The sequence below is a fragment of the Pseudomonas sp. TH34 genome (assembly GCF_016650865.1).
GTDB classification, from domain to species: Bacteria; Pseudomonadota; Gammaproteobacteria; order Pseudomonadales; family Pseudomonadaceae; genus Aquipseudomonas; species Aquipseudomonas yamanorum.
On record NZ_JAEKFB010000001.1, the window covers coordinates 1 to 115343 of the forward strand.

Consider the following 115343-nt stretch of genomic DNA (forward strand, 5'->3'; position numbering starts at 1 on the left):
AAACAAAACCCCTGATTGCGTTAGCAATCAGGGGTTTCGGAATTTAATCTTGACGATGACCTACTCTCACATGGGGAAACCCCACACTACCATCGGCGATGCATCGTTTCACTGCTGAGTTCGGGATGGGATCAGGTGGTTCCAATGCTCTATGGTCGTCAAGAAATTCGGGTACTGAGTCGTGACCAGTTGGCCTCGCTTCAGCAAATTGGGTATGTGATAGCTTCGGTGTTTTGTGAGTTTCTCGAACTTTCGGTTCGTTTCGTCTTCACACACCGCAATCTGGTCTCTTCGACTCAAATTGCTTGGGTGTTATATGGTCAAGCCTCACGGGCAATTAGTATTGGTTAGCTCAACGCCTCACAGCGCTTACACACCCAACCTATCAACGTCGTAGTCTTCGACGGCCCTTCAGGGAACTCAAGGTTCCAGTGAGATCTCATCTTGAGGCTAGTTTCCCGCTTAGATGCTTTCAGCGGTTATCTATTCCGAACATAGCTACCCGGCAATGCCACTGGCGTGACAACCGGAACACCAGAGGTTCGTCCACTCCGGTCCTCTCGTACTAGGAGCAGCCCCTCTCAAATCTCAAACGTCCACGGCAGATAGGGACCGAACTGTCTCACGACGTTCTAAACCCAGCTCGCGTACCACTTTAAATGGCGAACAGCCATACCCTTGGGACCGGCTTCAGCCCCAGGATGTGATGAGCCGACATCGAGGTGCCAAACACCGCCGTCGATATGAACTCTTGGGCGGTATCAGCCTGTTATCCCCGGAGTACCTTTTATCCGTTGAGCGATGGCCCTTCCATACAGAACCACCGGATCACTAAGACCTACTTTCGTACCTGCTCGACGTGTCTGTCTCGCAGTCAAGCGCGCTTTTGCCTTTATACTCTACGACCGATTTCCGACCGGTCTGAGCGCACCTTCGTACTCCTCCGTTACTCTTTAGGAGGAGACCGCCCCAGTCAAACTACCCACCATACACTGTCCTCGATCCGGATAACGGACCTGAGTTAGAACCTCAAAGTTGCCAGGGTGGTATTTCAAGGTTGGCTCCACGCGAACTGGCGTCCACGCTTCAAAGCCTCCCACCTATCCTACACAAGCAAATTCAAAGTCCAGTGCAAAGCTATAGTAAAGGTTCACGGGGTCTTTCCGTCTAGCCGCGGATACACTGCATCTTCACAGCGATTTCAATTTCACTGAGTCTCGGGTGGAGACAGCGCCGCCATCGTTACGCCATTCGTGCAGGTCGGAACTTACCCGACAAGGAATTTCGCTACCTTAGGACCGTTATAGTTACGGCCGCCGTTTACCGGGGCTTCGATCAAGAGCTTCGCGTTAGCTAACCCCATCAATTAACCTTCCGGCACCGGGCAGGCGTCACACCCTATACGTCCACTTTCGTGTTTGCAGAGTGCTGTGTTTTTAATAAACAGTCGCAGCGGCCTGGTATCTTCGACCGGCATGAGCTTACGGAGCAAGTCCTTCACCCTCACCGGCGCACCTTCTCCCGAAGTTACGGTGCCATTTTGCCTAGTTCCTTCACCCGAGTTCTCTCAAGCGCCTTGGTATTCTCTACCCAACCACCTGTGTCGGTTTGGGGTACGGTTCCTGGTTACCTGAAGCTTAGAAGCTTTTCTTGGAAGCATGGCATCAACCACTTCGTCATCTAAAAGATAACTCGTCATCAGCTCTCGGCCTTAGAATCCCGGATTTACCTAAGATTCCAGCCTACCACCTTAAACTTGGACAACCAACGCCAAGCTGGCCTAGCCTTCTCCGTCCCTCCATCGCAATAACCAGAAGTACAGGAATATTAACCTGTTTTCCATCGACTACGCTTTTCAGCCTCGCCTTAGGGACCGACTAACCCTGCGTCGATTAACGTTGCGCAGGAAACCTTGGTCTTTCGGCGTGGGTGTTTTTCACACCCATTATCGTTACTCATGTCAGCATTCGCACTTCTGATACCTCCAGCAAGCTTCTCAACTCACCTTCACAGGCTTACAGAACGCTCCTCTACCGCATCATCCGAAGATGATACCCGTAGCTTCGGTGTATGGTTTGAGCCCCGTTACATCTTCCGCGCAGGCCGACTCGACTAGTGAGCTATTACGCTTTCTTTAAAGGGTGGCTGCTTCTAAGCCAACCTCCTAGCTGTCTAAGCCTTCCCACATCGTTTCCCACTTAACCATAACTTTGGGACCTTAGCTGACGGTCTGGGTTGTTTCCCTTTTCACGACGGACGTTAGCACCCGCCGTGTGTCTCCCATGCTCGGCACTTGTAGGTATTCGGAGTTTGCATCGGTTTGGTAAGTCGGGATGACCCCCTAGCCGAAACAGTGCTCTACCCCCTACAGTGATACATGAGGCGCTACCTAAATAGCTTTCGAGGAGAACCAGCTATCTCCGAGCTTGATTAGCCTTTCACTCCGATCCACAGGTCATCCGCTAACTTTTCAACGGTAGTCGGTTCGGTCCTCCAGTTAGTGTTACCCAACCTTCAACCTGCCCATGGATAGATCGCCCGGTTTCGGGTCTATTCCCAGCGACTAGACGCCCTATTAAGACTCGCTTTCGCTACGCCTCCCCTATTCGGTTAAGCTCGCCACTGAAAATAAGTCGCTGACCCATTATACAAAAGGTACGCAGTCACAGAACAAAGTCTGCTCCCACTGCTTGTACGCATACGGTTTCAGGATCTATTTCACTCCCCTCTCCGGGGTTCTTTTCGCCTTTCCCTCACGGTACTAGTTCACTATCGGTCAGTCAGTAGTATTTAGCCTTGGAGGATGGTCCCCCCATATTCAGACAAAGTTTCTCGTGCTCCGTCCTACTCGATTTCATGACTAAGAGATTTTCGCGTACAGGGCTATCACCCACTATGGCCGCACTTTCCAGAGCGTTCCGCTAATCTCAAAGCCACTTAAGGGCTAGTCCCCGTTCGCTCGCCACTACTAAGGGAATCTCGGTTGATTTCTTTTCCTCAGGGTACTTAGATGTTTCAGTTCCCCTGGTTCGCTCCATACACCTATGTATTCAGTGTAAGGTAACCATCTTATGATGGCTGGGTTCCCCCATTCAGACATCTCCGGATCAAAGTCTGTTTGCCGACTCCCCGAAGCTTTTCGCAGGCTACCACGTCTTTCATCGCCTCTGACTGCCAAGGCATCCACCGTATGCGCTTCTTCACTTGACCATATAACCCCAAGCAATCTGGTTATACTGTGAAGACGACATTCGCCGAAAATTCGCAATTACTCACAAATTTTACCTTAGCCTGATCCGTTACCAGTGAAAGTAACGTTCAGTCTATCTTTCTATCACATACCCAAATTTTTAAAGAACGATCTAATCAAAGACTAGAAATCAACATTCACCATCACAACGATGGAATGCTCATTTCTAAGCTTTCATAACGTAGAAGCAGTAGTGGTGGAGCCAAACGGGATCGAACCGTTGACCTCCTGCGTGCAAGGCAGGCGCTCTCCCAGCTGAGCTATGGCCCCGTATTTCTACAGGCGTTTCCCACACAAAATTGGTGGGTCTGGGCAGATTCGAACTGCCGACCTCACCCTTATCAGGGGTGCGCTCTAACCAACTGAGCTACAGACCCAATTTCGGGCTGCTTCTTATCGTCTTCTTCAATGAATCAAGCAATTCGTGTGGGAACTTATGGAGCAGCTGATGTCGTCGATTAAGGAGGTGATCCAGCCGCAGGTTCCCCTACGGCTACCTTGTTACGACTTCACCCCAGTCATGAATCACACCGTGGTAACCGTCCTCCCGAAGGTTAGACTAGCTACTTCTGGTGCAACCCACTCCCATGGTGTGACGGGCGGTGTGTACAAGGCCCGGGAACGTATTCACCGCGACATTCTGATTCGCGATTACTAGCGATTCCGACTTCACGCAGTCGAGTTGCAGACTGCGATCCGGACTACGATCGGTTTTCTGGGATTAGCTCCACCTCGCGGCTTGGCAACCCTCTGTACCGACCATTGTAGCACGTGTGTAGCCCAGGCCGTAAGGGCCATGATGACTTGACGTCATCCCCACCTTCCTCCGGTTTGTCACCGGCAGTCTCCTTAGAGTGCCCACCATGACGTGCTGGTAACTAAGGACAAGGGTTGCGCTCGTTACGGGACTTAACCCAACATCTCACGACACGAGCTGACGACAGCCATGCAGCACCTGTCTCAATGTTCCCGAAGGCACCAATCTATCTCTAGAAAGTTCATTGGATGTCAAGGCCTGGTAAGGTTCTTCGCGTTGCTTCGAATTAAACCACATGCTCCACCGCTTGTGCGGGCCCCCGTCAATTCATTTGAGTTTTAACCTTGCGGCCGTACTCCCCAGGCGGTCAACTTAATGCGTTAGCTGCGCCACTAAGAGCTCAAGGCTCCCAACGGCTAGTTGACATCGTTTACGGCGTGGACTACCAGGGTATCTAATCCTGTTTGCTCCCCACGCTTTCGCACCTCAGTGTCAGTATCAGTCCAGGTGGTCGCCTTCGCCACTGGTGTTCCTTCCTATATCTACGCATTTCACCGCTACACAGGAAATTCCACCACCCTCTACCATACTCTAGCTCGTCAGTTTTGAATGCAGTTCCCAGGTTGAGCCCGGGGATTTCACATCCAACTTAACGAACCACCTACGCGCGCTTTACGCCCAGTAATTCCGATTAACGCTTGCACCCTCTGTATTACCGCGGCTGCTGGCACAGAGTTAGCCGGTGCTTATTCTGTCGGTAACGTCAAAACAGCAAAGTATTAATTTACTGCCCTTCCTCCCAACTTAAAGTGCTTTACAATCCGAAGACCTTCTTCACACACGCGGCATGGCTGGATCAGGCTTTCGCCCATTGTCCAATATTCCCCACTGCTGCCTCCCGTAGGAGTCTGGACCGTGTCTCAGTTCCAGTGTGACTGATCATCCTCTCAGACCAGTTACGGATCGTCGCCTTGGTGAGCCATTACCCCACCAACTAGCTAATCCGACCTAGGCTCATCTGATAGCGCAAGGCCCGAAGGTCCCCTGCTTTCTCCCGTAGGACGTATGCGGTATTAGCGTCCGTTTCCGAACGTTATCCCCCACTACCAGGCAGATTCCTAGGCATTACTCACCCGTCCGCCGCTCTCAAGAGAAGCAAGCTTCTCTCTACCGCTCGACTTGCATGTGTTAGGCCTGCCGCCAGCGTTCAATCTGAGCCATGATCAAACTCTTCAGTTCAAACATCTTTGGGTTTTTAAGAAACCCTAAACTTGGCTCAGCAATCGTTGGTTACATCTTTGATTTCTCGCGGAGTAACTTGTGATGCTGATAATCTTTTTGACTATCAGTCTGACTCCACAAGCACCCACACGAATTGCTTGATTCAGTTGTTAAAGAGCGGTTGGTTAAGATCTTTCGTCTCAACCGAGGCGCGCATTCTACAGCAGCCTCTGTTGCTGTCAAGCGGTTTTTTTAAGAAGTTTTCAAAGTTTCCTTTGTAACTTCAACCACTTGCGCTTCAGATCTCTCGTTAGCGGGAGGCGAATTCTACAGCGTTACACGCTGCTGTCAACACCTCTTTTTCTCCGCTTTCGACCGAGAAGATCGAACCGTTAATAGGGCTAAACAACACGTCCCTATCAACTCCTTCTGGGCTTCGATGATCTGAAGCGGCTCGCTGTCGAAACCTACATAACTCTTTGTTTACCAAGGAGTTTTCCGTTTCGACTGCGCCGGAAGTGGGGCGAATTATAGACTTCCAGAATCTGCCGTCAACCCTTAATTTAGCTTTTCTATCAATCCATCCCGACAATCACAAAATCTACCTATATATAGAGAAATACGGCACACGCTGAGCAATATATTGCTCATCACCACACAGTTAAGCATCATAGCCACTTCTGCTTCTTTAAATACGACCTCGGACGAACACCCTCAATGACCACTTCACCCCGTAGCCTGGCTTCGACATTGTTTCCGGTCGGCCTGCTGCTCATTGCCATGGCCTCCATTCAATCAGGCGCATCACTCGCCAAAAGCATGTTCCCCATTGTGGGCGCGCAAGGCACCACCACCCTTCGCCTGATTTTCGCCAGCGTGATCATGCTGCTTCTATTACGCCCATGGCGCGCCAAGCTCACAGCCAAGTCGCTACAGACCGTGATCGTTTACGGAATGGCCCTGGGCGGAATGAACTTCCTCTTCTATATGTCGCTGCGGACCGTTCCGCTAGGCATCGCAGTAGCCTTGGAATTCACCGGCCCACTGGCCGTCGCCATATATGCTTCACGGCGCGCTGTAGACTTTCTCTGGATAGCCTTGGCCATCATTGGCCTTCTGCTGCTGATCCCCATGGGAGCGGCCAGCAACGGCATCGACCTGACAGGCGCCGCTTACGCACTGGGCGCAGGTGTGTGCTGGGCACTCTATATTTTGTTCGGCCAAAAGGCCGGCGCTGACAACGGCGTACAGACCGCCGCCCTGGGTGTAATGATCGCCGCACTGTTTGTCGCGCCGATCGGAATCGTCCACGCGGGCGCGGCATTACTCACTCCCTCCCTGATCCCGATCGCCATTGGTGTCGCCGTTTTATCCACCGCCCTGCCCTACACTCTGGAGATGGTCGCCCTGACTCGCCTGCCCGCCCGCACATTCGGAACCTTGATGAGTATCGAGCCCGCATTCGGCGCCCTGTCCGGCCTGTTTTTCCTTCAAGAACACTTATCCTTGGCGCAGTGGCTGGCGATCACCTGCATTATTCTGGCCTCGGTTGGCGCAACCCTGACCATGCGTAACGAATCAAAGCCACTCGTTCCCGCAGATTGATTCAGGATTTGACGTAGCTCTGGCATTTGCCGCTCAATTAGGCCATGTTTAAACCGTAACCCAGTGTCACTCATGGAGAATTTAGATAAGGACATCATGAACGCTACACTCGAGAGCGAGTAAAGCCAGCTTCGTGCAGCTAAGCGGGGCGGCTATTAAGGATAGGAATGAAGCGAATTTTGATGCTGTTCATGATTGTGGCAATCGCAGGTTGTGCCGCGACTACCAAGACCGAAGTGAAACGGGGAAAGAAGGGACTGCATATCAACTGCTCGGGCCTGTCCTCCTCCTGGGACAAGTGCTACGCCAGTGCAGCCAATTCATGCGGCGCCAAAGGCTATAAAGTCATCGCCAAGTCAGGCGACAACGCCGAAGACCCGGGCGACTACCCGTTCGGCCTCAACCCCGCCGGCTACACCAGCCGAAGCATGATCGTCATCTGCAAATAACTGTCGACGCTCTCACAGCCTCGACAGCTGTTGACTGAGCACATCGTAGTTCGATGACATGACCTGCGCCTGCACCTGCGGGCTGACCATCATCCGCGCCACCACCAGGGCGCCGATGCATTGCGACAGAATCGACCAAGCCAAATCCTCGCTGCCCAACGTTGCAGCCCAGCCCGCCTGCAATCGGCAAATCCAGTCCTGCGCCTGTTGGCGTACTGCCACATCAGACCGTGCAATCTCCGCCCCCAGGCTCGGCAACGCACAGCCCGCCTCCGACTGCTCCACATGGGCCATGCTCAAATAGAACTTCAAACAGCGATCCAGCCGCTCCCGACTCTGCACACCATTGCCATTCAAGCGTTCAAGGCTATGGCTCAATTCACGCTCGACAATCGAGCTGAACAATTCGTCCTTCGAGGCGAAGTGGCTATAAAAGGCACCGCCACTCAAGCCAATGGCTTTCATCAAGCCATCCACCCCGACGCTGGCAAACCCTTCTTTCTTCGCCAAGGCCGCACTGCTATCCAGCAGCTTCTCTTTGGTTTCCTGCTTATGACTGGCCGAATATCGCATCACTTCCCTCTCTGTTGTTCGCTTGACGCCTGTCGGATCGTAGCATAACGTTCGTTTGGCAAACGATCGTTTACTAAAGGATCTCCCATGACGAACAACAAGAAAATCGTACTGGTAGTGGGTGCCGGCGATGCTACCGGTGGCGCCATAGCCAAGCGCTTTGCCCGTGAGGGTTATGTCGCCTGCGTTACCCGGCGCAGCGCCGATAAACTGCAACCCTTGGTGGAAAGCATCCAGGCGACAGGTGGAGAAGCGCATGGCTTTGCCTGCGATGCCCGCAAGGAAGAGGACGTTATCGCCCTGATCGAACAGATTGAAACCGAGTTGGGGCCCATAGAAGCCTTTGTCTTCAACATTGGCGCCAATGTGCCGTGCAGTATCCTGGAAGAAACCGCCCGCAAGTACTTCAAGATTTGGGAGATGGCCTGTTTCTCAGGCTTCCTCAACGCCCGGGAAGTGGCCAAGCGCATGGTCACCCGTAATCGCGGGACCATCCTGTTTACCGGTGCCACCGCCGGCTTGCGTGGCGCCGCCGGCTTTGCCGCATTCGCCGGAGCCAAACACGGGATCCGCGCACTGGCGCAAAGCATGGCTCGCGAACTGGGCCCGCGGAATATCCACGTCTCCCACGTGGTCGTGGATGGCGCCATCGACACTGACTTCATCCGCGACAACTTCCCGCAAAAATACGCCCTCAAGGATCAGGACGGTATTCTCAACCCCGAGCACATCGCCGATAACTATTGGTACCTGCACAGCCAGCCACGGGACGCCTGGACCTTCGAGCTGGACCTGCGCCCCTGGAATGAACCCTGGTAAGCACGCCCCATAACAATAAACAGCGAGTACCCAGCATGAGTAAAACAGTGGAGTTTTTCTTCGATCTCGGCAGCCCGGCCACCTATTTGGCCTATACCCAGCTTCCAGGCCTATGCGCGGCAACCGGCGCCCAGTTGATTTATAAGCCAATGCTACTGGGCGGCGTATTCAAAGCCACCGGCAACGCGTCGCCGGCCACCGTTCCCGCCAAGGGCCGCTACATGTTCCAGGACCTGGCGCGCTATGCCCAGCGCTACAACGTCCCGCTCAAGTTCAATCCGCACTTTCCCATCAACACCTTGCTGCTGATGCGTGCGGTCACCGGCATTCAAATGCGCCAGCCCGAGCGTTTTCTCGACTTCATCGACTGCCTGTTCCGCGCACTTTGGGTAGAGGGCCGTCACTTGGGAGACCTGTCCGTGGTAGCCACAGTGCTGGCCGAACACGGCTTTGATCCCGAAGAAATCCTGGCGCTAACCAATGATGACGAGGTCAAGGCTGCCCTCAAGGACAACACCGAACACGCCATCCAACGTGGCGTATTCGGTGCCCCCAGCCTGTTTGTCGGCAACCAGCTGTTCTTTGGCCAGGATCGCCTGGACTTTGTGCGTGAAGCGCTGAGCTAGATCGCGGCCGTACGCACCTGCAACCACTCCAGCGCAGCGCCACTGAGCAGCGGACTCAGGCGCTCGCGCACTTGCGCATGGTACTCGTTGAACCATTGGCGCTCTTCCACCGTCAGCAGCGACGGCTCAAGGCAACGGGTGTCGATCGGGCATAGGGTGAGTGTCTCGAACTTGAGGAACTCGCCAAACTCGGTCTTGCCCGCTTCACGGTTCAACACCAGGTTCTCGATGCGCACGCCCCAACGGCCCGGACGATAAGTGCCCGGTTCGATGGACGTAATCATGCCCGCCTGCATCGCCGTTTGCGGCGCAGCGACAGCTTGGTACGCGATCACCTGCGGACCTTCATGCACGTTCAGGAAATAGCCTACGCCATGGCCGGTGCCGTGGCCGTAGTCCACGCCTTCCGCCCAGATCGGCGCGCGGGCGATGGCGTCCAGCAACGGCGAAAGAATGCCCTTGGGGAAATGCGCGCGGGACAAGGCAATCACACCCTTGAGTACACGCGTGCAGTCGCGCTTCTGCTCTTCGCTTGGCGTGCCGATAGGCACCATCCGCGTGATGTCGGTCGTGCCGCCCAGGTACTGGCCACCCGAGTCGATCAGCAGCAACCCATCGCCTTCGATCAGCGCGTGCTCTTCTTCAGTCGCGTGATAGTGCGGCATCGCGCCATTGGCATTGAACGCGGCAATCGTATTGAAGCTCAACGACACATAACCCGGGCGACGGGTACGGGCCGCTGTCAGGTGTTCATCAATGGTCAGTTCGGTGATGCGCTCACGGCCCAACGCGCTGTCGAGCCAGGCAAAGAATTCACACAGGGCTGCGCCATCCTGCTCCATGGCCTGACGAATATGCTCGGCGTCCGCCAGGCTTTTGCGCGACTTGGCCAAAGTAGTAGGGTTCAGGCCTTCGATCAGCGTCACGCCACTGCCCAGGTTCTCCAGCAATCCAGCAGTCACCCGTGCCGGGTCGACCTGCACACTGGCGCCTGAAGGAATGTCCTTCAACGCCGCCGCAACTTCGCTGTAATCCCGCAGGGTCACGCCATCCTGTTCCAGCACGGCGCGCAGCTCGGCGTCGATCTTGCTCAAGGCCACAAACAGCGTCGCCTGCTGCTGGCCAATCAAGGCAAAGGACACAAACACCGGATTGAACGAAACGTCGCCGCCGCGCAGGTTAAACAGCCAGGCAATGTCGTCCAGGGTCGCGATGAAATGCCAGTCGGCGCCCTTCTCCTTCAAGCTGGCACGCAGGGCTGCGAGCTTCTCGCCACGGCTGACGGTGGCCTGAGGCGGCAAATGCTGATAGATCGGCTGGTTCGGCAAGGTTGGGCGGTCTTGCCAGACTTCATTCAACAGGTCGATGTCCGTACGCAAGCGTGCACCACGTGCCTCCAGCTTGCTGCTCAAAGTGCGAGCTGATGCAACGGCCATGACCGCGCCATCCACGGCCACCACACCGCCTTCCGGCGTCTGTTCCGCCAGCCACTCCAGCGGCCCGGGCTGGCCCGGTTGCAGTTTGACCAACTCGATACCGCTGCCCTTGAGTTCCTTGGTCGCCTGTTCCCAATAGCGGCTGTCTGCCCATACACCGGCGAAATCCGCGGTGACAATCAGCGTACCCACCGAACCATGAAAACCCGACAACCACTGACGACCCTGCCAGTAACCCGGCAGGTATTCGGACAAGTGTGGGTCGGCCGACGGCACCAACAGGGCATGAATACCCTCGCGGCTCATCAGTTCGCGGGTGTGCGCCAGGCGCTGGGGAACCGTTCCATGGGTCAAAGGCTGTGTGCTCATCGTGTCTCCTGCTAACCACTAATAATTGTTATGGGGTCAAACGGCCCAGAAAGCCGGTGCGCTGGCCAGTGCGGCCTTGATCAGTTGTACCGCCTGATCGATGTCCTGCTCGGTGGTAAACCGCCCGAGGCTCAAGCGAATGGTGCGACCTGCGCTGCGGGCATCATGGCCCAGCGCCAGAAGCACATGAGACGGTGCATTGCTCGCCGAATTGCAGGCCGACGTGGCCGAGAAGGCAATGCCCGCGCTCAACGCGGCGGAATTGAACTCGCCCTCGCTGAACGTCAGGCTCAAGGTGTGGGGAATACGCTGGGTAAGGCTGCCATTGAGGCGCACCCCGGCAATCGTATTCAGCTGTTCCAGCAGGCGCTCGCGCAGGGCAACAATGGTCGCCTTCTCTTCGGCAAAGGACGCTGCCGCCAGTGCGAACGCAGTGCCCATACCGGCAATCTGGTGAGTCGCCAGGGTGCCGGAACGCAAGCCGCCTTCATGACCACCGCCGTGAATCTGCGCCAGCACTTTCTGCTGCGCACGTGGGCCGACGTACAGCGCGCCGATACCCTTGGGACCATAGAGTTTGTGTGCGGAAAATGACATCAGGTCCACCGGCCACTCAGCCAGGTCAATCGCGACCTTGCCCGCGCCCTGCGCCGCATCCACGTGAAACAACGCACCGTGTTCACGCACTCGCGCGCCAATCGCCTGGATATCGTTGAGGGTGCCCAGCTCGTTGTTCACCAGCATCAGCGACACGAGGAAGGTGTCCTCACGCAACGCTTCGCTCACCGCCTCGACGCTGATCAAACCTTCGGCGTCCGGCACCAGGTACGTCACCGCAATCCCGGCTTCCTGCAACTGGCGGGCGGTATCCAACGTGGCCTTGTGTTCAATCTGGCTGGTGATGATATGCCCACCGGCTACGCCCCGCGCCTGGGCGACGCCCTTGATGGCGAGGTTGTTGGACTCGGTGGCACCGGAGGTCCAGACGATCTGTGCCGGCTCCGCGCCGACCAGTTCAGCCACCTGGCCCCGCGCCTGTTCAACCGTTTGCCGGGCCTGTTGGCCGAACGCATGGGAACTGGACGCAGGGTTACCGAAGTTGGCGTTGAAGCCCAGGCACTCGACCATCACCTGGATGACCCGCTCATCCACCGGCGTGGTGGCGGCGTAGTCGAAATACAGCGGACGTTTATTCATGACGTTAAAGACTCGCAGAGCATGTTCCCGAGAACGACGTCTCAGGGGCAGCGATCAGGAAGGAAGATGGTTTACCTGATCCCGTGCCGTTAAAGAAAGACCACTTTATTTAAAAGTGCGTAGGAACGCTCCTGAAATTCAGCTTAACAGGCTCCGGGAAACGGATGGCAAACAAAAAACCCGAGGTTCCTGTGGGAAACCTCGGGCTTTTCAGACCTGGTCACTGACTCAACTGGGGCGACCGTGCAGCGTCATGCCGCGCTCGGCATTCATTTCACCCTGACGATCGAAACCAAAGGTTTTCTGTGGCTGGCCGGTCAGTTCGGCTTTCTTCTGTTGGTATTCATCAAACGACAGGCCTCGACGGCTCAGGGCTTCCAGCGCCAGCTCCTTGCTCTCTTCCGCCGAGTAGGCACGCAGTTCAGGCGACGAATGTGTCGCGCAACCGGCAAGAACTGAGGTGACGAGCAATACGGAAATGGCGAGAAAACGATTCATGGCGAAGGTCCTGCGAAACGGGTTGAAGTCAATGAGCACAGGCTACTCCCGCCCCTGCACGGTGAAAAATCATCAGCCGTGATAGTCGCTATCAACCCTTGCGACACCTGTGATAGCCACGTCTTATATTCCATGCAGATCTATAAATATGGAAATACGTTCATTTACGGAATAAACACAACCCTCTATAAATGGCTTCAACGCTCACGCCACTGTTCGCCTGGCAACTGTTGCCCAGGCAACAGTCATTCAACAAAACACCAGGCAGACAACACCGTCATTTTCCAACACCTGGCCCACGACCCGCGCCAGTCAAGGCCTGCGCAGCTTGGTACAGCTCTTGCTCAAGTCCTGCTACTGCTCTTGCCCTGAGCGACTGTTGAAAAAGGAACTGTTGATGACCCGTCCACTGAATGTCGTTGCCCTCTCCGGCGGAACCTGGCGCCCGTCCCGCACCCTGGTGTTGACCCAGGCGGTGCTGGCCGAACTGGCCACTCAATTGCCGATCCAGACCACCCTGATTGAACTGGGCGACATTGCCCGGCCACTGGGCGGCGCACTGTCCCGCCAGGAACTGCCCGCCGACGTCGAGGCGCAACTGCACGCCATCGAACAGGCCGACCTGCTGATCGTCGCCGCCCCGGTGTATCGCGGTTCATACCCAGGCCTGCTCAAGCACCTGTTCGACCTGGTCGACCTCAACGCCCTGATCAACACCCCGGTGTTGCTGGCGGCCACCGGCGGCAGTGAACGCCACGCCCTGGTACTCGATCACCAACTGCGCCCGCTGTTCAGTTTCTTCCAGGCCCTGACTTTGCCCATTGGCGTGTACGCCACCGAGGCCGACTTCACCGACTACCAAATAACCAGTGAGCCCTTGAAGGCCCGCATTCGCCTTGCTGCAGAACGCGCCGCGCCGTTGTTTGCCGCGCATCCCACCTCTCTGCTGAAAATCGCTTAAGGATTTGTCATGGATGTTTTCTGGTTTCTGCCTACACACGGTGACGGTCATTACCTGGGCACCACCCAGGGCGCTCGCCCGGTCACCCTCAACTATTTGAAACAAGTCGCCCAAGCCGCAGATAACCTCGGCTACCACGGCGTGCTGATCCCCACCGGCCGCTCCTGCGAAGACTCCTGGGTCATCGCCTCGGCGCTGGTGCCACTGACCGAACGCCTGCGCTACCTGGTGGCGATTCGCCCGGGGATCATTTCGCCGACCGTCTCCGCACGCATGGCCGCCACCCTCGACCGCCTGTCCAATGGCCGCCTGTTGATCAACGTGGTGACTGGCGGCGACCCCGACGAAAACCGCGGCGACGGCAGCTTCCTCGATCACAGCGAACGCTACGAAGTGACCGACGAATTCCTCAAGATCTGGCGCCGCGTGTTGCAGGGCGAATCGGTGGACTTCGAAGGCAAACACCTGCGGGTGCAGAACGCCAAGGCACTTTACCCGCCGGTGCAAAAGCCGTATCCGCCGCTGTACTTCGGCGGTTCCTCGGACGCTGCCCACGACCTCGCCGCCGAACAAGTCGACGTGTACCTGACCTGGGGCGAACCACCGGCCGCCGTCGCGGAAAAACTCGCCGACGTGCGTGAGCGCGCCGCCCGCCATGGTCGCACCGTCAAGTTCGGGATTCGCCTGCATGTGATCGTGCGGGAAACCGAAGAAGACGCCTGGAAAGCCGCCGCCAAACTGATCGAACACATCAGCGACGAAACCATCGCCGCCGCGCAAAAATCCTTCTCACGCTTTGACTCCGAAGGCCAGCGGCGCATGGCCGCCCTGCACGACGGGCGCCGCGACAACCTGGAAATCGCCCCCAACCTGTGGGCCGGCGTCGGCCTGGTGCGTGGCGGCGCGGGCACGGCCTTAGTGGGCAACCCCCAGCAAGTTGCCGAGCGGATCAAGGAATACGCGGACCTGGGCATCGAAAGCTTCATCTTCTCCGGCTACCCGCACCTGGAAGAGGCGTATCGCTTTGCCGAACTGGTGTTCCCGCTGCTGCCGGAACCCTACGCGAGCCTGGCCGGGCGCGGCGTCACCAACCTCACCGGACCGTTCGGCGAAATGATTGCCAACGACGTCCTGCCGGCAAAAGCCAAGGCCTGACTTGCCGTCTGCCGGGGTACGCCCCGGCACACCATGAGGAATCCCGCGTGACAGCCAAACCCAACAGCGTCCTGCCCTCACCGTTGCAGACAGCCAAAGTGCTGGCCGCCGAATTCGCCCTCACCGCCGTCGAACGCGACGAGCGCGGCGGCACACCCAAGACCGAACGTGACGCCCTGCGCCAAAGCGGCTTGCTGGCCCTTAGCATCCCCACCCAATACGGCGGCCTCGGCGCCCGCTGGAGCGAGACCCTGGAGATCGTTCGCGAGTTCGCCAAAGTCGACAGCTCCATCGCCCACGTCTTCGGCTTTCATCACCTGATGCTTGCCACCGTTCGCCTGTTCTCCCGCCCGGAGCAATGGCAACCCTGGTTCGAACAAACCGCGCGCAAAAACTGGTTCTGGGGCAACGCCCTCAACCCCTTGGACACGCGCACGGTGGTCAAGGCCTACAAAGGCTGGCGAGAATTCTCCGGCAAGAAGAGCTTTTGCTCCGGCGCCAGCGACTCGGAAATGCTGATCGCCTCAGCCGTGGATGAAAACGCCGGCGGCAAGCTGCTGATCGCCGCCATCCCCAGCGGGCGCAGCGGCATCACCCTGCACAATGACTGGAACAACATTGGCCAGCGCCAGACCGACAGCGGCAGCGCCAGCTTCGAACGGGTACGCGTGGAGGAGTCGGAGTTGCTCCTCGATCCCGGCCCGTTGAGCACACCCTTCGCCTGCCTGCGCCCGCTGATCGCTCAGTTGACCTTCACCCATATGTTCCTTGGCATCGCCGAAGGCGCCTTTGCCGAAGCCCGGAATTACACCCTGACCGAAACCCGGCCCTGGCATAAATCCACGGTGCAGGACATCCGCCAGGACCCGTATGTGCTCAACCACTACGGCGAATTCTGGGTCGCCCTTGAAGGCGTTCGACTGCTGGTGGAGCGTGCCGCCGAGCTGCTGGACCAGGCCTGGGCCAAAGGCCCGAGCCTCAGCGAAAGCGAGCGCGGCGAACTGGCCATCGCCATCGCCACCGCCAAGGTCGCCGCCACCCGCAACGGCCTGGAACTGTGCAGCCGCCTGTTCGAAGTCACCGGCGCGCGTTCCACCCACGCCTCCCTGCGCCTGGACCGGCACTGGCGCAACCTGCGCACGCAAACCCTGCACGACCCGGTGGACTACAAACTCCACGAACTGGGGGACTGGGCGTTGAACCAGTCCCTGCCGATTCCCACGTTCTACTCCTAGAAGAGGTGCCCATGCAGCTTTTAACCCTACCGCCCTCGCCCGCTCTTGCGACCTCGATCCGCGCCACGGCCCAGGTCTTCGAAGACCCGAAATCCCAGGCGCTGCTGGCGCACATCCAGCAAGTCGCGCCCAGCGAAGCCAGCGTGCTGATCATCGGCGAAACCGGCACCGGTAAAGAGCTGGTGGCACGCCATATCCACAACCTCAGCGCCCGGCGCAACCGTCCGTTCGTGGCGGTAAACTGCGGCGCGTTTTCCGAATCGTTGGTGGAGGCCGAGCTGTTCGGCCATGAAAAAGGCGCCTTCACCGGCGCCCTCAGCGCCAAGGCCGGCTGGTTCGAAGAGGCCGACGGTGGCACCCTGTTCCTCGATGAAATCGGTGATTTGCCGATGGCGATTCAGGTCAAGCTGCTGCGGGTACTCCAGGAGCGCGAAGTGGTGCGCCTGGGATCACGCAAAAGCATTCCCATCGACGTGCGGGTCCTGGCGGCCACCAACGTTCAATTGGAAAAAGCCATCAACGCCGGACATTTCCGCGAAGACCTGTACTACCGCCTCGATGTGGTGAGCCTGGAGCTGAGCCCGTTGCGGGACCGGCCCGGCGACATCCTGCCCCTGACCCGGCACTTTATCGAAGCCTACAGCCAGCGCCTGGGTTACGGACCGATCACCATCAGCCGCGAGGCCGAGCAGAAACTCAAAAGCTACAGTTGGCCAGGCAACATTCGCGAGCTGGAAAACGTGATTCACCACACCCTGCTGATCTGCCGCAACGGCGTGATCGAACGCGACGACCTGCGCCTGTCGAACATGCGCATCGAGCGTCAGGACGACAGCCAGCACGGCATCGACAACAGTGCTGAAGCCCTGCTGGAACGCGCCTTTCAAAAACTCTTCGAGGAACAGGCCGGCGCCCTGCATGAAAAGGTCGAGGATGCATTGCTGCGCGCTGCCTACCGCTTCAGCCATTACAACCAGGTGCACACCGCCAACCTGCTGGGCCTGAGCCGCAACGTGACGCGTACCCGCTTGATCAAGATCGGTGAGCTGGCCGTGAACAAGCGCCGCCCCGGCGAAAACGTACAGGGCGAGCGCATGCTGCACCTGTCAATTTAGGCGGCAGTGCAAGGCGTTGTCATGGCTGCGCTCGATACTGCGCAACACCTGGAACGAACCGAAGGTCACTGCCGTGGCCTGGTGGGCGCGTATCAGCGTCCAGAAATCTTCCTCACCGTGCTCAAAACACTTGAAGGCCGCCTCACCGTCCTCGCGGGAGCGCCATTGCAAGTAGCTGAGCACCCGGCGCCCATCATCGCTGACCTGCACGCTGGCGTTCATAAAGCCGCCGTGGTCCTGGGCCAGGCGCTCGCTTTGGGATGACAGGGCCGCTACCAACGCGGATTGCTGCTGAGGTTCGATCTGGAACTCGACCATCTGGGTGAAACTCAGACTCTTCTCTAATACCTGCATGAACATTCCCCTCTTACCGTAGGCACAATCTTGCGATTGGATGCCACGCAGGGTAAAACCTCTAGTTAAGTCAAGGTCAAGGGCTTTTTCATGGTCACCAAAGAACTCACCGTCGGCCAATTGGCAGCCCGTAGCGGCGTTGCCGTTACCGCCCTGCACTTCTACGAAACCAAGGGTTTGATCAAGAGCAGCCGTAACGCCGGCAACCAACGGCGCTACTCGCGGGACGTGTTGCGCCGAGTGGCGGTGATCAAGATTGCCCAACGGCTGGGCATCCCCCTGGCGACCATCTTTGACGCATTGCAAACCTTGCCCGAAGGTCGCACGCCCACCGCAGCTGACTGGGAGCGCCTGTCTGCCGCGTGGCGTGAGGACCTGGACCAGCGCATCGACAAACTGACGCTGCTGCGGGACAAACTCAATGGCTGTATTGGCTGTGGGTGTCTGTCGATAGAGGCGTGCCCGCTGCGCAATCAGGATGACGTACTGGGTGAACGCGGGCCTGGGGCACAATTGCTGGAGCCCAGCGTAAATCCCTGATAAGGAAACCCGATCAATGTGGGAGCGGGCTTGCTCGCGAAGGCGGCGTGTCAGTCACTCAATAAGTTGGCTGATACACCGCCTTCGCGAGCAAGCCCGCTCCCACATTTTGATCTCCATCAGACTTAGAAACCCGGAGCTATCTGGCCTTTATAGCGTGTCAGGATGAACTGGCGCACTTCATCGGAGTTCAACGCCTTGGCCAGTTTCTGGATGCCCGGGTCGTTGATGTTGTCCGGGCGCGCTACCAGGTACTCGACGTACAGGCTCTTGCCCTTCTCGACGATCAACGCGCTGTTGGTGTCGATCCCCGCTTCCAGGGCGTAGTTGGCGAACACGAACGCCAGGTCCACCTGGCTCACCGAGCGAGCCAGCAACGCCCCTTCCAACTCACGAATTTTCAGGTGCTTGGGGTTTTCGACGATGTCCCGTGGGGTGGCCAGGGTGTTGCTCGGGTCCTTGAGTTTGATCAGGCCGGCTTCATCCAGCAGCACCAGCGCACGGCCGGTGTTGACCGGGTCGTTGGGGATCGACACTGTGGCGCCGTCTTTCAACTCAGCGATGTTTTTGATCTTGGTCGAATAGGCACCAAACGGCTCGATGTGCACGCCAACCACCGGCACCAGATTGGTATGCCGGGTTTTGTTGTAGTCATCCAGGAAAGGCCGGTACTGATAGTAGTTGGCGTCAATGTTCTTCAGCGCCAGTTGTTGGTTGGGCTGGATGAAGTCGGTGAAGACCTTGATTTGCAGGTCCACGCCCTCCTTGGCCAGCACGGGTTTGACGAACTCCAGGATCTCGGCGTGAGGCACGGGCGTGGCGCCGACGACCAACGTCTCGTTGGCAAAGGCGTTGAAGGACAAGACAGCGGCCAAGATGGCCAGGGATTTTTTCATGGTTGCTCCGAAGGCATTAGTTATAGGAATCAACGGCGGCTGTAACGCGCCACCAAACGGTCACCGGTCATTTGCAGGGCCTGCACCAGCACCAACAGCAGCAACACCGTGACCACCATCACGTCGGTCTGGAAACGCTGATATCCATAGCGAATTGCCAGGTCGCCCAAGCCACCGCCACCGATCACCCCGGCCATCGCGGTGTAGTCCACCAGCACAATCGCGGTAACGGTGACCGCTGCCAGCAGCCCGCCCCGGGCTTCCGGCAACAGCGTGTGGCGGATCACCTGCCAGGTGCTGGCGCCCATGGATTGGGTGGCTTCCACCACACCACGGTCGACTTCACGCAAGGCGGTTTCCACCAGCCGCGCAAAGAAAGGCGTACAGCCCACCACCAACGGCGGAATCGTGCCGGGCACGCCCAGGGAGGTGCCCACCAGCAAGGTGGTCAACGGGATCAGCACAATCAGCAGGATGATGAACGGCAGCGAACGCAGCACGTTCACCACCACCGACAGCACCCGATACACCACCAGGGTTTCGTGCAACTGGCGCTTGCCGGTAAGGAACAGCACCACCCCCAGCGGCAACCCCAACAGCACGGTAAAACCCAGGGCCGCAGTGAGCATGCTCAAGGTTTCCAGGCAGGCTTGGCCGATGTCGGCCCAGTAGATGTTTTTAAACAGCTCGGCCATGGTTCAGGACCAGTCGTGACGCGGTGGCTTGGCACCGTTGAGCAACCAGTTGCCCACCACGTGATACTTCCAGCGCACCGGGTCATGCAGGGTGTGCACACGGGCGTTGCGCCAGTGACGGTCGAAGTTGTGTTTCTTCAAAGTGGAACGGGTGCCGCCGAGTTCGAAGAGCTTGTTGCTAGCTTCGATGGCGATTTCAGTGGTCAGTACCTTGGCTCGGGCGACCGCCAGGGAAGCGTGGGCGACGTTGTCTTCATCGGGTGCCGGGCGCGCGGCGTCCAGGGCTTTTCCGGCGCGTTCCAGCAAGGCTTCCGCCGCTTCCAGACGAATATCCAATGCGCCCACCTGGATGATGGTCAGCGGATCTTCACTGGCTTTTTCCACCCCGGCATCAATCCACGGGCGGGCGAACTGCTGGACGAACTGCACCGTGTCACGTAACGCAGCACGGGCGATGCCGGCGTCGATGGCGGCGGTGGTCAATTGTGCAAAAGGACCAGCGAGCGTCGGCGAATCGTAGGAGCGATGGGTAGGAAACAGATTGAAAGCCGGCACCTTCAAGTCATCGGCCAGCACCGTGCCGCTGGACGTGGTGCGCTGCCCCATGCTGTCCCAGTCGTCGACCACCACCAAGCCTTCAGTGCCACGGGGCACGAATGCCAACTGCGCATTTTGCTGTTCATCCAGCGCCAGCACCGCCAGCCAGTGGGCGTACAGCGAACCGGTGCAATACCCCTTGCGACCGTTGATCACATAGCCATCGCCTTGCGGGCGGATGGTCGCCTGGATGTCCTGGACGTTCTTACCGCCGGTTTCCGACAGTGCATTGGCAAACCGATGCCCTTCCAGCGCCAGGCCAAAAAAGTACGCCTGCTGCTCGGGGGTGCCCTGCAGACGGATGTCTTCCAGCAGGCAGTAATGGTTCTGCGGGATCTGACCCAGCGAGGGGTCGGCCGCCGAGATGATCGCAATCACCTGGGCCAACACCGCGTAGGACACTTGGGCGCCGCCAAACTCGCGAGGCACGCTGATGCCCCACAGGCCGCTGTTGGAATACAGGTCGACCACTTCGACCGGCACCTGGCGGGTGCGGTCACGTTCGGCGTCTTGCTCCAGCAACACGGCGGCGACCCGATGGGCTACGGCCAGGGCCTGGGCCTCATCGCGGATCAGCTCGGCGTGGGGCGTGTGAATCGGGTAATCGGCAGATACAGGCAGTACAGACATACAACGCTCTCGGGCGAATGATTGACCTGAGCTATTGCAGCTTCTGTGCCTGAGGGCCCGGGCCGTCAAACTCAAGGGTTTGCGCCCACCCTGACCGCAATAATCCGCCCATGGCGCAGCAAACTGCCGGTTTGCTGTTGCCTGGCCAACACCTCGTCGGCTGCCCGCAGGCCACGGCACACGTGGCCTATAGTGAAAAGGCCGTCCCTCCATAACCACAATCAAGGAGAACGATATGAGCGTTAAACCCATTCCCGAGGGCTATCACAGCATCACGCCGTACTTGGGTATCGAAAAAGCCGCTGAGGCCATCGAGTTCTACAAGAAAGCCTTCGGCGCCACCGAAGTCATGCGCCTGGACATGCCAGACGGCAAGATCGGCCATGCCGAACTGCGCATTGGCGATTCGGCGATCATGATGGCCTCACCCTGTGGCGAAATGTCTTTCGGCAGCCCGGGAAAAGAACACCCCAGTGTGTGCCTGCATCTCTATGTGCAGGACGTCGACCAACAGTTCGCCCAGGCCATCAAGGCCGGCGGCACCGCGATTTCAGAACCCAAGGATCAATTCTACGGTGACCGCTCCGGGACACTGAAAGACCCGTTCGGGCATGTGTGGTTTTTGGCCACACGCAAGGAGGACTTGACCGAGGCGCAGGTTCGCCAGCGTGCCGAGGCGTTGTTCAAGCAAGGATGAAGTCGCCTGGGCGACACAACCCAACTGTGGGAGCTGGCTTGCCTGCGATGGCATCACCTCGGTGCGACTGATACACCTAGTTGCCTGCATCGCAGGCAAGCCAGCTCCCACAGTTGACCTGCACTGCCTGAAAGATCGGGCTTCAACACACTTCATGAACAACCCCTCCACGCTTTCCCCCTTGCCCCAGGCGTCGTGTGATTTCAGGATGCAGGCAATCATCACGAGGAGTCATTCCATGTTCGCCGGATTCCAAAAAGACCAGCGCCACGTCAACGGCGTGGACATCTGCTACCGCAAAGGCGGCACAGGTCCCGGCCTGCTCCTGCTCCACGGGCACCCGCAGACCCACGTCATCTGGCACAAGGTCGCCGAGCAACTGGCCGAACACTTCACCGTGGTCGCCGCCGACCTGCGCGGTTACGGCGACAGCAGCAAGCCCGCCGCCAATGACCACCACACCCACTATTCCAAACGCGAAATGGCCCGCGACGGCGTCGAATTGATGAAGGCCCTGGGCTTCGAGGAATTCTCGGTACTGGCCCACGACCGTGGCGCCCGAGTCGCCCATCGCCTGGCCCTGGACCACCCCAAGGCTGTACAGCGCATGGTCCTGCTGGACATCGCACCGACCCTGGCCATGTACGCCCAGACCGACGAAGCCTTCGCCCGCGCCTACTGGCACTGGTTCTTCCTGATCCGCCCGGCGCCGCTGCCCGAGAGCCTGATCGAAGGCAATCCGGAACTGTACCTGCGCAGCGTCATGGGCAGCCGCAGTGCCGGGCTCAAGCCGTTCACCGATGAGGCCTTCGCTGAATACCTGCGCTGCCTGAAACTGCCCGGCACCGCCACCGGCATCTGCGAAGACTACCGCGCCGCTGCCGGCATCGACCTTGAGCACGACCGCGCCGATATCGACAAAGGCAATCACCTGGAACTGCCATTGCTGGTGATGTGGGGCGCCGAAGGCACCGTCGGCCGCTGCTTCGACCCCCTCAAGGAATGGCAAAAAGTCGCGACCGACGTACGTGGCAAGGCCCTGCCGGCCGGCCACTACATCGCTGAAGAAGCCCCTGAACTGTTGCTCGGCGAAGTCCTGGCCTTCCTTAGCTGAGCCTTTATGCACCGCTGATCTGACCGATCCCGTCCCGCAGGCTTGAAACAGCCTGCGACGGGATCTGCTTGCCCAAAAAACGTCTCGAGATAATAAAAATGACAATCAGAAAACTGCTGGGAACCCTGTATGTGCAAGTGATCATCGCCATTGTGCTGGGCGTGTTGATCGGCAACCACTGGCCGCAGGTGGGTATCGACCTCAAGCCGTTGGGCGACGGGTTTATCAAGCTGATCAAGATGATCATCGGCCCGATCATCTTCTGCACGGTGGTGTCCGGCATCACCAGCATGCACGACGTAAAGCAGGTGGGCCGCGTGGGTGGCAAGGCGCTGCTCTACTTTGAGATCGTCTCCAGCATAGCCCTGGTGATCGGCATCCTTGCCGCGCACCTGCTGCACCCGGGCGTGGGTTTCAACATTGATGTGAAAACCCTCGACACTTCGGCCATCGCCGGTTTTGTCGGCCAGGCCGAACACGGCGAAGGCGTCACCGGATTCCTGATGCATGTGATCCCCACGACCTTCTTCGATGCCTTCTCCAAAGGCGAAATCCTCCCGGTGCTGTTTGTGTCGGTGCTGTTTGGCCTCGGGCTGGTGATGATCGGCGAGAAGGGCCGGCCCTTGGTGGGCGTGATCAACCAGGCCAGCGAAGTGTTCTTCCGCATCGTCGGGATGATCAGCCGCGTAGCGCCGATCGGGGCCTTCGGGGCCATCGCCTTCACCATCGGCAAGTACGGCCTGGGTTCGCTGCTGCCGCTGTTGAAACTGGTGGGCACGTTCTACGTCACCGCGTTTTTCTTCGTCGCCGTGGTGCTGGGCAGCATTGCCCGTTATGTAGGGTTCAGCATCTTCAAGCTGCTGACCTACATCAAAGCCGAGCTGTTGATCGTGCTGGGCACCAGCTCATCCGAATCGGCCCTGCCGCAGCTGATCCAGAAACTCGAAAGCCTTGGCGCGTCCAAAGGCGTGGTGGGGATCGTGGTGCCCACCGGCTACACCTTCAACCTGGATGGCACCAACATCTATATGACCCTGGCGGTGCTGTTCCTGGCCCAGGCGACCAATATCGACCTGACGCTGGAGCAACAACTGACCCTGCTGGCGGTGGCGATGCTCACCTCCAAAGGTGCCGGTGCGGTGGTGGGTGCAGGCTTTGTCGCGCTGGCCGCCAGCCTCGCGGTCGTACCCACGGTGCCGGTGGCGGCGATGGTGTTGATCCTGGGTGTGGACCGGTTCATGGCTGAATGCCGCTCGCTGACCAATATCATCGGCAATGCCGTGGCCGCGCTGGTGGTGGCTGCTTGGGAAGGTGAACTGGACCGCGAGAAAATGGCGCCCATCGCCCTCAAGCATGGCCGTCATGCACGGGCCGCCGCCCAGGCGAAGATCGCCGCCGAGTAACCCTTAAACACCGATACCCTGTGGCGAGGGAGCTTGCTCCCGCTGGGCTGCGCAGCGGCCCCAAAATCCTGGGAGCGCTTCGCACTCCAGCGGGAGCAAGCTCCCTCACCACAGAAGCTCCCTCGCCACACCGGTGCTATTCTGGCGGTTCATGCCGCCACGCCTGTTTCTGATGACTAACAAGAAAGATACCGTGCCTCTACCTGAAGACCTGCGGGTATTCCTGACCGTGATCCGCAAGGCCGGCTTTGCTGCGGCTGCCGACGAGCTGGGTTTGTCCCCGGCCTATGTCAGCAAGCGTATCCAGATTCTCGAAACCACCCTCGCCACCCGCCTGCTGCACCGCACCAGCCGCCGTATCGCCCTGACCGAAGACGGTGAGCGCGTGCAGCGATGGGCCGTGCGGATTCTCGAAGACTTCCAGCAACTGTCCGACGAGCTTTCCGACGCCCACGACAGCCCGCGCGGTCACCTGCACTTGTGCAGCAGCTTCGGTTTCGGCCGTAACCATGTGGCGCCAGCCTTGTCGCTATTGGCCGAACAATACCCGGACCTGGAGATTCGCCTGGACCTGTTTGATCGGGTGGTGGATATCGTCAGCGAGGGTTTCGACCTGGAGATTCGCGTGGGCGACGACATCCCGGGGCAACACATCGGTCGCCGGCTGGTGAGTAACCGGCGGGTGCTGTGTGCGGCGCCCGCCTACCTCGAACGCCGTGGTGTGCCGCAGCACTTGAGCGACCTGGAACAGCACGACTGCCTGGTGCTCAAGGAGCGCGACAACGCGTTTGGCATCTGGCACCTGGAGCGCGATGGCGTGCAGGACAGCGTGCGCGTGCGCGGCCCGTTATCGTCGAATAACGGCGAGATCGTTTTGCAATGGGCCCTGGACGGACGCGGCGTGTTGCTGCGTTCGATGTGGGACGTGAAGCCGCTGCTGGAGCAAGGGAAACTGGTGCAGGTGCTGCACGACTACACCCAGAGCGCCAACGTGTGGGCGGTGTACCCGACGCGGTTGGCCTACTCCGGGAAGTTGCGGGCGTGTGTGGAGTTTTTGCAGGAGCACTTCAAAGGGTTGTCGATCTGACGCCCCGGTGAGCCCTGAATCCCATCCATAACCCCATGACCACCAAGGCGCTCAACGGCAGCCCATGGAACAACACAATCACCTGAGCCGGCGTCCACGTCAGGTAGAACGGCCCGACCACCAGCATGCCCATGCCGAAGCCGGCCATTTGGATCAGGGTCAATAAACTGAACAGCGGAAGGCGCAGGCCATCAGGCTCATTCTGGGCCCGGGAGATCAAGGCCACCTCGGACACACCGTCCCCCAGCCCTGCCCACACCACCAGCATCAATGCCAGCCAAAGCTCGGTTTGCTGGAAGGTCAGGATAAAGCCGCTGGACATCAGCGCTACGCCGGCCATGAACAGGCGCTCCATGCCTCGGTTGCCGCGGTTTTTTAAAACCGCACTGGCCAGGCGCGCGCCGACGAACTTGCCACACGCCCACACTGCCAGCAGATAACCCATGACGGTTTTTGCCGTGTCGGGAGAAATGTACTGGGACAGTACCGGCCAGCCGACGTTATGGGCAGCGCTGCCAAGCGTATCGAGCATGCTGATCAGCAACATGGCGGCCAGCACCGGCGCGCCCCGCAGCCCTTTCTTCAGCTCATGCCATTCCGCCGAGAGGGCCCGGTGCACGCCAACGGTGGCGAAGTACAGCCCGCGCAGCGGCAGGATCAGGCAAGCAGCGACGACATAGGTGCCAATGTTGACGGCAAACACCGCTTCAAATCCACCGGTGGCGATCAACAGTCCGGACAGCAAACTGCCGAAGACCGCACCGGTAGCGGCCGCTGAAGTGATCCACGCATTGGTGGAGACGCGCTGCTCGAGCGCCACCCAGGTTGGCAATTGACTGTTGAGGCCAATGGCAAACAGCGAATTGCACAAGCCGATCCCGAAGGCGATAAAGGGCAGCACGCTGAGCTGATGGGCCGGGATCAACAGCAGCAGCGGCGTCAGCAACAGCGCCCGGGCAAGGTCCAGCCCGGCCAATGTGCCACGCCCGGCAAAGCGCCGGAAAAACGGGATGCCGAACAGGCTGGCGACAATACCGCCGGTGACGCGGCATGCCAGAAAGAGACTGACAAACACCACGCTTTGGCTAAGCCAATAGACGTAGGTAGACAAGGCCACCATATTGAGGAACGCGCCAAAATCCGAAACGCCCCGGGCAAAGATGATCAGGCGGGCGTTTCGGGTCGAAAGCGCGAGCTCGGGATTGCGGTTACACACACTGAAATTCCTTTTTCCGCGACGGGCCAACCTCCTTGTCGCGCCCCACTTAAGCCCACAGGTCTTGAAGTGTCAACTTGTGGGAGCTGTCGAGCTTTAGCGAGGCTGCGATGGGATCACCGCGGTGCACCTGCAGGAGCGCAGCGCCTGCATCGCAGCCTCGCTAAACCTCGACAGCTCCCACCATTGATCTTGCTTACCTTGAGTCAGTTAGTCACCCGAGCCAAGGATTGGCCGCCAGGTGCTCGCGCTCAAACGCCTTGATCTGCTCACTGCGCTGCAACGTCGTGCCGATAGCATCCAACCCCAACAACAACGCAGTCTTGCGCAACGTATCAATCTGAAACCCAATCACCTGCCCGTCAGCCAAAAGAATCTCCTGCGCCTCAAGATCCACACTGATCTGCGCCTGTTCAGGCTGACTCACCATCTGCCCCAAACGCTGCAACACCGCCTCCTCCAGCGTGATCAACAACACCCCATTACGCTGGCAGTTGTCATAGAAAATCCCCGCAAAGCTGCTGCCGATCAACGCGCGAATGCCCATCTGTTTCAAGCCCCACACCGCATGCTCCCGGCTGGAACCACAACCGAAGTTCGGCCCCACCACCATAAAGCTCGCGCCCTGCCACGCCGGCTGGTTCAGCACGAACTCCGGGTTAGGCTCGCCCGATGCCAAGAAGCGCAAATCAAAGAACAACCCGCGATCCAGCCCGTTACGGTCGATGCCCTTGAGAAACTGCTTGGGCATGATCACGTCAGTGTCGATATTGGCCGCCAGCATCGGCGCGGCCTTGCCGGTGATCCGGGTGAAGGGCTGCAGGCTCATGTGCGGTCTCCAAAGTGGCGAATATCCGTCAGGCGGCCGGTGATGGCAGCGGCGGCAACCATGGCCGGGCTCATCAGGTGCGTGCGGGCACCTGCGCCCTGGCGGCCTTCGAAGTTGCGGTTGGTGCTGGAGGCGCAGCGGTCGCCGGGCTCCAGCACGTCATCGTTCATCGCCAGGCACATCGAGCACCCGGACTGGCGCCATTCAAACCCGGCGTCGATAAAAATCGCGGCGAGGCCTTCGGCTTCGGCCTGGTCGCGCACTTCGGTGGAGCCCGGCACGATCATCGCCCGCACGTGGTCGGCCACGTGCTTGCCGCGCACGACGCTGGCGGCATCCCGCAGGTCTTCGATGCGGGCGTTGGTGCAGGAGCCGATAAACGCATGGCTGATGACGATCTCGCTCAGGGGCATGCCGGCTTCAAGGCCCATGTAGTTCAGGGCGCGGCGCATGTCCTGGCGCAGGATCAGGTCGCTGACGTCTTGCGGGTCCGGTACGCGGGCGCCGATGGGCGCGGCCTGGTCGGGGCTGGTGCCCCAGGTGACCATGGGCTCCAGGGCGGTGGCGTCCAGTTGCACTTCGAGGTCGAACACGGCGTCGGCATCCGAGTGCAGCTGGCGCCAACCCACGAGGGCACGCTCCCACAACTCGCCCTTCGGCGCGCGGGGTTTGCCCTTGAGGTAGGCGAAGACTTTTTCGTCCGGCGCCATGAACGCACCACGGGCGCCCGCCTCCACCGCCATGTTGCAGATGGTCATCCGCGCCTCGACGCTCAGGGCATCAATGGTCGAACCGCAAAACTCAATGGCGTAGCCGGTGGCACCCGAAGCGCCGATCTTGCCGATCAGCGCCATGATCACGTCCTTGGAGGTCAGGCCGTGGGCCAGTTCGCCATCCACGGTCACGCGCAGGCTTTTCAGGCGTTTGTAGACCAGGGTTTGCGAGGCCAGCAAATGCTCGATTTCCGAGGTGCCGATGCCAAAGCCGAATGCGCCCAAGGCACCGTAGGTGGTGGTGTGGCTGTCGCCGGCGGCGATCACCATGCCCGGCAGGATAAAGCCCTGCTCCGGGGCGATCACGTGTTCAATGCCTTGGCGCTTGTCGAGGATATCCAACAGCTCAATTCCGAAATCCCGGCAGTTTTCCGCCAGGTACGACACTTGGCGCGCGCCGCCCGCATCCGGCATGGTCGCGATGCGCTTGGGTGTGGTGGGGTTTACATGGTCGACCACCGCCAGCGCCGTGCCGGGACGCCATACGCCACGGCCTGCCTCGCGCAAGCCGCTGAAAGCTTGCGGGCTGGTGTATTCATTAATGACCTGACGGTCGATATACAGCAGCACATGGCCCTGGTCATCCAGGCGGCACACCGTATGGGAGTCGATGTGTTTGTCGTAGAGGGTTCTGGCAGAAGTCATTATTGGGCTCGCTCAACGGTATGACTCCATCATAGGCAGCGCCCCTGCCCCATCAATCCCGCCTTGGTGATGACTCGAAACATGTTTCGTGTTGCATGAATGGCTATCCGAAACATTTTCTTTCATATCCACCTTAGGGTTTTGCATTTCTCATCCGTCTTAACTTAGATACAGCCGCTCGCGTCAGCAAAAGCTACGGGCGGCGTTTTCCGGGCCTTTACCGCCTCTCTCCGATCAAGACCCTCATTCACATGTCGAAGAAGTCACGCTCAAAACTCTGGTTTCTCGTGCACAGCTGGCTGGCCTTGCCCATCTGGTTCTTTGTGCTGATCGTCTGTGTCACCGGCACCCTGGCGGTGGTCAGCCAGGAAATCGTCTGGCTGGCCAACCCGGACATCCGCGCCAGCAAGCCGTCGGACGATGCCGAACCGCTCACATACGACCAAGTGATCGGCGCCATCAAGCGCGCCGAACCCCAGGTGATCGTCGAGTCCCTGAGCCGTCCGGATGAGTCGCACTTTGCCCTCAGCGCCAACCTCAGCTATCCCGATGGGCGCTCGCTGGAGGTCTACGTGAACCCTTATACCGGGGTGATCCAGGGCATCAGCCCGGCGTTCAACTTCCAGGCATTTACCCGTGCACTCCACGGCTGGTGGCTGGTGCCCTTCACCAACGGTTACAGCTGGGGCTGGTACCTGGTGTCGCTGCTGGGCCTGCCGCTGTTGGCGTCGCTGGTCACCGGCCTTGTGGTCTACAAACGTTTCTGGAAAGGCTTTTTCAAGCCGACCCTGCGCTTCAACCATGGCGCGCGGATCTTCTGGGGCGACTTCCATCGATTGAGCGGCATCTGGTCGATCTGGTTTATCGCGGTGATCTCCATCACCGGCACCTGGTTCCTGATCGAGGCGACCCTCAGCGATAACCAGATCACCATTTCCAGCGAACCGATCGTCCCGGCGATTGCCCGCGACAAAGTGCCAATGTCCGCAGCGGGCGTACCGGCACCCATGATTCCACTGGACGAGGCGATCAATATCGCCACCCAACGTATCCCGGGGCTCGAGGCCAGCTTTGTGAGCCTGCCCAGCAACGCTTACAGCCACCTGCGCATCGGCGGGCGTGGCTGGTACCCGCTGATGTTCCAGACCGCGGAAATCAACCCGTACAACGGCGAAATCGCCGTCTCGCACCTGCTGTCCGACCGTTCAGCCCTGGAGTTCGTCACCGAATCCATGCGCCCCCTGCACACCGGGGATTTTGGCGGCCTCTGGATCAAGCTGATCTGGGCCTTCTTTGGCCTGGTGTTGAGCATGATGGTCTTGAGCGGCCTGCTGATCTGGACCAAACGCACGGCCCTGGCGACCCTCAACGCCCTGAAACGTGAAGCCAAGGCATCCCGGCAACCAGCAAAAACCCAGGTCTTGCAGGCTGAAACAACGGAGGGCAATCAATGAACAAGTCCATGACGGTTCAACCGCCCTCGCCACTGCGGGCCTTCTGGCTCAAGTGGCGCTTCCACATCAATATCCTGCTGTTGCTGGTACCCCTGGGCTTTATGCCCAAGTACTTTGCCGACGCGGCGCTGTTTCGCGGCGACAGCGGCCTGGGCGAACGGGAAGTCGGCGAAGTACAGGTCGGTCCCTGGAGCCTGAAGCTCGCCGAGTTGCGCAACGAGCCGCCGCGCCCCGACCCGGCGGGACCGATGAAATCCTTCAATGCCGCCCTGTGCGCCACCTGCATCGACCAGGTCAAGGCGACCTACCTGCGCATCGGCAAGCCCCGCAGCCTGCGGGCCGCCGGGGTGATTTTCTTCGGTACCCCGTACCGCATGGGCGCCATGCTGCCGATCCCCGAACGCACACCACTGGACGCCGAAGTGTGGATCACCATGGAAGGCTGGGACGGCGCCATGCACCAGGCCTCCATCCCCTTGAGCCAGGCATCGCCGGCCACCATCGACTGGCTGAAAAAACGAGGAGTTAAACCATGACTTTGCCGCAACTGGCCCGCACCGTTGGCGCGCTGATCCTCGGTGCCGGCTTCAGCACCGTTGCCCTGGCCCACAACCCGATGTGCGAATGCAAGGAGATCCCCGGCGAGCAGATCCAGTGCACCGGCGGTTTCTCCGATGGCAGCGGCGCGCCGGGGGTGACCCTGGATGTGATCGGCTACGACGAAACCATCCTGGTGCCCGGCAAGCTGGGGCAAGACTCGACGCTGACCTTCAAGAAACCGTCCGCCGAGTTCTACGTGTTGTTTGATGCCGGCCCCGGCCACGTGGTGGAAATCGATCAAGCGGATATCCAACCCCAATGAGCCGTACAACCCAAGTGGTGCGCCCGGCCGGTGCCGGGCACGAAACCCTGTATGTCCTGCTGTTGTGCCTGATCATCCTCGCCGTTGCCGGCACCGTGGTGGCCTTGCGCGGTGAAAGCCAGGAGATCGCCGCCGTGCCCAGCCACCAACTGGACGCCCGCCGCGACCTCAGCGCCGCCGAGCAAGGCATCTACGCCGACCTGCGGGTGACCCTGGATGAAATCCACCTGCTGCAGGAGGAACACAGCGCCCTGCCGACGCCTGAGCAACTGGCGGAAGAAGGCTTTGCGCCCTTCGCCCAGGACGCCAGCTCGGTGAGCCGCGGCGACCACCGCTGGCAGTTGCTGGACGCGGCCTACCTGGGCTTGAGCCAGACACCGGACCTCAGCGGTTCGCTGTTGATGCGCATCCGGGGTGCCGAGCCGGATATCTGGCTCAACCGCAGCGCCAACCTCACCGCCCCCTCCGATCTCACTGACCAAGCGCTGATCAGCGCGGGATGGCAGCAAGTGGTCGCGCAATTCGATGCCGGTGTCACCCGCCAGCATCGCCATTGAATTCACGCTGTAGCGAGAGAAGACCATGTCTATTTCATCTCCATTATTACGTCTGGTGCTGGTCGGCCTGATTACCGTGCTGCTGGCCCCATTCGCGAGTGCCGACCCTGCCAAACGCCTGCGCATCGGCATCACCCTGCATCCTTATTACAGCTACGTGGCCAATATCGTCGGGGACAAAGCCGAAGTCGTGCCGTTGATTCCGGCCGGCTTCAATCCCCATGCCTACGAACCTCGTGCCGAAGACATCAAGCGCATCGGCACCCTGGATGTGATCGTGCTCAATGGTGTCGGCCATGACGATTTCGCCGACCGCATGATCGCCACCAGTGAGCGCCCGGACATCCCGGTGATCGAAGCCAACGCCAACGTGCCGCTGCTGGCCGCCACCGGCAACGCCGCCCGCGGTGCCGGCAAGGTGGTCAACCCGCACACCTTCCTGTCCATCAGCGCCTCGATTGCCCAGGTGAATAACATCGCCCGGGAACTGGGCAAACTCGACCCGGACAACGCCAAGACCTACACCCAGAACGCCCGGGCCTACGGCAAGCGCCTGCGCCAGATGCGCGCCGACGCCCTGGCCAAGCTCACCAGCGCACCCAACCCTGACCTGCGGGTGGCCACGGTGCACGCGGCGTATGACTACCTGCTGCGGGAGTTCGGCCTGGAAGTCACCGCCGTGGTGGAACCGGCCCACGGCATCGAGCCGAGCCCCAGCCAGTTAAAGAAAACCATCGACCAACTGCGGGAACTGGATGTGAAAGTGATCTTCTCGGAGATGGACTTCCCGTCCAGCTACGTCGACACCATCCAGCGTGAATCAGGCGTGAAGCTGTACCCGCTGTCGCACATCTCCTATGGCGACTACAGCGCGGAAAAGTACGAAGTGGAAATGACCGGCAACCTCAATACCGTGGTGCGGGCCATTCAGGAGTCCGGGGCATGACGGCGGCTGAACACTTGAGCGTGGCCAGCGTTGGCCCGACCCTCGACTTCAATAACGTGGCGCTGACCCTGGGCCGCACGGTGATCCTCGACGCGGTGAGCTTCCAGGTCCAGCCCGGCAGTATTCATGCGCTGGTGGGCCCCAACGGCGGCGGAAAGAGTTCGCTGATCAAGACCCTGCTGGGGCAAACGCCGCACCAGGGCCAGTTGAGCCTGCACTGGCCGGACGCACCCGGCACCATCGGCTATGTGCCCCAGGCGCTGGAGTTCGACCGGGGCTTGCCGATGACCGTCGACGACTTCATGGCTGCGATGTGCCAGCGGCGTCCGGCGTTTCTCGGGTTGTCCAAACACTACGCTGCCGCGATTGGCGACGCACTGGAGCGGGTTGGCATGCAGGACAAGCGCAAACGGCGCATGGGCGCGTTGTCTGGCGGGGAACGCCAGCGGGTGCTGCTGGCCCAGGGCTTGATCCCGGCGCCGCAATTGCTGGTGCTGGACGAACCGATGTCGGCGCTGGATGAAGCTGGCATCCAGGTGTTCGAGCGCCTGTTGAACGACTGGCGCCAGGCCGGGATCACCGTGCTGTGGATCGAGCATGACCTGGAAGCCGTCGGCCGCCTGGCTGACCGCGTTACCGGCCTGAACCGCCGCGTGCTGTTCGATGCGACGCCCAAGGAGGCGCTGACCCCGGACCGCCTGCTGACCCTGTTTTCCACCCACCCACGGAGCCCGGCCTTATGAGCTACGAAGCCTTTCGCTTGATGGTCCAGGGCTGGGCGTCTTCCGGGTATTTGCCGGAAGCGCTCGCCTATGGGTTTGTGGTCAACGCGCTGCTCGCCGGGCTGCTGATCGGCCCGGTATTGGGCGGTCTGGGCACGCTGGTGGTGGTCAAGCGCTTTGCGTTCTTTTCCGAAGCGGTGGGCCATGCCGCCTTGACCGGGGTGGCCGTGGGTATTCTGCTGGGGGAACCCTACACCGGGCCTTACGGCAGCCTGTTCGGCTACTGCCTGTTGTTCGGGATCCTGCTCAACTACTTGCGCAACCGCACCGGTCTGGCGCCGGATACCTTGATCGGCGTGTTCCTCTCGGTGTCCCTGGCCCTGGGGGCGAGCCTGCTGCTGATTCTGGCGGGCAAGATCAATGTGCACATCCTGGAAAACGTGCTGTTCGGCTCAGTGCTGACGGTGAATGGCAATGACTTGCTGGTGCTGGCAATTGTCGGCTCACTGGTGATGGCCCTGGCCCTGCCGCTGTACAACCGCATCATGCTCGCCAGCTTCAACCCGCAACTGGCAGCGGTACGCGGGGTGGCGGTGAAGACCCTGGACTATCTGTTCGTGATCCTGGTGACGCTGATCACCGTTGCAGCAGTCAAGGTCATCGGCGCGATCCTGGTGGGTGCGTTGCTGGTGATCCCGGCGGCTGCCGCACGCCTGTTGAGCCAGTCACTCAAGGGCTTCTTCTGGATCTCGGTGGTAATCGCCACCGTCAGCACCCTGTGCGGGATCCTGCTGCCAATCATCTTTGACCTGCCGATTCCGTCCGGTGCCGCGATCATCCTGGTCGCCGGTATCGCCTTCGCCCTCGCCGCCATTGCTCGCGGCACGGTCCCCAGCCTGAAAGGGAATCTTGGATAATGCGCCCGATGTTTCGACCACTGCTGCTGGCCCTGGCCATTACCACACCGGCATTCGCCGCCGACGGCGTCAAGCCGCTACAGATCACCGCCAACCAAGGCATCGGCCATGCTGCCTTGAACAAGGCCCAGGCGACAAAGCCGGTGAAAGTCCTCGCCGCCTTGCCGATCACCTATGGCTTGGCGCAGGTGTTGCTCAAAGGCACCGACGTGCAGCTTGAACGCGCGGCACCGGCCAACCTGCCCGGCTCACGGCAAATCGCCTATTTCACCGGGCGCGGTGCGCAGGCATTGAACACCCTGGCACTGGACGCCGACGCGGCCATCGGCCTGCGCTCGTTGTGGCCGGATGACCCGCTGTACCCGGTGGCCCGGCGCAGTAACATCCGCATCGTCGAAGTCGACGCCGCCCGCCCGGTGGACGTTGGTTTGCCGGGAATTGCCGTGCAGCCGGGCTCCATCGACGGCCTGAACAGCCAGCCATGGCAGGCCAGCAACAACATGGGGCGCATGGCCGATGTGATGGCCGCCGACCTGAGTCGCCTGGCCCCCGAGGCCAAGCCGCAGATCGAAGTCAACCTGGCCGCGCTCAAGCAACGCTTGCTCAAGCTCACTGCCGACAGCGAGGCGCGACTGGCCAAGGCCGACAACCTGACGGTGGTCAGCCTGAGCGATCATTTTGGTTATCTCGTCAGTGGCTTGAACCTGGAACTGGTCAGCACCGATGCACGGGCTGATACCGAGTGGACACCCGAGGCGTTGCAGCAACTGAGCGAAGGCTTGAAGGAGAATGAGGTGGCCGTGGTGCTGCATCACCGCAAGCCAAGCGATGCGGTGCAGGCGGCTGTCACGGCGGGTGGGGCGAAGTTGCTGGTGCTGGGCACCGATGGCGCCGACCCGGTGGCAGAGCTGGAGGGCAATGTGGATCAGGTAATCAAGGCGCTATAACGCGCCTCTCACAGGCAAAACACAGTAAATGTGGGAGCGGGCTTGCTCGCGAAAGCGGAGTGACAGTCAATACAGACAGTGACTGACACGACGCCTTCGCGAGCAAGCCCGCTCCCACATTTGGATCTGTGTTTTGCCCGAGGTCTGGGTCAGCCCGCGAACCCGCAAGCCAAGCGATGCGGTGCAGGCGGCGGTCACGGCGTTGCTGGTGCTGGGCACCGATGGCGCCGACCCGGTGGCAGAGCTGGAGGGCAATGTGGATCAAGTGATCAAGACGCTGTAACGCGCCTCTCACAGGCAAAACACAGTAAATGTGGGAGCGGGCTTGCTCGCGAAAGCGGTGTGACAGTCGACGCAGACAGTGACTGACACGGCGCCTTCGCGAGCAAGCCCGCTCCCACATTGGGTTTTATGTGATGCCCGAGACCTGGATCAGCCCGCCAACGCCTGGCTGTCCATCTTCTGGCGCAGGCTCAACGGGCGCATGTCGGTCCACACTTCTTCGATGTAGGCCAGGCACTCTTTCTTCATCCCGCTCTTGCCCACGGTGCGCCAGCCTTCCGGCACGGCCTTGTAGTCGGGCCAGATGGAATATTGTTCTTCATGGTTGACCACTACCTGAAACAGGATGTCTTCGCGGTCGAATACTGAGGTCATTGCTGTTCTCCGTCGGTGTAAGGCTGGCTGCGCACCACGCACAGCTGATGTAAGAAAGAACGTGCCAGCCCGGTAAAAAATTAGAGGCTGGCGACCGCTGCCGCCAGGGCGCGACCAAAGATCTCGGCCACACGGTCGATTTCTGCGGCGGTAATCACCAGCGGCGGCAGGAAACGCACAACGCTGCCATGGCGACCGCCCAGCTCAAGGATCAGCCCGCGCTTGAGGCATTCACGCTGCACCAATGGCGCCAATTGACGATGCACCGGCGGATGGCCCTGAGTGTCGGGGGCGCCTGCGGGATCCACCAGCTCCACGCCGAGCATTAGCCCACGACCACGAATGTCCCCCAACTGCGGGAAGTCCCGTTGCAGGATGCGCAGGTGCTCACCAAGGCGCTCGCCCATGGCGGCCGCGTGGGCGGGAATGTCGTGATCCTTGAGGTAGCGCATCACTGCCGATCCGGCGGCCATGGCCATCTGATTGCCTCGGAAGGTCCCGGCATGGGCGCCCGGCAACCAGGTGTCGAGCCAGTCGCGATACACCACCACCGCCAGCGGCAGGCTGCCGCCGATCGCCTTGGACAGCACCACCACGTCCGGGACGATGCCCGCGTGTTCGAAGGCGAACATCTTGCCGGTACGGCCAAAGCCGCTCTGGATTTCGTCAACGATCAGCGCCACACCGGCTTGTTCGGTAATGCGGCGCAGGCCGCGCAGCCAGTCGAGATCAGCCGGGATCACGCCGCCCTCACCCTGCACCACTTCCACGATCACCGCCGCCGGCAGCAATACACCGGCCTCGGGGTCGTTAAGCAGGTTCTCCAGGTAATGCAGGTTGACCTTCACCCCTTCTGCCCCACCCAGCCCGAACGGACAACGATAGTCATAAGGAAACGGCAAAAATTGCACGCCATTGCCGAGCAAGGCACCCATTGGTTTTTTCGGCCCCAGGCTGCCCATCAGGCTCAGGGCGCCCTGGCTCATGCCGTGATAACCGCCCTGGAACGACAACACCGTGCTGCGACCGGTGGCGGTGCGCACCAGTTTCAGCGCGGCTTCTACTGCATCGGTACCGGTTGGGCCGCAGAACTGTATCTTGGCTTCCCGCGCCAGCGCCGACGGCAACAGGCCGAACAGGTCCTGCACGAACTGATCCTTGACCGGTGTGGTCAGGTCCAGGGTGTGCAACGGCAATTCATCGCTCAACACCTGGCGAATCGCCTCGATCACCACCGGATGGTTATGCCCCAGCGCCAGGGTGCCGGCACCGGCCAGGCAGTCGATAAAGCTGCGGCCTTCGACGTCCTCGACGTAAATCCCGCGGGCGCGCTTGAGTGCCAGGGGAATGCGCCGAGGGTAGCTGCGGGCATTGGATTCCTGCTGGCGCTGGCGGGCCAGCAGCGGGGTTTCGTCGAACTGGTAGAGCGTTTCCGCAGGGACCGCTTGGGTCTCTTCAATACGGCTGGTAGCGACTGACATTTCCAGATCCCTCAATACGCTGATGATGGTGACCAAACTGCCAACCCGTTGGCGTCTGGCCCAAGGGCAACGCACGGATTTCCTGTTCTGGAAACGCATCAGCGAGCAGAGGATTTACACCTGTGGTCGTTAAAAACCGCTTTAGCGGATTTACCCGGCAACCCCGGTGTATTTTTCATTCAACGCATACAGGATTGCGCAGGTCTCTGCATCCAGCCGCCCGCTGTAGTCAGCGGGACGAAAATGCATCTGAAACGCGCGGACGCGCTGCTGAAAACCCAGGCGATTTTTCGCTGGGGCATAACCGTAACGCTGAAACGCCCGTTCGGCTTCAACCTCCAGCGGCAGGCCGATGTCGAACCGGCGTTGATAGGCCATCTTGGCCGACTCATCGAACCAGGCACCCACCCCCACCTCGAACAGGCAGCGCCAAGGCAGCCGAGGGCCGGGATCGCTCTTGCGCCAATAGGCAATGTCCGAGTGGCCGAGGATGTCAGTAGGACCGATCGCCGGGTAACGCCCCTGAATGTCGCGAATCAGGGCAATCAACACGTCGATCTGTTCAGGCCCATACGCGGGAAAGGTAAACACACCAGCGTCATCCCGGGCCTGATTAACGATTTCAATCCCGATCGAGCAGCTATTGAGGTTGTCGCAACCGGCCCAGGAACTGGCCCCGGCATGCCAGGCGCACTGCGCTTCATCCACCAGGCGGAACACCCGCAGTTCGTCATAGCCGGCGGCGCGATAGCTGGCGTCATGGGGGTCAACCAACAGGTAGTGAGCACTGACACCGTCGCGGGTCAGCGTACGCAATGACGAGGCAAAGGGCGCTGCGGTGTAATGCACAATCACCTGGCGCACAGCTTCGCCATTGCGTTGGTTAAAGCTTTTTGCGGGAAACGTGGAATCGATGACCAACATAGGCGCTGTCCTTTTCAACACAGGCTGAGTCATTCAGCCCGTTCAAACACAACAAAATGACCGCCATCCTGAAGCGTTGCGCTTGAGGGTGGCGGTAGCTATTTGTGCCGTGAAAAGAAAGTTCAGCGACGCAACGGCATGCCCAGGTCGACACGCATGCCATCTGCCTGGCTGTCGAATTTCAAGGAGCACGAGCAACGCTGCACAATCGCCTGCACAATCGCCAGCCCCAGGCCGCAACCGGGGCTGTTGCCATTGCGCCAGAAGCGTTGGGTCAGGTGCTGCAAGTCTTCGCTGGAAATCGGCGCGCCGTGGTCACGTACCCGGAACACCACATTATCGCCAGCGCTGGACACACTCAGTTCCACCCGGGTATCAGGCGGGGTGTGGCGCAAGGCGTTGTCCAGCAGGTTGCGCAAGGCGGCGACGGCCAGACCCACCGGCATTTCCACCGGTTTTTCGGACAGACCGTCCGCCAGGATCAGGTCAATACGCTGATTGTCGCCACCATTGGCGTCCTGGATCGCCAATTGTGCGACCTGTTCGGCACTCGATTGCAGGCCGTCATCAAACGACAGGCTGCCTTCAACCCGCGCCAGCAGCAGTAACTGCTCGAGGGTGCGATGCAAGCGGTCGGCGCCCTCCTCGGCATGGGCCAGGGACTGGTCACGGGCGGCGCCTTCGGTCATGCGTGCCACTTGCAGGTGGGTCTTGATCGCGGTCAAGGGGCTGCGCAGTTCGTGGGCCGCGTCGCCGGTCAAGCGGCGTTCGCGCTCGATGGTCTTGGCGATGCGTTGCAGCAGTTGGTTCTGGGTGTCGAGCAGCGGTTTAAGCTCGCTGGGCAGCGGGCTGATCTGCAAGGGTTCGAGGGAGTCCGCACTGCGACGCATCAAGGCGTCACGCATGCGGTTGAGTGGCAACAGGCTCTGGCCGATCCCCAGCCACAACAGGCACAGGCAGCCCAGCAGCGCCACCCCCACCGGCACCGAAGCGGCCAGCAGGATCGACAGGTTCAAGGCTTCACGCTCCACCTGCCGGTCGGCGGTGGTGATAAACAAATCGCCACGGGACAGGGTAAAGCTGCGCCAGCCCACGCCGTCAATCATCTGGTCGCGAAAGCCGCTTTTGCGCGACTCCAGGCCCTGATCCGGGGTGGTGTGGCTGCGGGCGAGCACCACCCCGCGCAAGGAGCTGACCTGGCACGCCATGCCACCCGGTACATTCAATTGTTCGGCGCTGAAGTGCGCGCCCTCACCCGTGCTCGACAGCCCCGGCATCTGCTCCATCAGCCCCGCGACCATACGCGCCGACGCCACCAGGCGCTGGTCGAGGGAAAACATCATCTGGTTGCGCAGATCGTTGAGCATCCACGCGGCAGCCAGGGCCCAGATCAGCACAAAGGCCGCGCCGAGCTTGAAGGTCAGCCGCAGGCGCAGGCTCATCACGAAGCGTCCTCTCCACCGTCAGCCGGGCCCAGGCGATAGCCCAGGCCACGCACGGTCTCGACGATGCCGTTACCGAGTTTGCGCCGCAGGTGGTGGATGTGCACGTTGAGGGCGTTACTTTCCAGTTCGTCGTTAAGCCCGTAAACGCTGTCCTTGAGCTGCTCGCTGGAGAGTACCCGGCCGCGGTTTTGCAGCAGGGCCTGCAACAACGCCTGCTCGCGGCGGGAGAGGTCTACCGACTCCCCGCCCAACAGGGTTTCGCGGCTGCTGGGGTTGTAGGTCAGGCGCCCGTGTTCGATCAGGTTGACGCTGCGCCCGGCCACCCGGCGCAACAGGGTGTGCAGGCGCGCGGCGAGTTCGCGCAGGTCGAAGGGTTTCAGCAGGTAATCGTCAGCACCGGCTTGCAGGCCGTCGACGCGGTTGGTCACCGAATCCCGCGCGGTGAGGATCAGCACCGGGATCTCCAGGCCCTGGCTGCGCAATTGCTGCAGCAGCTTCAAGCCGTCTTCATCCGGCAGGCCGAGGTCGAGTACCATCACGTCGAACTCCGCCACCTTGAGCATCGCCCGGGCAGCGGCAGCCGTGCCGACGCGCTCGACGGTCAGCCCCTGGGCGCTGAGCCCGGCAACAATGCCGCTGGCGATCAGTTCGTCGTCTTCACAGACCAGTACGTGCATGGTGAACCCTTTGCAAAATGTGAAGGTGATTAAAAAGGGAGTGGATTAAGCGCACATTATGCCGCCAGCCCGCGTAAACCCGGATAATCCCTGCTGTCTAGGATAGCCCGGTTAATCATCGGTTAATCAACACCACACATTGTGTGTCCCACTTGCTTCGAACTAAGGCTTGATCATGCGGCATCTGTTTATCTTTCTGCTGGTAGTGTTTGCTGGATTCGCCCAGGCCGCTCCGGGCAACAATCCATTCGAGACCAAACCCGACTTCCTTCCGGTGGGCAAAGCCTTCACCTTTACCTCCGAGCGTCTGGCCTCCGGCGAAACCCAGCTGTATTGGCAGATTGCCGACGGTTATTACCTGTACCAGCAGCGCATGAAATTCGATGGCCTGGCCGAAAAGCCGACACTGCCCCAAGGCGAAGCCCACAGCGACGAGTTCTTCGGCGAGCAGCAGGTGTATCGCCAGGGCCTGGAAGTGAAGATTCCCCCTGGCGCCACCGGCCAGGTCAAACTCGGCTGGCAAGGCTGCGCCGATGCCGGCCTGTGTTACCCGCCGCAATCAATCACCGTTGACCTGGGTGGCAACCCCGCCGTAGCCGCCACCGGCCAGGCTCAGGACCAAAGCCTGGCCAGCGGCCTGCAACAGCGCAGCCTGGGCTGGAGCCTGCTGGTGTTCTTCGGCCTGGGCCTGCTGCTGGCCTTTGCCCCGTGTTCCTTGCCGATGTTGCCGATTCTCGCCGGCCTTGTGGTAGGCAGCGGCGCCAGCCCACGGCGCGGCTTTGCCCTGGCCACCAGCTACGTGGTGTGCATGGCGTTGATCTATGCCGCCCTCGGTGTATTGGCCGCGCTACTCGGCGGCAACCTCGCCGCCCTGCTGCAAACTCCCTGGATCCTCGGCAGCTTCGCCGCGTTGTTTGTGATCCTGGCCCTGCCGATGTTCGGCTTCTTTGAACTGCAACTGCCGGCCTTCCTGCGGGACCGCCTCGACAACGTCAGCCGCAACCAAAGCGGCGGCAGCCTGGTGGGTGCCGGCGTGCTCGGTGCCTTGTCCGGTTTGCTGGTGGGCCCGTGCATGACCGCGCCCCTGGCCGGCGCCCTGTTGTATATCGCCCAAAGCGGTAACGCCCTGCATGGCGGCTTGATTCTGTTTGCCATGGGCATCGGCATCGGCGTGCCGCTGTTGCTGCTGGTGACCGTGGGCAACCGCTTCCTGCCCAAGCCTGGCACCTGGATGAACATCCTCAAGGGCATCTTCGGCTTCCTGTTCCTCGCCACCGCGGTGCTGATGATTCGCCCGGTGGTCGGTGAAACCCTGTGGCTCGGCTTGTGGGGTGTGCTCGCACTGGTCATGGCTTATTGCGGCTGGCGCCTGGCCCAGGACTTCGGGCGCACCGCCATGCTGTTCGGTGCCGGTTCGCTGGTGCTCGGCCTCTGGGGCAGCGTATTGGTGATCGGCGCGGCCGGCGGCAGCGACGACCTGTGGCAACCGCTGAAAGTCTACAGCGGCTCGCAGGTGGCCGGTGCCCCCAGCGCCCATGAGGCCTTCATGACCATCAACGACCCCGCCGTGCTGCAAAGCCAGCTCGACAGCGCCAAGGCCCAAGGCCAATGGGTGCTGGTGGACTACTACGCTGACTGGTGCGTGTCGTGCAAGATCATGGAAAAACAGGTGTTCGGCAAACCCGAAGTCATGGACGCCCTCAAGGATGTGCGCCTGCTGCGCCTCGACGTCACCGCCGACAACGCCGCCAGCCGCGAGCTGCTGGGCCGCTACAAAGTCCCCGGCCCGCCGAGCTTCGTCTGGATCGGCCCTGATGGTGAAGAGCGCCGCGCCCAGCGCATCACCGGCGAAGTCGACGCCGCCGCCTTCCTGCAACGCTGGACCCAAGCCCGGGAAGCCCTCTGATGCTGACACTGACCATCGGCACCTTCGCCATCGCCCTGAATCACTTGCTGCTGATCACGGCGTTGATCCTCGCCACCCTGGTGGGCTGGCGGGTGGCCAAGCGCGGCGGCGAGAACCCGGAGTCGGTGCTGTTCACCCTGTTTCTGGTGGGCATGCTCGCCGCACGCGTCAGCTTCGTACTGATGTACTGGTCGTATTACCAGAATGACCCGTTGCAAATCGTCGACCTGCGGGACGGCGGTTTTCTCGCCTGGCCCGGCGTTATCGCGCTGATCCTCGGCGCCCTGATCTACGGCTGGCGCCGCCCGCTGCTGCGCAAGCCCCTGAGCGCAGGCGTGATCACCGGCCTCGCGTTCTGGGCCCTGACCAGCCTGTCCCTGACCCTCTACGAAAAAGGCACGCACCTGCCGGACATCACCCTGCGCAACGCCAATGGCGAAACCGTGCAACTGGCCGACTACAAGGGCGGCCCGTTGGTGATCAATCTGTGGGCCACCTGGTGCCCGCCGTGCCGGCGCGAAATGCCGGTACTGGAAAGTGCCCAGCGCCAACGCCCGGACGTGACCTTCCTGTTCGTCAACCAGGCCGAAAGCATGCAAAGCGTCGCCACCTACCTGGCGACCCAGGGCCTGAACCTGGACAACGTGCTGTTCGACGCCAGCGGCCGCCTGGGTCAGGCCGTCGGCTCCATGGCCTTGCCCACCACCCTCTTCTATCAACCTGACGGTCGCCTGATCAACAGCCACCTGGGCGAATTGTCCCAGGCCAGCCTGGCCCGCGCCATGGAGCGCTTCGAGCCGACCACCGCTAAACCGGCCCAGCCGGCTACCACAAGGAATTCGCCATGCTCCGCCTCCGCCTCCGCCACCTGCTGACCCTTTTGCCCCTGACACTGGCTGCCACCCTCGTCCAGGCTGAAGATTGGCCGGCGCCGATCAAGAACATTGAAGCCAAGGGTGCCAAGATTATCGGCAAGTTCGATGCCCCCAGCGGCCTCACGGGTTATGCGGCGCAATACCAGAACCGTGGCATGGCGTTGTACCTGACTGCCGACGGTAAAAGTGTGATCGCCGGCAACCTGTACGACGCCGACGGCAATGACCTGAGCACTGCGCCCCTGGAAAAGCTGGTGTATGCGCCGATGGCCAAGGAGGTCTGGGCCAAGATGGAACACAGTAGCTGGATCCAGGATGGCAACAAGGATGCGCCGCGCATCGTCTATTTGTTCAGTGACCCGAACTGCCCGTACTGCAATATGTTCTGGGAGCAGGCGCGGCCATGGGTGAAGTCGGGCAAGGTGCAGCTGCGGCATATCATGGTGGGGATTATTCGTGAGGACAGCCCCGGCAAGTCGGCGGCGCTGTTTGCAGCCAAGGATCCGCAGCAGGCCCTTGAAACCCATGAGGCTGCCGGTAAGGGCAGCAAGCTGCAGCCGCTGGAGAAGATCCCGGCGGATATCCAGGCCAAGCTTGATTCGAACATGAAGCTGATGGATGAGCTGGAGTTGTCGGCCACGCCGGCGATTTTCTATCTGGATGACAAGGGTGGGTTGCAGCAACAGCAAGGGGCGCCTTCGCCGGATAAGCTGGTGAAGATTCTCGGGCCGAAATAGTCTCTGGCTGGGTGGGGGGCATATCCGTTATTTGGGTGATGGCCGCTTATGGTTCCGCTCTTACAGCGGCTCACTTTTGAAAAGCGCAAAAGTAAGCAAAACGCTCTTGCCCCACCACTCGGCTCCTCGCCTAGGCTCGGAGTGCCCTCACTCCGGCTTTGGACCGTGGGCCGCCGCGATGGGCCATCCTTGGCCCAGCGCGGCTAACCCGGCGTCCTGCCGGGTTACCCACGCTCCAAAGCCTGCGTTCGGCCAGCGTGGTTTAACGGGGCGCCTAAGATCAAAATCAAGATCAAAAGCCAGAGCACAGCGGCCTACAGGCCGGCTTGAGTGTGGTGAAGCAAAAGCACAAGCCAAATCAAAAGCGGGCACGGTCAATGTGGGAGCTGGCTTGCCTGCGATGGCATCAACTGGGTGTACCCGGTGCACCGAGGTGTCTGCATCGCAGGCAAGCCAGCTCCCACAGAAAAGCAGAGCTACATCCGCTTCAGATTTGGCTTTCGCTCTGGATCTTGCCTTTGCTTTCAACACTCAAGCCGGCCGGGAGGCCGCTGTGCTCTTGATCTGCTTTTGATCTTGATCTGGCTGCCCCATTCAGCCCGAGGCCGAACGCAGGCAGTGCGGAGCGGGTAAACCGGCAGGACGCCGGTTTAGCCGCGCCGGGCCATGGATGGCCCGTCGCGGCGGCCCGCGGAGCAATGCCGGAGTGAGGGAACACCGAGCCTAAGCGAGGTGCCGACAGGCGGGGCAGAGCCCTTTGCTTACTTTGGGGCTTTTCCAAAGTGAGTCGCTGTAAGAGCGAAACCATAAGCCGCCGTTACCTAAACAACGGATATGTACGCAAACCAATGCGCCCTACAACCCCTCCAACTCCGCCATCAAATCACTCAACCGATCCACCTTCTCCGCACTGATCTCATTCGCCGCAAGCCCGTCGATATACCCCGCCAACTCCTCCACCGTGCTGCATTCGAACATCGCCCGCAACGGCACATCCCGCTGCAGTGTCTTCTGCACGCGCGAAGCAATCTGCGTGGCTAGCAACGAATGCCCGCCCAGCTCAAAGAAATTATCCTGCACACCCACGCGCTCAACTTTCAGCACCTCGGCCCAAATCCCGGCCAATGTCTGCTCCAGCTCATTACGCGGCGCCAGATAATCCTGGCTGTGCAACTGGCCAATCTCCAGCGCCGGCAAGGCCTTGCGATCCAGCTTGCCATTGGCATTCAGCGGCAAACGGTCGAGCCACAGCCAATGCAGCGGCACCATGTACTCCGGCAACTCGGCCCGCAGGCGTTGCTTGATCCGATCAAGGCGCTCGCCGGGATTCAACTGCGCATCCGCCGCCACCAGGTAACCCACCAGATGCTTGCCGTTGACGCCCTCCTGCACCCCAACCGCCGCATCCCGCACCTCCGGTTGTTCATGCAGGCGCGCTTCGATTTCACCCAACTCAATCCGGTAACCGCGAATCTTCACCTGATGGTCGATACGCCCGACGTACTCCAACACACCATCGCTGCGCCGACGCGCCAGGTCGCCGGTGCGATACAGGCGCTCCCCCGCCGCGCTAAACGGATTCGGCACAAACACCTGGGCGGTGCGCACCGGATCGCTGACATAACCACGGCCCACGCCGGTCCCCGCCACGCACAACTCGCCGACCGCACCTTGGGGCACCAACTCCAGCGCACCATCCAGCAAGTACAAACGGTTGTTGTCGGTCGGCGTACCAATCGGCAGATAAGTGCCGCGGGTCGACGCCAGGTCGACGCGGAAGAACGCCACGTCGTCCGAACATTCCGCCGGGCCATACGCGTTGACCAGGCCAATCTCCGGATAGCGCAACAACCACTGGTGCGCCAGCTCCGGCGGCATCGCTTCGCCGGTCGGCAGCATCCACCGCAAGCCATCCAGGCTCATGCGATCCTGGGCAAGCATGCCCTGGATCAGCGACGGCACGCTTTCCAACACGGTAATGCCCTGGGCCTGGACGTGAGCGAGCAAGCCTTGCGGATCATGGGCAATCGCATTCGGCACAATATCCACCCGTGCACCGAACAGCGGCGCGGCGAGGAACTGCCACACCGAGATATCGAAACTTTGCGAGGCGGTTTGGGCGATCACATCATTCTCGGTCAGGTGCAGATAAGGCACCTTGCTCAACTGGTTATTGAGCATGCCACGCTGCTCCACCATCACGCCCTTGGGCAAGCCGGTAGAGCCGGAGGTGTAGATCACGTAGGCAAGGTTGTCCGGCGCGCTGTAGATCCCGGGGTTTTCCTCAGACTCGGCCAAAGCGTCCCAAACCAGTAACTTCGGCCGACCGGAGCAGGCGAACTCTTCCAGCAGCAACTGGGCCTGTTCGCGACACGCTTCGGTGCACACCAGCAGCGGCGTGCGGCTCAGGTCGATAATCCGGCTCAAGCGCTGCGTCGGCAGCCCCGGGTCCAACGGCAAATAACCGGCTCCGGCCTTGAAGCTGCCGATGATCATGCCCAGCAAATCCAGATTACGTTCGGCCAGCAACGCCACCGGTTGATCCGGCCCGACACCGGCTGCGATCAATGCATGGCCCAGGCGGTTGCTGCGCCGGTTCAGTTCGGCATAGCTCCATTGTTGATCCAGGCAACTGGCGGCAATCCGCTGTGGATGCTGCTGGACCTGGGCTTCGAACAGCTCAACGTAGCTGCGCTCCAGCGGGTACGCCTGTTCGCTCTGGTTGCAGCCTTCCACCAGGAACTCACGCTCCTGCTCGCCAATCAGCGGCAAGTCGGCCATGTCGCCATGGAAGCCCTGTACCAGCGCCAGCAGCAGGCGCTTGAATTCGCCGAGCATGCCTTGCACGGTGGTTTCATCGAAATAGCGCTGGTCGTAGGACAGGTGCAGGCCCAGGTCATCGCCCGGATAGCACACGGCAGTCAGCGGGAAGTTGGTGTGGGTCCGCCCGGAATCCGAGGTGGCATTCAGGCTTTGCGCGCGGTCCAGCACCGAGACTTCCACCGGGGCGTTTTCGAACACAAACAGGCTGTCGAACAGCGGCTGGCCCTTGGGCAGTTCGCTGTTTTCCTGGATGGTCACCAGCGGCAGGTACTCGTACTCGCGCAACTGCATATTGCTGTCGAGCAGGCCGCTCAACCATTGGCGCACGCTGCACTGCTGATCGTCCTCCGGCAGCTTGACCCGCAAGGCGATGCTGTTGATAAACAGCCCGACGGTGCGCTGCATCTCGGGCATTTCCACCGGGCGCCCGGCCACGGTGACGCCGAACAGCACGTCGCGATCGCCACTCAAGCGTCGTAGCACCAGGGCCCACGCTGCCTGGGCGAAGGTGTTCACCGTCAGTTGATGGGCCTGGGCCAGCTCGCGCAATTGCGCGCCGTCGCGCACATCCAAGCGGGTGTAGCAGTTGCCCACCACCATGCCGCCGCTATGGCCGGCGTGTTCCCGCAGGAACGGCCGGTCACTCGGAATCGGCGTGGTGCGCTCAAACCCTTGCAGGTTCTGCTGCCACCACTGGCGCGCCTCGGCGAGGTTCTGGCGTTGCAGCCAGGCGATGTAGTCACGATAACGCGGTGGCGTCGCCAACTGCGCGTCGCGGCCTTCGCCGAGGGCCGTGTAGATGTCGAAGAAATCGTTCATCAACAGCGAGCGGCACCAGGCATCGATCAGGATGTGGTGGTTGCTCATCATGAACCAGTAGCGGGCTTCGCCCACGCGGATCAGTCGCAGGTGGAACGGCGCCTGGTTGAGCAGATCGAAGCCGGCCTCACGCTCGCTTTTCAGCAACGCTTGCAGACGCGGTTCCTGTTCGCTTTCCGGCTCCTGGCTCCAGTCGAGGTACTCGATCGGCGTGCTGCCGGGCTTGTGGATAACCTGCAGCATGTCTTCGCCGACGTTCCAGCAGAACGAGGCGCGCAAGGCTTCGTGACGGGCAATCACTGCCTTCCAGGCCTGGGCGAAACGCTCGGGGTCCAGGGCGCTGTTGATGCGGTAGCGGTCCTGCATGTAATACAGGCCGGTGCCCGGTTCCAGCAGGGTGTGCAGCAGCAAGCCTTCCTGCATCGGGGTCAGCGGGTACACGTCTTCGATGGCATTGGCCGGCACCGGCAGCGCGTCGAGTTGCCCTTGGGTGAGGTGCGCCAGCGGGAAGTCCGACGGTGTGAGACCGCCCGCGTCTTCCTTGAGGCAATGCTCGATCAGGCTTTGCAGTTCCGCCAGGTAAGTGTCCGCCAGTTCAGCGATGGTCTGGCTGTCGTGACGTTCGCGGCTGAAGGTCCAGCGCAGCACCAATTCACCGCCGTACACCTGGCTGTCGACGCTCAGCTCGTTGGGCAGCGGCGCGTCCGGGTCATGGGCGATCCCGGCGGACTCGTCCAGCGGGTGAAAGAGTGCGTCAGCGCCAAAGCTCTGGTCGAACTGGCCGAGGTAGTTGAAGGTGATACTGGCGCTCGGCAACGCGGCCATGGTCTGGCGGCACAGGTCGTCAGCCAGGTAGCGCAGCACGCCGTAACCCAACCCTTTGTGGGGCACGCCGCGCAGTTGTTCCTTGATCGCCTTGATCGAGGCGCCCTGCCCGGCGGCTTCTTCGATATGCAACGGGGTCAGGCGCAACGGGTAGGCGCTGGTGAACCAGCCGACGCTGCGGGTCAGGTCGATCTCGTCGAACAGGGTTTCGCGGCCGTGGCCTTCGAGCTGGATCAGTGCCGATTCATGGCCACTCCAGCGGCACAACACACGGGCCAGGGCGGTCAGCAGCAAGTCATTGACCTGGGTGCGGTAAGCACTCGGCGCCTGTTGCAACAGCTGGCGGGTACGCTCGGCATCCAGGCGCACGCTGACGGTATCGGCATCGCGATTGCGCAGCGAACCTTGCGGGCGATCCACCGGTAGTTCAACGCCAGGACCGGCCAACTGTTGCTGCCACACGTCCAGTTCTTCACGCAGGGATTCGCTGCCGGCATAGGCCTGCAAGCGTGCTGCCCAGTCGCGTAACGCGCTGGTCTTGGCCGGCAGGCTGACGGGTTGGCCGTCGCTCAACTGGCGATACACGGTCTGCAAATCTTCCAGCAATACGCGCCAGGAAACGCCGTCCACCACCAGGTGATGGATCGCGATCAGCAGCCGGCGCTGGCCTTGCGGGCCGTCCACCAGCAGCGCGCGCAACAGCGGGCCGTGGGCGAGGTTGAGGCTGCGTTGAGTGTCGGTGAACAGCGCGATGCACTGCTCCATATCCGCCACCTGGGCTTGCAACAGCAGGCCACCTTGCGGCACTGCCAGGTGTTCGGCGTGCCATTGGGCGTCGCGCTGGGTGAAGCTCAGGCGCAGGGCGTCGTGGTGTTCCAGCACTGCCAGCAACGCTTGTTCCAGGCGATGGGGTTCGAGGGCCTGAACCGGCTCCAACAGCAGCGCCTGGTTCCAGTGTTGGCGCTCGGGGATGTCGGTGTCGAAGAACCAGTGCTGGATCGGGGTCAGCCCGGATGCGCCGGTCAGCACGCCTTGTTCGGCGATAACCTGCTCGGTGCGGGTCGCCACGGCGGCCAGGGTCTGCACGGTCTGGTGCTGGAACAAGTCACGTGGGCTGAAATGAATCCCCGCCTGACGCGCGCGGCTGACCACCTGGATCGACAGAATCGAGTCGCCGCCCATCTCAAAGAAGTTATCGTCGAGGCCCACCTGCTGCACGTTCAGTACCGCACACCAGATCGCCGCCAGGGTTTGCTCCAGTTCGTTGCGCGGCGCCACGTATTGCTGACGATTCGCCTCGGGATCCGGCTGCGGCAAGGCGCGGCGGTCGAGTTTGCCGTTGGCGGTCAGCGGCATGCTGTCGAGGACGATCAGGTGCGCGGGCACCATGTAGTCCGGCAGCTGCGCTTTCAAATGCGCCTTGAGGGATTCACGCAGTGCACCGTGTTCTTCGTCGCTGACCAGGTAGGCCACCAACTGTTTGCCGCTCGGGGAATCCAGCGCCAACACCACTGCCTCACGCACCGCCTCGTGTTCCAGCAGGCGGGTTTCAATTTCCCCCAGCTCGATGCGGAACCCGCGAATCTTCACTTGATGGTCAATACGGCCAAGGTACTCCACCAGGCCATCGGCACGCTGGCGCACCAGGTCGCCGGTGCGATACAGACGACCGCCGTTCGTGACAAACGGATCCGCGACAAACCGCTCCGCCGTCATCCCCGGACGCTGGTGATAACCCTGGGCCAGGCCGGCACCGCCGACGTACAACTCACCCGTCGCGCCTTGCGGCACCAGCGCCAGATCCGCATCCAGAATGTAGGCCACACGTGCGCCGATGATGCTGCCGATCGGCACGCTGCCAGCGCCCTCCTCCAGTGTTTCCGGGGCAAGACTGGCGAGTGGCATCACCACGGTTTCAGTCGGGCCATAGGCGTTGAAAAACAGCGCCGGCTTGAATGCCGCGCGAATACGCTGCAAGTGCTCGCCGGTCAGGGCTTCACCGCCGGTGATGCACATGCGCACCGGCAAGGTCTGGTGTTGCGTGGCCAGCCATTGCGCCAACTGGCTGCCGTAGCTCGGGGTGAAACCGAGGATGTTGATGCGGTGCTGACGAATCAGCCCACAGATTTCTTCCGCATCCCATTGGCCCTGGGCCCGCAACACCACCTGGGCACCACTGAGCAACGGCACCAGCAAGCGTTCGGTGGCGGCGTCGAAGTTGATGGAATAGAAGTGCAGCTCGCAGTCATCCGGGCGCATGCCGAAGCGTTCGATCACCGCCTGGCAATGCATGGCGATTTCACCGTGGGACACCACCACGCCCTTGGGCTTGCCGGTGGAGCCGGAGGTGTAGATCAGATAGGCCTGGTGTTGCGGCAGGCTGATGAAAGGCAATTCGCTGGCCGGGTAGCTGGCCAGGGTTGGCAGGTCATCTTCCAGGCACCAGCGACCGACGCTGGCGGGCAGCTCGCCCAGCGCGTCGAACATCGCAGCGTCGCTGAGCAACAGGCCGATGCCACTGTCTTCGATCATGTAGTGCAGGCGGTCCAGCGGGTATTCCGGGTCCAGCGGCACATAGGCGCCGCCGGCCTTGAGGATCGCCAGCAGGCCGATCACCATTTCCAGCGAACGCGGCAGCGCCAGGCCAACCCGCACCTGCGGGCCCACGCCGCGCTCGCGGAGCATCCAGGCCAGGCGATTGGCACGGCTGTCGAGTTCGCTGTAGCTCAGGGTCTGCCCGGCGAAGGTCAACGCCGGGGCATCCGGGCGGGCCAGGGCCTGCTCGCTGAACAGGTGATGGATGCACTGGTCGAGGCGATGCTCGCCGGCTTCAATGCCGAGGCTGTCTTGCAGGGCGCGCTGTTCGCCAGCCTCCAGCAACGGCAGCTCACTCAGGCGCTGTTGCGGATCGGCAAGCAAGGCTTCCAGCAGGTTTTGCCAATGGGCGGCCATGCGCGCAATGCGCGGCTCATCGAACAGGTCGGTGCTGTAGGTCAGGCAGCAACCCAGGCGATGGTCGAGGTCGGTGACTTCCAGGTTGAGGTCGAACTTGGTGGCGCGGGCATCGTTGGCCAGGTACTCAACGGTCATCCCGGCCAGAGTGCGGCTTTGCTGGAACTCCCAGCGCTGCACGTTGCACATCACCTGGAACAGCGGGTTGTACGCGGCGCTGCGGGGCGGTTGCAGGGCTTCTACCAAGTGGTCGAACGGCAGGTCCTGATGGGACTGGCCTTCGATCACGGTGTGGCGCACCTGGTCGAACAATTCGCCGACGCTCATCTGCCCGTTGAGCTGGCAGCGCAGCACCTGGGTGTTGAGGAACGCGCCGATCAGCCCTTCGCTTTCCGGACGAATCCGGTTGGCCACTGGCGCACCGATACGCAGGTCGGTCTGGCCGCTGTAGCGGTAGAGCAATACCGCGAGGGTGGCGGTCATGGTCATGAACAGGGTCAGACCACGCTCGGCGTTGAAGGCCCGCACGCGGGCGGCAAGATCATCGCTCAAATCGAAACGGTACAGCTCGCCCTGGTGACTTTGCACCGGCGGCCGCGGACGGTCGCCCGGCAGTTCCAGCAGCGGGTGTTCCGTGCCCAATTGCGCGGTCCAGTAATCCAGTTGGCGCTGGCGCTCGCCGGACTCCAGCCACTGGCGCTGCCACACGCTGTAGTCGAGGTACTGCACCGGCAGCGGCGCCAGCGGCGATTCGCGGTCGTCGATAAAGGCTTCGTACAACGCACTGAGTTCACGGGCAAAAATGTCCATGGCCCAGCCTTCGGTGACGATATGGTGCAGGGTCAGCACCAGGTAATGTTCCTGCTCGCCGGCCTTGACCAGGCAGGCGCGCAGCAGTGGACCGGTCTCCAGATTGAACGGCGTGTGGGCTTCATGATCGGCCAGTTGCTGCACACGCTGTTGCCGCTCGGCCTCACTGAACGCCGAGAAATCCTGCCAATCCATGCGCACGCCGGTTTGCGCTGCAACCTTCTGCTGCGCCACGCCATTGATGCTCGGGAACGTGGTGCGCAGGGTTTCGTGACGCATGATCAAGGCCTGCAACGCCGCCTCGAAACGCCCCACGTCCAGCACCCCACGAAAGCGCGCCATGCCGCCGACGTTATACGCTGGGCTGTCGGGCTCCATCTGCCAGAGGAACCACATGCGCTGTTGGGAATAGGACAGCGGCACCGGTTGGCTACGGTCGACCTTGCCGATCGCCAGCTGTTGGTTACGCTGGCCGGAGGCCTGGATCAGACGGACCTGCTCGGCGAAAGCCCCCAACTCGCTGGCTTCGAACAATGTGCGCAACGGCAGCTCGACATCGCAAGCCTGACGGGTGCGGGAGATGATTTGCGTGGCCAGCAGCGAATGGCCGCCGAGGGCGAAGAAGTCGTCCCGCAGGCCGATACGTGGCAGGGCCAGGACCTCGCGCCAGATCGCGGCGATTTGCTGCTCCAGCGCTGTTTCAGGTTCGACGTGTTCACGCACTTGCCACACCGGTTCCGGCAAGGCACGGCGATCCAGTTTGCCGCTGGGGCTCAGGGGCATCGCGTCCAGGCGCATCAATTGCGCCGGGACCATGTACTCCGGCAGCTCAGCGGCCAGGGCGGTTTTGACGTCCTGCTCATCCAGCGGTTCGTTGGCGGTGTAGTAACCGATCAACTGCGCACCGGCGGCCGTTTCCCGCACCAGCACCACCGCTTGGGCGATGCCATCAAGGGCCAACAGACGCGCTTCGATTTCTTCAGGCTCGACACGGAAGCCCCGCAGTTTGACCTGCTGATCAAGGCGCCCGAGGTATTCCAGCACACCGTCGGCGCTCCAGCGCACGCGGTCACCGGTGCGATACAGGCGCGCGCCCGCCTCGCCCAATGGGTCGGCGACAAACCGTTCAGCGGTCAGCCCCGCCCGCCCGAGGTAACCCCGGGCCAGGCCGATACCGCCGATGCACAGCTCACCCGGCACACCCGCCGGCAGTGGGTTGAACTGATCATCCAGCACCCGGCAAATCACATTGCCCAGCGGCCGGCCAATCGGCGAACGTTCTCCATCCTCCGCCTGGCACTGCCAGTGCGTCACGTTGATCGCGGTTTCAGTCGGGCCGTAGCGGTTGTGCAACTGCACTGCCGGCAACTGCGCCAACACCCGGTTGCGCAACTCGGCAGGCAGCGCTTCACCGCCGGAGAACAGGCGACGCAGGCTGGTGCATTCGGCGGCCAACGGTTCGTCGACAAACAGCTGCAACAGCGGCGGCACAAAGTGCAGCGTGGTCACGCCGTGTTCCTGCACCAGCTGGGCAATGCGATGGGGGTCGCGGTGCTCGCCGGGGCCCGCCAGTACCAGGCGGCAACCGGTGATCAGCGGCCAGAAACACTCCCACACCGACACGTCGAAACTGATGGGCGCCTTTTGCATCAACACATCGGTTTCATCAAGCGTGTAGGTGGCTTGCATCCACTGCAAACGCTCGGCCAGCGCTGCATGGGTGTTGCCCACACCTTTGGGCTGGCCGGTAGAGCCGGAGGTGTAGATCACGTAGGCGAGGTTGTCGCCGTTCAGGTGCAGGCCCGGCGCATGGGTCGGCCAACTGTCGAGCTTGAGGCTGTCCATGGCGATGACGCAGACGCCTTCAGCCGTGGGCAGTTGCTCCAGCAGCGAAGTCTGGGTCAGCAGCAGTTGCACGCCGCTGTCCTTGAGCATGTAGGCCAGGCGTTCTGCCGGGTAATCCGGATCCAGCGGTACATAGGCACCGCCGGCCTTGATGATTGCCAGCAGGCCGATCAGCAGTTGCGGCGAACGCTCGGCGGCGATGGCCACGCACACGTCCGGGCCGACGCCCTTGTCCCGCAGGTAATGAGCCAGGCGGTTGGCCTGGGTGTGCAGTTGGGCGAAGGTCAGGCTGCCGTCCTGCCACACCAGCGCGGTGCGTTCCGAAACCTGTTGGTTGAGTTGTTCCGGCAGCCAGCTCTGCGCCGGTGTGCAAGGCGCGGCACTCCACTGGCGTTGTTGGGTGTGTTCGTCGGCGTGCAGCAGCTTCAGGTCACCGATGGCCTGTTGCGGTTGCTCGCAAATGGCTTGCAGCAGGTTGATGAAGTGTTCGGTCAACCGCTCGATGGTGGCGGCGTCGAACAGTTCGTCGGCGTAGTCGAAGGACAGGCTCAGGCGGCCGTTGCGGTCTTCTTCAGTGTGCAGTTGCAGGTCGAACTTGGCTTCGCGGCTATGCCACGCCAACTCGTCGGCGAGCAGGCCCGGCAAGCGGCGCAAGGCACTGAGGTCGCGTTGCTGGTGGTTGAACATCACCTGGAACAGGCCCTGCTCCCGGGCTCGCGGGAAGGCTTCCAGCAGTTGCTCGAAGGGCAGGTCCTGATGGGCCTGGGCGCCAAAGGCAGCAGTTCGCGTTGCAGCGAGCAGATCGGCAAATGGCAGGCGTGCATCCAGTTCAGCGCGCAGTACGAGGGTGTTGATAAAGAACCCGATCAGGCCTTGGGTTTCCTGACGTGGACGATTCGCGTTGGGCACGCCGATGCGGATATCGCGCTGGCCGCTGTAGCGATAGAGCAGGCTTTGGAATGCCGCGAGCAGCAGCATGAACGGGGTGGATTCGTGGGTTTGGGCGGTCTTGCGAATGGCTTCGCTGAGGCTCGCGGTCACACGCACGCTGTGGCGTGAAGCACTGCGAATATGCTGCGCCGAGCGCGGGTGATCGGTGGCCAGGCTCAGGGTTGGGTGGTCGTCACCCAGTTGTTGTTTCCAGTAAGCCAGTTGCCGCTGGCCCTCGCCCTCGGCCAGCCACTGGCGCTGCCAGCTGCCGTAGTCAGCGTATTGCAGGGCCAGCGCCGGCAACTCCAGGGTCTGGCCTTGGGACGCTGCGGCGTACAGGCGGGAGAATTCGTCGATCAACACGTTGAGCGACCAGCCGTCCGCGATGATGTGGTGCATCGTCACCAGCAGTTGGTGGTCTTCGTCCTCCAGGCGCACCAGCGTCACCCACAGCAGTGGGCCTTTCTCCAGGTCGAACTGGGTGCGGGCTTCATCTTCGCGGATCTGGTTGGCCCGGGCTTCGCGCTCGGCGGTGGGCAGGTCGCTGAGGTCGATGACTTGCAGCTCGAAATCAGCCTGGACGTCGACCCGCTGGAAGCCTTGGCCATCGCGTTCAAAGAAGCGCGTGCGCAGTGACTCGTGGCGCTGGATCAGTTGCTGGAAGCTTGCGCGCACCGCGTCTTCATCCAGCTCGCCGCGCAAACGCAGGGCGCCGGGGATCGTGTAGGCGCTGCTTTGCGGGTCCAACTGCCAGGTGATCCACAGGCGGTTCTGCGCGAGGGATTGCGGCAGGTCTTCCTGGCGCGACAGCGCATGGATCGCGCCTTGGGCCACGCCGCCGTCCTGCTGCAATTGCGCGACGCTGGTGGCGAAGGCAGCCAGGGTGGGCGCTTCGAACAACAGGCGCAGGTTCAATTCCAGGCCGAGGGTTTCCCGCAGGCGAGCGACGACCTGGGTGGCGCTGATGGAGTTGCCCCCCAGCAGAAAGAAGTGATCGTCGGCGGCGACCTGTGCCACCTGCAATTGCTCGCACCAGATCGCGGCAATCTGACTTTGCAGTTCGGATTGCAGGGCAGCATCGCCGACCTGCGCTGGCACACCGGGGAACTGCGCATAACTGTCGAGGCTGCCATCTGCCAACCGCGTGCGACAGGCCGAACGCTGCACCTTGCCGCTGGAAGTTTTCGGCAAGCCACCGGGGTTGAGCAATACCACCACGCTAGGCGCTTCCTGGCAGGCCTCGGCCACTGCTTGGCGAATCGCCTTGATCAGCGCTTCAGGCGGCAGGATTTTCTGCACGCTGCGGCTGATTTCGGCGGCGATGCCGATACCTTCCAGGCCCTGGTCATTCACCGCGAACGCCGCGACCCGCCCCTTGCGCACCACTTCCACTTCGCGCTCGATGGCTTGCTCGATGTCCTGGGGATACAGGTTATGACCCCTCACGATCAGCAGGTCTTTCAGACGGCCAGTGATGAACACTTCACCTTCGCGGATAAACCCGAGGTCGCCGGTCCGCAGCCAGGTACGGCCTTCGTGCTGGACGAAGGTCTTGGCGGTGGCTTCAGGATTGCGCCAGTAGCCGTGGGCGATGCTCGGGCCAGTGGCCCAGATTTCACCGACGGCATTGTCGGGGAGCGTCGCCAGGGTGGCGGGGTCGGCAATCAGCACTGCGTGTTCGGGCTGGCTGGTGCCGCAACTCATGATCGCCGCACCCTGCCCGGGCTCGGCGCGGTTGGCGGCCAAAGCCTGTTCGTCCAGGCGCAGGGCCGGGATGCCCTGGCCACGGGTGCCGCCGGCAACGAACAAGGTGGCTTCCGCCAAGCCATAGGATGCGAAGAAGTTATTCGAGGTAAAACCGCAAGCGGCGAACTTCTCGGCAAAGCGTTCCAGGGTGTCGAGGCGGATCGGTTCTGAGCCGGAATACGCCACGCGCCACTTGCTCAGGTCCAGGCGATCCAATGCCGACTCGCTGACCCGCTCGCTGCACAAGCGGTAGGCGAAGTCCGGGCCGCCGCTGATGGTGCCGCCGTACTCGCTGATCGCTTCAAGCCAGCGCAGGGGCCGACCGAGGAAGTAAGCAGGCGACATCAACACGCACGGCACGCCACTGAAGATCGGTTGCAGCAGCCCGCCGATCAGCCCCATGTCGTGGTACAGCGGCAGCCAACTGACGATCACGTCGTCGGGGTTCAGGTCGATGCCGAAGCCCCGGCGGATCAGCAGCTCGTTGGCCACCAGGTTGCCGTGGGTGACTTGCACGCCCTTGGGCAACGCGGTGGAACCGGAGGTGTATTGCAGGAAGGCGATGTCATCGTCTTGCAAGTTGGGCGCGACCCAATGGCTCGCGATTTCGGCACTGAGGCTGTCGACGCACAGTAACTGCGGTGCACCTTCGAGTTGCAGCAACGAATCCCCGAGGCTGGAGGTAGTCAGCAGCAACCGCGGCTCGGCGTCCGCGATGATCGACAGCAGGCGCTCCTGATGATGACGGCGGGTAGACTCCGGCGGGTAAGCCGGTACTGCGATGACACCGGCATACAGGCAACCAAAGAACGCCGCGACATAATCCGGCCCACTGGGGAACAGCAGCACCGCGCGGGCGCCCAGGTTTGCGCTGGCCTGCAAGGCCGCGGCGATGGTACGGGCGCGCAGGTCGAGGTCGCGGTAACTGAGGACGACACTCTGCTCGGCCGTCTCGGCGAGGAAACGCAACGCCAGTTGATCCGGGGTTTGCGCGGCGCGGCGTTGAAGGGACTGGACCAGGGTGCGGGGAAGTTCGAAGGCGTCCATCATGGGGTTCCTGCCTGAAATCGGCTAACTGGGAAATCGGGGAATGTGTGGCCGGGGCAGCTTGTTCAGCCGGCGGCCCGGGCCATCTGCCGCGCGACGTCGTTGCGCCAGCGGGCCAAGTGTTCGTCGGCGTAACGCCGCACACAGCGCAGTACGGAGCTCTCGTGCTGCACCAGGAAGAAGTGGTGTCCGTCGAACATGTCGAGGGAAAAACCGCTGGCGGTGTCCTGCTGCCAGTCCAGCAATTGATCAGCGCGCACCGTGTCCTGCTTGCCGCCGAATACGTGGATGGGCAGGCTCAGCGGCTCGCGCTCGCCGTACTCGAAACTGCCACACAGCAGGAAGTCGGCCCGCAGGATCGGCAGCATCAACTGCATCAGTTCGGCATTGGCCAGCACCTCTTCGCCGGTGCCCTTGAGTTGACGCAAGCGGGCGATCAGTTGCTCGTCGTTTTTCTCGATAGCGTATTCGCTGACATCGCGACGGGCCGGGCCGGCGGTACCCGACGCAAACAGCGCCAACGGCTGCGGTACACCGCGCTCACGCAGGGCATGGGCCAGCTCGAACGCCAGCAGACCGCCGAGGCTGTGGCCAAACAAGGCGTAGGGGCCGTCCAGCTCGGCGCGGATCTCATCAGCCAGTTGCCCGGCCAGTTTTTTGATATCGCGCTGCAACGGTTCGTCCATACGCATGCCGCGCCCCGGCAACTCCAGCGGACGCACCTGCAACCACTCAGGCAACGCCCGCCGCCAACGGCTGTAGACCATGGCGCTGGCGCCGGAATACGGCAGGCAAAACAGGCGTAATCGAGCCGGCGTGTTCATTTCAGACCACTCCCGCTCACACGATAAAAACCCATTTTGTCCTCCTCCAGGCGCTGATCCTTGGCCGGTTTGTTAACTGGCCTGTCACCCATGAGAACGGATGGCCCCTGGAAATAATTAGTCAGCGAGACGCCGTTCACACCTCTCGATAAAGCATAAGATTAGTTCGTCTTCTCATTTGACAATCATTATCATTAAGCATAATTTGTTGCCCGATGTGTAGGAGGCCTCAGCAAGGACGCCCTCCCCCAACCTCTTTTGCAGCAAGGTGATTTCCATGACGGAACAAGTATCCACAGGCAGGTGCGACTCACCCCTACTCCAGGCCTTCGTCGACAATCGACTGATCCTGGTCAAGATCGCAGCACGCATTACCGGCTGCCGCTCACGCGCTGAAGACGTGGTGCAAGACGCCTACTTCCGGTTGCAATCGGCCCCCACCATCACGTCATCGTTCAAGGCGCAGCTCAGTTACCTGTTTCAGATCGTGCGTAACCTGGCCATCGATCACTACCGCAAGCAGGCGCTGGAGCTGAAATACTCCGGCCCGGAAGAGGAAGGCTTGAATGTGGTTATTCACGGGGCTTCACCTGAGACGTCGCACATCAACTTTTCGACGCTGGAGAACATTGCTGATGCGTTGACCGATTTGCCTCAGCGCACGCGTTATGCGTTTGAGATGTATCGGCTGCATGGGGTGCCGCAGAAGGATATTGCCAAGGAGCTTGGGGTTTCGCCGACGCTGGTGAACTTTATGATTCGGGATGCGTTGGTGCATTGCCGGAAGGTTTCCGGGACTCATAGCGACACGTTTGCGCGGCGGGTTTGATTGGGTCTGCTGCTGGGTACATATCCGTTATTTGTGTGATGGCGGGTATTGGTTCCGCTCTTACAGCGGCTCACTTTTGAAAAGCGCAAAAGTAAGCAAAACGCTCTTGCCCCACCACTCGGCTCCTCGCCTAGGCTCGGAGTGCCCTCACTCCGGCTTTGGACCGTGGGCCGCCGTCATGGGCCATCCTTGGCCCAGGACGGCTAACCCGGCGTCCTGCCGGGTTACCCACGCTCCAAAGCCTGCGTTCGGCCAGCGTGGTTTAACGGGGCGCCTAAGATCAAGATCAAGATCAAAAGCAAGAGCACAGCGGCCTACCGGCCGGCTTGAGTGTTGAAGAGCAAAAACAAAAGCCAAATCAAAAGCGGGCACGGTCAAATGTGGGAGCTGGCTTGCCTGCGATGGCATCACCTCGGTGTGTCTGAAAAACCGAGTTGTCTGCGTCGCAGGCAAGCCAGCTCCCACAGAAAAGCAGAGTTGCATCAGCTTCAGATTTGGCTTTCGCTCTGGATCTTGCCTTTGCTTTTAACACTCAAGCCGGCCGGTAGGCCGCTGTGCTCTTGCTTTTGATTTTGATCTGACTGCCCCAATAAGCCCGAGGCCGAACGCAGGTATTGCGGAGCGGGTAAACCGGCAGGACGCCGGTTTAGCCGCGCTGGGCCATGGATGGCCCATCGCGGCGGCCCGCGGAGCAATGCCGGAGTGAGGGAACACCGAGCCTAGGCGAGGTGCCGACAGGCGGGGCAGAGCCCTTTGCTTACTTTGGGGCTTTTCCAAAGTGAGCCGCTGTAAGAGCGGAACCATAAGTGGCCGTTACCTAAATAACGGATATGTACCCGGTCAAACCAACCCACACCGCTCAAAAAACCGCTCCCGCCCCAGGATCATCAACGCCGCCCGCTTATGCGGAAAATCAAACTCCTTCTCACAGTGGAAACACTGATTCTGCATATGCCCAATCATCCGCCCGTTATCCGCCCGAGGCTCCGCCACCACACGCTGCGTACGCGGATCATCAAGAAACAGGTAATGCACCAACGCCGACAACCAACTCGCCACCTTATGCGGCCCCCGGTGATGCTCCTCACCCACCAACATATGAATCCCGCGATCGTAATCCGCCACGTCATAGAACGGCGCAATCCGATCCTCCTTGGCCCAATACGCCTCGAAATACGCAAACGGCTCATCATCAAAACAGCCAATCAACGTCAACGCATGGGGATCCGCTTCCAGCTTGTCCAGATACTCCCGATGCTGCTCCAGGCTGCCACTTTCCTGCCAGAAATTCGCCACCCGCGTACTGTTCTGCCAACGATTGAATCGCGCCAGATCAACATCAATCTCAACCGTGCGCAGTGAAATCCAGGCACCCAACCGCGCATCAAAGCGCCGATAAACCTCACCCCGAGGCTTCGGCGCACGCGCGGGATGACGCTTACCGCCACTGATGATCATCTGCTGCGGATAAGTCCCGGTCACCGACTGCCCCAACCACGGCTGCGGCAATTGCCAGAACAACGTGCGCTCACAATAAAACTGCCCGGCAACTTCGGTCGCCACCAGCAACCCACTGCGCAACGCATCCTCAGGCGCATGCTCAAGTCGCCAAACCAGCCGCTGACGCCCAGGCTCTTTGACAAACAACCAGTAACAGGCCGCCCACAACGCCCGGGCAGCCGGCACAAGGCCGGGCTCCTGCAAATGCACCAACAGCTCATCACCCCGTTCAAGGCGCAAGCGAATCAGCGGCTGCCCCTCAAGGGTCAGGCTCAGACGGCTGTCAGTTTCATCAGCATTCAGGGCAGGCCCCGCCGGCAACGGCAGGACAGACAGGTCATTCAGATGGGGCATGGGATGGGCTCACGAATCGTCGACAGTTCAACAAGTGACGTGAGCCAAGGGCAAAAATTTAGACGATCACGGCACCGGCATCACATCGATGCGGTAAGGCTCGAAGATCTTCAGCAACTGGCCATTGTCCCGCAACTGCTTGAGCAGCCCGGCGAACGTCGCTCCCGTGATCGGCGCCTTGGGCCGCAGCAAAGCATAGTGGTGGTACACCTGGTCAATTCGCTCGGACACCAGGAACTGCCCCGCCGTGTCGGCATTGCGCGCCAAAAAATCACTGAGATAGGAGCGCGTCACCAGGGCGATGTCGGCCCGGCCACGGGCGACCATCAGCAGGTTGCTGTCGTGGGAATAGGTCAAGGTGGCGTTGAAGTGCTCCACCAGGTACTTGGGGTCGGGGTTGAAGTTGGCGAATGCGTAGTGATAGCCGCTGAACACCGCCAGCCGCTTGCCGGTCAGGTCGGTGAAATACCCTTGGTCGCGGCCAGGCTCACGCTGGGCGACGAAGATTTCGGCGTCTTCCAGGCCCATGTCCACTGCCGTATGGGGAATATCCTGCCAACCCCAGTTCGGATTTTCGAAGATCGCCATATCCACCCGGCCTTGCTGGAAGTCGCGAAACCGCCGGGGGATCGAGGTGGGCACCAGCACGAACTGGTAATCGGTTTGCAGGGCATTCAAGGCTTCCACCAGTTGCGGCAGCAACCCGGTGTCGGCGCCCTGCTCCGGGCGCACCGTATACGGCGGAAAATGCGCAGCACCGACCCTCACCAATTGGGCGGCCGAAGCCGGCATCAGCCACAGTGCGCCAAGTGCCAATATTGAGAGTCCTGCAGCCAATCGCCAGGGCGAAAACATCAAGGCACACACCGTCGAAAACTTTGATCCCGCTAAGCTAGGCGTTTTTGTCTAGCGAGACAACTTTCTGCCACACAATTAATAGCTTGCGCGAACGAACTAGTCAGCTTTCAAAACCATCAGCAAAGCTTCATCGGCCAGTTGCTCCAGGGTCATGCTGCCCTGGGCGCGAAACCAGGTGGTGGTCCAGGATAATGCGCCGGTCAGGAAGCGCCGGGTGATAAATACATCGCCCTTGATATAACCGGCCTCCTTGGCCTCACCCAGCACCTGCAACCAGATATCTTCGTAAATATCCCGCAAGGCCAGCACTTGGGCCTGGCCCTCGGCCGACAGTGAACGCCACTCATACACCAGCACCGCCATGGCCTCGCCGCTGCCACCCATGATCGACTGCAATTCACAGCGAATCAGCGCCAACACCCGCTCCCGCACGTTGGTCGCCTCGGCCAGGGAAGCGCGCATCAGGGCGGTGTTGTAGTGGATGGTTTCCTCCATCACCGCCCGCAGGATTTCGTCCTTGCTCTTGAAGTGATGAAAGATGCTGCCGGACTGAATCCCGACCGCGCCGGCCAGGTCACGCACGGTGGTGCGCTCAAAGCCCTTGTTGCGAAACAGGTGGGCCGCGGTTTGCAGCAGTTTGCCACGGGCACTGTCGGGGTCGGTCAATTGGCCGGCGTCGACCATGGTGCGCATCACCCGCAGGGCTTTTTGCTCATCCATGCTGCTCTCCTTAACTTCTGGTTACGTCTTGGGCGGCAATTTAGGCCGTGGCAGCCAACCAAGCAAGCGCTTGGGGCAAAGTTGTGACCAGAGTTTACAAACCAAGCGCTTGCTTGGTAGTGTGGGTGCCAGCAAACCAGAGGAAGGAGGCCCCATGAACAAGACGGTACGCATCGGCTGCGCCAGCGCCTTCTGGGGCGACACCTGCACCGCCGCTGCGCAGTTGGTAGAAGGCGGCGCGCTGGATTACCTGGTGTTCGACTATCTGGCGGAAGTCACCCTGTCGATCCTCGCCGGGGCGCGAATGAAAGATCCCAAGGCCGGCTATGCCACGGATTTCGTCGAGGTGCTGACGCCACTGCTGGCGGATATCCAGCGCCAGGGCATCCGTGTGATCAGCAATGCCGGCGGGATCAACCCCCAGGCCTGCGCCGCCGCGTTGCAGGCGGCCTGCGACCAGGCGCAAATCCCGTTGAAGATCGCCGTGCTGCTGGGGGATGACCTGCAACCGCAGTTCAAGCAACTGCACGGCATCACCGACATGTTCAGCGGCGCACCTTTGCCGGCGATGTGCGTGTCCACCAACGCTTACCTCGGCGCGCCGGGCATCGTGCGGGCGTTGAAGCTGGGCGCCGACATCGTCATCACTGGCCGTGTGGTGGACAGCGCGGTGGTCAGCGCGGCGCTGGTGCATGAATTCAACTGGTCCTGGCAGGATTACGACCGCCTGGCCCAGGCGGCATTGGCCGGGCATATCATCGAATGTGGGGCCCAGTGCACCGGCGGCAACTTCACCGATTGGCGCGAGGTGCCGGACTACGAACACATCGGATTCCCGATTGTGGAGGTCAGCGCCGATGGCCAGTTCACCGTCAGCAAGGTCGACGGCACTGGCGGGCTGATCAGCGAACTGAGCGTCGCCGAGCAATTGCTGTATGAAATCGGCGACCCGCGCGCCTACCTGCTGCCCGACGTGATCTGCGACTTCAGCCACGTAAAGCTCCAGCAACAAGGCAAAAACCGCGTGCACCTGCACGGCGCCAAAGGCCTGCCACCCACCGACCAGTACAAGGTCAGCGCCACTTACCCGGACGGTTTTCGCTGCACCGCCAGTTGCCTGATTGCCGGGATCGACGCGGTGGCCAAGGCCGAGCGGGTCAGCCAGGCGATCATCAACAAGACCTCAGAGCTGTTCAGCCAGCGCGGCTGGGCGCCCTACACCGACGTCAACATCGAACTGCTGGGCAGCGAAGCCACCTACGGCCCTCACGCCCAACGTCAGGACTGCCGCGAAGTGGTGGTGAAACTGGCAGTGCGTCACCCAAGCAAACAGGCGCTGGTGCTGTTCGCCCGGGAAATTGCCCAGGCGGCCACCGGCATGGCGCCGGGGCTCACCGGGATCGTCGGCGGGCGGCCCACGGTGTACCCGCTGATTCGGCTGTTTTCGTTCCTGATCGATAAAAACGCCTGTCAGTTGCAGGTCGATTTTCTTGGCGAGCGGCATGCCTGCGAACTGCCCGTCGCCGAACCGCTGAACACGTCCATCGCCTTGATCGACCCGCCCAAACCCCAAGGCCGTGCCGACGCCAACGTGCCGCTGGTCAAGCTGGCCGTGGCCCGCTCCGGCGACAAGGGCAACCACAGCAACATCGGGGTGATCGCCCGCGAGCCCGAATACCTGCCGTGGATCGCCGAAGCGTTGACCCCCGAAGTGATCGTCGACTGGATGAGCCACGTGCTCGACCCGATCCACGGCCGTGTCGAACGCTGGTACTTGCCCGGCAGCCACAGCCTGAACTTCCTGCTGGAAAACGCCCTGGGCGGCGGCGGGATTGCCAGCCTGCGCATCGACCCCCAAGGCAAAGCCTTCGCCCAACAACTGCTGGAAATCCCGATTGCCGTGCCACAACACATTGCCGATCAATTCACTTAAAGGACCCACGCCGTGGCCTTCGACTCGATCTTCAAAGCCGACTTGTTCCAGGGGCAAACCATCATCGTCACCGGCGGCGGCAGTGGCATTGGCCGCTGTACCGCACACGAGCTGGCAGCCCTCGGCGCCCATGTGATTCTGGTGGGGCGCAAGCTAGAAAAACTGCAAACGGTCGCGGCGGAGATCAGTGAAGACGGCGGCCGCGCCAGTTGGCAGGCCTGCGATATTCGTGATGAAGAAGCGGTGAAGGCGCTGGTCAGCCAGATCCTCCAGGAGCACGGCCCGATTCATGGTCTGGTGAACAATGCCGGCGGCCAGTACCCCTCGCCGCTCGCGTCGATCAACCAGAAGGGTTTCGAAACCGTGCTGCGCACCAACCTGGTGGGCGGATTCCTGATGGCTCGGGAAGTGTTCAACCAGTGCATGAGCAAACACGGCGGGTCCATCGTCAACATGCTCGCCGACATGTGGGGCGGCATGCCGGGCATGGGCCACTCCGGCGCGGCGCGTTCGGGCATGGACAACTTCACCAAGACCGCCGCATTCGAATGGGGTTACGCCGGGGTGCGGGTCAACGCCGTGGCGCCCGGCTGGATTGCATCGAGTGGCATGGATACTTACGAAGGCGCGTTCAAGGCGGTGATCCCGACCTTGCGCGAGCATGTACCGCTAAAACGCATCGGCACCGAATCGGAAGTCAGCGCGGCGATTGTGTTTTTGCTCAGCCCCGCCGCCGCGTTCGTCAGCGGCAGCACCTTGCGCATCGACGGCGCCGCCAGCCTCGGCAGCCGCGCCTGGCCGCTGCACAAGGCGCAACCGCCGAGCGTGTCCTTTAATGGTTTCCACCGGGCTTATTTGCCGGATGTGCTCAAGGAGGAGAAATAAGCCATGCCGGTGATCGACTCGCAACTCGACGCCCACAGCCCGCAATTCGCGCAGAACCGCGAAGCACTGCTCACAGGCGTCAATCAACTGCGCCAGCTGGAGCAAAACCTGCTGAGCAAGGCCGCCGAAGCCAAGGCCAAGTTCGACAAGCGCGGGCAGCTGCTGCCACGGGAACGCCTGAATTTGCTGCTGGACCCTGGCGCGCCGTTCCTCGAACTGGCGAGCCTGGCCGGCTACAAACTCCACGACGACAAGGACGGCAGCGCCGCCGGTGGCGGGTTGATCGCCGGCATCGGCTACGTCAGCGGCGTGCGCATGCTGGTGGTGGCCAACAACAGCGCAATCAAAGGTGGAACCATTTCCCCCTCGGGCCTGAAAAAATCCCTGCGCCTGCAACAGATCGCCATGGAAAACAAATTGCCAGTGGTGACGCTGGCGGAAAGCGGCGGCGCCAACCTCAACTACGCCGCCGAGATTTTCGTCGAAGGCGCACGCAGCTTCGCCAACCAGGCGCGGATGTCGGCCATGGGGTTGCCGCAGATCACCGTGGTGCATGGCTCGGCCACGGCGGGCGGCGCCTATCAGCCGGGGCTGTCGGATTACGTGGTGGTGGTGCGTGGCAAGGCCAAGCTGTTTTTGGCCGGCCCGCCGCTGCTCAAGGCGGCTACCGGCGAAGTCGCCACCGATGAAGAACTGGGCGGCGCCGAGATGCACGCGCAAACCGCCGGCACCGCCGAATACCTGGCGGAAAACGACGCTGACGGTGTGCGCATCGTGCGTGAGATCGTCAGCCTGTTACCGTGGGATGACCACTTGCCGCCTGTGCCAAAGCGCGCTTATAGCGAGCCGCTGTACCCGATTGAAGAGCTGTTGGGGCTGATCCCCGACGATCCGAAAAAGCCCTACGACGTGCGCGAAATCCTCGCGCGGCTGGCGGATGGTTCCAACTTCCTGGAGTTCAAGGGGGAGTTCGACCCGCACACCGTCTGCGGCCACTTGCACATCCAGGGTCGCGCCTGCGGTTTTATCGGCAACAACGGGCCGATCACCCCGAAGGGCGCGAGCAAGGCCGCGCAATTTATCCAACTGTGCGACCAGAGCCAGACGCCGCTGCTGTTCTTCCACAACACCACCGGTTTCATGGTGGGCACCGAGTCGGAACAGCAAGGCGTGATCAAGCATGGTGCGAAGATGATCCAGGCGGTGGCCAATGCCCGCGTGCCGAAATTGACCATCATCGTCGGCGGCTCCTATGGCGCCGGCAACTACGCAATGTGCGGCCGTGGCCTCGACCCGCGTTTCATCTTCGCCTGGCCCAACAGCCGCACCGCCGTGATGGGTGGCGCCCAGGCGGGCAAAGTGCTGCGGATCGTCACCGAAGCCAAGCAACTGAAAGACGGCCTGGTGCCCGACCCCAAGGTGCTCGACATGCTCGAACAGGTCACCGCACAGAAACTCGACAGCCAGTCCACCGCCCTCTACGGCAGCGCGAACCTGTGGGACGACGGGCTGATTGATCCACGTGATACACGAACCCTGCTCGGGTTTCTGCTGGACATCTGCCACGAGGCCGAAGTGCGGCAACTACAGCCCAACAGCTTTGGTGCAGCGCGGTTTTGATGATCGTTCCCACACCCCGCGTGGGAATGCAGCCCGGGACGCTCCGCGTCCCCATAGGGAGAACAATAAAAATGATCTTCACCCAGGAACACGAAGAACTGCGCCGCACCGTCCGTGGCTTTGTCGAGCGCGAGATCAACCCGCATGTAGATGAATGGGAAAAGGCCGGACGCTTCCCGATCCACGAGATCTTCCGCAAGGCCGGCGACCTCGGTTTGCTGGGCATCTCCAAACCGGAAAAATTCGGCGGCATGGGCCTCGACTACAGCTACTCCATCGTCGCCGCCGAAGAATTCGGCAGCATCCGCTGCGGCGGCATCCCGATGTCCATCGGCGTGCAAACCGACATGTGCACCCCGGCCCTGGCCCGCTTCGGCTCCGATGAGTTACGTGAAGAATTCCTGCGCCCGGCCATCAGCGGCGAACAAGTGGGCTGCATTGGCGTTTCGGAAACCGGCGCCGGCTCCGACGTAGCCGGGCTGAAAACCCATGCTCGCAAGGACGGCACCGACTATGTGATCAACGGCAGCAAGATGTGGATCACCAATTCACCGAGCGCCGACTTTATCTGCCTGCTGGCCAACACCTCCGACGACAAGCCGCACATCAACAAGTCGCTGATCATGGTGCCGATGAACACCCCTGGCATCAGCGTCAGCCCGCCCCTGGAAAAGCTCGGCATGCACAGTTCGGAAACCGCCCAGGTGTTTTTCGACGACGTGCGCATCCCCCAGCGCAACCGCATCGGCCATGAAGGCGCGGGGTTCATGATGCAGATGCTGCAGTTCCAGGAAGAACGTCTGTTCGGCGCGGCCAATATGGTCAAGGGCCTGGAGTACTGCATCGACAGCACCATCGACTACTGCAAGGAGCGCAAGACCTTCGGCAAAGCGTTGATCGACAACCAGGTGATCCACTTCCGCCTGGCCGAGCTGTCCACCGAAATCGAATGCCTGCGGGCGCTGGTGTACCAGGCCACCGAGCAGTACATCAAGGGCCAGGACGTGACGCGCCTGGCCTCCATGGCCAAGCTCAAGGCCGGGCGCCTGGGGCGGGAAGTGAGTGACAGTTGCCTGCAATATTGGGGCGGCATGGGGTTCATGTGGGACAACCCGGTGGCCCGGGCTTACCGGGATGTGCGGCTGGTGTCGATTGGCGGTGGGGCGGACGAGATCATGCTGGGGATTATCTGCAAATTGATGGGCACCTTGCCGGGGAAAAAGTCGTGAATACGTTGTTGCTGGAGCCGCATAACGGGGTATTGCATGTGACGCTCAATCGGCCTGACAGCCGCAATGCCATGAGCCTTGAGATGGTGACCGAGTTGCGTTCGGTACTCGCCGATGTGGCCGGGGATAAAGCCTTGCGGGCGGTGGTTATCAGTGGCGCCGGTGGGCATTTTTCGGCCGGCGGGGATGTGAAGGACATGGCGCGCGCTGGGACCACGGGTGGGTTGCAGGCGTTGAACCGGGCGTTTGGCACACTGTTGCAGGAGGTTGAGGCGCTGCCGCAGGTGGTGATTGTGGTGCTCCAGGGTGCCGTGTTGGGGGGTGGGTTTGGGTTGGTGTGTGTCAGTGATGTGGCGATTGCGGATCATCAGGCGCAGTTTGGGTTGCCGGAGGCCAGCCTTGGGTTGTTGCCGGCGCAGATTGCGCCGTTTGTGGTGAAACGTATCGGGTTGACTCAGGCGCGGCGGTTGGCTTTGACGGCGGCGCGGTTTGATGGCGTTGAGGCGCTGCGGTTGGGGTTGGTGCATTTTGTGGAGCACGATTCCCAGGCGTTGGCGGAGCGCGTGGATGAGGTGTTGGGGCAGGTTTTGCGCTGTGCTCCGGGGGCTAATGCGCGGACCAAGGCGTTGGTCTTGGCCAGTGGTGAGCAGGCTTTGGGGCCGTTACTGGACCAGGCGGCTGAATGGTTTGCCGAGGCGGTTAGCGGGGAGGAAGGGGTTGAGGGGACTCAGGCTTTTGTGCAGAAGCGGAAGCCTCGGTGGGCGCGATGAATTGGGGGCATATCCGTTTCTGCGGTGATGGCCGCTATTGGTTCCGCTCTTACAGCGGCTCACTTTTGAAAAGCGCAAAAGTAAGCAAAACGCTCTTGCCCCACCACTCGGCACCTCGCCTAGGCTCGGTGTGCCCTCACTCCGGCTTTGGACCGTGGGCCGCCGCGATGGGCCATCCTTGGCCCAGCGCGGCTAACCCGGCGTCCTGCCGGGTTACCCACGCTCCAAAGCCTGCGTTCGGCCAGCGTGGTTTAACGGGGCGCCTAAGATCAAGATCAAAAGCAGATCAAGAGCGAGAGCACAGCGGCCTACCGGCCGGCTTGAGTGTTGAAGAGCAAAATCAAAAGCTAAAGCGGGCACGGTCAAATGTGGGAGCTGGCTTGCCTGCGATGGCATCGCCTCGGTGTATCTGAAAAACCGAGTTGTCTGCATCGCAGGCAAGCCAGCTCCCACAGAAAAGCAGAGCTGCATCAGCTTCAGATTTGGCTTTCGCTCTGGATCTTGCCTCTGCTTTTAACACTCAAGCCGGCCGGGAGGCCGCTGTGCTCTTGCTTTTGATCTTGATCTGACTGCCCCAATAAGCCCGAGGCCGAACGCAGGCAGTGCGGAGCGGGTAAACCGGCAGGACGCCGGTTTAGCCGCGCCGGGCCATGGATGGCCCGTCGCGGCGGCCCGCGGAGCAGTGCCGGAGTGAGGGAACGCCGAGCCACAGCGAGGCGCCGACAGGCGGGGCAGAGCGTTTTGGTTACTTTTGCGCTTTTCAAAAGTGACCCGCTGTAAGAGCGGAACCATAAGCGGCCGTTACCGAAGAAACGGATATGTACCCGACAAGCCAAGGACCACCACCATGCCGATGTTCAACAAAATCCTCATAGCCAACCGTGGCGAAATCGCCTGCCGCATCCAGCGCACCGCCCAATCCCTGGGCTACCGCACGGTAGCGATCTACAGCGAAGCCGACACCGAAGCCCTGCACGTCCAGATGGCCGACGAAGCCATCAACATCGGCCCCGCCCCGGTCACCCAGTCCTACCTGAACATCGAAGCCATCCTCAACGCCGCCCACCGCACCGGCGCCGACGCCATCCACCCCGGCTACGGCTTCCTCTCCGAAAACCCCGACTTCGCCCGCGCCTGCGCAAACGCCGGCCTGACCTTCATCGGCCCCAGCCCCGAAGCCATCGAATTGATGGGCAGCAAACGCCTCTCAAAAGTCGCCATGCTCAACGCCGGCGTCCCCTGCATCAAAGGCTACCAAGGCCCCGACCAGGACGACCCAACCCTGCAACAACAAGCCGCCCACATCGGCTATCCCCTGATGATCAAGGCCAGCGCCGGCGGCGGCGGTCGCGGCATGCGCCTGGTGCACAGCCCCGACACCCTGCTGGAACACCTGCGCACCGCCCGCTCCGAAGCGCAAAACGCCTTCGGCAGCGCCGAACTGATCCTCGAACAAGCCCTGATCGACCCCCGTCACGTCGAAATCCAGCTGTTCGGCGACACCCACGGCAACCTGATCTACCTCGGCGAGCGCGACTGCTCGATCCAGCGCCGCCATCAAAAGGTCATCGAAGAAGCCCCCTGCCCCGTCATGACCGGCGAGCTACGCCAAGCCATGGGCGAAGCCGCCCTCAAGGCCGCCCGCGCCGTCAATTACGTCGGTGCCGGCACTGTCGAATTCCTCCTCGACCGCAACGGCAACTTCTACTTCCTGGAAATGAACACCCGCCTCCAGGTCGAACACCCGGTCACCGAACTGATCACCGGCCTCGACCTCGTCGCCTGGCAACTGCACATCGCCGCTGGTGAGCCCATGCCCCTGCGCCAAGACCAAGTGACCCTCAACGGCCACGCCATGGAAGTGCGCCTGTACGCCGAAGACCCGGCCCAGGGCTTCCTGCCGCAAACCGGCGACGTGCTGCGCTGGGAGCCGGCGGCCGGTGTGCGCATCGATCATGGCGTGCTGGAAGGCCAACGCATCAGCCCGTTCTACGACCCGATGCTGGGCAAGATCATCGCCCACGGCGCCACCCGCGAAGAGGCTCGGCGCAAATTGGTAAGGGCCGTGGAAGACTGCGTACTGCTCGGCGTATCCACCAACCAGCGCCTGCTGGCCAGCCTGCTCAAGCATCCCCGGTTTGTCGCCGCTGACTTCAGCACCGGCTTTATCGCCGAGCATTTCAACGACATCGCCCGAACCCACGCGACCAACGAAGAATTGGCATTGGCCGCCGCGCTGTTTTACCAGCACAGCGCCAACGCTCACGCCAAGCCATTATCCGGCTGGCGCAACAACGCCAGCGTGCCGTGGCGTTATCAACTGGCCGAACAGGATGAGCCCCGGGCAATCAGCCTCACTGTGCTGGCGGACAATTGCCTGCAGGTCGACATTGATCAGCACGCCGTCGAAATACGCGACCTCACCACCGACGGACGCTGGGCCACCGCCGTGGTCAACGGCATTCGCCGTCGCATCGCCTACCACCAGCAAGGCACCCGGCTCTGGCTGCCTGGTGTGTGCATCGATAACCGCACACAAGCCGTTGCCGCCCGCCAGGCCGAGGCCGGCGACGGCACGGTCAAGGCGCCGATGGATGGGGCAATTGTCGAGGTACGGGTCAGCGAAGGCGATTCAGTTACCCAGGGCCAGCTATTGCTGGTGCTGGAAGCGATGAAAATGGAGCACCCCCTCAAGGCCGGCATGGGTGGTGTGGTCAAGCGAATCCAGGCGGTTGCGGGAGATCAGGTCAGGATCCGTCAGATTTTGCTGGAGATCGAGTAAGCCCTGGGCGGAACTAGCAGGCTTAGCTACGCTCTATCCCCATCAGGACGGGAAGAGTACGGGAACCTGCGATGCCTCATTGGCTGATTATTGATCTTGAAGCCACAACGGATGAAGGCGGCTGGCCCGTGACCGAGATGGAAATCATCGAAATCGGCGTGAGCCTGGTCAACCGCCAGGGCCGTGAGCTGGATCATTTCCAGCGTTTCGTGCGGCCGTTGCGCAGGCCGTTGCTGACGCCGTTCTGCCGCCAGTTGACCCACATCACCCAAGCGAACATCGATGCTGCCGCGCCGTTGAATGAGGTGTGGCCGTTGTTCGAACGCTGGCTCGGTCAACACCAGGCACGCCTGGAAGGCTGGGCGAGCTGGGGCGACTACGACCGCCAGCAACTGGAGCTGGAGTGGCAGCGCCATGGCTTGAGCAGCGTGCTGGGCCAGACGCCCCACGTGAACCTCAAGCAGCGCTTCGCCAAGGCCCGGCGCCTGGACAAGCCCCTGGGGCTCAACGGCGCGCTGCAACTGGCGGGCATGCAGTTCCATGGCCAACAGCATCGGGCGCTGGAAGATGCGCGCAACACCGCACGGCTGCTGCCGTTGATTTTGCCCGTGTAGAAGGCATACTGGCCGACCTTTCTTGACCCTTTTTCCGAGGATTCGCCCATGTTTAAAGTCAACGAGTACTTCGACGGCACCGTCAAGTCGATCGCTTTCGGCACTGCAGAAGGTCCGGCGACCATCGGCGTCATGGCCCCGGGTGAATACGAATTCGGCACCGCCCAGCGTGAAATCATGCACGTGGTGTCGGGCGCGCTGACCGTCAAGCTGCCAGACAGCACCGACTGGGAAACCTTCGCCGCCGGCAGCCAGTTCAACGTGCCAGCCAACAGCAAGTTCCAGCTGAAGGTAGCGGTCGACACGGCTTACCTGTGCGAATACCGCGGCTGATCTTTACGCCGGCCATAAAAAATGCCCGTCTCTTGCGAGACGGGCATTTTTCATTTCAGGGTTGCTTACTCCAGGACAGTCACCGGCATACCGACTTCCAGGCGGCCCGCCCCATCGTTGACCAGGTTCTGGCCGAACATCACATCGCCCTCGTGCTCACGATAGGTCTTGAGGGTGGCCAGCGGTTCACGGTCGGCGCTGCGTTCGCCGCTCGCCGGGTCGATGGTGGTCAGGATGCAGCGTGAGCAGGACTTGACCACGCGGAACTCTACATCGCCAATCCGTACCCGCTTCCAGCCGTCCTCGGCAAACGCTTCGCTGCCTTCGATCACCAGGTTGGGACGGAAACGCAGCATTTCCATGGGTCGACCGACCCGTTGGGACAAGTCATCCAGGGACGCCTGGCCGATCAGCAGCAACGGAAAACCATCGGCAAATGCAACCTTGTCATCGTCCTTGCCGTAGCCGGCCTCGGTGGTGCGCGCACGCGCCAGCGGCACTTGCACCAGGCGCGTGGGTTTGCCGATGAATTCGCTGACCCAGGCGCCCGCCTCATCACCGGCATCGGGCACGCGCAAGGTGTCGCGCCAGATGGTCACGCCGCGCAACTCGGCCTCGCTTCCGGGCAGTGGCACGTCGAGGGCAGGTTGGCCTTCGGCGCTCAAGGTCAGGCCACCGGCGCTATTCCACAACGCCGACAGCTGGCTCATTTTGGCCACGGCGCGCTGGGTCAGGAAACGCCCGCTGGCCTCATCCACCAACATCCAGCGTCGATCCCCGTCGAGCCCGAGTGTGTCCAGGCCAATCTGCTGCAAGGTTTCACCCTTGCCGGACTTCAAGGGGTATCGGTACAACGCGCTGAGACGAAGCATGGGCCTGCATTCCTGAGGGGTAAAGCCGTCACCCTAAGCTCAAGCCGGTACTTCGTCCAGCATCAGGCGCTGACGCACCACGTCCACCAACTTGTCGGGCTGGAACTTGGAGAGGAAGTTGTCGCAGCCGACCTTCTTCACCATCGAATCGTTGAAGCTACCGGACAACGACGTGTGCAACACCACGTACAGGCCACGCAGGCGCGGGTCATTGCGAATCTCGGTGGTCAGGCGGTAGCCGTCCATCTCGGGCATTTCGGCGTCGGTGAAGATCATCAACAGCTTGTCGGTCATCACCTGGCCGCTGTCGGCCCACCCCTTGAGCATGTTCAGCGCTTTGAGGCCATCGCTGGCAATGTGCATCTTCACCCCCAACTGGCCGAGGGTGTCACGCAGTTGCGAAAGGGCGACGTTGGAGTCATCCACCAGCAGCACTTCACGGCCGCGGGCGCGTTCCAGCACCGGGTCTTCGAGTTTCTCGCGGGAAACCTTGGCGTTGTAGGGCACGATTTCGGCGAGGACTTTTTCCACGTCGATGATTTCCACCAACTGGTCGTCGACCTTGCTGATGGCCGTCAGGTAATGCTGGCGCCCGGCACTCGCCGGGGGTGGCAGGATTGCCTCCCAGTTCATGTTGACGATGCGGTCGACACCGCCCACCAGGAATGCCTGCACCGAACGGTTGTACTCGGTGACAATAATGGTGCTGTTGGGCCCCGGAATCAGCGGACGCATGCCAATCGCCTGGGACAGGTCGATGACCGGCAACGTCTGGCCACGCAGGTTGACCACACCGCAGACAAACGGATGGCGCTGGGGCATCAGGGTCAACTTGGGCAATTGCAGCACTTCCTGCACCTTGAACACGTTGATCGCGAACAGCTGCCGCCCGGCCAGGCGAAACATGAGGATCTCCAGGCGATTCTCACCCACCAATTGTGTGCGTTGATCTACCGTGTCGAGAATGCCGGCCATTAAAGACTCCTGGGTTTAGCGGATGGATAGTGCTGGTCACTGAAGAGGGTTATCGGCGGCAAACGCCGGACCTTGACCCCCCACTAAAATGCCATGCAAATCCATTGATGTCACACTGACATCATGCTTTACTGAGCCAGCTTCAACACAACGCCTATCACCGCCGCCGCGTGACCGTAAAGTCAGCGCGAGGTTCCCCTATGTAAGGGATTCCCCTATCCACAATCAGGACCAACCTGATATTCGCGATATCTAATAGCCATTAATGTGACGCCATTCTCATTGCATGAATGGAGTCAGGCTTTTGTTTGCTATCGCAAGCCCGCGGCCTACGGGTCGTCCAGAGACTTACGTCTTGGCAACCGAAGAAGTTGTGCGAACAACCCTGAAGATTATGGGGGGCCCGGACGAGCCTGATCGTTATTCAAATAAATGTCCTACTGAAAAGTCGGATCTGACCTACAGATCTTCGTCATATTTCAGCGGTAGTTTTACGCCATTCACCCGGTGCGACATCTCATCATCCGACGGTATGTTATGGAGACTTGCATGATGAACGACGGCAAAGAGTGGCAACTTGCACTGCCCGAGTTCCTGCTCGAAGCGGAAATGTTGCTGGCCAAGTCTGAAGAATGCTTGAGCCACCTGCATTTGATCCGCAACGACAGCGACGCCATCGACTGCATGAAAGCCAGCCTGATCAAGCTCTCGGACAAGTCGGAAGCCTTGGCCCTGCGGGCGATCAGCGAGTTTTCACGGCATATCCAGTACCTGATCAGTAATGCCGCCAGCCCCTTGCAGCTGCATGACGAAGCACTTGATGCATTGCACAACTGCCTCACATTGCTGGCCTGGCAACTGGAGTTGATCGACACCAAAACCGGCAAACTCAGCCTGGATGAAACCGAACAAACCGTATTGATTGCCACCGTCGTCCAACACATCCCGCAAAGCGACTTTGGCTACACACAACAGCAACGCATGCCCTACGCCTTTTGAGTCCTCTTCGCATTTATCCGGCAAAAATGTCGCATTCAATCACTGCCTTATCCAAAAACGACAGCCACAACTAATCACAAATGACGTAGTCGTTAGCCGAAAAATATCAATAAGCCACTAACGACAATACCGATACAAAACAACTTCAATGATACAACTCCCCCACTCTTTGAACTCCGGAACTACCTCCCGAGGCGCAGCCGTGATTAATACGCCTCATCAAGCTCGGCGAAAGGCGACCAACGGTAATAGTGGTGGTACCATGCCCCGCTCGAAGTGACTCAACTTCATGATGCATATAAACGTGAAATGCGCCTCCTATGTACGCCAGCCTGAAGTCACTCATCGCAAGGTCCGTGTCCCGAAGCAATGCACGCAGGATGACCCTCGCGCTCTGCCTGTGTTCGTGCCTGCTTAGCCTGTGGGCTTATGCACGCTCGGCCGAGCTTCCTTTAGCCCTGCTGTTATTGAACCTGGCTACCCTGTTGGTGGTGGGCCTGCAACAGTGGCGCTCACGCAAGTCCATCAAGTTCCAGCCCCAGGAACTGGCCGAACGTCTGTTGCAGGTCCAGGAAAACGAACGTCATCGCCTGAGCCGTGAATTGCACGACGATATCGGCCAACTGTTGACCGCCGCCAAGCTGCAAAGTGAATGGCTCAAACGCCGCCTGCCGGAAGACCTGCAAGGCCATTGCGCAGTGCTGTGCAACACCCTCAACGAAACCCTGGCCAAGGTTCAGGACGTGTCGGCCATCCTCAATCCTCGTCAGTTGGCGAGCCTGGGGCTGGAGGCGAGCCTGCGGGCGCACCTGCTCAAGACCCTGGAAAACACCCAGGTAAACTGGAGCCTGGAATGCCATCAACGGCTCACCGGCATCCCGGAAGAAATGGCCGTTGCCGCCTTTCGCATTACCCAGGAAGCCGTCACCAACATGTTGCGCCATGCCCAGGCACGCAACCTGCTGGTGCGCCTGCAACGCCTGCCGGAAGGCCTGTCACTGTCTATCAGCGATGACGGCCTGGGCTTTTCGCCCGCCATCAACCCCGCCCAGGAAGGTCAACGGGGCATGGCTGGCATGTCCGAGCGGATTGATCAGCTGGGCGGCACATTGTCCGTCAATAGCCGGCCAGGCTTTGGCACAAGGATTGAAGCGCTTTTCCCCTGGGCGCCCCGCGCCCTCGAACGGGCCAACCCCCATAAGGTTCTAGAGTGACGTGCAACTTACTCCTGGTGGATGACCACTCCCTGATCAGGGCCGGCGTGCGTGCGCTGGTCATGGATATTCCCGGCTACGCGGTGATCGGCGAAGCGAGCGATGGCGCCCAGTTGCTGGAGCGCTTCGATGCGCTGCAACCCGACATCGTGCTGCTCGACCTGTCGATGAAACACACCGGCGGGCTCGACGCGCTCAAGGAACTCAAGCGCGCCTACCCGAAGAGCAAAGTGCTGATCCTGTCGATGCATACCGACCCGGAACTGATCATGTGCGCCCTGGAATCCGGCGCCCATGGCTACCTGCTCAAGGACACCACAGCCAACGAGTTGGAACACGCACTGCTGGCCTTGCGCAACAACGAACGCTACCTGAGCCCGGCCATCGCCCACACGGTGATCAACCAGGCGCTGATTCGCAATCAGGCCCAGGCCAACCCGCCGCCCCACAGCCATAACCTGACGGCACGCCAGCTGGAAATCCTGCGTTTGATCGTGCGCGGCAAGTCCACCCGGGAAATCGCCCATGGCCTGGGTTTGAGCATCAAGACCGTGGAAGCCCACCGTTCGCAGATCATGAAGCGCCTGCAGATTTTTGATGTGGCAGGCCTGGTGTTGTTCGCGGTGCGCGAACAGATCATCAGCCTGGACGATTAGTCAGCAACGGCGAATCCACCGGCAAATGCACGCGCAGCGCCTGGGGCAAGGCCGAAAAGTGCAAGTCATCACCCTGGAGCGGCTCGCCATCCAGATTGATCGCCAGCCCTTCGGCGACCTTGATTTCGACCCACGGCAAACGCGCACGCACGAACATGTTGTCCAGGCCCCAACCGTCCGTCATCAGGCTACGCAGGGTGCCGACCACTTCCTGAGGCGCCGGCAAGATGCTGATATCCAACAAACCATCATCGGCCAGGGCACCGGGGCACAACACATGACCGCCACCGGCCTGGCGCCCGTTGCCGATACCCAAGGCCAGTAGCTCGCCGCGCCAGTGAAAGTCAGGGCCCTGCAATTCGCCGTAGGCCGCACGCAACTCGCTGAAGCGTGACAGGCCGGTGAACAGGTAGGCTGCGCCGCCGAGGACTTTCTTCAGGTCTTCGGAGGTGTTGGCGGTGACCTGGCTGCCAAATCCGCCGGTGGCCATATTAAGGAAGATCTGCCCACCCACCTCGCCCAGGTCGATGGCACGGGCCGGCGCGTCCAGCAAGTCAAGGGCCTGCCCAGGCTCCAGTGGCACACCGGCGGCGCGGGCAAAATCGTTGGCGGTGCCGAGGGGCATCAGCACCAGGCTGGCCTCGGTCTTGGCCCGGGCCATGGCCTCGGCCACATCCCGCAGCGTGCCGTCACCGCCGCCGGCAATCAGCCGCGTGTAGCCATCAGCGAGGGCCTGATCGACAAACCGCTGGGCATCGCCACCCTCCCATGTCACCCGCACGGCCAACTCCCAACCCTGTTCGCGCTTGCCCTGCACTGCAGCCCGCACCTCTTCGTTGAGGGCTTGCTTGCCGTGCAGAATCAACAGTGCCTTGGGTGTGCTCATGGATGAATGCTCCTGGGTTTAAGGTTCCTGAGGGATGTTGACCGTGGCCAATCGAAAAAAGCCATCGAATGTAGAAATTAACCGGGGTTTGTAGCGTTTCTGACACTGATCAACTCGCACTGGGCAAAATCGACCTAGACTTATACCTATTCCCACCCGACAAGGCCGTCGCACCATGATCACCATGTCCGCCTTCCACTCCATGCTCATCCCCATCCTGACCGGCATGATCCTCCTGGCCATCGGCTTCAACTTCCGCGACAAACCGATCGGTGTGTTCGGCATGTGGATCGGCATGCTGCTGATCCTCGGCACCGTGGTTTACAAGATCCTCGCCAAACTCGCGGAATGACAATCTCACTCGCATTGCACAGGACGGCCTCGTACACTCGGTCAATTCGTCGTTTTTAAGGTTGACCGCCTCGTGCTTGCCCGTCTGTTTGCCCTGCCCTGTTGCCTGCTTATCTGCCTGCTGACCCTGCTGCCCATGGCGCCTGCCCACGCCGTGAGCCTGCCGGGGCTGCTGGGCAGCAACACCAAAACCCAGCCGCAAGCCGACGTCCCGTTGGGCCAGTCCCTGGACGAGGTGATCAAGACCCTGGAGAACGACCAGCAGCGCACCAAGCTGCTGAGCGACCTGAAAAAGCTCCGGGAAACCACACAAAAGGCCCAGCCCGCCGCCGAACTGGGTGTGCTCGGTTTGATCGGCGGCACCCTGTCGAGCCTGGAGCAACAGTTCTCCGGCGCCGACAGCCCGATCAATCGCTGGTCCAGCGAGTTCGACCAGGCCAGGGACGAACTCACCGCACTGATGCTGCCGGCCAGTGAATGGCTGCCGATCATCTTTGCCTTTGCCATGATCCTGATGCTCTGGAGCCTGCTGGCAGCGATCCTGATCTGGCTCAGCCACCGGGTGCGCGAGCGCTTCGGCCTGACCGAAGAACTGCCCCAACACCCCAAGACCTGGGACCTGTTGCGCTTCGCCCTGCGCAAGCTCGGGCCATGGCTCATCGCGTTGGTGATCACCGTCTACATGAGCTACGCACTGCCCTCGTCCCTCGGCAAATCCCTGGCGATGGTTCTGGCCTATGCGCTGGTGGTGGGCACCTGCTTCTCGGCGATCTGCGTGGTCGCGTTTTCCGTGCTCGACGGCCCGCACCGCCACCGCGCGCTGTACATCCTGCGCCACCAGGCCTTCCGGCCGCTGTGGCTGATCGGCAGCTTTGCCGCCTTTGGCGAAGCCGTCAGCGACCCGCGCCTGGCCGAGAGCCTGGGCCAGCATTTGTCCCATGTCGCCGCGACCATCGCCAATGTCATGGCCGCGCTGTCCACTGGCGTGTTCATCCTGCGTTTCCGCCGGCCCATCGCGCACCTGATCCGTAACCAGCCGCTGTCCCGCCGCCTGACCCGCCGCGCCCTGAGCGACACCATCGAGATCGTCGGCACTTTCTGGTACCTGCCGGCGTTACTGCTGGTGGGCATCTCGCTGTTCGCCACCTTCGTCTCCGCCGGCGACACCAGCACCGCCCTGCGCCAGTCGTTGTTGTGCACGGTGTTGCTGGTGCTGTGCATGGTGATCAACGGCCTGGTGCGCCGCCACTCCCTCAAGCCCCAGCGTGGGCACAAGCGCCATGCGCTGTACTCCGATCGCCTGAAAAGCTTCGTCTACACCCTCGCCCATCTCGTGGTGTGGCTGGTGTTTATCGAACTGGGCCTGCGGGTCTGGGGCCTGTCGCTGATCCGCTTTACCGAAGGCGATGGCCATGAAATCAGCGTCAAGCTGTTCGGCCTTGCCGGTACGTTGCTGTTCGCCTGGCTGATCTGGATCCTCAGCGACACCGCGATCCACCACGCGCTCACCCGCTCGCGCAAAGGCCTGGCCAACGCGCGTGCGCAGACGATGATGCCGCTGATTCGCAACGTGCTGTTCGTGACCATCTTCATCATTGCCGCCATCGTCGCCCTGGCGAACATGGGCATGAACGTCACGCCGCTGCTGGCGGGTGCCGGTGTGATCGGCCTGGCCATCGGCTTTGGTGCGCAGTCGCTGGTGGCGGATTTGATCACCGGCCTGTTCATCATTATCGAAGACTCCCTGGCGATTGATGACTATGTGGATGTCGGCGGTCACCTGGGTACGGTCGAAGGCTTGACCATCCGTACCGTGCGCCTGCGGGACATCGACGGGATTGTGCACACCATCCCGTTCAGTGAGATCAAAAGCATCAAGAACTACTCCCGGGAATTCGGCTACGCGATCTTCCGGGTAGCGATTCCCTACAACATGGAAATCGACGACGCCATCAAGCTGATGCGCGACGTCGGGCAGAAGATGCGCAACGACCCGTTGCAGCGGCGCAATATCTGGTCGCCGCTGGAGATTCAGGGTGTAGAAAGTTTCGAGTCCGGCAGTGCGATTCTTCGCGCCCGCTTCAAGACCGCGCCGATCAAGCAGTGGGAAGTTTCGCGGGCGTTCAACTTGTCGCTCAAACGTCACCTCGATGAAGCCGGGCTGGACCTGGCCACCCCGCGCTTGAGCGTACAAGTAGTGACAGCGGCGGGAGGCGTGCAGGAGAAGGAATAAGCACGGCCCGGACGACGTCAGGATCAACAACAATAATCATGGAGAGTCCTTATGCGTTTGACCGGTCTTACACACCAATGGGTATTCGGCCTGCTGTGCGGTGTCGCCAGCAGTGCGGTCATCGCCGCCAGCAGCGGCCAGGACAGTGCCCGCGAAGAAATCGCCGCCCAGGCGAAAGTGCTGGAACCGGCCCTGCTGGAAACCCGGCGCGACATCCACGCCCATCCTGAACTGGGCAACACCGAAAAGCGCACCGCAGAACTGGTGGCCAAGCAATTGCGGGAGATGGGGCTTGAGGTCAAGACCGGCGTCGCCCGCACCGGCGTGGTCGCAATCCTCAAAGGCGCCCTGCCCGGCCCGACCGTTGCCTTGCGCGCCGACATGGATGCGCTGCCGGTCAAGGAAGTGTCCGACCTGCCCTTTGCCTCGAAGGCCAAGGGGGTGTACCTCGATAAAGAAGTCGACGTGATGCACGCCTGCGGCCACGACGCCCACACCGCCATCCTGCTGAGTACAGCGAAAATTCTGACCGGCATGCGCGATCGTCTGCCGGGCACCGTGGTGTTTTATTTCCAGCCGGCTGAAGAAGGCCCGAGCGACTTTATCCCCGATGGCAAGAACACTTGGGGCGCGAAGATGATGGTGCAGGAAGGGGTGATGAAATCGCCCAAGCCGGATGCGGTGTTTGGGCTGCATGTGTGGGCCGGTGTGCCTGCGGGGCAGATTGCGTATCGGCCGGGGCCTACCCTAGCGAGTTCGGATGACCTGCGGATCAAGATCCTGGGCAAGCAGACCCATGCGGGGCGGCCGTGGGACGGGATTGATCCGATTACTGTCGGGGCGCAGGCCATCGTTGGGTTACAGACGGTGGTGAGCCGGCGTACGGACATTTCTTCGTTTCCGGCGGTGGTGAGTATTGGCACCATCAACGGGGGGACGCGGTACAACATCATTCCTGAGTCGGTGGATATGAGTGGGACCATTCGCTCTTACGACTATGGCATTCGCCAGAAGCTGCATGCGGATGTGCGGCAGACCGTCGAGAAGATTGCCGAGAGTGGTGGAGCGAAGGCTGAGGTGACGATCATTGAGAAGTACGATCCGACCATCAACAACCCGGCGCTGACCGAGAAGATGCTGCCGAGTTTGCGTTGGGCGGCGAATGGGGATGTGGTCAACGCCCCGTTAGTGGGTGGGGCTGAAGACTTCTCGTTTTATGCCAAGGAAGCGCCGGGGTTGTTTGTGTTTTTGGGGGTGACGCCGAGGGATCAGGATATGAGCAAGGCGGCGCCGAATCATAATCCGGGGTTCTTTGTGGATGAGTCGGCGCTGGTGGTCGGGGTACGGACGTTGGCTTCGTTGGCGACTGACTATTTGTATGCCAATGCGGGGGATTGAGGGTATATCCGTTATTTAGGTAACGGCCGCTTAGGGTTCCGCTCTTACAGCGGCTCACTTTTGAAAAGCGCAAAAGTAAGCAAAACGCTCTTGCCCCACCACTCGGCACCTCGCTTAGGCTCGGTGTGCCCACTCCGGCTTTGGACCGTGGGCCGCCGCGATGGGCCATCCTTGGCCCAGCGCGGCTAACCCGGCGTCCTGCCGGGTTACCCACGCTCCAAAGCCTGCGTTCGGCCAGCGTGGTTTAACGGGGCGCCTAAGATCAAGATCAAAAGCAGATCAAGAGCACAGCGGCTCCCGGCCGGCTTGAGTGTTGAAGAGCAAAATCAAAAGCTAAAACGGGCACGGTCAAATGTGGGAGCTGGCTTGCCTGCGATGGCATCAACTGGGTGCATCTGGAAGACCGAGGTGTCTGTATCGCAGGCAAGCCAGCTCCCACAGAAAAGCAGCTCTGTTTTCGCTCTGGTCTTTGCTTTTGCTCTTAACACTCAAGCCGGCCGGTAGGCCGCTGTGCTCTGCTTTTGATCTGCTTTTGATTTTGATCTGCGGGCCCCGTTAACCACGATGGCCGCAAGTAGGCACGGTGGAGCGGGTAAATCGGCAAGGATGCCGATTTAGCCGCGCCGGGCCATGGATGGCCCGTCGCGGCGGCCCACGGAACCGGGCCGGAGTGCGGGCATGCCGAGCCTAAGCGAGGCACCGAGTGGTGGGGCAAAGACCTTTTGGTTACTTTTGGGGCGTTTGCCAAAAGTGACCCGCTGTAAGAGCGGAACCATAAGTGGCCGTTACCGCAGCAACGGATATGTACACGGTCAAACCATCAACACATCCCGCGTCACCCCGTCAAACCACATCCACCCCCACATGAATCGCATCATGCCGCCAAAACTCCAGATCACAATCAATCAACCGCTCATGCTGATCATAATTAACCCGAGCAATCCGCAACCCCGGGCTCCCCACCGACACCCTCAACGCCGCCGCGGCCTCAACCTGCAATGACGTCGGCACAATCTCAAACCGCACCCGCCCGTAATGCAAGTCATACACCCGCGCATACAACTCCGTAATCGACTGATTCAAATCACACTCCAGAATCCCCGGAAAATACTGCGGGTTCAAATAGTGCTCCACATACAACACCAACCGCCCATCAATCCTGCGCCCCCGACAAATCTGGATCACGCTGGACAACGCCGGCAACTGCAACCACGCACACACCGCCGCCGAAGCCGGCTGCAACCGCGCCGAAATCACCTCGGTCGACGGCACCCGCCCCTGCGCACTCACCATCGCGTGAAAATGGCTGCGCTGCATCAAGTTGTAGGCAAGCCTGGGCGGCGACACAAACCACCCCCGCCGCTCCTCGCGATAAATCTGCCCTTGTGCCTCAAGTTGTAACAAGGCTTCCCGCACCGTAATGCGGGTGGTACCAAACAACTCGCTCAGCTTACGCTCGGCCGGCAGCTTACTGGCAGGCGCCAACAACCCATGGTCGATCTGCTCTTGCAGCGCCAGGCCAATGGTTGTCACCGCCTTGGTTGCCTCATCACGCATCAACGTTACCTATCTGGACTAGACCAGCACTATTCAGGTGCACAAAACGCCCTTTAAACGCGCCTCTGCTATTGCGTGCAAGCCTAGGCATTGCACATGACCGACAGATGACAGCGCCTCGCGACGTTCTGCCACAAGACCTGCAATACATCGGCCAAGTCCAAGGCTTCCGGGCGGTTTGGCATGGTCTACGCTTACCCGGCAACCCCTCGTCCAGGCCAACAAAAAACGACATCGACATGAAACTGTCATCCGCCACGCCTAAATTGGCTCGTGTATTGCTGACCTAGACCAACACCACCGCAAACGTCGATAAAAACGCAGCGTTGAAAACGCCCAAAGGAGCTTCGGATGAAACAGCTTTTCCTGGCATCACTGTTAGGCTCGACCATTGCCATGTGCACCGCCGCCATGGCCGCTGATACCGATCTAAAAACCCTGGAAGCCGCCGCGAAAGCGGAAGGCGCGGTCAACAGCGTCGGCATGCCCGATGACTGGGCCAACTGGAAAGGCACCTGGGACGACCTGGCCAAGATCTATGGCCTCAAGCACATCGACACCGACATGAGCTCGGCCCAGGAAGTCGCCAAGTTTGCGGCAGAAAAAGACAACGCCAGCGCCGACATCGGCGACGTCGGTGCAGCCTTCGGCCCCATCGCGGTGAAACAGGGCGTTACTCAACCGTACAAGCCGACTACCTGGGCACAAGTCCCGGATTGGGCGAAAGACAAAGACGGTAACTGGGCCCTGGCCTACACCGGCACCATCGCGTTTATCGTCAACAAAAAGCTGCTGCACGGCTCCGAAGCCCCAAAAAGCTGGGCTGACCTGAAGACCGGCAAATACAAGGTGTCCATCGGTGACGTGAGCACCGCCGCTCAGGCTGCCAACGGCGTACTCGCCGCCGCACTGGCCAACGGTGGTGATGAAAAGAACATCCAGCCTGCGCTGCTGATGTTCGCCGACATCGCCAAGCAAGGCCGCCTGTCGCTGGCCAACCCGACCATCGCGACCATGGAAAAAGGCGAAGTGGAAGTGGGCGTGGTCTGGGACTTCAACGGCCTGAGCTACAAGGCCAAGATGGCGAACCCGGATGACTACGTGGTGCTGATCCCATCGGACGGCTCGGTGATTTCCGGCTACACCACCATCATCAACAAATACGCCAAGCACCCGAACGCCGCCAAGCTGACCCGCGAATACATCTTCAGCGACGCCGGCCAGACCAACCTGGCGCGTGGCAATGCGCGGCCGATCCGTGCCGAGCACCTGACCTTGCCAGCCGACGTACAGGCCAAGCTGCTGCCTAACGAGCAGTACAAGAAAGTCACGCCGATCAAGGACGCCGACGCTTGGGAGAAGACCTCCAAGGCTCTGCCGCAGAAGTGGCAGGAAGAAGTCATCATCAATATGCAATAAGGCTTAACACGCCTATTTAAGTGGAACGCGGCCAGTGTGGGAGCTGGCTTGCCTGCGATAGCGGTATGACATTCAGCAGCATTGTCGACTGACACACCGCTATCGCAGGCAAGCCAGCTCCCACATTTGATCGGTATTCCAACCGAAAAACCGAGTCAAGCCTATTTGTTGCGGAGCCCCAGCCCCTATGAAGCACAACGTCATCCTTGTCGTGCTCGACGGCCTGAATTACGAGGTTGCCCGACACGCCATGGGGCACTTGCAGGCCTATGTCGGCGCAGGACGCGCAGCACTGTACAAACTGGAATGTGAACTGCCGGCCCTGTCCCGGCCACTGTACGAATGCATCCTCACCGGCGTCCCGCCGATCGAGAGCGGCATCGTCCACAACAACATCTCGCGCCTGTCCAACCAGCGCAGCATTTTCCATTACGCCACCGACGCCGGATTATCCACGGCGGCGGCGGCTTATCACTGGGTCAGCGAGTTGTATAACCGCTCGCCATTTATCGCCGCCCGGGATCGGCATACCAGCGACCCGGCCCTGGCGATCCAGCACGGGCATTTCTACTGGAATGACCATTACCCGGACTCGCACCTGTTTGCCGACGCCGAAAGCCTGCGCCTCAAACACGCGCCGAATTTCCTGGTGGTTCACCCGATGAACATCGACGATGCCGGCCACAAGCACGGCCTCGACACCCCGCAATACCGCAACAGCGCACGCTCGGCCGACATCATCCTCGCCGACTACCTGCAAGGCTGGCTCGACGCCGGTTACCAGGTGCTGGTGACAGCCGACCACGGCATGAACAACGACCGCTCCCACAACGGCCTGCTGCCGGAAGAACGGGAAGTGCCGCTGTTTGTGCTGGGTGATGCCTTCAGCCTCGACACCCATGCCACACCCAAGCAAACCGAGCTGTGCGGCACCGTCTGCGAGCTGCTGGGTGTGCCCCACGACAAACCTGTATGCCGGGAGCTGTTGAAGTGAATTCAGTGATCCGCGGCAAATGGCTGGCCGCCTTGTGCCTGGTGCCCTTCGCCATCTTCTTTATCGTGTTCGAGATCGCCCCGCTGGTGTGGGTGATGATCAGCAGCGTCCAGTCGGAAGAGTTCGGCTGGGGCCTGGCCAACTTCAGCAAGATCTTCAGTTCGAAGTTCTATATGCAGGCGATCCAGTACAGCCTGGAAATCAGTTTCTACTCCAGCGTATTCGGGATCATCATCGCCGTGCTGGGCAGCTACTCACTGCGCCGGGTGGACGGGCCGCTGCGCAATTTCGTGACCGCGTTCGCCAACATGACCAGCAACTTTGCCGGCGTGCCCCTGGCCTTCGCTTTCATCATCCTGCTGGGGTTCAACGGCAGCATCACCATCATGCTCAAGCAGGCCGGGATCATTCAGGACTTCAACCTGTACTCCAAGACCGGGTTGATCATCCTTTATACCTATTTCCAGATTCCCCTCGGCGTGCTGCTGCTCTACCCGGCCTTCGACGCGTTGCGTGAAGACTGGCGCGAATCTGCTTCATTGCTGGGCGCGGACGGTTGGCAGTATTGGCGGCATATCGGTCTGCCGGTGCTGACCCCTGCGCTGCTGGGCACCTTCGTGATCCTGCTGGCCAACGCCCTCGGCGCATACGCCACGGTGTACGCGCTGACCACCGGCAACTTCAACGTGCTGCCGATCCGCATCGCGGCGATGGTCTCCGGCGACATCTCCCTGGACCCGAATATGGCCAGCGCCCTGGCCGTGGTGCTGGTGGCGCTGATGACCGTGGTGACCGTGGTCCATCAACTGCTGCTCAAGAGGAGCTACCATGTCTCGCGCTGAACCTGGCTCGGCCGCCCTCTACCACCGCGTAGTGGTGTACCTGTTGTTTGCGATCCTGGTGCTGCCGTTGCTCGGCACCCTGGTCTACTCCATCGCCAGCAGTTGGTCGGCGACCGTCCTGCCGTCCGGCTTTACCTTCAAATGGTATATCCAGCTGTGGAGTGACCCGCGATTCCTGAATGCCTTCGGCCAGTCGCTGCTGGTGTGCGTCGGCGCGCTGATCTTGTCGGTGGTGCTGATCCTGCCGCTGCTGTTTGTGGTGCATTACCACTTTCCGAAACTCGACGCGCTGATGAACATCCTGATCCTGCTGCCCTTCGCGGTGCCGCCGGTGGTGTCGTCGGTGGGACTGTTGCAGCTCTACGGCTCGGGGCCGTTTGCGATGGTGGGTACACCGTGGATCCTGATCGGTTGCTACTTCACCGTGGCGCTGCCGTTCATGTACCGGGCGATCACCAACAACCTGCAAGCGATCAACCTGCGGGACCTGATGGACGCCGCCCAACTGCTCGGTGCCAGCACCTTCCAGGCGGCGTTCCTGGTGGTGCTGCCGAACCTGCGCAAGGGCTTGATGGTGGCATTGCTGCTGTCGTTCTCGTTCCTGTTCGGCGAGTTCGTGTTCGCCAACATCCTGGTGGGCACCCGCTACGAAACCCTGCAGGTGTACCTCAACAATATGCGTAACAGCAGCGGCCACTTCACCAGTGCCCTGGTGATCTCCTATTTCTTCTTCGTGCTGGTGCTGACCTGGGCCGCCAACATCTTGAACAAGGACAAAAGCCAATGAGCTTCGTCAGCGTCCAACACCTGCAAAAAGGCTACGCCGGCACACCGGTCTTCAGTGACATCAACTGCGAAATCGCCAAAGGCGAATTCGTCACCCTGCTTGGCCCGTCGGGCTGCGGCAAGTCGACCCTGCTGCGCTGCATCGCCGGCCTGACCTCGGTAGACAGCGGGAAAATCCTGCTGGACGGCCAGGACATCGTTCCGCTGAGCCCACAGAAACGGCATATCGGCATGGTGTTCCAGAGCTACGCGCTGTTCCCCAACATGACCGTGGAACAGAACGTCGCCTTCGGCCTGCGCATGCAGAAGGTCAATGCCGACGACAGCCACAAACGCGTGCAGGAAGTGTTGCAACTGGTGGAGCTGAAAGAACTCGCCGGCCGCTACCCGCACCAGATGTCCGGCGGCCAGTGCCAGCGCGTGGCCCTCGCCCGCTCGCTGGTGACGCGCCCGCGCCTGTTGCTGCTGGATGAACCGCTGTCGGCCCTCGACGCGCGGATTCGCAAGCACCTGCGCGAACAGATTCGCCAGATCCAGCGCGAGCTGGGCCTGACCACCATCTTCGTGACCCATGACCAGGAAGAAGCCCTGACCATGTCCGACCGGATCTTCCTGATGAACCAGGGCAAGATCGTGCAGAGCGGCGATGCCGAGACCCTCTACACCGCGCCGGTGGATGTGTTCGCCGCCGGGTTTATCGGCAACTACAACCTGCTGGACGCCGACAAGGCCAGCAAACTGTTGCAGCGCCCGATCACCGGGCGCATCGCCATTCGCCCGGAAGCCATCGAGCTCAGCCGCAGCGGCGAACTGGACGCGCTGGTGCGCAGCCACAGCCTGTTGGGCAATGTGATTCGCTACCGCATTGAAGCCCGTGGGGTGGAACTGGTGGTCGATGTACTCAACCGTTCGGCCGACGATTTGCACCCGGACGGTCAGCGATTGGCACTTTCCATCGACCCAAGTGCGTTGTGTGAAGTAGCCTGACGCACGATTTATTTGAGAGAGCGTGACTGATGGCTTTGGTAATTTTTGATCTGGACGACACCCTGATCCACGGCGACTGCGCCACCCTGTGGAGCGAGCAAATGGGCCGCTTGGGCTGGGTGGATGGCGAGTCGTTCATGCGTAAGAACGACGAACTGATGGCGGCCTACAGCCGCGGTGAACTGGCCATGGAAGACTTCATGGACTTCAGCCTGGAGCCGATGATCGGGCGCACGCCGGAAGAGATCGAGCACCTTGTTGAGCCGTGGGTGGAAGACGTTATCGAGCCGCTGATCTACAGCGAAGCCACCCGGACCATCGCCCAGCATCGCAAGAACGGCGACCGGATTCTGGTGATCTCGGCGTCGGGGACGCACCTGGTCAAGCCGATTGCGGCGCGTATCGGCATTGATGAAGTGCTGGGGATCGAGTTGGACGTTGCTCATGGGGTGTACAGCGGCAAGACCACCGGTGTACTGACGTACCGCGAAGGCAAGATCACCCGGCTGATGGAATGGCTGGAGCAGGAAGGTGAGCACCTCGACGGGGCGTACTTCTACTCGGATTCGCGCAATGATTTGCCGCTGTTGCTGAAGGTGGAGAACCCGCAGGTGGTGAATCCGGACCCGGTTTTGCGGGCGCATGCTGAGAAGGCTGGGTGGCCGATTCATCATTGGGTCTGACGGTTCGTGCTGGTTTGAGGTGAGTACATATCCGTTATTTAGGTAACGGCCGCCTATGGTTTCGCTCTTACAGCGACTCACTTTGGAAAAGCCCCAAAGTAAGCAAAGGGCTCTGCCCCGCCTGTCGGCACCTCGCCTAGGCTCGGTGTTCCCTCACTCCGGCATTGCTCCGCGGGCCGCCGCGACGGGCCATCCATGGCCCGGCGCGGCTAAACCGGCGTCCTGCCGGTTTACCCGCTCCGCACTGCCTGCGTTCGGCCTCGGGCTTATTGGGGCAGTCAGATCAAAATCAAAAGCAAGAGCACAGCGGCCTACCGGCCGGCTTGAGTGTTAAAAGCAAAGGCAAAGACCAGAGCGAAAGCAAAGCTGCTTTTCTGTGGGAGCTGGCTTGCCTGCGATGCAGACAACTCGGTCTTCCAGATGCACCCAGTTGATGCCATCGCAGGCAAGCCAGCTCCCACATTTGGACCGTGCCCACTTTAGCTTTTGATTTTGCTTTTCAACACTCAAGCCGGCCGGTAGGCCGCTGTGCCCTTGATCTGCTTTTGATCTTGATCTTAGGCGCCCCGTTAAACCACGCTGGCCGAACGCAGGCTTTGGAGCGTGGGTAACCCGGCAGGACGCCGGGTTAGCCGCGCTGGGCCAAGGATGGCCCATCGCGGCGGCCCACGGTCCAAAGCCGGAGTGAGGGCACACCGAGCCTAGGCGAGGTGCCGAGTGGTGGGGCAAGAGCGTTTTGCTTACTTTTGCGCTTTTCAAAAGTGAGCCGCTGTAAGAGCGGAACCATAGGCGGCCGTTACCTAAATAACGGATATACACCCAGCCAACTCCCCTCCAAAACAAATGTCGCCTCTGAAATCAGACCAGGCTTTCGTCAATCACCAACACCAGCTTCCCGGAAATCCGATTAGTCGCCAGTTCCGCAAACGCGGCCTCGGCATCCTTGATCGGAAACGTCTTGGCCAATTGCGGACTCAAACGACCCTCGGCAAACAACGGCCAAACATGCTGGCTCAAGTCACTGAACAGGTCAGCCTTGAACTGATCATCCCGGCTACGCAACGTCGACCCCAACACCTGCACACGCTTGGCCAACACCTGCGCCAGATCGATCTGCGCCTCCCGCCCCCCATCAACCCAATCAACACCCAGCGCCCATCACGCGCCGCCAGCTTGAGATTCAGCGCCGCGTAATTCCCCCCACCGGGTCAAGAATCACATCGAACGGTCCAAAATCCCTCAAGCCCTCGATGCCGTCAGTACGGACCACACCCCCTGAGCCCCCAGCGCCTCACAGTACGCCAAGCGATCCGCCGACCCCACACTGACCCAACACGGACTACCAAACGCCTTGCACAGTTGAATCGCCGCCGACCCCACGCCACTGGCGCCAGCATGCAACAGCACCTTCTCCCCAGGCTTGAGGCCCGCCAGCTGGAACAGATTCAGCCACGCAGTGCTGTACACCTCGGGCAACCCGGCCGCTTCCACCAGGGACACACCCTCCGGCACCGGCAGCACATGCCGCGCATCCACCACCACTTCTTCAGCCATCCCACCGCCAGCCAGCAAGGCGCAAACACGATCACCCACCTGCCACGACGAACCAGCGCCGACTTCGCTGATCACCCCGGAACACTCCAGGCCCAACACCTGACTGGCGCCAGGAGGCGGTGGATAGAGCCCTGAACGCTGTAATAAATCCGCCCGATTCAGGCCCGCAGCCGCCACACGAATGCGAACTTGGCCTACATCACATGTAGGACTCGGCTCGTCTTGCCACTCCACATGACCTTCAACGCCTTGCAATGCTTTCACAGTGCCTCCATAGTGAGTCTGGACTGAGCCCGTTGCTGTAGCGCCGGGCTTTTTGCATTATGCGACCGGCCCATATGGAACCGGCGACTTCAAAGACGGCCTAATATGCGTTATCAATTGCCCCCGCGTCGAATCAGCATGAAGCATCTGTTCCCCAGCACCGCCCTCGCTCTTTTTATTGGTATCGGCCTTCTGCCGCTATCGAGCAATACGTTCGCAGCCAACAGCTGGGACAATCTTCAGCCTGATCGCGATGAGGTGATTGCCAGCCTTAACGTCGTTGAGTTGCTCAAGCGCCACCATTACAGCAAGCCGCCGCTGGACGACGCTCGCTCGGTGATCATTTACGACAGCTACCTCAAGCTGTTGGATCCCTCGCGCAGCTATTTCCTGGCCAGCGACATCACCGAGTTCGACAAGTGGAAGACGCAGTTCGACGACTTCCTCAAGAGCGGTGATTTGCAGCCCGGCTTCACCATCTACAAGCGTTACCTGGACCGCGTCAAAGCGCGTCTGGACTTCGCCATTGGTGAGCTGAACAAGGGCGTCGACCAGTTTGACTTCACCAAGAAAGAGACCTTGCTGGTTGACCGCAAGGACGCTCCTTGGCTGACCACCGAAGCCGAACTGGACGACCTGTGGCGCAAACGCGTCAAGGATGAGGTCCTGCGCTACAAGATCTCAGGCAAAGACCCGAAGGCCATTCAGGAACTGTTGACCAAGCGCTACAAGAATCAGCTGGCACGTCTGGACCAGACCCGTGCCGAAGATATCTTCCAGGCCTACATCAACACCTTCGCGATGTCCTACGACCCGCACACCAATTATCTGTCGCCAGATAACGCGGAAAATTTCGATATCAACATGAGTCTGTCGCTGGAAGGCATCGGTGCCGTCCTGCAAAGCGATAACGACCAGGTGAAAATCGTACGTCTGGTGCCGGCAGGTCCGGCCGACAAGACCAAACAGGTTGCTCCGGCCGACAAGATCATCGGTGTGGCTCAAGCCGACAAAGAGATGGTCGATGTGGTCGGCTGGCGTCTGGATGAAGTGGTCAAGCTGATCCGCGGGCCGAAAGGCAGCGTGGTGCGCCTGGAAGTGATTCCGCACACCAACGCACCGAACGACCAGACCAGCAAGATCGTGTCCATCACCCGTGAAGCGGTGAAGCTCGAAGATCAGGCCGTCCAGAAGCAAGTCCTCAACCTCAAGCAGGATGGCAAGGACTACAAGCTGGGCGTGGTGGTGATCCCGGCGTTCTACCTGGACTTCAAAGCGTTCCGCGCCGGTGATCCGGACTACAAGAGCACCACCCGCGACGTTAAGAAAATCCTGACAGAACTGCAGAAGGAAAAAGTCGACGGCGTGGTCATCGACCTGCGCAACAACGGCGGCGGCTCCCTGCAGGAAGCCACCGAGCTGACCAGCCTGTTTATCGACAAGGGTCCGACCGTACTGGTGCGTAACGCCGACGGCCGTGTGGACGTGCTGGAAGACGAGAACCCGGGTGCCTTCTACAAAGGGCCGATGGCGTTGCTGGTCAACCGCCTCTCGGCATCCGCCTCGGAGATTTTTGCCGGCGCGATGCAGGACTATCACCGTGCGCTGATCATCGGCGGCCAGACCTTCGGCAAAGGTACCGTGCAGACCATCCAGCCGCTGAACCATGGCGAGCTGAAACTGACCCTGGCCAAGTTCTACCGGGTTTCCGGGCAGAGCACCCAGCATCAGGGCGTACTGCCGGATGTCGATTTCCCGTCGATCATCGACACCAAGGAAATCGGCGAGAGCGCACTGCCTGAGGCCATGCCGTGGGACACCATCCGCCCTGCGATCAAGCCTGCGGTAGACCCGTTCAAACCGTACATCGCACAGCTGAAAGCTGATCACGAAGCCCGCTCCGCCAAGGATGCCGAGTTCATCTTTATCCGCGACAAGCTGGCCCTGGCCAAGAAGTTGATGGAAGAGAAAACCGTCAGCCTCAACGAAGCCGACCGTCGTGCGCAGCACACCGACATCGAGAATCAGCAACTGGTGCTGGAGAACGCCCGCCGCAAGGCCAAAGGCGAAGCCCCGCTCAAGGAACTGAAGAAAGAAGACGAAGACGCGATCGCCGCCGAGCCTGATAAAACCAAGCCGGAAGATGATGCCTACCTGAGCGAGACCGGGCGCATCCTGCTGGACTACTTGAAAATCAGTAAGACGGTGGCCAAGCAGTAAATGATGGCAATTTAATGTGAACGCTCTCCGGAGTGTCATCAAATAGACATCATTCTGTCGTGAAATGAAGGACCTGCCCAAGCAGGTCCTTTTTTTTCGACCCGAGAAAATCATGACCATGACCGAACAGCTGAATGCATTGGGCTCAATCCTGGCTCAAGGCAGTTTGCACAGCCTGTTCCAGCCGATCATTTCTCTGTCCGAGCGACGCGTGGTCGGTTACGAGGCCCTCAGTCGTGGCCCGTCCAATAGCCCGCTGCACTCCCCTATCGCGCTGTTCTCCGTGGCCCGCCACGCCGGGCGCCTCAGTGAGCTGGAGATGGTCTGCCGGGAAAGTGCCTGCCGGCGGTTCAGCGAACAAAAACTGCCAGGCAAGCTGTTCCTCAACGTCTCACCCGAATCCCTGCTGGAAACCGCCCATCAACCTGGCCGCACCCTGCAACTGCTCAGCGACTTTGGCATCCCGCCCAGCCAGGTGGTGATCGAACTGACCGAGCAAACCCCGACCGACGATTTTCAACTGCTGCAAACCGCGCTGCATCACTATCGCGCCATGGGGTTTTCGATTGCCCTGGATGACCTGGGTGCCGGCTATTCCAGCCTGCGGCTGTGGTCGGAATTGCGTCCGGACTATGTGAAGATCGACCGGCACTTTATCGACGGCATCCACCAGGACGCCCTCAAGCGCGAGTTTGTCGGCTCCATCCTGCAAATCGCCAAGGCCTCCCGGGCCCAGGTGATCGCTGAAGGCATCGAGCTGCCGGAAGAATTGGCGGTGCTCACGGAAATGGGCGTCGACCTGGTGCAGGGCTACCTGCTCTGCCGCCCCCAGGAACACCCGCCGCAGGAAGCACGGTTGATGTTACCCAAGCCTGACAGCGCCAACGTCGCACTGAACGACGAAGGCAGCGACCTCAGCGCCCTGCTCAACGAACAACCGGCCGTGGGCCAGCACACCGCCACGGCGCAGGTGCTGGAAGCCTTCCGCCGCCAGGCCAACCTCAATTCCCTGGCGGTGCTGGATGAGCGTGGCCATCCAATCGGCATCGTGCACCGGCACTCGCTGTCGGACGCCCTGCTCAAGCCGTTCGCCACCGACCTGTTCGCCCGCAAGCCCATCAGCCGCTTGATGAGTGATGACTTCCTCGCGGTGGAACTGAGCCAGTCCTTGCAGCAAGTCAGCCGACTGCTCACCAGCCGCGCACGCCAGCGGATCGAGGAAGATTTCATCATCACCCTCAACGGCGATTACCTGGGGCTGGGGCGGGTGATCGACGTACTCAAGCTGATTACCGAGCTGAAAATCCAGCAGGCACGCTATGCCAACCCGCTGACCTTGCTGCCGGGCAACGTGCCGATCCAGCAGTGCCTGACGCGGTTGTTGCAGCAACAACGCGAGTCAGTGATCTGCTACGTGGATATCGACAGTTTCAAGCCATTCAACGATATCTACGGCTATGGCCGGGGCGATGAAGTGCTGCTGTGCCTGGCGCAATGCCTGAACGACCGGGTAGACCCCAGCCGCGACTTTGTCGGGCATATCGGCGGTGATGACTTTTTACTGGTGCTGGGGCCGCAGGATTGGCGCAAGCGACTCAACCAGTTGCTGGACGACTTCCACACTCAATGCCGGCGCTTCTATCGCAGCGAGCATCTGGACGCAGGCTGTTTCGTTGCACTGAACCGCCAGGGCGTGCGCCAGGAGTTTGCGCTGCTGTCGCTGTCCATCGGCGTGGTGCATTTGTATCCACAGGCCTGTGGACAACTCGATGCCAGCCAACTGGCAGAACTGGCCTCGCAAGCCAAGCACCACGCGAAGAACGTGGCCGGCTACAGCATTCATGTGATCGACAGTCTGGAGTTGGGCCAGGCAGAAGCGGAGCCGCTCTAGATCAGAGTTGTTCCAGACGCATCTGCGCCAACGGGTGCCCGGCCCGGGCGGCGATTTTCCACCAGCGTGCCGCTTCCAGCGGATCCGGCGCCTTGCCAAGGCTGCCCGCGAGGCTCAACACCCCAATCTGGTAGGCCGCCTTGCCATCTCCGGCCTGGGCCGCCAGCCGCAACAGCCGCACGCCCTCTTCACGGGCGCCAAGGCCCTTGCCGCGAAACGTCAGGATATGTCCGTAGAAACTCTGGGCCCCTACGTCCCCCAGATTGGCCATGCGTGCGAACTGGCCTTCAAGCCATTGCCAGCCACGCGGCTGTCGCATGAACCAAGACCAATGAAACAATTTGCGCGCCAGCCAATAACTGACATACGCCTTAAGCTTCCAAAACACTAAGCCTCCGCTGACTCGGGATAATCGTACTCAAACACGCGCACCACTTCCGATGCGTGCCACGACGCTGCGGCCACGCCATCGGACGGCCCGCAGAAACGTCCAAGACGCTCCACACATTCAAAGAAGCCGGTACGTGGCAGGCGGCTGGCGCCCTGGCTGATCACCAGGGAACTGCGCAGCGGCTGGTCGGCCTTGGCATCCAGCGCTGCCAGGTGTTCCAGCGCGGCCGTCAGGGTTTGCATCGCCGGCGTGGGAAATTGCAGGCGCTCCAGCAACGCGCGGTAGGTCAAGAGGTGGCGCTGTCGGCGCGCCTGGTCCAGCTCGTTGATTAACCCATCCCAATGCTGACGGCTGATGCGTACGCTCACGTTTCGTCCCTCCAACCTGCGACGCCCAATTCCCAAGCCAGGCTGCGGCGGATGGCTGCGTCCGGCTGGCGTTCACCACTTTCAATCAAGCCCAGGTAAGACGGGCTGATGCCCACTGTGCGCGCCAAAGCCTCGATGGCCAGGCCCTTGGCCTCGCGCAGGCTTCGCAGCTGCTCCAGGGGGCGCAGATCCGGTTCGGCGGTGGCTTGGCGAATGTTCGAAGCAGGAGATGTCGGCTGCTGCTGACCGGCGGCTTTTAACAGCGCCTGATACTGAGCCCAAGGCAGAACCGCATACTCGGGTTCGCCATCCTTTGTAATTATCTGAATATCCATGACTGCCCCGTAGGATCACAACACTTACTTCGTAAGTACTTTCCTTAGGAGTGTAATCCTAACAGCCACAAAGAGCGCAGGGGGATATTCGCAAGGTTCAGTTTTTTTTCAGGTGTTCCTGCGTCAGCAACAGAGGCGTCGCTGGCAGGCGCTCAACCACTGCGAGCTTCTCGGGGGCCTGACGCTCGCGCCAGGCGCGAAAAGCGCTCAGTTCGCCGTCCAGGGTCTTCATGACCCATGCAAGCACGGCAATGTCGTCGAGCATGCCCAATACCGGGATAAAGTCCGGGATTGCGTCAATCGGGCTCAGGAAGTACATCAGCCCCGCCACCACCGAAATCAGTGCCTTGGGGCTGATGGCCCGGTATTCGCCGCGCCAGTAGGCCAGGCACAAGGCCTGGAGCAGCTTGAGGTCGTCCTTGAGCTTGCCCAGCCGGCTGCCCTGGCTCGAGCCTTTGGCGGCCACCGCGAACAGCAACGTCGGCAAGCGCCCACGGCCCAGCAGGCGAGCAGCCATGGGCAGGAAGCGGGTGAAATTAAACGGCGCTTTCATCATCACTCCAGTTCCGGGCGACAGAAAAGGTTATCCACACAAATTGTGGATAACCTTGTGAACAGAGCCTATTTTCCAGGCTGAAAGCCACGTAATACAAGGCCTACAGTCAGATCGGGCGTTTTTTGCGCACATAAAAAAAACCCAAGAATTCATTGACTTGGAGATTATCTGCGTCTACCCGTGCTCGGGTCTTTTATCAGACTGCTCTAGCCCGCATGGGTTCGGTTGAATTTGGCCTGGATTCAACTGATCGTTCCCACGCTCTGCGTGGGAATGCCGCCTGTGGCGCTCCGCGCTTGCTGTTAGCGCAAGGCTTGAGCAATGCGCAATGGTGACGCAGAGCGTCACGGGATGCATTCCCACGCAGAGCGTGGGAATGATCGCAGAGCGCGGGAACGATCGCGCAGGCCAGAAACAACAACGCCCCGTCGAGACGGGGCGTTGTGTGTTCAGGCGCTAATTACTTCTTGGCAGCAGGAGCCGCCGGTGCGTCAGGAGCGTCTGCCTTGGACGGGTCCTTGATGGCCAGCAGTTCCAGATCGAATACCAGCACGGAGTTGGCTGGAATCGCCGGGCTCGGGCTCTGCGCGCCGTAGGCCAGGTCGGACGGGATGTACAACTCGACCTTCTCGCCAACGTGCATCAGTTGCAGGCCTTCGACCCAACCTGGAATCACGCCGCTGACCGGCAGGTCAATCGGGCTGCCGCGATCCACGGAGCTGTCAAAGGTGGTGCCGTTGGTGAGCTTGCCGGTGTAGTGAACAGTCACTACGTCGGTAGGCTTGGGTTGAGCACCGTCCGCTTTCTTCACGATCTTGTATTGCAGACCGGAAGCGGTGGTGACAACGCCGTCTTTCTTGGCGTTTTCTTCGAGGAATTTCTTGCCGGCGGTTGCCGACTCTTCGCTCATCTTGGCCATACGCTCTTCAGCACGTTTTTGCAGTGCGGCGAAGGCTTCGACCAGCTCGTCGTCTTTCAGCTTCTGTTCTTTCTTGCCGACGGCATCTTCGATGCCTTGGGCTACCGCTTTGGAGTCCAGGTCATCCATGCCTTCTTGAGCAAGGCTTTTGCCCATGTTCAGGCCGATACCGTAGGAAGCTTTTTGCGCCGGGGTTTTCAGCTCTACGCTGGTTTGCGAATCACAACCCGCAAGTACCAGGCTAACCAGGGCCACCGCCGCCGCCAACCGATGCTGTTTCATGCTATTTCCTTGTTCGTGTGCCAAAAGGGCATTCGAGTAAAGTCGCGAGCTTATCAGGCGGCCACGACCAATGGCTACCGGCATGTGAGCAGGAAACTTCTGATAAGTTCACGTGTTTAAAAGCATTTTCATTCAATCCAGGGCCCTGCAGCGGACAGCAGCAGCACTGGAACGAGACTCATGGCCACTTGCCGCACTGCTGGCCTGATGGCATAAGAACGCTACAACTCGACAAGGATAGTTATCTTGCGCATTTTTTCCCGTGTTTTGCTGATGATTTTCATACTGCTGGGCCTGGTCCTGGCGGTGGTGCTCTATTACGTGGTCAACCCGAAGCTGCCGGTCTACGTGCCGGTGGAACAGGTGCACTATCAGGATCAATGGAGCGCCGCAGATCGCCAGACCTACTACTTCACGCCCCAGGGCACCCAGGTCAAGGGCCTGCGTTATGCCTGGTTTACCGCACTGGAACTGCCGTTCTCCGAGCAGCGTTTCGCCACGCCGGAGTACCTGGCGCGCTTCGGCTTCCTGGTAGACCCCAAGCAGGTACCCACCGCGCAAAACCCCGGCAACCTGCCGGTGGGTTTCGCCCGGCATAAAAATGCCGGCAGCAATGATGAGTTTCTCGACATCACCTGCGCCGCGTGCCACACCGGCCAGTTGAACTTCAAAGGGCAAGGCCTGCGTATCGACGGTGGCCCGGCGCAACATGTGCTGCCGTCCAGCGTACCGACCCTGCGCGGCGGCAGCTTCGGCCAGGCACTGGTCGCCAGCCTTGCCTCGACCTACTACAACCCGTGGAAATTCGAGCGCTTTGCCCGCACCGTGCTGGGCCATGACTATGACGACCGGAACGCGGCGCAACTGCGCCAGGACTTCAAGAAGTCCCTGAACAACTTCCTGAAAGTTGCCTGGAACGACACCCACCGTGGCCTCTACCCCACCGAAGAAGGCCCGGGCCGCACCGACGCCTTTGGCCGTATCGCCAACGCCAGCTTCGGCGACGCCATTTCCCCCGACAACTACCGCATCGCCAATGCACCAGTGGACTACCCGCAACTGTGGGACATCTGGACCTTCGACTGGGTGCAATGGAACGGCTCGGCCCAGCAACCCATGGCCCGCAATATCGGCGAAGCCCTGGGCGTTGGCGCCACCCTGGACTTCTTCGACAGCGCCGGCCAGCCGCTCCAGGGCGATGCGCGCTACGCCTCCAGCGTACGGGTGCGCGACCTGAATACCATCGAAGAAACCCTGCAACGGCTCAAGCCACCCACTTGGCCTGAAGACCTGTTCGGCGCCATCGACAAACCGTTGGCCGCCCAAGGCCGCGCGTTGTTCACCGAAAACTGCGCCGGCTGCCACGTACCGGCAGTTTCCCAAGTCGATGGCCGTCCGGTGCGCCAGTTGAAAATGCTCCCCGTGGACGTCATTGGCACCGACCCCACTGCCGCCAACAATATCGCTGACCACCGCTTCGACCTCAGCGCCCTGCAATGGGACCCGGCGGAGTTGGCGAAAATGAACGTCGAACTGCACCCCACCCCCACCGAGCCGCTGGACCTGCGCAGCATTTCTTCAGCCAAAGGCCTGGCTTACATCACCGCCTTTGTCGAAGACCACGCCTACCGTGCCGCCGGCGTGACACCCGCCGAACGCCCGCGCCTGGACGGCTTCGGCCTGCCCATCGGCGTGCGCGAATTGCGTGCCTACAAGGCACGGCCACTGGCCGGGGTATGGGCGACACCGCCGTTCCTGCACAACGGCTCGGTGCCGACGATCTACCAATTGCTCTCGCCCCAGGACGAGCGCAGCCCGACCTTCTATAAAGGCACTTTCGAATACGATCCGCGCCACCAGGGCTATCAAACCGCTGCGTTCCCCAACGCCTTCCTGTTCGATACGCGGATCACCGGCAACCACAACAGCGGCCACGAATTCCGTGCCGGGCAGCGTGGCAACGGGGTGATCGGCCGAGGCTTGCTGCCCCAGGAACGCTGGGCGCTGCTGGAATATTTGAAAGTGCTGGGTGGCCCGCTGGAACAGCAACTGCCCTGACCCAACCGACTTCGCAGAAAAGGATTTTTAAATGCTCGCTCGACTTTGGCTGCGCCTCGGCGCGTTTCTCGGCAAGACCCTGTTGTGGCTGGTGGGCCTGGGCCTGCTGGCCTGGTTGTTGTCCACCCTGTGGTTTGCCTGGCAGCACAGCGGCCCGGTGTCACCGGATGAACAGATCCCGCCGGGGGAAGCGGCCATGACCCAAGGCATCATCCAGACCGCCGTGCGCATCGTCGACCAACACCGCGAGGGCACGCGTTACCTGCGGGATGCGCATGCCAAGGCCCATGGCTGCGTGAAGGCCGAGGTCAGCGTACTGCCGGACCTCGACCCAGCCTTGCGCCAGGGCGTGTTCGCCGAGCCGGGCAAGACCTGGCAGTCGATGATGCGTTTGTCCAACGGCAATGCGTATCCGCAATTCGACAGCATCCGGGATGCCCGGGGCATGGCGATCAAGCTCTTGGACGTGCCGGGCAAGCAGTTGCTGGCGGATCAGCAGGCGCGCGGTGAGCAGGACTTTGTGATGTTCAGCCATCCGAACTTTTTCGTCAGTGATGTGGCGGAGTATGCGCAGAACATTTCGGCCCAGGCGGATGGCAAGAAGGTCCTGGCGTTCTTCCCCGGGGTGGATCCTCGCAGTTGGCAGGTGCGGCATTTGTTTATCGCGCTGGCGACGTTGGCGCCGCCGCCGGTGAGTCCTACGCAGACGACGTATTTCTCGGTGTCGCCGTATAAGTTTGGGGCGGCGAATGCGAAGTTTCGGGTGGTGCCCGACCCGCAGAGTTGCCCTGAATATGTGTTGCCCAAACAGAACCACGACCTGCCGAATTTTTGCGCAGTGCGTTGAATCAGCAACTGTCGACGGACCGGGTGGCGGCGTGTTTTGTGTTGCAGATTCAGCGGCAAAATCCGCAGAAGTTTATGCCGATCGAGGACACCAGCGTTGAGTGGAAAGAGAGTGATGCGCCGTTTGAGACGGTGGCCAAGGTGGTGATTCCGGCGCAGGATTTTGATACGCCGGCGTTGAACCTGGCTTGTGATAATCAGTCGTTTAATCCGTGGTTTGGGGTGGAGGCGCATCGGCCGATTGGGGGGATTAATCGGTTGCGTAAGGCGGTGTATGAGGCGGTCAGTGATTATCGGCATAGCCGGAATTTGTAGCTCCGCGGTGTGGGGTGCATATCCGTTGCTGCGGTTGTGGCCGCTATTGGTTCCGCTCTTACAGCGGCTCACTTTTGAAGAGCGCAAAAGTAAGCAAAACGCTCTTGCCCCACCACTCGGCACCTCGCCTAGGCTCGGTGTGCCCTCACTCCGGCTTTGGACCGTGGGCCGCCGCGATGGGCCATCCTTGGCCCAGCGCGGCTAACCCGGCGTCCTGCCGGGTTACCCACGCTCCAAAGCCTGCGTTCGGCCAGCGTGGTTTAACGGGGCGCCTAAGATCAAGATCAAAAGCAAGAGCACAGCGGCCTACCGGCCGGCTTGAGTGTTGAAGAGCAAAATCAAAAGCGGGCACGGTCCAAATGTGAGAGCTGGCTTGCCTGCGATGGCATCGCCTCGGTGTATCTGAAAGACCGAGGTGTCTGCATCGCAGGCAAGCCAGCTCCCACAGAAAAGCAGAGCTGCATCAACTTCAGACTTTGGCTTTCGCTCTGGCTTTCGCTCTGGCTTCTAACACTCAAGCCGGCCGGGAGGCCGCTGTGCTCTGCTTTTGATCTGCTTTTGATTTTGATCTGACTGCCCCAATAAGCCCGAGGCCGAACGCAGGTATTGCGGAGCGGGTAAACCGGCAGGACGCCGGTTTAGCCGCGCCGGGCCATGGATGGCCCGTCGCGGCGGCCCGCGGAGCAATGCCGGAGTGAGGGAACAACGAGCCCTAGCGAGGTGCCGACAGGCGGGGCAGAGCGTTTTGGTTACTTTGCCGCTTTTGCAAAGTGACTCGCTGTAAGAGCGAAACCATAAGTAGCCGTTACCTAAAAAACGGATATACACACAACAGCCACGTAAAGAACCCGTATAGATTCAACCCCAGCCATAACGTTTACGTCGTCTCTATTGAGCAACTAATCCCCCCTCCACTACTGTGAACTCCACACCAATCACCCCCGTAGGAAGTCATCGTGGAAAGTTCAACTTTAGGCATGATCGTCCTCTCAATGATCGCCCTGTTCGGCGCCGCCGCCTTTTGCTTCGAACAACTCGCCACCCGCGATTCAAAGAAAAAGAAAGCCAAATAAGCTGATCATCAAAAGCAGCAGAACCCCAGTGTTTCAAGGGATACCCCACCCCCGGGCTATCCCTTTTTTCCGTTCGCCCACCCCAACCCCCTCTATACACCGTCTTAATACCCGCGCCCAAAATCAGTGCCCGAACTTGATACCCAACCTCTTAACCTCCCCGCGTCCGCAATCGCGGCTTATTAATCAGGGGAGTTCCACCGTGCTCACACTCAAGTTCATCTATATCGCCAGTGGCCTATGCGCCGTCGGGCTGTTCGCTTATCTGGGCTATGCCCTCATTCGCGCCGAAAAGTTCTAGGGAGCCCACCATGTACGACGTGATTTTTGTAGGCCTCTCCCTGGTGTTTTTCGCCACGACAGCCATGGCCATTGTCGCCATGGGCAAGATTTGAACGGAGCCTCGACATGCTAAGCACTTTGCTGGAATTTGCGCTGGTCCTGGGGTTGATGACCGGCCTCGCCGTGCTGATGGGCAAGTGGCTGACCCGGGTCTTTACCGGAACCCGCCATGCCCTGCCGGAACGTTATACCTATCGCCTGCTGGGCATCGACCCGCTGGAAACCATGAGCTGGGCCCGCTACGGTTCGGCCCTGCTGCTGTCGAACGCGGCGATGATGCTGCTCGGCTATGCCATCCTGCGGCTGCAAGCCGTCATGCCGATCAACCCGCTCGGGCTGGCCGCGCAAACCCCGGACCTGGCGTTCAATACCGCCGCGTCCTTTATCACCAACACCAACTGGCAGGCGTACTCGGGCGAAACCAGCCTGTCGAACTTCAGCCAGATGGCGGTGATTACGTTCCTGATGTTTGTCGGCGCCACCTCGGGCGTGGTCGCCGCAGCGGGTTTTATCCGTGGCTTGAGCCGCTCAAGCTCGGCGGATATCGGCAACTTCTGGGTCGACTTCACCCGCACCCTATACCGCGTGATGCTGCCGCTGTGCGTGGGCATGGCACTGGTGTATGTGTGGCAAGGCATGCCCCAGACCTTTGCCTCCCAAGCCCTGGCTACAACGCTTGAAGGCGCGCAGCAACAGTTGATTGTCGGCGCGGTGGCGAGCTTTGAATCGATCAAGCATATCGGCACCAACGGCGGTGGCTTCTTCAGCATGAACGCCGCGCACCCGTTCGAAAACCCCACGCCACTGACCAACGCCCTGCACATCCTCAGCATGTTGCTGATCCCGTCGGCGCTGACTTACACCTTCGGCAGCATGCTGCTGCAACGCCGTCAGGGCTGGGTGTTTTTCGGCACCTTCCTGGTGATGTTCATCGGCTTTCTCGCGCTGGTGTATGGCGCCGAGCAAAACGGCAACCCGTTGCTGACCCAGGCCGGTGCCAACCAGGCGCTGTCCATCGAGCAAAGCGGCGGCAATATGGAAGGCAAGGAGCTGCGTTTCGGCATTGCCGACAGCAGCCTGTTTATCGCCACCACGACTGCGGCCACCACCGGCTCGGTCAACGCGATGCATGACTCATTGACCCCCATGGGCGGCTTCGTGCCCCTGGCGCAGATGATGCTCAACTGCGTGTTCGGCGGCGACGGCGTGGGCTTTATCAGCCTGATCCAGTACGCGCTGCTGACGGTGTTTCTGGTGGGCATGATGATCGGCCGCAGCCCGGAATTCCTCGGCAAGAAGATCGAGGCCCGGGAGATGAAACTGGTGATGCTCTCGGTGCTCGCGCACCCCATCAGCATCCTCGGTTTCACCGCCCTCGCCGCCCTGTGGCCCGACACCATGGCCAGCCTGAATAACCTAGGGCCCCACGGTTTCAGCGAGGTGCTCTACGCCTATACCTCGGGCACCGCCAACAACGGTTCGGCGTTCGCCGGGTTGAATGCCAACACGCCGTTTTTCAACACCACCATTGGCCTCGCGATGCTGGTCGGGCGCTTCTTCACCATGCTGCCGATGCTCGCCGTGGCCGGCTCCCTGGCGTTGAAAAAGACCGTGCCTGCCGGCGCCGGCACCATCCCCACCGCAACCCCGTTGTTCATGGTGCTGGTGGTGTTTGTGGTGCTGGTGGTGGGCGGCCTGACTTTCCTGCCGGCCCTCGCGCTCGGCCCGCTGGTGGAGCAACTGCAGTTGCTGTCCGGCCAGACGTACAACTAAGGACACGTTGATGACGACTCAATCGATATTCAAAGGGCTGTTGCGCCCAGTGCTGGTTTCGGCAGTGTTTTTCATGGCCCTGACCGGCCTCGCCTACCCGATCTTCACCACCTTTGCCGCGCAGTTGCTGTTCCCGTTCCAGGCCCAGGGTTCGCTGATTGAACGCGACGGCCTGGTGATCGGCTCGGCGTTGATCGGCCAGGACTTCACCCAGCCCGGGTACTTCCATGGCCGCCCGAGCATGACCCTCGGCGCAGACCCGCAAGACCCGAGCAAAAGCGTGTCGCAGCCTTACAACGCCGGCTCCAGCGGCGCCAGCAACCTGGGCCCTACCAGCCAGAAACTGGTAGACCAGGTCGCAGCCCGAGTTAAAGCCTACCGCCAGGACAACAGCCTCGCCGCCGACGCCCAGGTGCCGGTGGATGCGGTCACCGCTTCCGCCTCCGGCCTGGACCCACATATCTCCGTGGCCAACGCGCGCATCCAACTGGCCCGGGTCGCCCGCCTGCGGCAGATCCCCGAAGCCGAACTGCTGCAACTGGTGAACGAAAACACCGCGGAACGCACCCTCGGTTTGCTCGGCGAACCACGAGTCAATGTGCTGCAACTCAACCTCGCGCTGGACGCCCGCTTGCCTGTGCGCCAGCCCCCCATTGCGGCCAGTGAGTAAGAGATTCCCCCATGATCAAGAATGCTCGTTTACCTCTGTTTGACCGCGCCATCGTGCTCACCGCCTGCGGGGACGCGTTCAAGAAACTGCTGCCCCAGGCGCAGTGGAAAAACCCGGTGATGTTCGTGGTGTACCTGGGCAGCCTCCTCACCACGCTGCTGTGGTTCCAGTCCCTCGGCGGCCAGGGTGAAGCCCCCAGCGGCTTTATCCTCAGCATCTGTTTGTGGCTGTGGTTTACCGTGCTGTTCGCCAACTTCGCCGAGGCCCTGGCCGAGGGTCGTAGCCGCGCCCAGGCCGCCAGCCTGCGGGGGATGAAACGCCAGACCCTGGCCAAGCTGCTGCAGCAGCCCAAGCACGGCGCGGCGTGGCTGCCGACCGAAGCGACGCTGTTGCGCAAGGACCAGGTGGTGCTGATCGAAGCCGGCGACCTGGTGCCGCTCGATGGCGTAGTGATCGAAGGCGTGGCCTCGGTGGATGAAAGCGCAATCACCGGTGAATCGGCACCGGTGATCCGCGAAGCCGGCGGCGACTTTTCCTCGGTCACCGGCGGCACGCGGGTGCTGTCGGACTGGCTGGTGGTGCGCATCAGCGTCAACCCGGGGAGTCGTTCCTCGACCGTATGATTTCCATGGTCGAATCCGCCAAGCGCCAGAAGACTCCCAACGAAGTCGCCCTGACGATTTTGCTGGTGGGCCTGACCCTGTTGTTCCTGCTGGTGATCGCCACGCTGAGCCCGTACTCGATCTTCGCCGTGGCCATGAGTGGCAGCGGTAGCGTGATCAGCGCCACGGTACTGGTGGCGCTGCTGGTGTGCCTGATCCCCACCACCATCGGCGGCCTGCTCTCGGCCATCGGCGTGGCGGGCATGAGCCGCATGATGTCGGCCAATGTGATCGCCACCTCTGGTCGTGCGGTAGAGGCGGCGGGTGACATCGACGTGTTGCTGCTGGACAAGACCGGCACCATCACCCTGGGCAACCGCCAGGCCAGCAGCTTCCTGCCGGCACCAGGGGTCAAGGAAGCCGAGTTGGCCGATGCAGCGCAACTGGCGTCCCTGGCCGACGAAACCCCGGAAGGCCGCAGCATTGTGGTGCTGGCCAAGCAGAAGTTCGACATCCGTGCGCGGGACATCAACGCCCTCGGCGCAAGCTTTGTGCACTTCACTGCACAAACCCGCATGAGCGGCGTCGACCTGCCCGAAGGCCGTGGTATTCGCAAGGGCGCGGCGGATGCCATCCGCAGTCATATCGAAGCATTGGGTGGGAGCTTTCCGGCAGCCTTGCAAGCCAAGGTCGACGAAGTATCACGACGCGGCAGCACCCCGCTGGTGGTCTCGGACGGGGCCAAAGCACTCGGCGTGGTGGAGCTCAAGGACGTGGTCAAGGGCGGCATCAAGGAGCGCTTCGCCGAACTGCGGCGCATGGGTATCAAGACCGTGATGATCACCGGCGACAACCGCCTGACCGCCGCCGCGATTGCCGTGGAAGCCGGCGTGGATGACTTCCTCGCCGAGGCGCGCCCGGAAGACAAGCTGCAACTGATCCGCGACTACCAGGCCCAGGGCAAGCTTGTGGCCATGACCGGCGACGGCACCAACGACGCACCGGCGCTGGCCCAGGCCGACGTGGCGGTGGCGATGAACAGCGGCACCCAGGCAGCGAAAGAGGCCGGCAACATGGTCGACCTCGACAGCAACCCGACCAAGCTGATCGAAGTGGTCGAGGTGGGCAAGCAGATGCTGATGACCCGTGGCGCGCTCACCACCTTCAGCGTGGCGAATGATGTGGCGAAGTATTTCGCGATCATCCCGGCAGCGTTTGTCGCGACCTATCCGCAGCTCGGCGCGCTGAACGTGATGCACCTGACCAGCCCCAACTCGGCGATTCTCAGCGCGGTGATTTTCAACGCGTTGATCATCGTGGCGCTGATTCCGTTGGCACTGCGCGGCGTGACCTACCGGGCGATTGGCGCGGCGGCATTGCTCAATCGCAACCTGCTGATCTATGGCCTGGGCGGGGTGCTGGTGCCGTTTGCCGGGATCAAGCTGATTGACATGGTACTGACCGGGCTGGGTCTCGTGTAGCGCCGCAAACCCAATGTGGGAACGGGCTTGCTCGCGAATGCGGTGTGTCAGCCAACTCATCTGTCACTGATACACCGCTTTCGCGAGCAAGCCCGCTCCCACAATTGAACCGCATTGACCAGGAATGACATGCCCGCATTAAACGAAGAACGCCCCGACCCCGACGCCCTCCTCGCCCGGGTCCAGCAGGAAGAACAGGCCGCCTTGCGCGGCAAACTGCGTATCTACTTCGGCTCCAACGCCGGAGTGGGCAAGACCTGCGCCATGCTCGACGCGGCGCAACGGGAAGTCGGCCTGGGGCGCGACGTACTCGCCGGCGTGGTGGAAACCCACGGCCGCCAGGAAACCGCCGACCTGCTCAACGGTCTCGAACAACTGCCCCGGGCCCACCGTCTTCACCGCGACTTTGCCCTCACCGAATTCGACCTCGACGCCGCCCTGCAACGCCATCCCGCCGTGCTGCTGGTGGATGAACTGGCCCACAGCAACGTGCCCGGCTCACGCCACCCGAAACGCTGGCAAGACGTGGAAGAGCTGCTCAGCGCCGGCATCGATGTGTGGACCACCCTCAACGTCCAGCACCTGGAAAGCCTTAACGATCTGGTGAGTGGGATCATCGGCATTCGCGTGCGGGAAACCGTACCGGACCACGTGTTCGACAACGCCCACGAAGTGGTCGTGGTGGACCTGCCGCCGGATGATCTGCTGCAACGCTTGAAGGACGGCAAGGTGTACCTGGGTCCCCAAGCCGAGCGCGCTTCGCGGCACTTTTTTCGCAAGGGGAACCTGTTGGCCCTGCGGGAACTGGCCCTGCGCCGCACCGCCGACCGGGTCGACACGCAAATGCGCGTGTACCGCCGCGAACAATCGATCAAGACCCTGTGGCCCGCCCGCGAGCGATTGCTGGTAGGCGTGGCCGGTGACGCCGGCGATGAGCGTCTGGTGCGCGAAGCCGCGCGTCTGGCGCAAAAGCTCGAGGCGGACTGGATCGTGGTGCACGTCGCCTCCGCCCAGGGTCGCGGTGCCAAGCGTTATCTTACGGCGATGAAAACCCTGGCCCTGGCCAGCGAATTTGGCGCCGACACCGCTACGCTGCCGGGCATGGACGTCGCTGAAGCACTGGCCGCCTGCGCCCGGGAACACAACGCCAATCGCCTGGTACTCGGCCATCACCCGCGCCGGGCGTGGCGGTTCTGGCACCAGTCGGTGGGCGACCGGATCAGCCGACACCATCCGCAGATCGACCAGATTGTGATCGCCCATGGCGTACTGCCGGGCACTGTCCCGGTCATTGAAAAAACCGCGCCCGCCCCCGGCCGGACCCTCGCCTACCTCTGGGCCACCCTCGCCTGTTTCACCGCCAGCGCCATCGCCGCGCTGCTGCTTCAGGTGTTCGACCTGGCCAACGTGGTGATGCTGTTCCTGCTCACGGTGGTGCTGGTGGCCCTGCGGTTTGGACGCGGCCCCGGCGTGTGGGCAGCGATGCTCGCGGTGCTGTGTTTCGACTTCTTTTTCGTCCAGCCGCGCTACTCGTTTACCGTCAACGACACCCAGTATTTCTTCACCTTCGCGTTGATGCTCGGCATCGCGCTGATCACCGGGCAGCTCACCGCACGCCTGCGCCACGAAGCGCGCACCGCCGCCGCTCGAGAACGTCGCGCCACATCCCTGGCACGCCTGGCGCGGGACCTGTCGGCCGCGTTGACCGTGGAGCAGATCAGCGAAGTGGCATTGCGCACCTTCAGCGGCGTGTTCGAGGCACGGGTAGGCCTGGCCTTGCCGGACGCCGCCGACGGCGTGCACAGCGTGGGCGCAGGCGGGCTGCCGATCGACGACAGCATCGCCCAATGGACCTACGACCACGGCCAATCCGCCGGCCAGGGCACCGACACCTTGTCCGCCGCCAAGGGGTGCTATCTGCCACTCAAGGCCCCGATGCGCGTGCGCGGTGTGCTGGTGCTGGAACTGGCGCAAAGCGAACGCCTCAACGAGCCCGAAGAACGCCGCCTGCTGGAAGCCTGCATGAGCCAGCTGGCAATTGCCCTGGAGCGCGTGCACTTTGTCGAAGTGGCGCAAAGCACGTTGGTGCAGATGGAAGGCGAGAAGATGCGCAACACCTTGCTCGCGGCGATTTCCCACGACTTGCGCACGCCCTTGACCACCCTGATCGGCGCCGCCGACACCGCCCTGCCCCATGCGCCGCCGGGGCCGCTGACCGAGTTGCTGCACGGTATTCATGAGCAGGCGACCTCAATGCAACGCCTGATCGAAAACCTGCTGGACATGGCCCGCATGCAAGAGCGCGGCGTGCGGCTCAACCGGCAATGGCATTTGCTGGAAGAGATCGTCGGCAGCGCCCTGCGCCAGTTGCGTGAGCCACTGGCCCGGCATGTGGTGAATACGACGCTGGACCCGCAATTACCGCTGGTGGAAGTCGATGCGCTGCTGATCGAACGGGTGCTGGTCAACCTGCTGGACAACGCCGCCAAGTACACCCCGCCGGGCACGGTCATTACCGTGGCCGCCCGCGCCGTTTCGGACAACATCCTGCTGGAAGTCAGCGACACCGGCACGGGCAGCGCGCCGGCCAATCTGTTCGAACCGTTTGCCCGTGGCCAGCAGGAGTCCTCGGTCGCCGGGATCGGCCTGGGGCTGGCCCTGGCCAAACGCATCGTCGAAGCCCACGGCGGGCGCATCGAAGCCATGCCCGGCAGCGAGCGCGGCATGCATTTCGTCATCACTTTACCGGCGGGTACTCCGCCCCCAATGGACGCCCTATGAGCACTGCACGCATTCTGATTGTTGAAGACGAGGCCAATATCCGCCGTTTTGTCGGCATCGCCCTGCAGGACGAGGGCTTCCAGGTGTTCGAGGCCGACAGCGTCAAGCGCGCGTTGATCCACGCCTCCAGCCGCCAGCCGGACCTGGTGATCGTCGACCTCGGCCTGCCGGACGGCGACGGCAAACAGTTGATCAGCGAACTGCGGGGATGGCTGGCGGTGCCGATCCTGGTGTTGTCGGCGCGGGATCGCGAAGAGGAAAAAGTCGCCGCCCTGGACGCCGGCGCCGATGACTACCTGACCAAACCCTTCGGCGTGCCCGAGTTGCTGGCGCGCATCCGTGCGCAACTGCGTCGGCACGGGCAAACCGGCACCGTGGCGGCCACCAGCAAGGTGGCATTTGGCGAGATTGAGGTGGACCTGGCGACCCATGAAGTGTGGCGCCAAGGCCTGCCGGTGCACCTGACGCCCATCGAATACCGCCTGCTGTGCGCGATGATTCGCGGGCAGAGCCGGGTGCTCACCCATCGGCAGTTATTGCTTGAAGTGTGGGGACTGGACTACGTGGACCGCGCCCACTATCTGCGGGTGCATATGGCGCATCTGCGGCAGAAGCTGGAGGCCGACCCGGCCCAGCCGCAGTACTTCATCACCGAGTTGCAGGTGGGCTACCGACTGGTGGGCTTGTGAACAGATGCGCGGCGGCGAAATCGACAAACACGCGAATTTTCGGCGAGAGGTGCCGGCTGGATGGCCACAGGGCCCAGAACTGACCCTGGTCATCGGAATGGCCGTCGAGCACGGTTTCCAGCTGGCCCTCGGCGAGTGCTTCGCGGGCCAGGAAGTCCGGCACGTAGGCAATGCCATGGCCGTCCATCGCGGCGCGGAGCATGGCTTCCATGTTGTTCAGGGTCAGGGCGGTGGGCAGGCGCAATTGGGTGATGGCCGGGTTGGCGGATAAGGTCCAGTCCATGATTTTTCCGGTGGTGGCGAAGCGGTAACGCAAACACGGGTGATGCTCCAGGTCGTTCAGGGACTTTGGCCGGCCGTTGGCCCGCAGGTACTCGGGCGATGCGCACAGTACAAATCTGAACGGCCCCAGCTTGCGGGCCATCAGGGTCGAATCCGCCAGGCCGCCGCTGCGGATGACCACGTCGAAGCCCTCCTCTATCACATCCACCAGATGGTCGTTGAAATCCAGCTCCAGTTCGATCTCGGGGTAGGCTTTGCGGAACGCCATCATGTGCGGAAAGAGAAAGCGATAACCGATGGTGGGCAGGCTGACCCGCAGCTTGCCCCGGGGTGCCTGCATCGCATGGGAAAGCATGGCGCGGGCGTCTTGCAGATCGTCGAGAATTTTCCGACTGCGCTCGTAGAATAATTGGCCTTCGGCGGTGAGGCTGACCTTGCGGGTGCTGCGGTGCAACAGCCGCACACTCAGTGACGCCTCAAGCTTGGCGACATTCTTGCCCACCGCCGAGGCGGAAATCCCCATCGCCCGGGCTGCACCGGTGAAACTCAGGGCCTCTGCCGTTTTCACAAAGGCGATCACGGCGCTCAAGTTATCGGTCACGTCATTACATCCATACAGTCCGCTATGAACGGAATGTAAGCCCGTTTATCCTTGATTGCATCCTGATTAGAGTCTTTTAGTCTTCAGACTCACGGGAATGCCCCTATGAACACGACAACCGAATCTGTGGCCGCCCATGGCCGATATTCCATCCTGGCCGCGATTTGCCTGGCCGCCCTGGTATTGCCCATGAGCTTCACTGGCGGCGCCGTCGCCACGCCTTTTATCGGCCAGGCATTTGCTGCCCAGCCAAGCCAGCTGGCGTGGATCACCAACGCGTTCATGCTGAGTTTCGGCAGCCTGTTGATGGCCGCCGGCACCCTCGCCGACCTGTATGGGAGAAAGCGTCTGTTCTTGTGGGGCATGGCGCTGTTTACCCTGGTCTCCTTACAGCTGGCAGTGGCACCGGGAATTTTCTGGCTGGATGTGTTGCGTGGCGTGCAGGGCGTCGCGGCAGCTACGGCACTGGCCAGTGGCTGTGCGGCGCTAGCCCAGGAGTTTGACGGCCATGCCCGCACCCGCGCCTTCAGCTTGCTAGGCACAACGTTTGGTGCAGGCCTGGCGTTTGGGCCATTGCTGTCGGGGGTGCTGATCGAACACTGGGGCTGGCGCTCGATTTTTCTCGGCACTGCATTATTGGCCGGTATTTCGCTGCTGTTTGCCGCGCCCAAAATGCGTGAAAGCCGCGACCCGCAAGCGCTGCGGCTGGACACCGCTGGTGTACTGACGTTTTCCGCGATGCTGGTGGCCCTGACCACGGCGGTGATCCTCGCGCCGGAGCACGGCTGGACGTCGCCGCTGGTTGATGCCCTGCTGATCGCGGCGGCGGTGTCTTTGCTGGTGTTTGTCCTCGTCGAAAACCGCTCCAGCCAACCGATGCTGGAGCTACGGCTGTTTCGCTTCCCGCGTTTTATTGGCGTGCAGCTCCTGCCGATCGGTACCTGTTACTGCTACATCGTGCTGATCGTGTTGCTGCCCCTGCGGTTTATCGGTGTGGAAGGCGCTAGCGCGCTGGACGCGGGGTTGATGATGCTCGCGTTATCGGCACCGATGCTGGTGGTGCCGATGATCGCCGCGTCGCTGACCCGCTGGCTGCCGGCGGGTGTGTTGTGTGCTATTGGCTTGCTGATCGCGGCGTTGGGCCTGTGGGGATTAAGCCTGGCCGACCAGCCTGGACAGACTGTCGCTGCGATGCTGGTCATCGGAATCGGCACCGGGCTGCCGTGGGGCTTGATGGATGGTTTGGCGATCAGCGTGGTGCCCAAGGAGCGTGCGGGAATGGCGGCGGGGATTTTCAATACCACCCGCGTGGCCAGTGAAGGCGTGGCGCTGGCGATCACGATGGCGGTATTGGGCGCGTTGGTTGCGCACCACTTGCGCGGAAGCGCAGCGGCGGATGTTTCGGTGGTTGCCCAGGCGATGGTGATGGGCGATATCCTGCAGGCCGGCACAATAATTCCACTGGCCGAATTGCGAGCGGCCTACACGGCCGGGTTCAACACATTGCTACAACTACTGGCTGGTTTCACGCTGGTCACGTCCTTGGTGGTCTTTGTATTTTTACGGCGCCAGGGTGCGGCGGATGGAAGCGATATGAAGAAAATGGAAGAATGCGCGCATGACTATTCCAAAAAAATGGCGTGACCAATTCCCCAACGCCCTCATCGAGCCACAGACCATTGGCGAGTCGGGAGCCGACGTCTTCCGCCTGCTCCGTGACAACGGTGAGGACCTGTTCCTGAAATCCGAGCCCATCGGCCCACACGCCGAGTTGCCCGACGAGATCGAGCGGCTGCGCTGGCTCCAGCAATGGAACCTGCCAGGGCCTGGCGTGCTGGATGAGCTGACGGAAAACCATCGTCACTGGCTGCTGATGACCGCCGTGCCCGGGCAGGATCTGGCCAGCGCCAGCGACTTGTCTGCGCCGCAGGTCATTGCCCTGGTGGCGAGCGCACTGCGCAGCCTGCATCAGGTTCCGGTTGCACAGTGCCCGTTCGACCACTCACTGGAACACCGTATCGCGGCCGCCGGTAATCGTGTGAACGCAGGGTTGGTTGACGAGACCGACTTCGACGATAAACGCCTGGGCCGAACCGCCGTGGATGTGTTCGCCGAACTGCTGTCGACCCGCCCCACCGCACATGACCTGGTGGTGACCCACGGCGATGCCTGCCTGCCAAACTTCATGGCTGAGGGCGATCACTTCAGTGGTTTCATTGACTGCGGTCGCCTGGGCATCAGTGACCGTTATCAGGACCTTGCACTCGCGGCCCGCAGCATCGAGCGCAATCTCGGAGCGGCCTGGGTGGCGCCGTTCTTCGAGCAATACGGCGTCGAACCCGATGAGCAGCGCATCGCGTTCTACTGTTTGCTGGACGAGTTCTTCTAAACCCAAACCCCAGACAGCAAAAAGCCCGCTCAATGAGCGGGCTTTCCGTGGTACCTGGCGTTCAGCGTTCCAGGTGACCGAATATGGCGCAGCGGACGGGACTCGAACCCGCGACCCCCGGCGTGACAGGCCGGTATTCTAACCGACTGAACTACCGCTGCGCGTAACACATAAAGCGAATGGTGGGTGATGACGGGATCGAACCGCCGACATTCTGCTTGTAAGGCAGACGCTCTCCCAGCTGAGCTAATCACCCTTCACTTTCGGTGTGGGGCGCATTCTATAGCAATTTTTCGTAATGTCATGATTTAAATGCAATTTATTCAAAATATTTTGCCTTAGCCCCTGCGAACCCCGCAAAACCGGCGCTTTGGGCGCAAACGCGAGTCTATTGCGTTTGCACAAGCCTTGGCCCCACAATTAACAATTATTCTCAATAACACCTGGACCGCGCCTTATGTCTGTGGGTGAACCGCCGTTCCAACGGGAGATTACCGAGCTATACAGCGCGCATCACAGCTGGCTGTTCACTTGGTTGCGCCGAAAACTGGGCTGTACCCACAATGCCGCCGACGTGGCGCAGGACACCTTCGCGCGGATTTTGCACGCACGAGAGTCGGTGACCAGTATTCGCGAACCCCGCGCCTATTTGAGCACCACCGCCAGGCGGCTGGTCATCGACCAGGCCCGGCGCAAGCAGATTGAGCACGCCTATCTTCAGGAATTGATGCTGACGGTGGAAACCCTGGAGGGTTTCCAGTCGCCGGAACAGATCCACACCACCCTGGAAGCCCTAGAGCACATCGCTTTCATTCTTGAAGGCATGCACGACAACGTGCGTCAGGCGTTTGTGCTGTATTACCTCGAAGACCTGACCCAGCAGCAAATCGCCCGTCACCTGAAATTGTCGGA

Annotated in this window: 86 protein-coding genes, 4 tRNA genes, 3 rRNA genes and 5 pseudogenes (1 of these 98 running past the window's edge); 59 read left to right on the forward strand and 39 right to left on the reverse strand. The window is 61.1% G+C overall.

Annotated elements, in window-relative coordinates:
- Nucleotides 1–47: 47 nt before the first annotated feature.
- From rrf to JFU58_RS00025, 5 genes are all read right to left on the reverse strand, one after another.
- Nucleotides 48–163, reverse strand: a 5S ribosomal RNA gene (gene rrf / locus JFU58_RS00005).
- Nucleotides 164–316: 153 nt separating this feature from the next.
- Nucleotides 317–3210 (reverse strand): 23S ribosomal RNA (locus tag JFU58_RS00010).
- A 234-nt stretch (nt 3211–3444) separates the two neighbouring features.
- Nucleotides 3445–3520 (reverse strand) — tRNA-Ala (locus JFU58_RS00015).
- Nucleotides 3521–3550: 30 nt separating this feature from the next.
- Nucleotides 3551–3627, reverse strand: a tRNA-Ile gene (locus tag JFU58_RS00020).
- Nucleotides 3628–3709: 82 nt separating this feature from the next.
- Nucleotides 3710–5246, reverse strand: a 16S ribosomal RNA gene (locus tag JFU58_RS00025).
- Together the 16S, 23S and 5S rRNA genes with 2 tRNA genes alongside form the textbook arrangement of a ribosomal RNA operon.
- 699 nt (nt 5247–5945) lie before the next feature.
- Here JFU58_RS00025 and rhtA point away from each other — a divergent pair.
- Both rhtA and JFU58_RS00035 read left to right on the forward strand, forming a co-directional pair.
- Nucleotides 5946–6833, forward strand: coding sequence for a threonine/homoserine exporter RhtA (gene rhtA / locus JFU58_RS00030; protein ID WP_063028418.1), 888 nt, complete (start codon nt 5946–5948; stop codon nt 6831–6833).
- A 167-nt stretch (nt 6834–7000) separates the two neighbouring features.
- Entirely contained in the window at nt 7001–7282 is a 282-nt protein-coding gene (locus JFU58_RS00035) for a hypothetical protein (RefSeq protein WP_017476825.1), read from the forward strand.
- 12 nt (nt 7283–7294) lie between these two features.
- Here the strand turns inward: JFU58_RS00035 and JFU58_RS00040 are convergent, their stop codons facing one another.
- The gene (locus JFU58_RS00040) at nt 7295–7855 is read right to left on the reverse strand and encodes a TetR/AcrR family transcriptional regulator (RefSeq protein WP_063028416.1); all 561 of its coding nucleotides are present in this window, start codon (nt 7853–7855) and stop codon (nt 7295–7297) included.
- Nucleotides 7856–7942: 87 nt separating this feature from the next.
- Between JFU58_RS00040 and JFU58_RS00045 the strand changes: the two genes are divergently transcribed.
- Both JFU58_RS00045 and JFU58_RS00050 read left to right on the forward strand, forming a co-directional pair.
- Nucleotides 7943–8674, forward strand: coding sequence for an SDR family oxidoreductase (locus JFU58_RS00045; RefSeq protein WP_201139652.1), 732 nt, complete (start codon nt 7943–7945; stop codon nt 8672–8674).
- A 35-nt stretch (nt 8675–8709) separates the two neighbouring features.
- The gene (locus JFU58_RS00050; protein WP_063028411.1) at nt 8710–9300 is read left to right on the forward strand and encodes a 2-hydroxychromene-2-carboxylate isomerase; all 591 of its coding nucleotides are present in this window, start codon (nt 8710–8712) and stop codon (nt 9298–9300) included.
- Here JFU58_RS00050 and JFU58_RS00055 read toward each other — a convergent pair.
- The 3 genes from JFU58_RS00055 to JFU58_RS00065 form a co-directional block, all read right to left on the reverse strand.
- The gene (locus JFU58_RS00055) at nt 9297–11105 is read right to left on the reverse strand and encodes an aminopeptidase P family protein (protein WP_201139653.1); all 1809 of its coding nucleotides are present in this window, start codon (nt 11103–11105) and stop codon (nt 9297–9299) included. The genes JFU58_RS00050 and JFU58_RS00055 overlap by 4 nt on opposite strands.
- Nucleotides 11106–11141: 36 nt before the next feature.
- Entirely contained in the window at nt 11142–12302 is a 1161-nt protein-coding gene (locus tag JFU58_RS00060; protein WP_063028407.1) for a cysteine desulfurase family protein, read from the reverse strand.
- A gap of 228 nt (nt 12303–12530) precedes the next feature.
- The gene (locus JFU58_RS00065; protein WP_076016660.1) at nt 12531–12800 is read right to left on the reverse strand and encodes a DUF547 domain-containing protein; all 270 of its coding nucleotides are present in this window, start codon (nt 12798–12800) and stop codon (nt 12531–12533) included.
- A gap of 397 nt (nt 12801–13197) precedes the next feature.
- Between JFU58_RS00065 and msuE the strand changes: the two genes are divergently transcribed.
- The 4 genes from msuE to JFU58_RS00085 are packed head-to-tail and all read left to right on the forward strand — an operon-like array spanning nt 13198 to nt 17266.
- Nucleotides 13198–13761, forward strand: coding sequence for an FMN reductase (msuE, locus tag JFU58_RS00070; RefSeq protein WP_063028405.1), 564 nt, complete (start codon nt 13198–13200; stop codon nt 13759–13761).
- 9 nt (nt 13762–13770) lie between these two features.
- Nucleotides 13771–14916, forward strand: coding sequence for an FMNH2-dependent alkanesulfonate monooxygenase (gene ssuD, locus JFU58_RS00075; RefSeq protein ID WP_003210130.1), 1146 nt, complete (start codon nt 13771–13773; stop codon nt 14914–14916).
- A 47-nt stretch (nt 14917–14963) separates the two neighbouring features.
- A complete protein-coding gene (locus tag JFU58_RS00080) occupies nt 14964–16151 on the forward strand; it encodes an acyl-CoA dehydrogenase family protein (RefSeq protein ID WP_063028403.1) in 1188 nt (395 codons plus the stop codon).
- A gap of 11 nt (nt 16152–16162) precedes the next feature.
- On the forward strand, nt 16163–17266 hold the full coding sequence (locus JFU58_RS00085) for a sigma-54 interaction domain-containing protein (protein ID WP_010166567.1): 1104 nt from the start codon (nt 16163–16165) through the stop codon (nt 17264–17266).
- Here the strand turns inward: JFU58_RS00085 and JFU58_RS00090 are convergent.
- Nucleotides 17258–17620, reverse strand: coding sequence for an antibiotic biosynthesis monooxygenase (locus tag JFU58_RS00090; RefSeq protein ID WP_177027368.1), 363 nt, complete (start codon nt 17618–17620; stop codon nt 17258–17260). The genes JFU58_RS00085 and JFU58_RS00090 overlap by 9 nt on opposite strands.
- A 90-nt stretch (nt 17621–17710) precedes the next feature.
- Between JFU58_RS00090 and soxR the strand changes: the two genes are divergently transcribed.
- Nucleotides 17711–18160, forward strand: a complete 450-nt coding sequence (gene soxR / locus JFU58_RS00095; RefSeq protein ID WP_201139654.1) for a redox-sensitive transcriptional activator SoxR — start codon at nt 17711–17713, stop codon at nt 18158–18160.
- 125 nt (nt 18161–18285) lie between these two features.
- Here soxR and JFU58_RS00100 read toward each other — a convergent pair whose 3' ends face one another.
- The 3 genes from JFU58_RS00100 to JFU58_RS00110 are packed head-to-tail and all read right to left on the reverse strand — an operon-like array spanning nt 18286 to nt 20978.
- Nucleotides 18286–19056: a MetQ/NlpA family ABC transporter substrate-binding protein gene (locus JFU58_RS00100; RefSeq protein WP_076016645.1), complete on the reverse strand. Its 771-nt coding sequence runs from the start codon at nt 19054–19056 to the stop codon at nt 18286–18288.
- Between the two features lie 29 nt (nt 19057–19085).
- Entirely contained in the window at nt 19086–19751 is a 666-nt protein-coding gene (locus JFU58_RS00105; RefSeq protein ID WP_177027369.1) for a methionine ABC transporter permease, read from the reverse strand.
- Nucleotides 19752–19754: 3 nt separating this feature from the next.
- Nucleotides 19755–20978: an SfnB family sulfur acquisition oxidoreductase gene (locus tag JFU58_RS00110; RefSeq protein WP_177027370.1), complete on the reverse strand. Its 1224-nt coding sequence runs from the start codon at nt 20976–20978 to the stop codon at nt 19755–19757.
- A gap of 235 nt (nt 20979–21213) precedes the next feature.
- On the opposite strand from JFU58_RS00110, the gene JFU58_RS00115 reads away from it, so the two are divergent.
- The 4 genes from JFU58_RS00115 (at nt 21214) to JFU58_RS00130 (ending at nt 25279) form a co-directional block, all read left to right on the forward strand.
- Entirely contained in the window at nt 21214–21675 is a 462-nt protein-coding gene (locus tag JFU58_RS00115; RefSeq protein WP_063028393.1) for a VOC family protein, read from the forward strand.
- 238 nt (nt 21676–21913) lie between these two features.
- Entirely contained in the window at nt 21914–22789 is an 876-nt protein-coding gene (locus JFU58_RS00120; protein ID WP_201139655.1) for an alpha/beta fold hydrolase, read from the forward strand.
- Nucleotides 22790–22887: 98 nt separating this feature from the next.
- Nucleotides 22888–24192, forward strand: coding sequence for a C4-dicarboxylate transporter DctA (gene dctA / locus JFU58_RS00125; RefSeq protein ID WP_003207293.1), 1305 nt, complete (start codon nt 22888–22890; stop codon nt 24190–24192).
- Nucleotides 24193–24364: 172 nt separating this feature from the next.
- Nucleotides 24365–25279, forward strand: a complete 915-nt coding sequence (locus JFU58_RS00130) for a LysR substrate-binding domain-containing protein (RefSeq protein WP_197680870.1) — start codon at nt 24365–24367, stop codon at nt 25277–25279.
- Here the strand turns inward: JFU58_RS00130 and JFU58_RS00135 are convergent.
- The 3 genes from JFU58_RS00135 to leuC all read right to left on the reverse strand — a co-directional run bounded on the left by JFU58_RS00135 (nt 25260) and on the right by leuC (nt 28742).
- The gene (locus JFU58_RS00135; RefSeq protein ID WP_063028388.1) at nt 25260–26495 is read right to left on the reverse strand and encodes an MFS transporter; all 1236 of its coding nucleotides are present in this window, start codon (nt 26493–26495) and stop codon (nt 25260–25262) included. The genes JFU58_RS00130 and JFU58_RS00135 overlap by 20 nt on opposite strands.
- 214 nt (nt 26496–26709) lie before the next feature.
- The gene (gene leuD / locus JFU58_RS00140; protein WP_063028386.1) at nt 26710–27324 is read right to left on the reverse strand and encodes a 3-isopropylmalate dehydratase small subunit; all 615 of its coding nucleotides are present in this window, start codon (nt 27322–27324) and stop codon (nt 26710–26712) included.
- Nucleotides 27321–28742, reverse strand: coding sequence for a 3-isopropylmalate dehydratase large subunit (leuC, locus tag JFU58_RS00145; protein WP_093207746.1), 1422 nt, complete (start codon nt 28740–28742; stop codon nt 27321–27323). Before leuC ends, leuD begins: the two co-directional genes overlap by 4 nt.
- Before the next feature lie 251 nt (nt 28743–28993).
- Here leuC and JFU58_RS00150 point away from each other — a divergent pair, with 251 nt between their 5' ends.
- The 9 genes and pseudogenes from JFU58_RS00150 to JFU58_RS00190 all read left to right on the forward strand — a co-directional run.
- On the forward strand, nt 28994–30196 hold the full coding sequence (locus tag JFU58_RS00150) for a PepSY-associated TM helix domain-containing protein (RefSeq protein WP_177027373.1): 1203 nt from the start codon (nt 28994–28996) through the stop codon (nt 30194–30196).
- The gene (locus tag JFU58_RS00155; protein ID WP_063028380.1) at nt 30193–30732 is read left to right on the forward strand and encodes a hypothetical protein; all 540 of its coding nucleotides are present in this window, start codon (nt 30193–30195) and stop codon (nt 30730–30732) included. The genes JFU58_RS00150 and JFU58_RS00155 overlap by 4 nt, the downstream gene beginning before the upstream one ends.
- Nucleotides 30729–31058 carry a hypothetical protein gene (locus tag JFU58_RS00160; protein ID WP_063028378.1) on the forward strand — a complete coding sequence of 110 codons (330 nt, stop codon included), beginning with the start codon at nt 30729–30731 and terminating at the stop codon, nt 31056–31058. The genes JFU58_RS00155 and JFU58_RS00160 overlap by 4 nt, the downstream gene beginning before the upstream one ends.
- Nucleotides 31055–31615 (forward strand): DUF6162 family protein, encoded by a 561-nt coding sequence (locus JFU58_RS00165; RefSeq protein WP_063028376.1) that lies wholly within the window; start codon nt 31055–31057, stop codon nt 31613–31615. Before JFU58_RS00160 ends, JFU58_RS00165 begins: the two co-directional genes overlap by 4 nt.
- Before the next feature lie 25 nt (nt 31616–31640).
- Nucleotides 31641–32561: a metal ABC transporter substrate-binding protein gene (locus tag JFU58_RS00170; RefSeq protein WP_023659272.1), complete on the forward strand. Its 921-nt coding sequence runs from the start codon at nt 31641–31643 to the stop codon at nt 32559–32561.
- Nucleotides 32558–33304: a metal ABC transporter ATP-binding protein gene (locus JFU58_RS00175; RefSeq protein ID WP_063028372.1), complete on the forward strand. Its 747-nt coding sequence runs from the start codon at nt 32558–32560 to the stop codon at nt 33302–33304. Before JFU58_RS00170 ends, JFU58_RS00175 begins: the two co-directional genes overlap by 4 nt.
- Nucleotides 33301–34200, forward strand: a complete 900-nt coding sequence (locus JFU58_RS00180; protein ID WP_029300631.1) for a metal ABC transporter permease — start codon at nt 33301–33303, stop codon at nt 34198–34200. The genes JFU58_RS00175 and JFU58_RS00180 overlap by 4 nt, the downstream gene beginning before the upstream one ends.
- A complete protein-coding gene (locus tag JFU58_RS00185) occupies nt 34200–35147 on the forward strand; it encodes a metal ABC transporter solute-binding protein, Zn/Mn family (RefSeq protein ID WP_201139656.1) in 948 nt (315 codons plus the stop codon). The genes JFU58_RS00180 and JFU58_RS00185 overlap by 1 nt, the downstream gene beginning before the upstream one ends.
- A 163-nt stretch (nt 35148–35310) precedes the next feature.
- Nucleotides 35311–35430, forward strand: a pseudogene (locus JFU58_RS00190) (metal ABC transporter substrate-binding protein); the annotation flags it as partial.
- A 149-nt stretch (nt 35431–35579) separates the two neighbouring features.
- Here the strand turns inward: JFU58_RS00190 and JFU58_RS00195 are convergent.
- The 5 genes from JFU58_RS00195 to JFU58_RS00215 form a co-directional block, all read right to left on the reverse strand.
- Entirely contained in the window at nt 35580–35804 is a 225-nt protein-coding gene (locus tag JFU58_RS00195; RefSeq protein WP_003209001.1) for an MbtH family protein, read from the reverse strand.
- Between the two features lie 80 nt (nt 35805–35884).
- The gene (locus JFU58_RS00200; RefSeq protein WP_201139657.1) at nt 35885–37285 is read right to left on the reverse strand and encodes an aspartate aminotransferase family protein; all 1401 of its coding nucleotides are present in this window, start codon (nt 37283–37285) and stop codon (nt 35885–35887) included.
- A 150-nt stretch (nt 37286–37435) separates the two neighbouring features.
- Nucleotides 37436–38209, reverse strand: a complete 774-nt coding sequence (locus tag JFU58_RS00205) for an N-acetylmuramoyl-L-alanine amidase (RefSeq protein WP_177070647.1) — start codon at nt 38207–38209, stop codon at nt 37436–37438.
- Nucleotides 38210–38331: 122 nt separating this feature from the next.
- Nucleotides 38332–39651, reverse strand: a complete 1320-nt coding sequence (locus JFU58_RS00210) for an ATP-binding protein (RefSeq protein WP_017479473.1) — start codon at nt 39649–39651, stop codon at nt 38332–38334.
- The gene (locus JFU58_RS00215; protein ID WP_003209011.1) at nt 39651–40331 is read right to left on the reverse strand and encodes a response regulator; all 681 of its coding nucleotides are present in this window, start codon (nt 40329–40331) and stop codon (nt 39651–39653) included. The genes JFU58_RS00210 and JFU58_RS00215 overlap by 1 nt, the downstream gene beginning before the upstream one ends.
- A gap of 175 nt (nt 40332–40506) precedes the next feature.
- On the opposite strand from JFU58_RS00215, the gene dsbD reads away from it, so the two are divergent.
- Genes dsbD through dsbG form a run of 3 tightly spaced genes read left to right on the forward strand, consistent with a single transcriptional unit; the run spans nt 40507 to nt 43849 of the window.
- A complete protein-coding gene (dsbD, locus tag JFU58_RS00220; protein ID WP_063028364.1) occupies nt 40507–42237 on the forward strand; it encodes a protein-disulfide reductase DsbD in 1731 nt (576 codons plus the stop codon).
- Nucleotides 42237–43112, forward strand: coding sequence for a TlpA disulfide reductase family protein (locus tag JFU58_RS00225; protein ID WP_201139658.1), 876 nt, complete (start codon nt 42237–42239; stop codon nt 43110–43112). Before dsbD ends, JFU58_RS00225 begins: the two co-directional genes overlap by 1 nt.
- Nucleotides 43082–43849 (forward strand): thiol:disulfide interchange protein DsbG, encoded by a 768-nt coding sequence (gene dsbG, locus JFU58_RS00230; RefSeq protein ID WP_201139659.1) that lies wholly within the window; start codon nt 43082–43084, stop codon nt 43847–43849. The genes JFU58_RS00225 and dsbG overlap by 31 nt, the downstream gene beginning before the upstream one ends.
- Nucleotides 43850–44704: 855 nt before the next feature.
- Here the strand turns inward: dsbG and JFU58_RS00235 are convergent.
- Nucleotides 44705–57649: a non-ribosomal peptide synthetase gene (locus tag JFU58_RS00235; protein ID WP_201139660.1), complete on the reverse strand. Its 12945-nt coding sequence runs from the start codon at nt 57647–57649 to the stop codon at nt 44705–44707.
- Between the two features lie 62 nt (nt 57650–57711).
- A complete protein-coding gene (locus tag JFU58_RS00240) occupies nt 57712–58470 on the reverse strand; it encodes a thioesterase II family protein (protein ID WP_201139661.1) in 759 nt (252 codons plus the stop codon).
- A gap of 277 nt (nt 58471–58747) precedes the next feature.
- On the opposite strand from JFU58_RS00240, the gene JFU58_RS00245 reads away from it, so the two are divergent.
- Nucleotides 58748–59299 carry an RNA polymerase factor sigma-70 gene (locus JFU58_RS00245; RefSeq protein ID WP_017479481.1) on the forward strand — a complete coding sequence of 184 codons (552 nt, stop codon included), beginning with the start codon at nt 58748–58750 and terminating at the stop codon, nt 59297–59299.
- 840 nt (nt 59300–60139) lie between these two features.
- On the opposite strand, the gene JFU58_RS00250 is transcribed toward JFU58_RS00245, so the two are convergent.
- From JFU58_RS00250 to JFU58_RS00260, 3 genes are all read right to left on the reverse strand, one after another.
- On the reverse strand, nt 60140–61153 hold the full coding sequence (locus JFU58_RS00250; protein ID WP_063028354.1) for a GNAT family N-acetyltransferase: 1014 nt from the start codon (nt 61151–61153) through the stop codon (nt 60140–60142).
- A 66-nt stretch (nt 61154–61219) separates the two neighbouring features.
- Nucleotides 61220–62008, reverse strand: a complete 789-nt coding sequence (locus tag JFU58_RS00255; protein WP_081253104.1) for a substrate-binding periplasmic protein — start codon at nt 62006–62008, stop codon at nt 61220–61222.
- A 99-nt stretch (nt 62009–62107) separates the two neighbouring features.
- On the reverse strand, nt 62108–62731 hold the full coding sequence (locus JFU58_RS00260; RefSeq protein ID WP_017479484.1) for a TetR/AcrR family transcriptional regulator: 624 nt from the start codon (nt 62729–62731) through the stop codon (nt 62108–62110).
- 154 nt (nt 62732–62885) lie between these two features.
- Between JFU58_RS00260 and JFU58_RS00265 the strand changes: the two genes are divergently transcribed.
- The 8 genes from JFU58_RS00265 (at nt 62886) to ppnP (ending at nt 72897) form a co-directional block, all read left to right on the forward strand.
- Entirely contained in the window at nt 62886–64664 is a 1779-nt protein-coding gene (locus JFU58_RS00265) for an acyclic terpene utilization AtuA family protein (RefSeq protein ID WP_201139662.1), read from the forward strand.
- A 12-nt stretch (nt 64665–64676) separates the two neighbouring features.
- Nucleotides 64677–65549 (forward strand): SDR family oxidoreductase, encoded by an 873-nt coding sequence (locus tag JFU58_RS00270; RefSeq protein ID WP_201139663.1) that lies wholly within the window; start codon nt 64677–64679, stop codon nt 65547–65549.
- Between the two features lie 3 nt (nt 65550–65552).
- A complete protein-coding gene (atuC, locus tag JFU58_RS00275) occupies nt 65553–67169 on the forward strand; it encodes a geranyl-CoA carboxylase subunit beta (protein ID WP_201139664.1) in 1617 nt (538 codons plus the stop codon).
- Between the two features lie 71 nt (nt 67170–67240).
- Complete coding sequence (gene atuD, locus JFU58_RS00280) at nt 67241–68398, forward strand: citronellyl-CoA dehydrogenase (RefSeq protein ID WP_201139665.1); 1158 nt, start codon at nt 67241–67243, stop codon at nt 68396–68398.
- The gene (locus JFU58_RS00285) at nt 68395–69168 is read left to right on the forward strand and encodes an enoyl-CoA hydratase-related protein (RefSeq protein ID WP_201139666.1); all 774 of its coding nucleotides are present in this window, start codon (nt 68395–68397) and stop codon (nt 69166–69168) included. The genes atuD and JFU58_RS00285 overlap by 4 nt, the downstream gene beginning before the upstream one ends.
- 847 nt (nt 69169–70015) lie before the next feature.
- Nucleotides 70016–71950: an acetyl/propionyl/methylcrotonyl-CoA carboxylase subunit alpha gene (locus JFU58_RS00290; protein WP_201139667.1), complete on the forward strand. Its 1935-nt coding sequence runs from the start codon at nt 70016–70018 to the stop codon at nt 71948–71950.
- A gap of 71 nt (nt 71951–72021) precedes the next feature.
- Nucleotides 72022–72564: an exonuclease domain-containing protein gene (locus tag JFU58_RS00295; protein ID WP_017479491.1), complete on the forward strand. Its 543-nt coding sequence runs from the start codon at nt 72022–72024 to the stop codon at nt 72562–72564.
- 48 nt (nt 72565–72612) lie between these two features.
- Nucleotides 72613–72897: a pyrimidine/purine nucleoside phosphorylase gene (gene ppnP, locus JFU58_RS00300; protein WP_003183665.1), complete on the forward strand. Its 285-nt coding sequence runs from the start codon at nt 72613–72615 to the stop codon at nt 72895–72897.
- Nucleotides 72898–72962: 65 nt separating this feature from the next.
- On the opposite strand, the gene JFU58_RS00305 is transcribed toward ppnP, so the two are convergent.
- Entirely contained in the window at nt 72963–73769 is an 807-nt protein-coding gene (locus JFU58_RS00305; protein ID WP_201139668.1) for an MOSC domain-containing protein, read from the reverse strand.
- Between the two features lie 39 nt (nt 73770–73808).
- A complete protein-coding gene (locus tag JFU58_RS00310) occupies nt 73809–74744 on the reverse strand; it encodes a chemotaxis protein CheV (protein ID WP_017479493.1) in 936 nt (311 codons plus the stop codon).
- Between the two features lie 552 nt (nt 74745–75296).
- On the opposite strand from JFU58_RS00310, the gene JFU58_RS00315 reads away from it, so the two are divergent.
- The 3 genes from JFU58_RS00315 to JFU58_RS00325 all read left to right on the forward strand — a co-directional run bounded on the left by JFU58_RS00315 (nt 75297) and on the right by JFU58_RS00325 (nt 77613).
- A complete protein-coding gene (locus JFU58_RS00315; RefSeq protein WP_063033928.1) occupies nt 75297–75743 on the forward strand; it encodes a hypothetical protein in 447 nt (148 codons plus the stop codon).
- Between the two features lie 320 nt (nt 75744–76063).
- Nucleotides 76064–76957 (forward strand): sensor histidine kinase, encoded by an 894-nt coding sequence (locus JFU58_RS00320; protein ID WP_201139669.1) that lies wholly within the window; start codon nt 76064–76066, stop codon nt 76955–76957.
- The gene (locus tag JFU58_RS00325; RefSeq protein WP_063028332.1) at nt 76954–77613 is read left to right on the forward strand and encodes a response regulator transcription factor; all 660 of its coding nucleotides are present in this window, start codon (nt 76954–76956) and stop codon (nt 77611–77613) included. The genes JFU58_RS00320 and JFU58_RS00325 overlap by 4 nt, the downstream gene beginning before the upstream one ends.
- On the opposite strand, the pseudogene yegS reads toward JFU58_RS00325, so the two are convergent.
- A pseudogene (yegS, locus tag JFU58_RS00330) lies at nt 77575–78499 on the reverse strand (lipid kinase YegS); the annotation flags it as partial. The gene JFU58_RS00325 and the pseudogene yegS sit on opposite strands and share 39 nt — an antisense overlap.
- A 175-nt stretch (nt 78500–78674) precedes the next feature.
- On the opposite strand from yegS, the gene JFU58_RS00335 reads away from it, so the two are divergent.
- The 3 genes from JFU58_RS00335 to JFU58_RS00345 all read left to right on the forward strand — a co-directional run bounded on the left by JFU58_RS00335 (nt 78675) and on the right by JFU58_RS00345 (nt 82481).
- Complete coding sequence (locus JFU58_RS00335) at nt 78675–78851, forward strand: hypothetical protein (RefSeq protein WP_003219760.1); 177 nt, start codon at nt 78675–78677, stop codon at nt 78849–78851.
- A 72-nt stretch (nt 78852–78923) separates the two neighbouring features.
- Nucleotides 78924–81083, forward strand: a complete 2160-nt coding sequence (locus JFU58_RS00340; protein ID WP_093207692.1) for a mechanosensitive ion channel family protein — start codon at nt 78924–78926, stop codon at nt 81081–81083.
- A gap of 51 nt (nt 81084–81134) precedes the next feature.
- Nucleotides 81135–82481, forward strand: a complete 1347-nt coding sequence (locus JFU58_RS00345) for an amidohydrolase (protein WP_178904068.1) — start codon at nt 81135–81137, stop codon at nt 82479–82481.
- 843 nt (nt 82482–83324) lie between these two features.
- Here JFU58_RS00345 and JFU58_RS00350 read toward each other — a convergent pair.
- Nucleotides 83325–84038 (reverse strand): UTRA domain-containing protein, encoded by a 714-nt coding sequence (locus tag JFU58_RS00350; RefSeq protein WP_010166446.1) that lies wholly within the window; start codon nt 84036–84038, stop codon nt 83325–83327.
- A gap of 351 nt (nt 84039–84389) precedes the next feature.
- Here JFU58_RS00350 and JFU58_RS00355 point away from each other — a divergent pair, with 351 nt between their 5' ends.
- The 6 genes from JFU58_RS00355 to JFU58_RS00380 all read left to right on the forward strand — a co-directional run bounded on the left by JFU58_RS00355 (nt 84390) and on the right by JFU58_RS00380 (nt 89749).
- Nucleotides 84390–85457, forward strand: coding sequence for an ABC transporter substrate-binding protein (locus JFU58_RS00355; RefSeq protein WP_017479502.1), 1068 nt, complete (start codon nt 84390–84392; stop codon nt 85455–85457).
- Between the two features lie 187 nt (nt 85458–85644).
- Complete coding sequence (locus tag JFU58_RS00360) at nt 85645–86451, forward strand: alkaline phosphatase family protein (RefSeq protein WP_063028324.1); 807 nt, start codon at nt 85645–85647, stop codon at nt 86449–86451.
- Entirely contained in the window at nt 86448–87293 is an 846-nt protein-coding gene (locus JFU58_RS00365) for an ABC transporter permease (protein WP_003219748.1), read from the forward strand. The genes JFU58_RS00360 and JFU58_RS00365 overlap by 4 nt, the downstream gene beginning before the upstream one ends.
- A complete protein-coding gene (locus JFU58_RS00370; RefSeq protein WP_063028323.1) occupies nt 87280–88080 on the forward strand; it encodes an ABC transporter permease in 801 nt (266 codons plus the stop codon). Before JFU58_RS00365 ends, JFU58_RS00370 begins: the two co-directional genes overlap by 14 nt.
- Complete coding sequence (locus JFU58_RS00375) at nt 88077–89066, forward strand: ABC transporter ATP-binding protein (protein ID WP_003219745.1); 990 nt, start codon at nt 88077–88079, stop codon at nt 89064–89066. Before JFU58_RS00370 ends, JFU58_RS00375 begins: the two co-directional genes overlap by 4 nt.
- Before the next feature lie 29 nt (nt 89067–89095).
- Complete coding sequence (locus JFU58_RS00380; protein ID WP_003219744.1) at nt 89096–89749, forward strand: HAD family hydrolase; 654 nt, start codon at nt 89096–89098, stop codon at nt 89747–89749.
- An 858-nt stretch (nt 89750–90607) separates the two neighbouring features.
- Here the strand turns inward: JFU58_RS00380 and JFU58_RS00385 are convergent.
- A pseudogene (locus tag JFU58_RS00385) lies at nt 90608–91567 on the reverse strand (zinc-binding dehydrogenase).
- Nucleotides 91568–91705: 138 nt separating this feature from the next.
- Between JFU58_RS00385 and JFU58_RS00390 the strand changes: the two are divergent.
- Both JFU58_RS00390 and JFU58_RS00395 read left to right on the forward strand, forming a co-directional pair.
- Nucleotides 91706–93787: a carboxy terminal-processing peptidase gene (locus JFU58_RS00390; RefSeq protein WP_172834552.1), complete on the forward strand. Its 2082-nt coding sequence runs from the start codon at nt 91706–91708 to the stop codon at nt 93785–93787.
- Nucleotides 93788–93899: 112 nt separating this feature from the next.
- On the forward strand, nt 93900–95678 hold the full coding sequence (locus tag JFU58_RS00395; protein WP_201139670.1) for a bifunctional diguanylate cyclase/phosphodiesterase: 1779 nt from the start codon (nt 93900–93902) through the stop codon (nt 95676–95678).
- 1 nt (nt 95679) lies between these two features.
- On the opposite strand, the gene JFU58_RS00400 is transcribed toward JFU58_RS00395, so the two are convergent.
- From JFU58_RS00400 to JFU58_RS00420, 5 genes are all read right to left on the reverse strand, one after another.
- Nucleotides 95680–96066 (reverse strand): tetratricopeptide repeat protein, encoded by a 387-nt coding sequence (locus tag JFU58_RS00400; protein WP_093207679.1) that lies wholly within the window; start codon nt 96064–96066, stop codon nt 95680–95682.
- Entirely contained in the window at nt 96066–96437 is a 372-nt protein-coding gene (locus JFU58_RS00405; RefSeq protein WP_010166435.1) for a hypothetical protein, read from the reverse strand. The genes JFU58_RS00400 and JFU58_RS00405 overlap by 1 nt, the downstream gene beginning before the upstream one ends.
- Entirely contained in the window at nt 96434–96772 is a 339-nt protein-coding gene (locus JFU58_RS00410) for a helix-turn-helix domain-containing protein (protein WP_063028315.1), read from the reverse strand. Before JFU58_RS00410 ends, JFU58_RS00405 begins: the two co-directional genes overlap by 4 nt.
- A gap of 97 nt (nt 96773–96869) precedes the next feature.
- Nucleotides 96870–97325 carry a YkvA family protein gene (locus JFU58_RS00415; protein ID WP_063033927.1) on the reverse strand — a complete coding sequence of 152 codons (456 nt, stop codon included), beginning with the start codon at nt 97323–97325 and terminating at the stop codon, nt 96870–96872.
- Between the two features lie 463 nt (nt 97326–97788).
- The gene (locus JFU58_RS00420; RefSeq protein WP_003211122.1) at nt 97789–98529 is read right to left on the reverse strand and encodes an FKBP-type peptidyl-prolyl cis-trans isomerase; all 741 of its coding nucleotides are present in this window, start codon (nt 98527–98529) and stop codon (nt 97789–97791) included.
- A gap of 246 nt (nt 98530–98775) precedes the next feature.
- Between JFU58_RS00420 and JFU58_RS00425 the strand changes: the two genes are divergently transcribed.
- The 8 genes and pseudogenes from JFU58_RS00425 to JFU58_RS00460 all read left to right on the forward strand — a co-directional run bounded on the left by JFU58_RS00425 (nt 98776) and on the right by JFU58_RS00460 (nt 111159).
- Complete coding sequence (locus tag JFU58_RS00425; RefSeq protein WP_201139671.1) at nt 98776–100587, forward strand: di-heme-cytochrome C peroxidase; 1812 nt, start codon at nt 98776–98778, stop codon at nt 100585–100587.
- Between the two features lie 31 nt (nt 100588–100618).
- Nucleotides 100619–101748, forward strand: a pseudogene (locus JFU58_RS00430) (catalase family protein).
- Between the two features lie 1275 nt (nt 101749–103023).
- Nucleotides 103024–103122: a K(+)-transporting ATPase subunit F gene (gene kdpF / locus JFU58_RS32460; protein ID WP_003219423.1), complete on the forward strand. Its 99-nt coding sequence runs from the start codon at nt 103024–103026 to the stop codon at nt 103120–103122.
- A 107-nt stretch (nt 103123–103229) separates the two neighbouring features.
- Nucleotides 103230–104936, forward strand: coding sequence for a potassium-transporting ATPase subunit KdpA (gene kdpA, locus JFU58_RS00440; protein WP_201139672.1), 1707 nt, complete (start codon nt 103230–103232; stop codon nt 104934–104936).
- 10 nt (nt 104937–104946) lie between these two features.
- Nucleotides 104947–105606, forward strand: a complete 660-nt coding sequence (gene kdpC, locus JFU58_RS00445) for a K(+)-transporting ATPase subunit C (protein WP_201139673.1) — start codon at nt 104947–104949, stop codon at nt 105604–105606.
- An 11-nt stretch (nt 105607–105617) separates the two neighbouring features.
- Nucleotides 105618–107689: pseudogene (gene kdpB, locus JFU58_RS00450) on the forward strand (potassium-transporting ATPase subunit KdpB).
- Nucleotides 107690–107818: 129 nt separating this feature from the next.
- Complete coding sequence (locus JFU58_RS00455) at nt 107819–110470, forward strand: sensor histidine kinase (RefSeq protein ID WP_201139674.1); 2652 nt, start codon at nt 107819–107821, stop codon at nt 110468–110470.
- On the forward strand, nt 110467–111159 hold the full coding sequence (locus JFU58_RS00460; protein WP_010166411.1) for a response regulator: 693 nt from the start codon (nt 110467–110469) through the stop codon (nt 111157–111159). The genes JFU58_RS00455 and JFU58_RS00460 overlap by 4 nt, the downstream gene beginning before the upstream one ends.
- Here JFU58_RS00460 and JFU58_RS00465 read toward each other — a convergent pair.
- A complete protein-coding gene (locus JFU58_RS00465; RefSeq protein ID WP_201139675.1) occupies nt 111119–112042 on the reverse strand; it encodes a LysR substrate-binding domain-containing protein in 924 nt (307 codons plus the stop codon). The genes JFU58_RS00460 and JFU58_RS00465 overlap by 41 nt on opposite strands.
- Nucleotides 112043–112147: 105 nt before the next feature.
- On the opposite strand from JFU58_RS00465, the gene JFU58_RS00470 reads away from it, so the two are divergent.
- Both JFU58_RS00470 and JFU58_RS00475 read left to right on the forward strand, forming a co-directional pair.
- Entirely contained in the window at nt 112148–113686 is a 1539-nt protein-coding gene (locus JFU58_RS00470) for an MFS transporter (protein WP_242488182.1), read from the forward strand.
- Nucleotides 113661–114431, forward strand: a complete 771-nt coding sequence (locus JFU58_RS00475; RefSeq protein ID WP_177026589.1) for an APH(3')-II family aminoglycoside O-phosphotransferase — start codon at nt 113661–113663, stop codon at nt 114429–114431. The genes JFU58_RS00470 and JFU58_RS00475 overlap by 26 nt, the downstream gene beginning before the upstream one ends.
- Nucleotides 114432–114515: 84 nt before the next feature.
- Here JFU58_RS00475 and JFU58_RS00480 read toward each other — a convergent pair.
- Both JFU58_RS00480 and JFU58_RS00485 read right to left on the reverse strand, forming a co-directional pair.
- Nucleotides 114516–114592, reverse strand: a tRNA-Asp gene (locus tag JFU58_RS00480).
- A 19-nt stretch (nt 114593–114611) separates the two neighbouring features.
- Nucleotides 114612–114687: transfer RNA gene (locus tag JFU58_RS00485), tRNA-Val, on the reverse strand.
- A gap of 201 nt (nt 114688–114888) precedes the next feature.
- Between JFU58_RS00485 and JFU58_RS00490 the strand changes: the two genes are divergently transcribed.
- Nucleotides 114889–115343 carry the 5' portion of a sigma-70 family RNA polymerase sigma factor gene (locus JFU58_RS00490; RefSeq protein WP_201139676.1) on the forward strand. It continues 64 nt past the right edge of the window, so 455 of the gene's 519 nt are visible here — the first part of the coding sequence; it begins with the start codon at nt 114889–114891; its stop codon lies off the right edge, out of view.

Bases quoted from the DNA above. Each gene is read 5' to 3' on its own strand.
- dctA (WP_003207293.1), top strand. From the start codon at position 22,888: ATGACAATCAGAAAACTGCTGGGAACCCTGTATGTGCAAGTGATCATC.
- JFU58_RS00170 (WP_023659272.1), top strand. From the start codon at position 31,641: ATGTCTATTTCATCTCCATTATTACGTCTGGTGCTGGTCGGCCTGATT.
- JFU58_RS00185 (WP_201139656.1), top strand. From the start codon at position 34,200: ATGCGCCCGATGTTTCGACCACTGCTGCTGGCCCTGGCCATTACCACA.
- JFU58_RS00240 (WP_201139661.1), bottom strand. From the start codon at position 58,470: ATGAACACGCCGGCTCGATTACGCCTGTTTTGCCTGCCGTATTCCGGC.
- JFU58_RS00290 (WP_201139667.1), top strand. From the start codon at position 70,016: ATGCCGATGTTCAACAAAATCCTCATAGCCAACCGTGGCGAAATCGCC.
- JFU58_RS00475 (WP_177026589.1), top strand. From the start codon at position 113,661: ATGACTATTCCAAAAAAATGGCGTGACCAATTCCCCAACGCCCTCATC.
- JFU58_RS00420 (WP_003211122.1), bottom strand. From the start codon at position 98,529: ATGAAACAGCATCGGTTGGCGGCGGCGGTGGCCCTGGTTAGCCTGGTA.
- JFU58_RS00040 (WP_063028416.1), bottom strand. From the start codon at position 7,855: ATGCGATATTCGGCCAGTCATAAGCAGGAAACCAAAGAGAAGCTGCTG.
- JFU58_RS00335 (WP_003219760.1), top strand. From the start codon at position 78,675: ATGATCACCATGTCCGCCTTCCACTCCATGCTCATCCCCATCCTGACC.
- JFU58_RS00345 (WP_178904068.1), top strand. From the start codon at position 81,135: ATGCGTTTGACCGGTCTTACACACCAATGGGTATTCGGCCTGCTGTGC.
- JFU58_RS00410 (WP_063028315.1), bottom strand. From the start codon at position 96,772: ATGGATATTCAGATAATTACAAAGGATGGCGAACCCGAGTATGCGGTT.
- leuD (WP_063028386.1), bottom strand. From the start codon at position 27,324: ATGAGCCTGCAGCCCTTCACCCGGATCACCGGCAAGGCCGCGCCGATG.
- JFU58_RS00255 (WP_081253104.1), bottom strand. From the start codon at position 62,008: ATGTTTTCGCCCTGGCGATTGGCTGCAGGACTCTCAATATTGGCACTT.
- JFU58_RS00260 (WP_017479484.1), bottom strand. From the start codon at position 62,731: ATGGATGAGCAAAAAGCCCTGCGGGTGATGCGCACCATGGTCGACGCC.
- JFU58_RS00315 (WP_063033928.1), top strand. From the start codon at position 75,297: ATGAACGACGGCAAAGAGTGGCAACTTGCACTGCCCGAGTTCCTGCTC.
- JFU58_RS00120 (WP_201139655.1), top strand. From the start codon at position 21,914: ATGTTCGCCGGATTCCAAAAAGACCAGCGCCACGTCAACGGCGTGGAC.
- JFU58_RS00100 (WP_076016645.1), bottom strand. From the start codon at position 19,056: ATGAAAAAATCCCTGGCCATCTTGGCCGCTGTCTTGTCCTTCAACGCC.
- JFU58_RS00055 (WP_201139653.1), bottom strand. From the start codon at position 11,105: ATGAGCACACAGCCTTTGACCCATGGAACGGTTCCCCAGCGCCTGGCG.
- atuD (WP_201139665.1), top strand. From the start codon at position 67,241: ATGATCTTCACCCAGGAACACGAAGAACTGCGCCGCACCGTCCGTGGC.
- JFU58_RS00060 (WP_063028407.1), bottom strand. From the start codon at position 12,302: ATGAATAAACGTCCGCTGTATTTCGACTACGCCGCCACCACGCCGGTG.
- JFU58_RS00165 (WP_063028376.1), top strand. From the start codon at position 31,055: ATGAGCCGTACAACCCAAGTGGTGCGCCCGGCCGGTGCCGGGCACGAA.
- JFU58_RS00130 (WP_197680870.1), top strand. From the start codon at position 24,365: ATGACTAACAAGAAAGATACCGTGCCTCTACCTGAAGACCTGCGGGTA.
- JFU58_RS00380 (WP_003219744.1), top strand. From the start codon at position 89,096: ATGGCTTTGGTAATTTTTGATCTGGACGACACCCTGATCCACGGCGAC.
- JFU58_RS00305 (WP_201139668.1), bottom strand. From the start codon at position 73,769: ATGCTTCGTCTCAGCGCGTTGTACCGATACCCCTTGAAGTCCGGCAAG.
- atuC (WP_201139664.1), top strand. From the start codon at position 65,553: ATGCCGGTGATCGACTCGCAACTCGACGCCCACAGCCCGCAATTCGCG.
- JFU58_RS00455 (WP_201139674.1), top strand. From the start codon at position 107,819: ATGCCCGCATTAAACGAAGAACGCCCCGACCCCGACGCCCTCCTCGCC.
- JFU58_RS00245 (WP_017479481.1), top strand. From the start codon at position 58,748: ATGACGGAACAAGTATCCACAGGCAGGTGCGACTCACCCCTACTCCAG.
- ppnP (WP_003183665.1), top strand. From the start codon at position 72,613: ATGTTTAAAGTCAACGAGTACTTCGACGGCACCGTCAAGTCGATCGCT.
- JFU58_RS00180 (WP_029300631.1), top strand. From the start codon at position 33,301: ATGAGCTACGAAGCCTTTCGCTTGATGGTCCAGGGCTGGGCGTCTTCC.
- JFU58_RS00350 (WP_010166446.1), bottom strand. From the start codon at position 84,038: ATGCGTGATGAGGCAACCAAGGCGGTGACAACCATTGGCCTGGCGCTG.
- JFU58_RS00470 (WP_242488182.1), top strand. From the start codon at position 112,148: ATGAACACGACAACCGAATCTGTGGCCGCCCATGGCCGATATTCCATC.
- JFU58_RS00210 (WP_017479473.1), bottom strand. From the start codon at position 39,651: ATGAGCCTGCGCCTGCGGCTGACCTTCAAGCTCGGCGCGGCCTTTGTG.
- kdpC (WP_201139673.1), top strand. From the start codon at position 104,947: ATGACGACTCAATCGATATTCAAAGGGCTGTTGCGCCCAGTGCTGGTT.
- dsbG (WP_201139659.1), top strand. From the start codon at position 43,082: ATGCTCCGCCTCCGCCTCCGCCACCTGCTGACCCTTTTGCCCCTGACA.
- JFU58_RS00090 (WP_177027368.1), bottom strand. From the start codon at position 17,620: ATGCAGGTATTAGAGAAGAGTCTGAGTTTCACCCAGATGGTCGAGTTC.
- JFU58_RS00115 (WP_063028393.1), top strand. From the start codon at position 21,214: ATGAGCGTTAAACCCATTCCCGAGGGCTATCACAGCATCACGCCGTAC.
- JFU58_RS00295 (WP_017479491.1), top strand. From the start codon at position 72,022: ATGCCTCATTGGCTGATTATTGATCTTGAAGCCACAACGGATGAAGGC.
- dsbD (WP_063028364.1), top strand. From the start codon at position 40,507: ATGCGGCATCTGTTTATCTTTCTGCTGGTAGTGTTTGCTGGATTCGCC.
- JFU58_RS00160 (WP_063028378.1), top strand. From the start codon at position 30,729: ATGACTTTGCCGCAACTGGCCCGCACCGTTGGCGCGCTGATCCTCGGT.
- JFU58_RS00360 (WP_063028324.1), top strand. From the start codon at position 85,645: ATGAAGCACAACGTCATCCTTGTCGTGCTCGACGGCCTGAATTACGAG.
- JFU58_RS00175 (WP_063028372.1), top strand. From the start codon at position 32,558: ATGACGGCGGCTGAACACTTGAGCGTGGCCAGCGTTGGCCCGACCCTC.
- JFU58_RS00415 (WP_063033927.1), bottom strand. From the start codon at position 97,325: ATGAAAGCGCCGTTTAATTTCACCCGCTTCCTGCCCATGGCTGCTCGC.
- JFU58_RS00065 (WP_076016660.1), bottom strand. From the start codon at position 12,800: ATGAATCGTTTTCTCGCCATTTCCGTATTGCTCGTCACCTCAGTTCTT.
- JFU58_RS00225 (WP_201139658.1), top strand. From the start codon at position 42,237: ATGCTGACACTGACCATCGGCACCTTCGCCATCGCCCTGAATCACTTG.
- JFU58_RS00355 (WP_017479502.1), top strand. From the start codon at position 84,390: ATGAAACAGCTTTTCCTGGCATCACTGTTAGGCTCGACCATTGCCATG.
- JFU58_RS00250 (WP_063028354.1), bottom strand. From the start codon at position 61,153: ATGCCCCATCTGAATGACCTGTCTGTCCTGCCGTTGCCGGCGGGGCCT.
- JFU58_RS00375 (WP_003219745.1), top strand. From the start codon at position 88,077: ATGAGCTTCGTCAGCGTCCAACACCTGCAAAAAGGCTACGCCGGCACA.
- JFU58_RS00320 (WP_201139669.1), top strand. From the start codon at position 76,064: ATGTACGCCAGCCTGAAGTCACTCATCGCAAGGTCCGTGTCCCGAAGC.
- leuC (WP_093207746.1), bottom strand. From the start codon at position 28,742: ATGACTTCTGCCAGAACCCTCTACGACAAACACATCGACTCCCATACG.
- JFU58_RS00150 (WP_177027373.1), top strand. From the start codon at position 28,994: ATGTCGAAGAAGTCACGCTCAAAACTCTGGTTTCTCGTGCACAGCTGG.
- JFU58_RS00395 (WP_201139670.1), top strand. From the start codon at position 93,900: ATGACCATGACCGAACAGCTGAATGCATTGGGCTCAATCCTGGCTCAA.
- JFU58_RS00235 (WP_201139660.1), bottom strand. From the start codon at position 57,649: ATGATGGACGCCTTCGAACTTCCCCGCACCCTGGTCCAGTCCCTTCAA.
- JFU58_RS00370 (WP_063028323.1), top strand. From the start codon at position 87,280: ATGTCTCGCGCTGAACCTGGCTCGGCCGCCCTCTACCACCGCGTAGTG.
- JFU58_RS00110 (WP_177027370.1), bottom strand. From the start codon at position 20,978: ATGTCTGTACTGCCTGTATCTGCCGATTACCCGATTCACACGCCCCAC.
- JFU58_RS00265 (WP_201139662.1), top strand. From the start codon at position 62,886: ATGAACAAGACGGTACGCATCGGCTGCGCCAGCGCCTTCTGGGGCGAC.
- JFU58_RS00205 (WP_177070647.1), bottom strand. From the start codon at position 38,209: ATGTTGGTCATCGATTCCACGTTTCCCGCAAAAAGCTTTAACCAACGC.
- JFU58_RS00215 (WP_003209011.1), bottom strand. From the start codon at position 40,331: ATGCACGTACTGGTCTGTGAAGACGACGAACTGATCGCCAGCGGCATT.
- ssuD (WP_003210130.1), top strand. From the start codon at position 13,771: ATGGATGTTTTCTGGTTTCTGCCTACACACGGTGACGGTCATTACCTG.
- soxR (WP_201139654.1), top strand. From the start codon at position 17,711: ATGGTCACCAAAGAACTCACCGTCGGCCAATTGGCAGCCCGTAGCGGC.
- JFU58_RS00460 (WP_010166411.1), top strand. From the start codon at position 110,467: ATGAGCACTGCACGCATTCTGATTGTTGAAGACGAGGCCAATATCCGC.
- msuE (WP_063028405.1), top strand. From the start codon at position 13,198: ATGACCCGTCCACTGAATGTCGTTGCCCTCTCCGGCGGAACCTGGCGC.
- JFU58_RS00195 (WP_003209001.1), bottom strand. From the start codon at position 35,804: ATGACCTCAGTATTCGACCGCGAAGACATCCTGTTTCAGGTAGTGGTC.
- JFU58_RS00390 (WP_172834552.1), top strand. From the start codon at position 91,706: ATGAAGCATCTGTTCCCCAGCACCGCCCTCGCTCTTTTTATTGGTATC.
- JFU58_RS00105 (WP_177027369.1), bottom strand. From the start codon at position 19,751: ATGGCCGAGCTGTTTAAAAACATCTACTGGGCCGACATCGGCCAAGCC.
- kdpA (WP_201139672.1), top strand. From the start codon at position 103,230: ATGCTAAGCACTTTGCTGGAATTTGCGCTGGTCCTGGGGTTGATGACC.
- JFU58_RS00045 (WP_201139652.1), top strand. From the start codon at position 7,943: ATGACGAACAACAAGAAAATCGTACTGGTAGTGGGTGCCGGCGATGCT.
- JFU58_RS00200 (WP_201139657.1), bottom strand. From the start codon at position 37,285: ATGTCAGTCGCTACCAGCCGTATTGAAGAGACCCAAGCGGTCCCTGCG.
- JFU58_RS00085 (WP_010166567.1), top strand. From the start codon at position 16,163: ATGCAGCTTTTAACCCTACCGCCCTCGCCCGCTCTTGCGACCTCGATC.
- JFU58_RS00310 (WP_017479493.1), bottom strand. From the start codon at position 74,744: ATGGCCGGCATTCTCGACACGGTAGATCAACGCACACAATTGGTGGGT.
- JFU58_RS00155 (WP_063028380.1), top strand. From the start codon at position 30,193: ATGAACAAGTCCATGACGGTTCAACCGCCCTCGCCACTGCGGGCCTTC.
- rhtA (WP_063028418.1), top strand. From the start codon at position 5,946: ATGACCACTTCACCCCGTAGCCTGGCTTCGACATTGTTTCCGGTCGGC.
- JFU58_RS00035 (WP_017476825.1), top strand. From the start codon at position 7,001: ATGAAGCGAATTTTGATGCTGTTCATGATTGTGGCAATCGCAGGTTGT.
- JFU58_RS00050 (WP_063028411.1), top strand. From the start codon at position 8,710: ATGAGTAAAACAGTGGAGTTTTTCTTCGATCTCGGCAGCCCGGCCACC.